Source organism: Gottfriedia sp. S16(2024) (assembly GCF_050473765.1).
In the GTDB taxonomy this organism is placed as follows: domain Bacteria; phylum Bacillota; class Bacilli; order Bacillales; family Bacillaceae_G; genus Gottfriedia.
Genome location: NZ_JBFLUO010000001.1, coordinates 4,725,460 through 4,840,802 on the forward strand (window position 1 = coordinate 4,725,460; position 115,343 = coordinate 4,840,802).

Genomic DNA, 115,343 nt, shown 5'->3' on the forward strand with positions numbered 1-115,343 from the left:
ACTTTTAATAACTGCTTTTTTCGTTTTCTCAGCCAATTCAATAATCATTTCTTGTAATGATTTTAAGTCTGCTTCAAATTGATTTCTCATCTCTTTTCACCTGTTCCCTTCTATTATCCGAATCGTCCAGTAATGTAGTCTTCAGTACGTTTATCTTTAGGTGTTGAGAACAGTTTATTTGTATCTGAGAACTCAACTACTTCACCGCTTAAAAAGAAAGCAGTTTTATCAGAAACACGGGCTGCTTGTTGCATATTATGAGTAACAATAATAATACTAAAATCTTTCTTTAAATCATGAATTAACTCTTCAACTTTTAAAGTTGAAATAGGATCAAGTGCTGAAGTAGGCTCATCCATTAAAATGACATCTGGCTCAATTGCAAGACAGCGCGCGATACATAAACGTTGTTGTTGCCCCCCTGAAAGACCAAAAGCATTCTCATGTAAACGATCTTTAACTTCATCCCAAATTGCTGCGCCTTTTAAACTTTTTTCAACAATCTGGTTTAATGTAGCTTTATCTTTAATACCATGTATTTTTGGTCCATATGCAACATTTTCCCAGATTGATTTAGGGAATACGTTTGGTTTTTGAAATACCATTCCTACATGCGTTCTTAATTCTTCAACAGGATAGTTTTTATCAAAAATATCTTGTTCGCGGTAAAGAATCTTCCCTTCCGTACGAACTGAAGGAACTAATTCAACCATACGATTTAACGTTTTTAAATAAGTCGATTTACCACATCCACTAGGTCCAATAATTGCAGTAACTTCATTCTCATAAATACTTAAATTTATATTTTTTAATGCTTTATCTTGTCCATACCATAAATTCAAATCTTGAGTATCATAAACAATTGATTTTTTTACGTTTGTATTTGTCTCTTCAATATCATCGTTTTTAATTGTATTCTCTCTATTTAATGTCATTGTCATAACTTTTCGATCCCCTCTCATCCTAAAGGAAGCTTTCTATTTTTGATAAAAAAATTTATAATCGTTTAAATTCAGTAATACGTTACATAATAATCATATTCTCAAACTATTAAACCTGTTTTAACCGAATGTAAAGATTATGTAAATAAGTTCAGAAGCTGAAGGAAAGGTGTAAAAAAGGAGTTTTCCAAATAAAAAAGAGAAGGGTTTAACCCCTTCTCTTCTTATTGATTACTATTTTGAGTGTTTTGATTATCTTGAGTGCCTTGATTGTCTTGGTTATCTAAAATGTCTTTTGGTTCGTCATTATAAATTGATTGTCTTTCTTTTTTCAATTTAAAGTATTCATCCATAATATCTCGGCCAATGTATTTATTTACTGGCGCTTGGTCAGTTTGTAACCAAGGAACTACTACTACAAAGGCAATTTCGGGATCATCATATGGAGCATATCCCATCAATGTTTCATTATAAGTTTTTACTGGTCCATTGTATTTTTTACGATCTGGACCGTCGTATACGGATTGTGCTGTACCTGTTTTACCGGCTATTTTATAGTCTACACCTGTAAAGTATTTGTGAGCAGTACCACCAGTCTCATTATATACTTTGATTAAACCTTGTTTAACATGATCGATGTATGATTGTTTCATATCAATACGGTTTAATACTTTAGGTTTAATTTCTTGTTTAATGACACCAGTATCTTCGCCGATTGAAGGTTGTCTCAATTCTTTCGCAACATGTGGTTGAATTCTGTAACCTCCATTTGCGATTGTAGATACATATTGAGCTAATTGAAGTGGTGTATAAGTATCATATTGCCCAATCGCCATATCTAGTAGGAAACCTGGGCTTTTGTCTACACCTTTAAATCCAATTGCTTCATTTGGTAAATCAATTCCAGTTTTAACACCAAGCCCGAATTGACTGAAACTGTTTCGGAATGTATCAAACGCTTTTACGTCGATATTTAAAGGCTTATTCTCTACGTAATGTGCATGTCCAATAGCCATAGCTGTTCGGAACATATAAACGTTTGATGAATACTTTAGAGCATCTAAATCATTAATCCATCCGAAGTTTTTATATGACGCTTTTACTGGTGTACTTGCAATTTTAATCGGTGTATCGAATTGCCTTTGTCCTGGAGTAATTGCCCCAGTTTGATAACCAGTTAAAAGAGTTGCACCTTTTACAGTTGAACCCATCTCATAAGATGAAGTAAGATTTCCAGTTGCGTAATCTACAACTTTATTTTTTCCTGTCTTTTTGTCTTTAACAATTTGCTTTCCTGACATTGCTAAAACTTCACCCGTTTTCGGGTTAATCATCGTAACAAATGCACGGTCCAAATATCGACCATTTGACGTTGCTTTTGCTTGTAAAAGCCTATCTTTTATTATTTTATCAACCTTACCTTGAAGTTCAATATCAATTGATAGCATTAAATCACTTCCAGGTTCCCCTTCTGTAATCACTTTCGTATCAACAACATTGCCATTTGAATCAATAACATTTTGTGCCTTACCTTTTGTACCACGTAAAACATCTTCATATTGCTTTTCGATATAACTTTTTCCTACACGATCATTACGATCATAACCACGTGCTAAATAATAATCTACATTTTGAGCAGGTAAACCTTCTTTTTCAGAAGTAATATTTCCTAAAATTGTTCGGAACGTATCACCATAAACATATTTTCTTTCCCAGTTTGTCGTTACATCTACACCTGGAAGATCGTCCAAATGTTCACTAACTGTTGCATATTCTTTTTGAGTAACTCTCTCACTTTTAATCGTTTGTGGAGTTAGTGCATAACCAGCACTCATTTGCTTGTAAATTGCAAGTATTTGCAGGTCATTTGCATTAAATGAATTGATATTAGCTACAGTAATTTTATCAAGCTGTAAATTATAGTAAGCCTTATTGTATCCAGCGTCATCATCTTTATATTGAGCTTTTAGTGTTTTATCTTCTTCTTTTGATACTAGATTTTTTGCTTCTTCAGGGTTAGTTAATAACCAAAAATCTTTTCGATCTCGTTCAGTTATTTTATTAGTTGGCATCTTAAGATAACTTTTTAACTTTGTAGCCATTGTTAATAACTCACTTGAAGATGTCCCTTTTTTTCTAGTATACGTAATTGTACGTAAAGGCGTATTATCTACTACAACCTTTCCGTAACGATCTAAAATTTTCCCCCTTGGTACAGCTTGATCGACGGTCATATTTTCTGTACGTTCTAATTCTAATTTATAGTCTTCACCTTTAACAATTTGTACGACACCTAATCTTAGAATTAAAAAAGAAAATAAGACAAACACAAGAAAAAATAGTGTATTTAGTCGTGTGGGTAATGTGATTTTATATTTCTTAGGCTTATTCATTTTCTCTCCTCTTTTTTCTACAATTACTAATTCTACATATTAATATTTTAATGATTCGGAAAAAGAATCACTGCTAAGTTTTTGACAATTTAGTGACAATACTTAAGCATGATTATATTCTAAGTTCCTCATTACGAAATAGACCAAAAAGTGTCCTGCACCAAATATACACATTAATAAAGGAATAAATTGTTCTGGTGGAAATAATTTAGTACATACAATGAAAACTGCAATTGAAAACATTCTACCACTATTTAAATACACTTCACGTATTACGATATATTCCACTCTATATTCCCTGGCCTTATACGATTTTCCTATTATATCATATGTTAAAGATAAGTAAGGTACTAAAATGATTGGATATGCCAAAGAAATTATTGCACCATAAATTATTAATAATGGAAAAGTAACTTTAAAAGCGATTACAAAAACAGCGCTGAATAAAAGTAAACCACCAATAAAGATCGCTTTCATTCTAAAATTTTCTTTTATAATTCTTGTAACAATATAATAGGTAATAAAGCTAATTAACGATGTAATTAATCCATATTTCCCTAATGCGAATTCACTTCCTGTAGATAAGAAAATATAAATCGAAATAACAAACATAAAAATCCCTTCACGAATCCCTTGAAAGAAATTAGCATGTGTAACTTTTCGCCAATTTTCATTTAGTTTTCTTTCTAGAATGACGCGCTTAATATTGAACTCACTATCAAGTTCCCTTTTAACTAAGAAACAACTTAAGACAACTGCACATACAAATAAAATGACTGCAGCGAGGAACACAAAATGATAACCTTTGTTTCCTATCATTGAAGAAATAATCGCTCCAGCTATAAAGGGGCCAAGCATTCCCGTAAAAGAATTAATTAGACCTAAAAAACCATTAAAAAATTGTCTAGTTTCTGGTTCTGTTACTTCAAATGTTAATAAATTAAACGCTAAATAATAACAGCCATTCCCAATTCCCAAAATTGCTCCAATCATAATTGTTGCTAATAATGTTTTCGTTTCAAATAGTAAAACAACTATATAGAATACTGCCAAAAAAGAAATTCCCACTCTTAAAATGACAACCCGATCGATTGTTTTAGCTAATCTACCTGTAATTATGAATGTAAGAGCTTGAAAAAACGCAATCGAAAATTGATAAGAAGCAATTGGTAAATAATTATTTGATTGCTTCCATAAATAAACATTTACAAATGTGCTAGATAAAGCTGTCGCTAAAGTAAACAATCCACCTACACTCAGTAAAAGAATTAAGTCTTTATTTAAATCTACGTCACCTAATAAAAATTTCCACTTACTCATAATAAACTCTCCTTTGTCTCATGAACTAGTTTTCCGAGTAAATGAAAATTTATCCTTTTTTAAACATAAAAAAACACTACTTAATTAATTAAGTAGTGTTCATTTTTTATAAATTATTTAGCAGCTTGGTATAATTCTTCTACTTTATCCCAGTTTACTAAATTCCAGAATGCACCAACGTAGTCAGGGCGTTTGTTTTGGTAGTTTAAGTAGTAAGCATGCTCCCATACATCTAAACCTAAGATTGGAGTTTTGCCTTCCATTAATGGTGAATCTTGGTTAGCTGTGCTAGTCACTTCTAACTCCCCATTGTTTACTACTAACCAAGCCCAACCAGAACCGAAACGAGTTAATGCAGCTTGAGTGAACGCAGCTTTTAACTCATCTAAGCTACCGAATTTAGCGTTAATTGCTTCAGCAACTTCACCAACTGGAGTGCCAGTGCCTTCTGGAGTTAATAAAGTCCAGAATAAGCTATGGTTAGCATGTCCACCACCATTGTTACGTACAGCTGTACGGATACCTTCTGGAAGTGCATCTAAGTTTGAAATTAATTCTTCAATTGAAGAAGCAGCTACTTCTTTACCTTCTAAAGCAGCGTTTAAGTTTGTTACATATGTATTGTGGTGACGAGTGTGGTGAATATTCATTGTTTCTTTATCAAAGTGTGGCTCTAATGCATCATAAGCATAAGGTAATTGTGGTAATTCAAATTTTGACATTTTTATTTCCTCCCAAAGATAATAGTGAATTTCAATTTAAAGTTATCAAATAAACTGAAAGATTTCAATAGTAATGCTTGAGAAAAGGGAAAGAAAGTAAAAAAGATTAATTTTCGGAAGAAAAATTCTGATTAAGCGAAGTGAATTATCGAAGATTTAAACTCATCATTTGTTAATTTAATAACCAAAACGAAAAAAGTCTTCAACATTATAGTTGAAGACTTTTTCACTAATTAAGGAGTAAGAGGGATTCGAACCCCCGCGGGCTGTTACACCCCTGTCGGTTTTCAAGACCGATCCCTTCAGCCGGACTTGGGTATTACTCCATAATAAAATATTGGTAGCGGCGGAGGGAGTCGAACCCACGACCTCACGGGTATGAACCGTACGCTCTAGCCAGCTGAGCTACACCGCCAAACTATAAAAATGGCTCCGCAGGTAGGGTTCGAACCTACGACCACTCGGTTAACAGCCGAGTGCTCTACCACTGAGCTACTGCGGAATAATTCACGTTGTCCTTAAGACAATATTTAATTTATCATGTTTCAAACTAAACGTCAACACTTTTTATTATTTTTTTCATTATTAATTTATATTAACTATTTTTTATTGAAAATAAATTGTTTTAACGATATTTAAAGCCAAACATAAATTCAATCCTTAAACCATTGTCATTCTCTTCTTATTTACTCTTATCATTTTAATTAAAGTTTAATATTCAATTTCCAAAAAAAGATTATAATATACAAAATAGCCCGAAAGTTACATAATAAATTTCGGGAAGTGAAATAACAATAATAAGAAAGGATGAGTTTATGAATATATTTAAACAATTTTGGTTTAGTTTATACTCTCCAAAAACAATATCAAGATATAGACTCCAAAAAATCGGTAAAACAATCTTTTTTCTTTTCCTACTAGCAATTTTATATACTCTTCCGGGATTCTTTTCATTAGTAAAAGATGTGAAGCTTCAGGTCAACAATGTTTCTGACTTGCTTAAAGATAATATTCAGTCGATTTCTTTAAACAAAGGATCTTTAACAATTAACGACAATACGCCGTTTGAACGAAATATCGGTGAATATAAATATGCTTTTTATCCAAATGAAACAGTTATACCTTCAAAATTAAAAAACGAACAGTATGCATTTGTTGTATTAAAGAATAGACTAGTTATTAAAAATGATAAAGGCGAACAAGATTATCCTTATCCTTCATTAAAATCTAAAGAAATACACAAAACGCAAGTTTCAAAATTTATTAAAAGTATAAAAGAAGCTCTTCCAGTATTCTTAATCGCATTATTTTTCCTATTTTATTTAGGTTCTTGTATCTTCATATTTATAGTTGCTACATTATTAGCGTTTTTAACAGCTTTATTTAAGTCGACTAAGCATTTGCCTTTTAGACAACGCTTTGCAATGGTTTCATATAGCTTAACATTACCTACAATTATCTATTTATTGCTAGGATTATTGAAAATAAATATCCCATTCCAAACTTTAATTTTTATTTTAATAACAGCTGGTATGTACACATTAACAATTAAAAACTTACCTTCTAAAAAATAATGTTTACTGAAGTGTGTTGCACACTTCTTTTTTTTGTTTTAAATTTTTTATTCCAAGCTCCTAATAGGAATATTCGTTGTGGACAAGCATATAGTCTACAAAAGGAGTGATTATTAATGAAAAAAATAGCTTTTTTACTTGGTTCTTTATTGCTTGCATATATAATATTCTTTGACCTTCAAGTAGGGACGATCCCCACTAAACATATTGCTACAGTAGCAAAAGCAACAAAATCAGAAAAAAAATCAACCTCACTTCCAAAATATGAAAAAATTCAAGTCAAAAACGGTGACACTGTTTTAGGTATTATCGAAAATCTTAACCCTGATTTTAACCAGCCAATCAGCCAAATTACAAAAGATTTTAGTGCATTAAATAATGGACTTTCACCTACTAAAATTCAAAGTGGAAAATCATATAAATTCCCAATTTACTCTTCACAAAAATAAAATTTGTGATATATTTCTTTAGAACCAGTTGATAAAATGAGTAATCATGAAGAAAATATGATAATGTAGATTTATACAAAATAGAAATAAAGTTATTTTTGAAGGAGCGAGTTACTCGTGAACGAAATTACACATAGAAGTAAAACACGTGCAGTTAAAGTTGGTAATGTAGTTGTTGGTGGAGCAAATGAAATTTCAATCCAAAGTATGACAACAACAAAAACACACGATGTTGAAGCAACAGTTGCAGAAATTAAACGACTTGAAGAAGCTGGATGTCAGATTGTTCGAGTTGCAGTACCAGACGAAAGAGCTGCAAATGCAATCGCTGATATTAAAAAACAAATTAACATACCTCTTGTTGCAGATATACACTTTGATTATAAATTAGCCTTAAAAGCAATTGAAGGCGGAGTAGATAAAATTAGAATTAATCCAGGTAATATCGGTCGTAAAGAAAAAGTTGAAGCAGTAGTAAATGCTGCTAAAGCTAAAGGAATTCCTATTCGTATCGGTGTTAATGCTGGTTCATTAGAAAAACGAATCTTAGAGAAATATGGTTACCCAACTGCTGATGGAATGGTTGAAAGTGCATTACATCACATTAAAATTCTTGAAGATTTAGATTTCCATGACATCATCGTATCGATGAAAGCATCAGATGTAAACCTAGCAATCGAAGCTTATGAAAAAGCTTCAAAAGCTTTCGATTATCCTTTACATTTAGGTATTACTGAATCAGGTACTTTGTTTGCTGGTACAGTTAAGAGTGCAGCTGGTTTAGGTGCAATCATTAGTAAAGGAATCGGAAATACAATGCGTATCTCATTAAGCGCAGATCCGGTTGAAGAAGTAAAAGTTGCAAGAGAATTACTTAAGTCTTTCGGTTTATCTTCAAACGCTGCAACATTAATTTCATGCCCTACATGTGGCCGAATTGAAATTGACTTAATTAGTATTGCAAATGATGTTGAAGAATACATTTCAACACTAAAAGTACCAATTAAAGTTGCCGTACTAGGATGTGCAGTAAACGGTCCTGGTGAGGCGCGTGAAGCAGACATCGGTATTGCTGGAGCACGTGGTGAAGGATTACTATTCCGCCATGGAGAAATCGTTCGTAAAGTTCCAGAAGCAACTATGGTAGAAGAACTAAAACGCGAAATCGACATTATTGCAAAAGAAAAACTAGCTGAACTAGAAGCAGCAAAAGGCTAATAATAACAAAAAGGTTAAGGACACTGCTCCTTAACCTTTTTTTATTCTTTTCCTATCTTATCAAATCGAATAATCCTGAGGAATAAATACCTTCAATTCATTAGGACGAACAAATACCCTTTCTCCAAGTTGAATATTTAGTTCGTAGAATAATTCATTCATGAGTTCGATTTCAACATAATCTTTTGTATCCTCCCGAAGGACTTCCACATACACGATCGGTCCTACAGCATGAATATGGGTTACGATTGCACTGATCGAAGTTTGATTTGTTTCAAATTTTTCGATTGTAATTTGATGAGGACGAACATAACCCGTAACTTCTTTATGTTCTTGTTCATCTAATTCTGGTAATGGGATTTCTAATCCACCACTTATTAAGTTACCCTTATTGATCCTTCCATGAAATAAATTGACTTTGCCAAGAAAATCATAAACAAACGGACTTGCTGGCGTATGATAAACTTCTTCCGGTGTTCCAATTTGTTCGATCTTCCCGCCATTCATAATGACAACTCGATCTGCAACTTCAAGCGCTTCCTCTTGATCATGTGTTACGAATATACTGGTAATATGAATTTCATCATGGAGTTTACGTAACCATCTTCTTAAATCTTTTCGAACTTTTGCATCTAATGCCCCAAATGGCTCATCTAATAATAATACACTTGGTTCAACAGCTAATGCTCTAGCTAATGCAACACGTTGTCTTTGTCCACCAGATAATTGAGAAGGAAATCGATTAGCAAAGCTTTCTAATTTTACTAATGATAGCAATTCCATCACTTTCTCATGAATTTTTCTTTTTAAAGGACGTGTAGCTCTTGGTCTAACTTTTAAACCAAATGCAATATTATCAAAAACAGTCATGTGCTGAAATAAAGCATAATGCTGGAATACAAATCCTACATTTCTTTCTTTTACTTGCACATTTGCTACATCCTGATCTTCAAAAAATATTTCACCCAAGTCTGGATTTTCTAAACCGGCAATTATTCTTAACAATGTTGTTTTACCCGACCCAGATGGACCTAATAAAGCAACCAATTCCCCTTTTTTTATATTTAAATCAATTCCTTTTAAGGCAGTTTCATTATCATAGCTTTTTATTACATTTGAAACTTTAATTGACATACAATCCTCTCCTATTGTTTCTCTTCCTTTTGAACTTTCCATTCAATTATATTTTTAATAACTAATGTCAGTATCGCAAAAATGGACATAAGTGATGCAACTGTATATGCCTGTGGAAATTGGTACTCATTATACAAATTTTCAATATGAAGTGGCATTGTAATTGTTTCTCCACGAATATGTCCAGATACAACTGATACAGCACCAAACTCTCCAACCGCTCTTGCATTACATAATATTACGCCATACAAAAGTCCCCATTTAATTTTCGGGAGTGTCACCTTCCAAAAAATATGCCATCCGTTCGCACCTAAAGTTAGTGCAGCCTCTTCTTCAGCACTCCCTGTTGCCTGCATAACCGCAATTAATTCTTTCGCTACAAAAGGCAATGTGACAAATATTGTTGCTAAAACAATTCCTGGGGTTGAAAAAATGATTTTCATATTATGTTCCTTTAACCAACCACCAAAAACTCCATTATTCGGACTAAATAAAAGAACAAATAAAAATCCTGCAACAACCGGCGACACTGCAAAAGGTAATTCAATTAGAGTTACTAATATATTTTTCCCTTTAAAATTAAATTTCGTTGTAGCCCACGCAATCGAAACGCCAAAAATGGCATTAAGTGGTAACGTAATAATCGTTACTAAAAACGTCAATTTAATTGCTGCCAATGTTTCATCATTTACAATCGTTTCTTTATAAACTCCAAAACCATCTTGTAAAGCCTTTATAAAAATTGAAACTAAAGGAAGAAATAAAAATAGCGCTAAAAAAAGTATGACAATACTGATTAAAATAATCGGAATAGTATTGACGCTCAATTTTGCTCTTTTCTCAGTACTAGCATTCATTTCTATTTTTCTCTCAATCTTAAATTCTCTTTCCATTTTTAACCCTTACCCCCTTGAACAAAAGCACGATTTGCGTATCTCTGGAAAATACTAATGATCAATAAGAGTAAGAAAGAAGTTACTAATAACACAATTGCAAGTGCAGTTGCACCCGAGTAATCATATTGCTCCAATTTTGTCATAATTAACAATGGAGTAATTTCAGTTTTCATTGGCATATTTCCCGAAATAAACACGACTGACCCATATTCCCCTAATGATCTTGCGAATGCTAAAGAAAATCCTGTCAATAATGCTGGTAAAATCCCTGGAAAAATTACCTTCCAAAAAATTTGAAAACGGCTTGCACCTAGACTTGCCGCTGCTTCCTCAACATCTTTTTGAAAATTTTCAAGAACAGGTTGAACCATTCTTACTACGAATGGTAAACCAATAAATGTAAGAGCTATAATAATCCCGAGTGGTGTATAAGCAATTTTGAAAGAGAAAAATTTTCCAACCCATCCATCAGGAGAATACAATGTTGTTAAAGTAATACCAGCAACTGCAGTCGGTAATGCAAAAGGTAAATCAATGAATGCATCTACAATTCGTTTTCCAGGAAAACGATAACGTACAAGCACCCAAGCTACTAATAAACCAAAAACAGCGTTAATAATCGCAGCAATAAAGGCAGTTCCAAAACTTACTTTATAAGACATTAGTACTCTATGTTCACTCACAATTTTTATAAATTTAGACCAACCTATATCGAAAGAATGTAAGAACAGCATCGATACCGGAAGAAAAATAAAAAAGCTTATATATAATATTGAAAATCCAAACGTTAATCCAAATCCAGGTAGGATTCTTTTTCGCTTCTTAAACAATTATGTCAATCCTCCTTAAAATAAAAATCAAATAAAGAAGACTTGGCTTAAGCTCTAGTAAAACGCCCAATAAAGTCCAATGTCCTCCTTATTTTTCAATTACGTGATTATTGATAAATTTGGTCAAATACTCCACCATCATCAAAATGCTTCGATTGAGCTTTCGCCCATCCTCCGAAATCTTTATCAATTGTTAGCAATGGTAGGCTAGGATATTGTTTACTATATTTAGCGAGAATCTCTTTATCTCTCGGACGATAATAATTTTCGGCAATGATTTTTTGACCTTCTTTACTATAAAGATAAGATAAGTAGCCCTTTGCCACTTCTTCAGTTTTCTTTTCCTTCACATTTTTATCTACAACCGCAACAGGTGGTTCAGCTAGAATACTAATCGAAGGGTAAACAATTTTATATTTCCCCTCACCTAATTCCTTCACTGAAAGTAATGCTTCATTTTCCCAAGCTATTAATACATCTCCAATTCCTTTTTCAACAAATGTAGTTGTTGAACCACGTGCCCCAGTATCTAAAACTGGAACGTTTTTATATAATTTCTTCATAAATGCTTTTACTTTTTTCTCATCACCATTATATTTTTTATCTGCATAGCCCCAAGCAGCTAAATAATTCCATCTTGCACCACCTGAAGTTTTTGGATTTGGAGTAATTACTTGAACTCCTTTTTTCGTTAAATCATCCCAATCCTTAATATTTTTCGGATTTCCTTTCCTTACTAAAAAAACAATTGTTGATGTATAAGGCGTTGAATTGTATTCAAATTCTTTTTGCCAATTAGGGGATAATAGTTGTGCCTTTTCATTGATCGAGTCAATATCATATCCAAGAGCCAGTGTTACTACATCAGCATCTAAACCGTCGATTACTGCCCTAGCTTGTTTTCCAGAACCACCATGTGACTGTTTAATTGTGACAGTTTGGTTATGTTCTTTTTCCCAATATTTACTAAAAGCTTTATTATAACTTTCATATAATTCGCGAGTTGGATCATAAGAAACATTTAACAATTCTACTTTTTTATTTGCTGCTTCAGTATTGGTTGCCTCAGATTTATCGTCTTTCAAGGTTGCATATAACACTCCTGAAACTGCTAATACAACAACTACCGAGCTAATAATCCATTTCTTTGCCCCCACAATGATCTGCCCCTCTCAATTTCAATTTTCCGATTTTTATTTGTACCCATCCCTACACTTCAACACATTAAAATCTCCCCTTTAAGGCACAAATATAAAGAAAACTCGTCGATTGCCTAGCCATTTAAGCGAAAGCAGAGACGTAGTTGCACTTATACTTTATTCCTATAATCAGCAGCTATGGCGAGTAATCTTCATCGCTGCCAATTTATCCTTTTTAAAGTGCAAAAAGACCCTTAACTAATGTAAATAGTTAAGGGCCTTTGGTCTTCCAATCAGCCATATTGAATTTTTATATAAGCTTAATAATAAACACACTATTCCTATGTGTCAACTATGATTTTAGAATTTTTAAAATTATTTCTCTTATTATTCACTTTTTATACATTCCTCATTGTATACTCATTATATTTACTATTTACATTAAATTTTATGGAGGATTTCATGCTAATCGAGTCATATTTTAAACACATCCGTTTAAAACAAATCCAATCAATTTCATATTCCTCATTAAAACAAATTCATAAGCATCATTTACTTTCAATACCATTTGAAAATATCGATATTATTTCTCAAATTCCGCTCTCAATGAATCCTTCAAAAATTATGAAAAAAATAGCTACAGGTAAGCGAGGTGGGATTTGTTTTGAAACGAATTCGTTACTTTTTTCAGTCTTACAGGAATTAGGTTTTAATGTATCATTTATTTCAACCAAATTTTGGAATGAAGAAAAACAATGTTGGAATCCTGAATTCTCACATTTATCTATATTAGTAAAAATTAACGATCAAAATTATCTCGCAGACGTAGGAATTGGTGGCGGTTTTTTAGAACCCCTCTTGCTTCATGACCATTATGAATACTCAGATCCAAATGGATCCTATCGAATGATTGAACAAGACAATTCGAACTTCATACTTCAAAAGTTTAATGGAACTTGGAATGACTTATTATTCATTTCAATTATTCCTAAGCAGCTACAACAATTCGAAGAACAATTTCATTACTTCCAAACTAGTAAAGAAACAATTTTCACCCAATATAAAATCGTCAACTTATTAACGAAAGAAGGAAGAATTTCATTATCAGATCACCAATTAAAAGTAACCAAAAATCATAGAATTTGTGTAACTGAAATAAAAAATCAAGAAGAGTGGCAATCAATTTTTAATCAACTATTTAATCAAAAAGCAGAAATGAAAGGTTAAACAAATTAGCCATGCCATGACATTTTCCTCCTCAATCTTCTAATAAATTAGTTAATTTTGCAAAAATTAACTGTATTCGAAGAGAAGGGAGCAAATAATTTGAAAAATCACGAAAAGCAAAACAGCATTATAAGAGAAAGAAAAGAAGACGAAATAAGTATTGTAAATCAGGACCAAAAAAATAACCAACCACTTCCGCAGCCAAAGGATATTGAAGAAATAGAATACTAAAAAAAAGACCTTCTAATTTTTTGGAATTAGAAGGTCCTTTTATCATTTCATTTTACTAATCATATGAATCACTTCTTCTACTATATAAGGCACTTCTTCAAATGCATTTCTCATATGTAACCTCTCAGTTAACTTATGTGCATCTTTTCCGAACGGTCCGATATTTAACACAGGAGCATTTAATTTTCCCATTAAGCTAAAAGGTAAAGTATAACTATCTCCCCATACTGGTGTGTTCAACTCGAATGCTGTCCATCCGCCAAGCGAATCACTGTAATTTACATAACTTAAGTCACTTATTCCATTAAAATAGTGAATACGTTTTACTGGTAAATTAAACTGATTACTAGCAAGCTCTGAAGAAAATTTTATACACTGCTCCACTAACTCATCTCCAGTAGAATTTATTGCTGGATAGTAAGGTGGTGCAAATAAAATGATCATAGCAGGCGCAAGCTCCTGACATTCAATCATTAAATTGTCTGCAATTCTAAAGGACTTCTCACGATCATCCCACTCATTGTGCGAATGAATTTCTTTTTTAAGGTTCAACACATAATCCTCGCCGAGCTTCCTGATAGCATATTGCTGCAAGTCTGTATATTGGATAACCTTTACTTTTCCAACCGGATTTACGTTATGTCTATTACAAATCTTTTCATATTCAAAATTACATTCTTCAGCAGCTTCTTGTGCTATTTTTTCGAATAAATTAAAGACTTCAGAAGCATTTCTTTTCATTAAAAACACATTGTATAGCGCACATGAACGAAATGGCGTTTGAGTCGAATACTCTAACCTCAAATCCTTCTGCTGTAATGTAACAGGTAGCGGCGTCTTCTCACCAAAATCAATCTCTTGAAACTCCTCATTCCACTCCATTTTTCTAGTTAAAAAGGATGCAATATATGGAGAGGTTATGCCACTTAATGGTTCTCCAGCATGAGTTTCTTTCCCATAAAATAATGCTGCCGGCATTATTTTACCAATTGTACCAGAATAAATATAATACTTTGGATCTCCCGGTTCTTGTGAAAATACAGGCTCACCATTTAAAAATAATTTGAAATTCAAATCATATTCTTCCTGAAGATTTACAAGTGTTGAGACCGCATCACGCATTCCAGCTGAATTTACCTCTTCATCAGGAACGGTTAATAATAAAAGATTTATTGGCCATTCCTCAATACTAGCTTTCTCAATAATACTCATATGCATCGCAAGTCCCATTTTCATATCCATCGAACCACGACCAAATAAATATTCACCAGAATTCAAATCACTTTGAACATCTTTTGATAATTCATTTATCCGTTCTTGAAAAGCATTTGTTAAATCCTCTGTATTTGTAGACAAATGTTCAAGCTCACCATATTCTTCTGTATTTACTGTATCAAAATGACTTATAAGACAAATCGTATCCTTTATATCTGGCCGTTTATACAATGCAGTTAAAAATTTCCGACCTTTATCTGAATCATGCAACTTCAGTTGATGCGGTAAATCTTTAAAATATTGTAAAGCAGATAGCTTTTTAAATAAATTTACTGGAAATTGCCGTTCGCCATCTGTTAGCGTTATACTTTTCCAGCTAACTAGCTCTGTAAGTAATTTTTTCAAGTTTTCAGGTGAATTCCATAACATCTTATTCATATTTGTCCCCCATAATCATTCTGTAATTTAATTTTAAAGTTCTCTAATTGTAATGGGTAATTCGATCAATAATTCACCTATTCTAGAAATGTGACTGAATACCTTTTTTAAATAGTAGAAACGGTAAAAAATAAAAAACCATCTATTTCTAGATGGAAAAAATTGAATTAATAGCATCCTAAATTAATATTTAAAATTGTCTTTAGTCAAAGTATCTAAAAATCTTGAATGTCAGACTACTTGCAGGCGCTTAGTAGACAGTCTGATGCTTAATACTGAGCACCATTTATATTCCACACAATAAAAGTACACACAAAAATTAATCCAAATACGAACATCAATATAAATCCAGATAATTTTGCTAACCCTTTTTCTTCTTTTATAATTGCTATTACACCAGTAATTAAACTTGCAAAAAGACAAATATAATAAATATAAAATGAGATAACTTTTATTGTATTTAAAGTTTCGACCGTAAACGCAAAAATTGCACTAATTAAACTACCTAAAACAAAAAAGTATGCTAACTTACCGATTTTTTGGCTAAACTTTATTACTCCATTTGTAATAATTCCAAAACAACTAATTAGCGAAAGCCAAAAAATCCCTTCTAAGATTCTTCTGCTAACAATTGGCAATGAGTTCGCAAAATGTCCTATAAATGAAATAAGTATAACAAACAATAATAAGAAGACATTTCTTCTATATTTTTTGAGCTCCTGCAAACCACTCAGCCTCCTAGGCTATAAGTTTATTAAACATCTTGCCCTAATGCATACTATTCAACAATAGAGGGAATTCCCCTTTATTTAACGGATAAAACAACAATTAAAAAAGAACAAAAGTTCCCGTTTTATGTCGAAAAAAATTTAAAATAATCTATATTGCAAACGCATGTTCTCTATTTTATAATTTAGATATGAATAGAATAGAATATGGTAATAGTTAGACAAGCGTTTTAGACTATTTAAGTCATATTTTTTTCAATTCACAATTTAATTTTTAAACAAGGAGTGTAGTGGACATGTCATTAGAATTAATCCCTTATTTAATCATGGATGGAAATGCTCAAGAAGCAATTAATTTTTATGAAAAAGCACTTGATGCTAAGGTATTATTTAGTCAAACTTATGGAGAAGTTGGAGACGACTCAGAAGGAAAAATACCGTCTGATGCTAAGAATTTAATCATGCACGCAACGATCCAAATCGGAGAATCAGTATTAATGGTTTCAGATACTTATCCTGGTTACCCATTCCAAAGTGGAAACCAAGTAACAATTTGTATTTCTACAAATGAAATTGAAATTTCAAAAAGATTTTTTGAAGGCCTTTCAGATGGCGGTGAAGTAGAATTACCTTTACAAGATACTGGATTTAGCCCATGTTATGGTAAAGTAGTCGACAAATTTGGCGTATTATTCCAAGTATTTACACACCCTGCCGGGCAGCAATAATCTATTAGTGAATAATTGCTTGTTTAATTTTTACAAGTTCTAAACTTCCAGGTTTCAAAAAATTCTTAATTAGAAATTCATACATAATTTAGCTGCAAAAAACGACTCGGTCAAGGACTGAGTCGTTTTGATCAATTATATTCTTCTTTGGATATACCTTACAACATTCGTAACTAATTTTCTTGGCATGAATCGAACAGAATTTGCTAGTATTTTATTTGTCATTCCAGGAATCACAATTGTCTTTCCATCTTTAAATCCCCTATATGCTACTTTAGCAACATCTTTTACATTCCCTACTCCACTTTGGAATAAATTTGATTCATGCATATTAGCACGTTTTCCAAAATCCGTTCTGTTGCACCAGGACAAACAGCTGTTACTTTAATATTTGTTCCTTTCATTTCATTCGAAAGTGCTTCTGTAAAAGAAAGAACATAGGACTTTGATGCATAGTAAACTGCCATTAAAGGCCCTGGTTGAAATGCTGCTGTAGAAGCAATATTCATCACCCCACCTTTATTTCGTTCAATCATCCCTTTTAAAAACAGTTTTGTCAGATGTGTAACTGTACGTATATTTAAATCAATCATGTTTAACTCTTCGTCTAAATTTGTAGCTGCAAACTCCCCAAATAATCCAAATCCAGCATTATTCACTAAATAATCAACTTGAATATTTTCAGCATTTAATTCCTTTTCTAAAGAAACTATTTCATCTTCCTTAGATAAATCCTTTGAAAATAGCTGAATCTTTACATTCGACATTGATTCAATTTCATTTTTTACTTTTAACAAATTATCAATTGATCTAGCTACTAAAACTAAGTCGAATCCATCTTTTGCAAATAAAATAGCTAATTCTTTACCAATTCCTCCAGACGCTCCTGTAATTAATACGGTCTCATTTGATTTCATCTTTTTGTCTCCCTGCTCTTCACATTTATATTATTTATCATTTAATTTCAATTAAGATTATATGTTTAAACATTTAAACATATGTTGAAACTTACTATACCTTATAAATGAAAAAAAGACAATAATATATTGTCTTTAGAAACTTGGAATATAGTCTACTAATCTTTTTTTATGTCTTCGTTTATTTTATCAAGCTTTGCCTCAAGTCTCTGCATTTGAACCCTATTATTCTTAGTAGATCGATAAATAAATACAACAAAAATAATAATAGCAACCGGTATTAAAAATACAATCAACTGAAAGATTAAATCTCCTATAGCTATATTTTCCATATTTTTACTCCTTAGTTTTATCAATGTACATTAAATAAATTATTCACTTCTAATTTAAGTATATACGAAATTGGTAAATTATGTAATACATTTTAAAAATTAGATCTTATCCCTAAAATAAAATAGAGAGTACTATTTGTACTCTCTAAAAGTGGTTGGAATTCAACTACATTCTGGACATAGTCCGTATATTTCAAATTTATGGCTTTGTACTGTATAACCAGGTAAATCAACAGATAAATTTTCCATAGGACATCGATAAATACTTTTTGTATTACCACAATCTAAACAAATAAAATGATGATGATGCTCCGAAGAAGAGCACTTTGATCGAAAACGCTTTTCACCATCTAGTTCGGTAACTTCCACTACATCTACTTCAATAAACGTAGATAAATTGCGATAAATTGTATCAAAGCTAAGGCCTTTGTATTTATCTATTAATGCTTGTTGAATATCTCTTGCAGTTACATATTTATTTTGCCTAAAAATATATTCAAGCATATCATATCGTTTAGGCGTATTTTTAAAGCCTCTTTCTTTTAATAATTTTGATGCATCTGCTAATTTCATTTAATCACTACCTTTGACTTGTTCTTAACTTCTTCAAACCTAAAGTAAAAATAAGAATAAGGATTTGCAGGATCACAATCGTACCACCAGGCGCTAGATTTAAATTATAAGAAAGCAAAATACCTGCAACTACTGAAAACTCTCCGAAAATAATTGAAAAGATGATTGTTTGCTTAAACCCCTTCGAAATTCGTATACTCGATGCTACTGGTAAAGTCATTAGAGAAGATACTAATAAAACACCTACAACTCTCATTGAAATGGATACTACTAAAGCAACTAATAAAATAAACAAGTAATGAATCCATTTTGCATTTATACCTGAAGCAACTGCATATTCTTCATCAAATGATAATAGGAACAATTCTTTATAAAGTACTATAATAGATATTACTACAAAAACAGCTATAATTATGACAGTAATTAAATCTTCTTGTGACACAGCACTAACACTACCGAACAAATAACTAAATAGATCTGTATTAAATCCATTAGCTAATGAAATTAAAATAACACCTAATCCCATTCCTCCTGAAAGAATGATTGGAATTGCTAACTCTTGATAATGTTTATAAACACTTCTTAATTTTTCAATTAAAAATGCTCCTGCAACTGAAAATGTCATCCCCATAAATAAAGGGCTAACAAAACCAGATGTAAAGAAATACTTTTCAAGTAAAAGACTTGCTGCAACTCCTGATAAAGTCACGTGACTCAACGCATCAGAAATAAGTGATAATCTCCTAAATACAACAAATACACCTAATAAAGGAGCCATAACTCCAATAATCATACCAGTGATTAATGTATTTCTCAGAAAATCATAATGAAAAAAATCCATCATATTCGCTCTCCCCCATTCTCGTGATTATGAGATAGTACATGCACAGAATGGCCATATAGAAGAGACAAATCCTTCTCAGTAGCATCTTTAAACTTATCTCTACTACCATGGAAGTGTAATCTTTTATTTAAACATGCAACATGTGATACTTTATCAGTAATAATGCCTATGTCATGAGAAACTAATAATAAAGTAATACCAAGCTTAGTATTTAAATCGCTAAGTAATTCATAAAAGCTTTCTACATTTTCAGCATCTACCCCAACGGTTGGTTCATCAAGTATTAATAGTTCGGGATTACTTACAAGTGCTCGCGCAATAAAGACACGCTGCTGTTGTCCACCTGATAGTTCGCCGATATTACGATTTGCAAATTCATACATACCAACTGATTTTAAGGCCTCAGCGACTTTTTGTTTATCCGAATTTTTAAAACCGTTAAACAATCCTAGTTTAGAAACAAGACCTAATGATACTACTTCAAAAACCGATGCTGGAAATCCAGAGTTAAAACTATTCGCTTTTTGAGATACATAACCAATCTTATCCCAGCTTTTCATTTTTCGAATATCTGTACCGAATATCTCTATTTTTCCTTCATCTGGTTGTTGGATACCTAATATACATTTTAGTAGAGTTGATTTGCCGCTACCATTTGGACCAACTAGACCTAAAAAGTCTCCCTTTTTTACTAGAAGATTAATGTCGGTTAATACCTTTTGACGTTCATAGCTATAGGACAAATCTTCAATTTTTATGATATCTTGACTCATTTATTAAAACACCTTCATCTATTTAGGAATAATTACGTTTTACTTCAAGTTCTTAGTATAAGAGAATAGTTCTTATTTGTAAACAAAGAAAACTCGGCAAAATTTATATACGTTTTTAATTTAATTTCATCTTTATCAATACTTTAAATCCTTTAATTTCCACGGAAAATCTTTAATGTATTTTTAATAAATAAGACTTATCACTTTGTGACGAAAAATACAATGTGTTACAATTAACATATAAATATAGATAAAGAGGTGGTTTTTTGAACGCAATTACACATCGTAAGCTTTCAAACTTTAAGATTATTAAACGGGGGTTTTTTATTACATTAGGGGCTGCTCTGATGGCAGCTTGCTTAAAAGCATTCTTTATTCCAACTGATATCATTGATGGTGGAATCGTAGGTATCTCTTTGATCCTCTCCCATATTACTTCGATTAATCTCGGTATTTTTCTATTCTTGTTAAACTTACCTTTTGTAATAGTAGGTTATAAACAAATAGGTAAAACATTCGCTATCTCAACTTTATTTGGTATCACTGTTCTCTCAGTATTTACCTCTCTTTTTAAGGACATTCCTCATTTAACTAATGACCCTTTACTAGCTGCATTATTTGGTGGATTAGGTTTAGGAATTGGCGTAGGCTTAGTAATTCGTAATGGTGGCTCACTTGATGGGACAGAAATTATAGGAATACTTTTAACAAAATCATCACCTTTTTCAATTGGTGAAGTTGTTATGGCATTTAATGTCTTTATTCTCGGAAGTGCAGGATTTGTATTTGGATGGGATAATGCTATGTATTCATTAATTGCCTATTATGTAGCATTTAAAACAATTGATTTAACAATTGAAGGGTTCCAAGATACTAAATCTGTTTGGATCATTAGTGATAATGATAAAGAAATCGGTGATGCATTAAATGCCCGATTAGGTCGAGGAGTTACATATTTTCATGGCGAAGGTGGCTTTATGGGTGAAGATAAAAAAATCATCTTTACAGTCATTTCTAGACTTGAAGAAGCAAAATTAAAATCGATTGTTGAAGACTATGATGAAAATGCCTTTGTAGCCATCGGAAATATAGCTGATGTTAAAGGTGGAAAGTTTAAGAAGAAAGCAATCCATTAATAGTAAACAATTAAGCTTGAATTCGATCATGAATTCAAGCTTTTCTATTTTAATAGTTTAATTGAGTTGTTAATTTAATTCCATTTTCAATCTCATCAATCAAATACCTCAACTCCTCAATACGATTTGATCCTTTTAACACTGTTTAAAGAACTCCACGGCTATTATGTAGTATTTGTCTTTTCAAACACCTTTAGTTACTTCTGAATCTTCCAAATGAAATCATAGAAATTTCAAAGTTTTATAACGCTCCTCCTACTGATTTACATATTATTTTTGAAAAATTAATTGAGATTAGTGTCCTATGCTCATTATTTATAATGACCTTTCATAAAATTTATTGATGAAGTATTTCACCTAAGAGGAGGTTCAGAATGAATATTATCCAGACTCTCATAAATAAAAAGGTTAATAGTATAACACCAAAGGATTTATTAAAATTAAGTCAACAATACCAAGTGTATATTACTCCAGATCAAGCCAATAAAGTGGCTGCAATATTAAACGGGAAAAATTATAATATATATGACACTGAACATAAAAAACAAATTCTTTCCCAAATTGCAAATGTTACCTCTAAGGCCACTGCACAACAAATTGATATTATTTTTCAAAAGCTAACTTAAGCTTGGTTAAAATGTTCATTAAAAAGCTTTAATTTATTACTCTCCTCATTTCACTAATCATATAATGCTCATACAACGAATCACCTAATTATTCCAAAACGAAATGAGAGGGATTAATATGGATTTGCATGAGCTACATTATGAAATAATTTATTTAGACAAAGAAACAGATGATGAAGTGAAATTCAAACACATGTTTCATATGGATGATTTAAGCCATAACTTAGCTCTTAATATCGCTAGTAGTTTAATCGAACGTGACAAGGCACATGTGGTCTATATTAAATTAATGCACTTAGACGAACATGATCACGAATTAGTTAGTAATGTTGTCACTGTGAAAAGAATTAAAGACGGAAAGATAATTGCTTCATATTTAGATAGTAAGTTAAAAAAAATTGTAGAAATAGAATTATAAAGAAGATCAAATGGGGCGAACTCATAAGTCGGATTAACTGACATATGGGTGCCCTTTTTTTACTGCTGGGGGAGTATCTCTACAGGGATTTTTATTTGTAGCTGATAAACCGCTCTATTTTAAATATAATTAACAGTTTTTTATTCAATTTAGGAAGCATAAGAGCATATTTGCTAGTTTATCACTAATAAGAAAATAAAAACCAGCCCTTTATTTAAATTGGACTGGTTTCTTTAAATTATGCTTTCAATAATTCTTGAATTAAATTTTCATTGAATTCTTGATTGCGTAACATTTCTATTTCTAATTTATACGGCGGAACCTTGTTGTTTTTATCTTCCCCAACATATGGAGTTTCTAAAATTTTAGGAATGTCCATTAGTTGTGGATGATGAACAATATAGTTTAATGCTTTAAATCCAATCGATCCAAAGCCAATGTTCTCATGTCGGTCTTTTCGACTTCCCATTGGATTCTTACTATCGTTAATATGAAGTACTTTTATTTTATCAATCCCGATTAAGTGATCGAATTGCTTTAAGACACCATCAAAGTCATTAACGATGTCATATCCAGCGTCATTAATATGACATGTATCAAAACAAACTGATAATTTATCGTTGTAATGTACACCTTCCATAATTCTCGCTATTTCTTCGAATGATTTACCACATTCTGATCCTTTTCCAGCCATTGTTTCAAGCGCAATCTGTACAGGAGTTTCAGATGTTAATACTTCATTTAAACCTTGTATAATTCTAGCGATACCAGCATCTTCACCAGCGCCTACGTGAGCACCAGGGTGTAATACGATTTGTTTTGCTCCTAATGCTGCTGTACGGTCTATTTCTTTTTGTAAAAATTCAACACCTAATTCATAGGTAGCTGGATTTGTAGTATTTCCAATATTGATAATATATGGTGCATGGACTACGATATCAGCAATTCCATTTTCAGCCATATGTTTTAAACCCGCTTCAATATTTAAATCTTCAATTGCTTTACGGCGTGTATTTTGAGGTGCACCTGTATACACCATAAATGTATTAGCACCATAACTTGCAGCTTCTTCACTAGCGGCTAAAAACATCTTCTTACCGCTCATTGAAACATGAGATCCTATTCGTAACATTCTTTCAGCTCCTACCTTAATTAATCATACTTACCATTTTAACACGAAAATCAAACATGGTTAAATTGTTCGCCTGTTTATAAAGAAAACTTGCCGATTGGCAAGTCTTAGGCGAAGACAGAGGTTTAGTTGCACTTATACTTTATTCCTAAAATTGGCTACCACGTCGAATTAACTTCCTCGTTGCCAATTTATACTTTCTTAAAGTGTAAAAGAAAAAGAAAGGAATATTCTTCCTTTCTTTTTTCAAACTATCTACTCGTTTTTCTTTTCACATTATTTTTAAATGATTCTCTTTGTGCATTCAATTTACGTTTATAGCCAGGTTTAACTTTAGATGGCTTTTTAATTGCTTTATTAGCAACTGCATCTAAATTACGATCTGTTTTTTTACGAAGCTTACGTTTTGCGCGTGGACCTAAATCAACCCACTCACCTTTTTTAAGTTCACGATGCTCAAATGTAATACCACGGTCTTGAAGCTTGTCTAATGCTTGATCATCTTCTTGGTCATAGATAGTAATCGCAGTTCCAGAGAAGTTTGCACGCCCTGTACGTCCTACACGGTGGACATAAAAGTCTAAATCTGCTGGTAATTCAATATTTATTACATGACTTACCCCTTCAATATCGATGCCTCGGGAAGCTAGGTCAGTAGCAACAATATATTGGAACTCTAAATCTTGAATTTGCTTCATCATTTTTTTACGTTCACGAGGAGTTAAATCTCCGTGAATTTGACCAACTTTTAAGCCATATGATGATAATTGAGTCGCAACTTCTTCAGCCTTTTTCTTCGTATTTGTAAAGACAATTGCTAAATATGGCTGAAAACTTAATAAAATATCTTTAGCCATTTTAACTTTGTCTTTATGTCTGCTTGGAACAATAATATGTTCAATTTTCTGAGCTGAAAGTTGTTGCGGATTAATATGAATATGTTCAGGATTGTCCATATACTTTTTCAAAAACGGTTTAAGCTTCTCAGGAATTGTCGCTGAAAAAACTAGCATTTGTAGTTTCTTTGGCATTTTTGACGCAACTTGGTCCACATCATGGATAAATCCCATATCTAACATTAAATCTGCTTCATCTACTACTAAATATTTCGTAGTATGAACTAATAATACATTATCATTTACTAAATCTTTAATACGTCCAGTAGTTCCGATTACGATATGTGGCTGTTTTTTTAGTTTTTCAACAGTACGTTTGTAGTCGGTTCCTCCAACGAAGTTTTTTGCAGTTAACTGCTCATCTTCTGGACAACATTCAATGATTGCTTGAACATCATTATAAATTTGAGTCGCTAATTCACGAGTTGGAGCAGTTATTACTAATTGTACTTGATCTAAAGATGGATCTAATGTATTAATTGTCGGAATTAGATATGCATGAGTCTTTCCTGACCCTGTTTGCGATTGACCGATTACACTACGTCCAGTTTTAACTTGAGGAATGATCTTTTGTTGAATTTCTGTTGGTTCTGAAAAGTGTTTCTTCTCTATCGCTTCCAAAATAAATGGTTTTAATTGAAAATTTTTAAATGAAATTGCCATATAACTCACCTTCTTAATTTAAACTTTCTATGTAATGAGGAATCTAACTCCTCGTACAAAATTGCTACAATTATCTATTATACAATAGATTTGCCCAATAAGGCTAATTCTAATTTTTCTTTCTTCTTTTTTAGCATTTTAATTTTTATTCTGTCCTATACTAACCATTTCAAATTATGTGCATAGCCTAAGTAATAAAGAGCATTTTTGAAAGGAGGTATTAGATTGGGATTACTTGATAAGTTTAAGAAAAAAAATAAACAGCCTTTTCCTATGAACGGTCCAAATTATTATAATAGTTATCAACAGCCTTATCAAAATTCACAAAATCCATACGGTGCAAGACCAAATTTTGATCAACGATATCCATATCCCCAATCGCCACAGCAACCTTATCAGCAATTTCAACAACAGTTTTATCCACCTATCCAACAAATAGTTGGGCAACAAGGTCATTATCAGCAACCAATTTCATATCAGCCGCAGTTAAACGCACATCAACAATATATAAGCCAAAATAAAATTTTACAACCTGTTCCTTTTCAAAATCAGCCAGTAATGCAGGCACAAGGCGGTAGTAATTATCAGCAACAAGGACCACAAAATCAATACCCAATGACTGGGCAAAAACCCGAAAAAGAAGATGATGGCAGTCCAGGTTTTTTCTCACGTTTAATGGGTGGAGACACTTCTATTACAGGTGTCATCGGTGGTATGCAAAAAGCTGTTCAAGCTGCTCAACAAGTTACGCCAATGATTCAACAATACGCTCCTGCTATTAAAAATTTCCCTTCAATTTACAAAATATTTAAAGCAGTAAATACCGATGATCCAGTCGACACAAAAAAAAGTAAAAAAAATGAAGCGAATGCAATAATAGATGTAGAGCAAATAAAAGAAACAAAACCAAAAAGAAGAAAAAAAGCTCCAGTTAAGTCAGAAGTAGAAGTAGAACCATCTCATAATATTGAAGAACCTGCATCAAATGTAAATCCAAAACCAAAATTGTTTATGTAAATTTTCTTTTTCTTTGTATAGTAGTATCTCCCTCCTTTATAATAAAAAATGACAACAATATTATAAAGGAGGGGCTACTCCATGAAAGTTATTAAAGTTACCCCACGAGGCTATTGCTATGGAGTTGTAGATGCAATGGTCATTGCTAGAAATGCAGCTAAAGATCCATCATTACCAAGACCAATCTACATACTTGGTATGATTGTTCATAATAAACATGTTACAGACGCATTTGAAGAAGAAGGAATCATTACATTAGATGGTCCAAGCAGATTAGATATTTTAGATAAGATTGAAAAGGGTACTGTTATTTTCACCGCCCATGGAGTTTCTCCAGAAGTAAAATCAAAAGCAATCAAAAAAGGACTTACGACGATTGATGCAACATGTCCAGATGTAACTAAAACACATGATTTAATTAAAGAACGAATGGCTGAAGGCTATCACTTTATTTATATTGGTAAAAAAGGACATCCGGAACCAGAAGGCGCAGTTGGAATCGCTCCTTCGATTGTTCACTTAATTCAAAATAAATCTGATATTGATGCTTTAGATATTCCTACTGATAAAATTATCATTACAAATCAAACAACTATGAGCCAATGGGACGTAGTAGAATTAATTCAATACTCAATTAAAAAATATCCGACTGCTCATGTCCATAAAGAAATTTGTATGGCAACTCAAGTACGTCAAGAAGCGATTGCTGAACAAGCAGGACAAGCAGATTTAACAATAGTCGTAGGTGACCCGATGAGTAATAACTCAAATAGACTTGCACAAGTTTCACATGAAATTGCAGGAACAAAGGCATTTCGTATTTCAGATATTACTGAACTTCAATTAAAATGGTTAGAGGGCGTTGAGACTGTAGCAGTTACTTCTGGAGCTTCTACTCCAACACCGATAACACGTGAGGTTGTCGCATTTTTGGAGAAATACGATCCAAACGATGAAAGCACTTGGGATACAAAATCAATAGTAGAATTAAATAAAATACTACCTAAAGTTAGAATAAAAGACTAAACAAAAAGGACTTCTGGATTTTTAACCCTGAAGTCCTTTTTTTAGTGAAAAAACGATTAAATAAATGTAAATGGATCAGTGTGGATCGTTGAAGCGATAATATCACAAGCCATGTTTTTTTCTTTTAATTTATTATCTAAAAGACGTTTAACACCTAATTTCATTACTTTTTCAATATTGTGTCCTGCATCAACTATATTTAAATTAAGCATTTTAAAGTCCTGTGCCACATGATAATAAATATCACCACTTAAATAAACATCTGCACCATTTCTTTTTGCATGATAGGCAAACTTATTTCCGTCTCCACCTACAATGGCAACCTTTTTTACTCGATCGCTTAAGTTTCCAACCACTCTTACACCTTGTAAATCTAATTTTTCTTTCACATAATAAGCAAATTCTTCTAACGAAATTTCTTCTTTAAGGCTTCCTATTCTTCCAATCCCGAATGTTTTGCCTTCATTTTCTAGTGTGTAAGTATCATATGCCACTTCTTCATACGGATGAGCTTTTTGCATCACTTTAAGAACTTGTTTTAATTTTAATTGGGGAACAACTGTTTCGAGCTTTACCTCATCAACTTCTTCTAATTGACCCTGTTGCCCAATAAATGGTGTTGTCCCTTCTAAAGGCATAAATGTCCCTGTTCCATTCGAACTAAAGGTACAATGGCTATATTGGCCAATATGACCTGCTCCAGCATCACAAATTGCGTTTAATACAATTTCTGCATGTGTTTTCGGTACAAATGCAACTAACTTAATTAATTTTTCTACATATGTAGGAGCGAGAACTTTCGTATTTTCTAATTGTAAAGCTTCAGCTAAAAAATCACTCACACCGATCTCTGCAATATCAACATTTGTATGTGCTGCAAAAACGGCTATATCATGTTTTATACAAAGTTCCACAATTTTACCCGGTTCACTGTCTGTCTCAATCTTTTTTAAAGGACGATAAATAATAGGATGGTGAGCAATAATTAGGTTCGCTCCAATTGAAATTGCCTCTTCTACGACATCCTTTGTGACATCTAATGCAATTAATACTTTTGTCACTTGTTTTGATAATGTACCAATTTGAAGACCATTTGGATCACCTTCCTCAGCTAAATGCTTAGGGAATAGTTCTTCAAATTGCTGTACTACCTGAAAACCATTTATCGATTTCATGAAAGCACCTCTTTTATCCACTCAAGTTTCTGTTCGACTTCTTTAATTTTCTGAACTGATTCCTCTGTTTGTTTTGCTGATTCAAGTTGAGTTAGGATTCTTTCAAAATTATTTCTTTCATGTTCCCATTTCTTCTTAAATGCATCGTTTTTGTTTTTTAATAAGAATGGGCCTATAAATAACTCCATATCTTTCTTTTCACCGTATGCACTATTAGGATTTGATTTGGAAGCTACTAGAATTTCATAGATTTTTCCATCCTCTTCTAATATATCTTCTTCCACAAGAGAATATCCTTCTTGCTCAAGCCAATTTCTGATTTGTTGTGCACCAATATTTGGTTGTAAAACTAACGTTTCAACACCTTGAAGTTTTTCTTTACCATTTTCCAATATGCTAGAAATTAAAGAACCACCCATTCCAGCTATTGTTATGACATCTACTTCACTTGGTACTAAAACTTCCAGCCCGTCTCCCATTCTCGCTTCAACAATTCCTTCTAGCCCACTTTGACGAATCGTAGAACGTGCTGAATTATACGGACCTTCAGTAATTTCCCCTACAATTGCTGCGGTACATCTTTTATTTAAAACTGCATAACAAGGTAAATAAGCATGATCAGATCCAATATCAGCTAATTTTGTGCCCTCTGGTATGTAATCAAATACTCTTTTTAAACGCTTTGATAAATTAACTTCATTCATAAAAAAATCACCATTTCATTTTATTTTCATAACATCATTTTACACTAAAGTAGTCAATAAACCAAAATGACCTCTTCTTAACGAAGAGGTCATTTTATATGCTTGCTTATTTTTTCTCAGATAACCATTTAGCAACAGCATCCAATTGTGGTCCTTGTAGTAAACCAGCTGGCATTCCGCCTTCTTTACCTTTTGTAAGAATTTCTTTGATTTGAGCTTCTGTGTATCTAGAACCTACTTTAGTTAAGTTTGGTCCTACAACCCCTTGTAATTGATCACCATGACAGCTAACACATGTTTGAGCATATATTTCATCTGGCTTAGTTGATGCTGTTTGAGCCGGTTTTTTGTCACCGTTTGCAATTTCATCAGCCTGTTTTGCTCCTTTTAATGAAATAATTAGCATGACTGCGATTCCTAGTGCTGCAATTAGAGCAAAAGGAATTAATGGATTTCGTTTCATTATGATCCCCCTTATGTAACCCCTTAAAAAAATAAAATTAATTACTATAACATTATTATTGTATACGATTAAAAACAATAAAAAAAGTATTATATTGGATAAATTTAAAAATTGTTAAACGATTTCAAAATTATATAAACCTTCCTACTATAAAGAATTAAATTCGATCTAGCATATTTGCAAATTATATTTGTATAAACTCACCTCTTAATAATTGAAATAAGTAAGTTTTTTTAAGAAACCATTTAAAACCATTGTCACCCATTAAACTCTTAAATCGAATTTAATCATCTCCACCAAAAAGCTAAAGCAAAAGATTCAACTAAATTTTATTATGAAAATTCTAATAAATAATTGCTATTACAATATAGGTAATATGTCTTCAAACCAATTATTTTATATTTAGTAGTATTGAACTAATTATAAAAATTATTAAAAAAGTGGGGAAAATGAGTATTTGCAAATTTAAAGACAATTCTGTAAAATAAAGTAAATAGGTAACCAATTGTTTAAAATGATGGAATTACTACTAGCGTCTCCATAATTTATAATAACCATCTTTGCTTATATTATCCTTTGATTCATCTTTAGAATAAATAGTTGAAAGATCATTTTTTATATTGTTCTAAGAGAATCGGATTTCCATCTCGTTCATTGGTCATCCAGTTCAGTATTACTTAGTATGTAGCATAGCACTACAATTATATATTTAGTACGGACATTCGATATATTTTGACAAAATTTTTATCGTGACATATTTACTAATTAAAACGTTTTCATTTTTGATATTCTTGATTAAAAATAAAAAAGTTTACCCAATAAAGGATAAACTCTTTTTAAACATTCTATTCTAAGAAATCTTTTAGACGTTTGCTGCGGCTTGGATGACGTAATTTACGTAGAGCTTTCGCTTCAATTTGACGAATACGCTCACGTGTAACTCCAAATACTTTACCAACTTCTTCTAAAGTACGAGTGCGTCCATCATCTAAACCAAATCGTAAACGTAAAACATTTTCTTCACGATCTGTTAATGTATCAAGAACATCTTCTAATTGCTCTTTAAGCATTTCATAAGCTGCATGCTCAGCTGGAGAAGTTGCTTCAGAATCTTCAATGAAATCACCTAAATGTGAATCATCTTCTTCACCAATTGGTGTTTCTAAAGAAACTGGCTCTTGAGCAATTTTAAGAATTTCTCTAACTTTTTCTGGTGGTAAATCCATTTCCTCACCAATTTCTTCAGGAGATGGCTCGCGACCTAGATCTTGAAGTAATTGACGTTGAACACGAATTAATTTATTAATTGTTTCCACCATATGAACTGGAATACGGATTGTTCTTGCTTGGTCAGCAATTGCACGAGTAATCGCTTGACGAATCCACCAAGTCGCATATGTACTAAATTTATAACCTTTACGATAATCAAACTTTTCAACGGCTTTGATTAATCCCATATTACCTTCTTGAATAAGGTCTAGGAACAGCATACCGCGTCCTACATAACGTTTTGCAATACTTACTACTAATCGTAAGTTCGCTTCCGCTAGGCGTCGTTTTGCTTCCTCATCGCCTTCTTCTATACGTTTCGCTAAATTGATTTCATCTTGTCCAGAAAGTAAATCAACTCGACCAATTTCTTTTAGGTACATACGTACTGGATCATTAATTTTTACTCCAGGAGGAACGCTTAAATCATTTAAGTCAAATTCTTCTTCCTTCTCTAATTGAGCTCCTCTAGGTTCATCATCAGCGTCACCAACAATATCAATACCTTGTTCACCTAGTTGCTCATAAAATTCTTCAAGTTGATCTGAATCAATTTCAAATCCGTTTAAACGATCTGCAATTTCTTCATATGTAATTACACCACGTTTTTTACCATTTTCAATTAATAATGCTTTTACTTGATCAAGTGTTACTTCTGTTTCCGTATCTTTAGAACGAGCCGATTTATCAGCCATCTGTTCCCCTCCTTCGAAAAGTTCGCGAATCATTTAACATATTTCATACTAGATCTTAGCTGTGTGATTTGTTGAAGAATCGTTGCAGCTTTTACAAAATCTCCTTCACGTTCAGCTTTTTTCAGATCTATTTCTTTTTCACGTATACGTTGTTGTTTATCATAGTTGTTTAATGCATCTAAATAATCCTTTAACTCTCGCTCTGTTAGTTCAGGTGCTATCTGTAAATTGACAATTTTTGAAACTACTTCAAGTAACCTTTTTGAAGGAAGGTAATTCATAAATTTACTAATATTAGACTCATTGCCCTCTTCATAATAAGCATAAAGATGGATTATAATCTCGGAATAATCATTATTGTAGAATAGACCCTGATATTGCTGTCTCACTTTCTCAGCCACGTCACTGCTATTTAACATATGAGCTAAAAGTAATTGTTCAGCTCGAACATGTGCAGGAAGAAGTGTCTTAGAAGTAATATCGCGTTTGATATCAGTTTTTACTTCTGTTACATTAGATATACGATTTGCCTGATTACTATATTGTCCAAATTCCTTCTTAAGTACTTCAATCGAGATAGAAAACTCTTTTGAGAGTTGATTTAAGTAATAATCTTGTTCAATCAGTTGACTTAGTTTAGCAATTTCTTGTAGCATTTCTTTTATATACTGAAATTTAACAGTTTCATCTAAAAGATTTTTTCCTTTTCGATGATATTGCATTTTAAAACTCATTAATGATACACTAGCTTCAATAATAGAGGTATTAAATTTTTCTGGACCAAATTGTCTTATATATTCATCGGGATCTAAGCCATCAGGCATTTGTGCAACTTTAATTGTAAATCCTTCTTTTTGAAGAACTTTAGCTGCTTTTTCAGTTGCGTTAATACCAGCTTGATCTGAATCATAACAAATAATAAGTTGATCAACAGATGTTTTCAAGACTTTCGCTTGATCCTCTGTTAATGAAGTTCCCATGGTTGCAACTGCATCATGGACACCAGCTCTAAACGCAGAAATGACATCTGCAAAACCTTCCATTAAGATTGCCCGATTTTGCTTTCTCATGACATTCTTTGCTTGGTAAAATTGATATAATAATTTTCCTTTATGGAAAATTGAAGATTCAGGACTATTTAAATATTTTGGTGAACCTTCACCCATTATTCTTCCACTGAATGCAACAATTTTTCCTTGATGGTTATGAATCGGAAAAATTAATCGATTTCTAAATCGATCATAGTAATTACCATCACGTTCACTTCGAACAACTAGACCAGCTTTCTCCATGATTGGCATTGGATAGCCACGTTTTTCTAACACTTTAGTAACAGCATCCCAAGAATCTAAAGCAACACCAAGCTCAAAATGCTTTATTTCCTCTTTCGAAATACCTCTGTTAAGTAGGTATTCTAACGCCTGTTTACCTTCAGTTGTGTTAACTAATAGATGATGATAGTACTTTTTGACAAACTCATGAGCTTCAAGCATAATGCCTTGCTCAGTAGCTTGTGGATTCTTGACTGTGTCAACCGTATCTGAAGGTAAAGTGATATTTGTATTTTTTGCAAGCTGATGGACAGATTCTTGAAAGTTAAGTCCTTCAAGCTGCATAATGAAAGAAATCGCATTTCCTCCAGCACCGCATCCAAAACAATGAAAAATTTGTTTTTCAGGAGACACAGAAAAAGATGGTGTGCTTTCTCCATGAAAAGGACATAGTCCAAAATAATTTCTTCCTTGTTTTTTCAGAGGAACATACTCACTTACTACATCAACTATGTCGACTGACTGACGAACCTGCTCGACAAGTTCATCGGGAATTCTGTTTCCCATACTGACAGCTCCATATACTATTTTATTCGATAAAACTCACTGTATTCCTTCATGATTCGACAAAAATATTTCCATATATTAAAACTTAAGTTAATTTAATTTATTAAGTCATATATGAATTAATAATTATCTAAAAAAGAAGTGCTAAACAGTAGTTCATAAGCATTGCATTCAACTGCTAGTTCTGGTTTTCATTAACCCATTTATTTATCGCTTATGATTAATTTCTACACGTCTTTTGTAATTCCTTCAAAACATGTATCGATTTATGTAGTTTTATTTCCATCCTTCAATAAACTAGGAAGCACATATTCATAGTTTATTCGTAAGTATAAAAAGTTAAACCTATTATTAGTTCATTTCATACAATTTTTTATTATAATCTATTTTAATTAGGAAATCTAGCAATAAGTACTAAAGAATTTCAACTTTTACATACGATCCTAATTTATTTAAATTCCTATTTTAAAAAGATGAAAACACATTAGATTACTCTAATGTGTCAGTCTAAAAAGATCAATCATCATTTTTAATTTCTAAAAAATTATCTTATCTGCTTATTTTGATAATAATAATTTAATATTACATTAGCGGATTCTTCTACTGCCTTACTTGAAACATCTACAACTTTACAGCCAATTTGTTTAACAACATTATTGAAATGTTTTAGTTCCTCTTCAATTCTTGAAATATTAGCATAACTAGCTCCGTCGTGCAGTCCTAAGGAAATTAATCTTTCTTTTCGAATATTGTTTAACTTTTCTGGAGAAATCATTAACCCAATGCACTTTTCTTTTGGAACTTTAAGTAGTTGTTCTGGTGGATCTACTTCTGGAACTAAAGGCACATTGGCAACTTTAAATCCTTTATGAGCAAGATATTGTGATAAAGGAGTCTTTGATGTTCTAGATACACCAATTAAGACAATATCAGCTTTTTCAATACCTCTTGGGTCTCTTCCATCATCATATTTAACCGCAAATTCAATTGCTTCTATACGTTGGAAATAATCCTCATCTAGTTTGCGAACAACACCTGGTTCATTTCTAGGTTCAAGTTTATGAATCGTTGAAATTTTATCGATTAATGGACCGATTAAGTCATAAACAATTACACCAGCACCTTGCGCTTCTTCTAATAATTTCTTTCTCATATCAGGTTTTACTAATGTGAATACAATAATACCATTATTTTCTTTTGCTACTTGAACTATTTCAATTAATGTTGCATTATCTTCAACGTATGGTACACGTCTAATCTCGAATTTTTGATGAAATTGACTAATAGCCGCCTTTACGACATGCTCTGCTGTTTCTCCAACAGAATCTGATACAACATAAACGATTGAATTGCCCATATGTTCACCTCTTAACTTTACTAAAACATATCATTGTTCATTAAGTCTACAATCGCACGAGTAAAATTTGTTTTTGTAAATCGACCAATTACCTCAAGTCCATGCTCACTTTCACGAACAACAGGGACAGCATCAATTTGTTTTTCAATTAAACTCTTAGCTACATTATAAATTGTATCATCTTTATAGCAAATTGTAATGTTTGGCATCCTCGTCATGATAATATCTACGGGTAATGTATGCAAATCTTTATTTCCTATACTTGCACGGAGTAAGTCTTTTCTCGAAAGTACTCCTGTTAAAACCGAATTTTGATCAACAACAAATAACGTTCCTACATCCTCAAGAAACATTGTAACAATCGCATCATATACTGATGAACTTCGATCCACTACAACAGGAATCGCCTGAAATTCCTTTACAGTCAATTTTTTTATTCTGTCAATGACCTGTGCACCGCTTGTTCTTCCTGTGTAATAATATCCTACTCGTGGTCTTGCTTCTAAAAAACCAGTCATTGTAAGAATAGCTAAATCCGGGCGAAGCGTAGCTCTTGTAAGTGCTAGCTTATCAGCTATATGTTCACCTGTAATTGGTCCATTACTTTTTACTATTTCAAGTATTTGAGTTTGTCGCTTTGTCAGTTCTATTTCCCTCACCCCTAACTATCCAATATGTTATACTCTCTAATAAATATTATATACTATTTTTACAATTTAAAAAAGAAAGAAGGAAATAGGTAGCCTATTTCCTTCCTTAGGTTTCTGAATTTTTATTATTTTTCAGAAAATTATCCATATTTTTCAATTGCTCTAAAAATTTACGTGACTTTAAATAGATCCCACTATATTCATCATAATAAGAAAATAAAATTTGTTGTAAGTTTTTCTTAGTTGCTTCACTAACCTCAATTTTACCAAGTCGATTTACATCAAAATGATAAAATAACCTCATTAGCTTAACCGACTTTTCAGTAACAGAAAAAGCATATGGATCGGTCTGTTTACAACGCTGACATAAAAACCCACCTTCTTTAACAGAAAAGGCTACAAATATATTTTCATTTGCACTACATCTACAATTTATGCATTGATCAAAAAATGGGTGATATCCTAACACAGGTATCATTTTCGTCATAAATAAATAAGTCAAAACTTCAGCATCTGCACCTTCATTCATGTGCTGTAGTAATTGAAGGACTAATTCAAATAAATACGGATTATTTTTTTTCTCTTCTACAGCTTTATCTGTAAGTTCTACAACAATCGAAGCGTACGCAGTTGCAACTAAATCACTTCTTAATTCTCGATATGAATCAATCAGTTCACCTTGACTTAATGTACCTAATCCAGATCCTTTTTGAATTAAAAACGACCCATATGTAAAGAGTTGTGTAACAGAAGCAAGTCGACTATTCGTCTTCTTCGCTCCTCTTGCCACAACTCCTATCTTACCTAATTCTCTTGTTAAAAGAGTAATAATAACATTTGATTCTCCATAAGCGTTTGCCCGTAATACAATTCCTTCTACACGCTGTAACATTTAACTCACCATCCAATTGGATGAAGGTTAAGTATGTAGGGAATCAATATCAGCTATTTCTTCATCAATGTAACTTTTCTGATCCACATGTTCCTGTTCAAGCTGCTTAAACAATAAATACGTCTCAACATTTCCAGTTTTAGAAAAGACATCCCAGGTAAAATTCAACATTGAGAAACCACCTTTCAAGAATAGCTACAACTCATTGCTCATTACCTATAGCCAAATTACTTTCCCTGCTTACTTATAATGTGACCTTCTCTCCCGATTTTCATGTGTATAAAATTTATTAAAATAACAAATAAAAAGCTTGCAAAATCAAAAGAAGTGTGTTGGGCTTTTTAAAATAACGGTAATATTACTAGACCCCTGATTCTAAGCCCCTATCGCTTAATTTTTGCCTTTTAATACTCATCCTCACGGAAACCTAAATCTCTTAATTGAGACATACGATTACGCCAATCTTTTTGAACCTTAACCCATAACTCTAAGAATACTTTTGTATCAAGCAAGTTTTCTATATCTAAACGAGCACGCTTGCCAACCTCTTTTAACATGCTACCTTGCTTTCCGATAATAATACCTTTTTGGGAAGATCTTTCAACCACAATTGTTGCATTCACGTATATTGCATTTCCTTCTGGTCTTCTTTCAATTTGCTCAATAATAACAGCAATTGAATGTGGAACCTCTTCTCTAGTCAAATGCAATACTTTTTCTCTTATTAATTCTGAAATGATAAATCTTTCAGGATGATCTGTTACTTGATTTGCAGGGTAATATTGCGGACCTTCTGGTAAATAAGTTTTAATAACTTTTAATAAGCGATCGACATTATTCCCTTGTAATGCTGAGATTGGAACAATTTCAGCAAATTGGTATAAATCTTTGTATTTATTGATTAAATCAAATAACTGTTCAGGATGAATTGTATCAATTTTATTAATAACTAAAATAACTGGACTACGACTTCCTTGCAGCTTCTCAATAATGAATTCATCTCCACGACCAAATCCTTCATTGGCATTTACCATAAATAACGTAGCGTCAACATCCTTAATTGAGTCTTGAGCTACCTTTACCATAAAATCACCAAGTTTGTGTTTTGGTTTATGGATTCCTGGCGTATCGATAAAGACAATTTGTGCATCATCTTCCGTAAAAACGCCTTGAATTTTATTACGAGTTGTTTGAGGCTTATCACTCATTATAGCTATTTTTTGACCAATTACTCGATTTAGGAATGTACTTTTCCCTACATTTGGTCTACCTATAATTGAGACAAAACCTGATTTATAACTTTCTTTATTCATTCAAATCCTCCGATGTAAATGCTCCTGGCAATAATTCTTTTACTGATGTTTCTTGGATTGCTCCATTTAAGTTTGCTAAATATACGATTGTATCTGGACCACTAAGTTCAAATAAAACTTGACGGCATGCCCCGCAAGGCGCAACAGGTCCCTCGGTATCAGCGACTACTGCCACTGCTGTAAACTCCGTAATGCCTTCTGAATACGCTTTGAATAATGCAGTACGTTCTGCACAATTAGTTAGACCATATGATGCATTTTCTATATTACAACCACGAATAACTTGACCATCCTTAGTAAGTAATGCTGCACCAACTTGAAATTTCGAATATGGTACATATGCATTTACTCTAGCTTTTATCGCTTCATTTATAAGTTGTTGTTTATCCATTTATGTAGCCTCCTATTATAAGCCCGAACAAAAAAAGTGGGGTCTTATTAACGTAGTATAGTAAAATACGGAAAAAATAGCAAAGCACCTATAATGATTGAAACAATTGCAGCGACTAACACTGCACCAGCTGCCACATCCTTCGCTTTTTTTGCTAAAGGATGTTTATTAGGTGATGCTAAATCTACAACTGCTTCAATTGAAGAATTTACAAGCTCTAGCGAAATGACCATTGTAATAATAAGTAGAAGAATTAACCAATCTATTCGACTAATATGTAAATAAAATGCAAGGCCGATTGAAATAAGGGCTGCAAATAAATGGATTTTTATATTTCTTTCTTCTTTAATGACTTTAAAAATACCACTAAATGCAAAACCAAAAGATCTAAATAATGTCGCTCTTTTTTTAAAGTCTTTCAAGGCCATATTTTTCTAATATTTCCTTTTGTTTTGTAAACATCACTTTCTCATCGGCTTCATTCATATGATCATAACCTAGTAAATGTAAACATCCGTGCACTGCTAAAAAACCTAATTCACGGCGGAACGAATGACCATACTCCTCAGCTTGTCTCTTAGTAGTAGGAATTGAAATGACAATATCACCTAAAGTACGCGGTAAGTCCACACCAATGATTTCAATTTCTCCTTCCCCTAATTCTTCCATTGGAAATGAAATTACATCAGTAGCACGATCTTTCTCTCGATACTCTTTATTAATTTCATGAATTCTTTCATCATCTACAAATGAAACTGCAATTTCAACTTCACCAGTTACACCCTCATATTCAAGTGCACACTCTAGTAAACACTTTATATCAGATTGCTGTTCGTTAGTCACTTCATTTGTTTCGTCTATAAAATCTATTTCTAATTGAACCATTATTTCACCTTATCTTTCATCTGGATACTGTATTCTTGAATGGAAAGTTCCTTTTAAAGTCTCACACAATGATTTCTCAACAATATATAATTCTTTTAAATTTAATTCACACATTGCAAACTGACCATCATTCAAGCGATCATGCATAATCGAAGAAACTAATACCTCGATTTTTTCCATATCAGGGTCTTTTAACGAACGAACTGCCGCTTCAACACTATCAGCAATTCCTACAATTGCTGATTCCTTTGAATGAGCCTTTGGACCAGGATATCTAAAATCAATTTCTTTAACATCAGGATTCGTCTCTTTTTCTTTGTAATAAAAATACTTTAATAAAGTTGTACCATGATGCTCTGCTGCAATATCAATAATATCTTTTGGCAAATTATATTTTTTTAGTATTGTTACACCATCACTTACATGCCTTAAAATGATATCTTTACTTTGAATCGGTTTAATACGATCATGGGGATTATGACCACCCATTTGATTTTCTATAAAGAATCCTGGATTATTCGTTTTACCTATATCATGATAATATGCTCCAACTCTAGCTAACAAACCATTTGCACCGATCGCTTCACAAGCACCTTCAGCTAAATTTGCAACCATTATACTATGATGATATGTACCCGGAGCCTCTAATAAAATTTTTCTTAATAAAGGATGATTTGGACTACCCAACTCAACAAGTTTAAATGAGGACACCATCCCAAACGAATCTTCTACAAAAGGTAAAATCCCCATCGTAATGACACTTGATAAAACTCCAGAAGTAAGTCCCATTAATAAATAAATCCCAATTTCTACAGATGAATATTGACCATTCCGAATTAAAATCAAAGAAAACAGAGTAGCAATATTAACAAGCGAAATTAAAAATCCAGCATGGAGAATCATTGAACGCTTATTTTTAACCTCATTTAAAAATAAAACGGCGATTGAACTAAATAAAATATAGATTCCAGTCGAGTAATTAATTGCGCCATTTACATCTTCATTAAACATTAAACTACCGCAAATAGAGAAAATAATCGACGAAACCATTAAATATCGATTACCTAATAAAAACTTTATTAACAAAGTCCCAATCGCAACTGGAGCTACATATACAAGGCCAGAAAACTCAACTTTTTGAAACAAGCTTACAATTTTCAAAATTAAGATTGTAAAAATTACAATGCTATAGTATGTAACGATGTATATATTCCCTTTATCTTTTAAAGTTGCCGTTTGCTTCAATACGAAGTACGCCAATACTCCAATTAATAAAATTAATCCAATATACGGTTGAATCGACTGTTTGTTTTTTATTAAACCAACTAATTTTAATTGATCATATTTTTCCTTTGTAATTGTTTCTCCGGCTTTTACTAAGACTTGTCCTTGTAAAATATAGACACTATCTACACTTTCACTTTCTAGACGTCTTCTCTCTTTTGTCGCTTCGACATCATAAAAGTAGTTTGGAACAATAGCAAAATCGCCAATTGAGATCATCGCATCCTTTAGTGAAGGATTAACGCTTACATATGATAATTCATTTCGCAGCTTTCCACGAGATTCTTCGATTTGGCTCGTAGTAATTTCCTCAGACATAACATTATTAATAGCTGTATTTAACGAAGCTTTAGTAATATTTAACTGTTCATCTGACGATTTAACTAAAGTACTAAATACACTATCTTCTAAGTTTTTACGAATGTCGTCAGGCAGTTTTTTCTTTACATCACTTGTTTCTTTATCAATTAATGCTTGTCCTGTAGGATTATCACTCTTTGCATTTTTGTTTTTCACTTCTGTTACAATATCAAAAATTGAATTTACTATGTCAATACGCTTTTGTGTATAACTTTCCTCGTATTTATATACATCCTCAACTCTTGATTCAGCCTCTTGTCGCTTTTTAGCTGTAGCTCCTTTATCCTCAATCGTGATAGGTGAATAAATATTATCATCAGCAATTGATAATAGCTGAATGTCGTATTTTACCGGTCTAACATGACTAACTAAAAGAAGAAAACTTAATAAGCTGAATGCAATGGTACATAGTAATATGACAAGAGTTTGATTCTTAAAACGCTGAATTAAAGCTTGCAAACTATTCATTGTTTCCCCTTTCTAGAAATGCACCTCATCATAAAAATACGAAATGACCCTATCAATGTAGGGTCACTACGAATCATTCTTTTGCTAAATCATAAGCTTGAATAATCTTTTGTACAAGTGGGTGACGAACTACGTCAGTTTGTTCCAAGATCGTCATACCAATGCCCTCTACACCTTTAAGTGTATGTTGAGCTGATACTAAACCCGACTTTACTCCTTTAGGTAAATCAATTTGTGAAGGGTCACCTGTAATAACCATTTTAGAGCCAAATCCTAAACGGGTCAAAAACATCTTCATTTGAGCCATTGTCGTATTTTGAGCTTCATCCAAAATGACAAAGGCATCTTCTAAAGTACGTCCCCTCATATAAGCTAAAGGTGCAATTTCAATTGTTCCTCGTTCAATTAAACGCACAGTATGCTCTTGCCCTAAAACATCGTGTAGAGCATCATACAGTGGTCTTAAATATGGGTCAACCTTTTCCTTTAAATCTCCTGGTAAAAATCCTAAACTTTCTCCAGCTTCCACAGCAGGTCTTGTTAAAATAATTTTACTTACTTTATTATTTTTTAATGCTTGAACAGCCATGACAACTGCAAGATATGTTTTACCTGTACCAGCAGGTCCAATTCCAAATACTAAATCATTTGATTGAATTGCACGAAGATAATGTCTTTGTCCAAAAGTCTTAACTCGAATTGGTTTTCCTTTTGAATTCTTAATAATTTCTTCGTCATACAACCTAGCAAATGATGACAGCCTTCCTTCTTTAGCCATCTGAATTGAGTATGTAACATCCCTCGATGTAATACTCACTCCATTTCGAATAACCTCTAAAAGAGCTTGAATGATTTGCTCAACAGTTTTCACATCTTCATTCGTACCTGAAACTTGTACAGATTGACCACGTGACACAATCTTAACATCAAGCAAATTCTCAATTATTTCTAGATGCTTATCGTTTGTACCAAATAAGGCAATTGCTTCGTTTGGATCCTCTAGTTGTTGATTAATCGTTAGTAGTTGTTCTGGCATTACTTTAGTCCCCTTGAACAATAGTTTTCGTTTTTGTGATATCTTCTAAAACTTTATAATACATTCTTAAATTAACTTTACCATTGTCTATTGACTCGTGCAAAACTTTTTCTTGTAAAATCTTGGCATCCGGACTTAACTTTTTCATTAATTCCTTCTTCCCAATTTCTTTTCCAAGTTGTGCAGCCTGCACTTTAGAGTATGTTCTAACATATTTTTCACTTTCCAGAATTGTTTTTTTACTAAAAAAAATCGGCAATTTCCATTTTATAAATTTAAATTGATACGAACTACTTTCATCTTCAAAAGACTTATATTTATTCTTATCAAATCCCCAAAATTTTATTTTATTTTCCTTTGTTCCGATATAATAACTAGTTTTTCTTTCTCCTGTAAGCACCGTAAAAGGAGTATCTAAAGGGACACTAATAATTTCCTCTCGCCAAACTTCTCCCATGATTTTGCCAACAGCTGGTACTAAAATAGGATGTTCTTCCGTACCGATTATTCCAGATACTAATATTTGACCTTTTTTCACAAAATCATTCTTTACTACAAGAGGTTTCCCTTTTTCAACAAACATGCTTGAAATAACAGCTTCTTCACTTGCAATAATATGACGTGGACTTAATGCCTTCTCAGGTTTAGGTATGTGCTTTTCAACTACCTCAAAATGAAAGGTAGTCCCATTTAATTGTACACCAATCCAGGTTAATGTTGGATTCTCATCTTGTAGCTTTTTCTGGATCGTTTGCATTCTAGGTAAAGTAAATTGAGATGCGCCAGTCTTAACACCCATCGCAGTTAAATCTTTCCGAAGTTTATACTCAACTTCAGGTGAAGCACCTTTTATATCAATTCTCCAAACCATATTTGAAAGTAAAAACAAAACTAATAAAAAGCCAACAACACCCATAACAAATCCAAAATACTTCCAAGCTCGTCTAACTTCAAAAGGAAGCCCCTTCCGGCCAATAAAATATACTTTATATTCTTTTTTCCGAGGAATATTCTTGATCCGTTTATAATCTTTCAACTCAATTGTAAACGTAATCGAATTTGTTCCACTTTTCTTCACATCACGAAGTGGAATCCCCTTACGCATACACTCATTTAAAAAACGTTCTGGTCCAAGCCCAATCACTTTTACTTGAACCATCCCTGTAAGATTTGAAGTCCATTGGTTTTTCATCCTAATCCCCCATGTCATTAGACTGATCATGGTGTAAGTTCTAGATGCTATTCATTAATAAAATACACATGCTCAATTTCGCCTTCCAACAAAATCTCCTCAGGCAACATCGTCTTCAAAACAAAATCTTTCCCTTTAATCAACAACTGCCCCTGCTTCATTAACAAACGCAATTCATTGTCTGAGTACACAAGTAACCCTCTATGGTTTTCAATATAAATATGTAGTTGACCTAACATCGTAATACGTGGCAATTCCAATAGTACATCTGGTGGTAAGTCCATCTTACTTGACATCCATGTTTTTAAATTATGCGCTAATCTTTTCAAGATAGACTCCTCCCCCTTTCATATCATATTTATGATGATTTCTGAGAAGGTATGATATAAAAAGAAAAAGGCAATGGAAATTTAAGATGAATATTTGGATTTTATAAAAGTAGGGTTTATTGATTTTAAATTTTAGTGAGGAAATTGAGATTTATGGGTACTGGCGTCTAGATGGGGTGCGGATAACAAACCAAATGATTAAGAAGTTAATTTTTTAGTTATAGCATTGAAGTTACAGCCAAATCTTTTGATACAAAAATAAAACCGAGAACAAATACTATTCTCGGTTGAAATATTATATTTAAGTTTTTACATTCTTCTTTGGATTGTAACATCTTGATAAACATCTTGTTTTCCTTGTGAAGTAGTAACCCACCAAAGAACCCCTTGTGTGAGAAAGAATAGACTCCACATTACTACAAGACCTATTGAAGTTAGATCACTATTCCCATCACCGTAAATCCCTTTGACTGTAACATAGGTGATGAGTACACTTACTATAATACCTAACAACTTAATTGGTAACGGCCTTTTAGTCATAGATGTATCAATTTGTGGTGTATCATATGTTTCTGTTATGAATAGTTCTTTATTTGTTCTAGCATAATCATGAACCCCTTGTTTAATCTCATCTTGTAATCGTTCTTCGTCACCTATTGCCATCTCTTTCGTAATAAAGATTAATGTAAACGCGAATGGTACGACTATTATTAACCAACCTAAAGCAAATGCTATTCCACCTAAATCATTGTGTAAATCCCCGAACGGTGTCATTATTCCCATCTCTCCTTTACAAGTGGATGATAAACAAATGCATTGTTCATCTAAATTCATCATACCGAATAAAATTAATTCTATATGTGATATAAATCACACACTTAGTTAAATTTAGACTAAAAAATTAATATTTTTTCCATTAATTTACATTGCAAAAAAACGAGAGCAAATAGCTATTCTCGGTTGCGTTTTCTCCAAACTGGATTATGCAAATTTCAATTAAATTTACTTTCAAATCAAATTGGTTAAGTGCAGGATCTTAAACTAGTTCGGGTACACTAACTGGATATGTGTGGAGCGCAATTAAAGGATAAAGTTTACACCAAGACTGAAAATGGTGCAGATGTAGGCTGGTGGAGGAGAATACTTAACAGTTTTATAAGAAATTAAGTTTTTTTTAGTGAACGGTATTGTTATCGTAAAAAGTTAGCAAACTAATGTGATTTATTCGAGTGAAGCAATCATTTTTGAGGAGTTAATTGCAGTTTTGATTTTTTTATTTGCACTTCCAAGGAATTTAATTGCAGTTTCAATCATTTTATTTGCACACTCTTTAACAATCGCAATTCCATATACAGCCATTCATCCCAAAAACAAACAAAAAAAATAAACGTCTAAAAATAGACGTTTATTTTAACAGACTTGCTACAGCTTTATTCACAGAAGAGCCATCAGCTTGTCCTTTTACTTTAGGCATAACTGCACTCATAACTTTCCCCATGTCAGCTTTTGATGTAGCACCGACTTCTGAAATTGTAGCACGTACAATTTCAAGAAGTTCCTCTTCAGATAATTGTTGAGGCAAGTATTCGTTTAGAATCAGTAACTCTTGCTTTAATTTATCCACAAGGTCTTGACGACCAGCTTTTTCGAATTCCAGGAGGGAGTCTTTACGTTGTTTCACTTCACGAGTTAAAATTGTTAACTCTTGATCAGCTGACAATGTCACATTATTCCCTAAGCTAATTACTTCATTTTGTAATGACGCTTTCACCATTCGAATAACTGCTAACTTGTCTTTGTTTTTTTCCTTCATCGCTTGTTTCATATCTGAATTCAAACGTTCGAGAAGACTCATAGTAACACCCTCTCTTAGAATTTACGTTTTCTCGCTGCCTCTGATTTTTTCTTACGTTTTACACTTGGCTTTTCATAAAATTCGCGTTTTCTTGCTTCTTGTAGCGTACCAGTTTTAGAAACTGAACGTTTAAAACGACGAAGAGCATCTTCTAAAGATTCGTTTTTACGAACGACTGTTTTAGACATCTTACTTTTCCCTCCCTCCAAGCTACCACTTACAATCAATAAAACACTGTAAAAAAAGAAACCCTTTTCCACATGTCTTTTACGATTATAATACATAAACTATTGATAGGTCAACAGGTAAATGTCAAGTTTGAAACTTAACACCCTTTACCATTAAAAGGAATCAATAGCCTTCTGTCGCTACGTTTCCTTGGACAATCGTGATTCCATTACTTGTACCAATTCGAGTTGCCCCAGCTTTAACCATTTCATTTACACTTGCTAGATCGCGTACTCCTCCTGATGCTTTAACTCCAATATCAGGTCCAACTGTTTTTCTCATTAATGCTACATCCTCTACAGTTGCACCACCAGTTGAAAATCCTGTAGATGTTTTAACGAAATCTGCTCCGGCTTTTACAGAAAGCTTAGAAGCCATTTCTTTTTCTTCATTCGTTAACAGACTTGTTTCGATAATTACTTTTACTAACGCTTTATCTTTTGCTGCATTTACAACTGCTGCTATATCTTGTTCAACAGTATCATAGTCCTTATCTTTTAAAGCTCCGATATTAATCACCATATCTACTTCCCCGGCTCCATTTTCAATTGCATTCTTAGTTTCAAACGCTTTTGTTTCTTTTGTATTCGCGCCTAAAGGAAATCCAATAACAGTACAAACCAAAACTTCAGAGCCCTTTAACAAACTTGCACAATGACTGACCCAAGTTGGATTCACACAAACCGAAGCAAAATTATGTTCTTTTGCTTCTTGACATAATTTTTCAATTTGAGATTTAGTTGTTTCAGGTTTTAAAACTGTATGATCAATCAATTTATTGATATTAGTTGTCATTTTGTAGTGCTCCTAACTTTTGTTTTTTTCAAAATTACTCTTTTAAAGACACTGAAATATCAGCATTCATTATTATTTGTTTTTTAATTTTAATTATGTGAAACGATTTAATAACTATTAAAAAAAATTCAAAGCATCAAATTTAAATAGATGCATTTGAATTTTTTTCGACTGTTTTATGATTGTCTTTTACTTTAAGCATCATAAAGAATGATACTGTAATAAAGAAAAAACCATACAAGAACATGAATTTGAATCCAATTAGATCCATAATTGCACCTAAAAATGGGGGTGAAATAATATTGGCAATCGATGAGAATAAATAATATAAACCTGTGAAAGTTCCAATAAACCCAATCGGTGCCATCTCAGCTAAAAAAGGATATGAATTAATGTTCACTAATGCCCAAAAACATCCCATAACCAAAAAGACTATTCGAATGTATAATAAATCCTTTAAGAAAAATAAAACAATAAACCCAATCATGATTCCAAATATACCAATTAATATGCTACGTTTCTTACCAATTTTTGTTCCAATGAACCCAGCAGGAATTGCAAAGATTAAAAATGCTAATGAGATGAAAGCAAATGAAAATGCCGCTGCACTTACTTTTACCCCTAAATAAACTTCTCCATAACGTGTAAAAAAGGTCTCAATTCCATTAAATCCCGTGAACCAACTCAGAATTGCTAATAATAGAAATAATACACTTTTATTCTGAATGGCTGAACGGAAACCTTCTCTTAATTTCACCTTTTCTTCAGCTTGCTCATAATTTAGAACATCTCTTCTTTCTCTAATAAAGAAAAAAAGAATTAGAAAACTAACTAACATTAAAAATCCTGCTAAGTAAAAAGGAAATCCTTTATTTAGATCCCACAAAATTGAACCAATAAAGAATGCAATTAAGGCACCAATTCCACCCATAAAATTAATGACGCTATTCGCTTTACTTCTTTGTTCAACTATTGTTAAATCAGGCATAAGTGCTATAACTGGAGAACGGAAAATACTCATACTTAAATTCATAAACACAATAAAAAAGATTAACATAAAAAGTGTTTTATGCACTGGAATTAACAAGGTAAATATTGCTGCAAGAGGCATACCGATCATTAGAAATGGCATTCTTCTACCAAATCGTGTATCCAAACGATCACTATACATTCCAACGGCAGGTTGTAAAAATAATGCAAAATAATTATCAAACGTCATAATAAATCCGATTAAAGCAGATGACTTTATATAATCACTTAAAAGTTTTGGCATAAAAGCATTATAGACGGACCAAGTAAGACTGATTGCAAAAAATCCAAATCCTAAGAGCATAATTTTTTTGTAATTTAGTTTAGTCATTTGAATTTCTCTTTTCTTTTATCTGTCTTAAAACATTTTCTAATTGAGTTCGATCCAATGACACAATCATTCCCCCTTATTTTCAGTATAGTAGGCCATCCAATCAAATATTTACCCTTTTTTCAATTTTAATAAAATATTAATTTTTTAGTAAAAGTTCATTAAAATAGGCTGTTTCATAAATAAAAGGTGTTTAAAACCGACAAAAAAACCTAGCGTAAACACTAGGCATTTTCCTTAATCATTTTAATTATATAAAACGTACAACCAGCAATAATGCCGTAACAACCACCAATTAAAAAAGATAATAAGTAATATTCCTCCAAGATAACTCTTTTACTTTCTGCTTACATTCTTTCTTCTAAGGCTTTCGCGGTATTACTTGTTACTACTTCCTTCTCATCCTTCAACGTACCAAAGATCCCATCAAAAATAGGTGTTGATACGCCATACCAAAAGTTTTCATTTTTAAAATGATGCAAGATATGTAGCTTTTTAATCTGTCGGCCAACTTTCGTTATTGGTTTAATTGGCCTGTGAGCTACATAATGCTTCCATTCGTACACTAGTAACATTAAAACTAAACCTGAGCCAAATGCGATCGTTTGAATTAGATTTCTAGATATCAAAAAATAAATGATACAAAGTGACCCTAAATTCGGAATGCTGTACCATATCGGTAAAAATAACAATTTCAAATCATCTGGATACGTATGATGATCATAATGAATTCTTTTCATAAATTTAAGAAATAGTTTATTTTTTGGTGCCTTAATGTGGAAAATAAAACGATGAGTTACATACTCACTAAACATAAAAAAGATTATTCCTATAATGAAAATTAAGACAGTAAACCAAGAAAAATGAAATCCTATACTATAAATAATCCCAATTAAAAAAAGTACCCCCATCACAATAATATCGAAATGAAGAAAAAATTCTCGATATAGTCCCTTCATAAATTCCCCCCTTATCCATACCTAAATTATCTTAATATCAAATTTATATTTCAATATTATTTATGAAATTCCTTTTTAGGGCTATTAGCGCTGATTATTAATTTTGAATAAAGCACTGGTCGGTGAAGATAATAAAAATGATAACCAAAAATACGTAAAAGGGAGATCTTTATGGAAAAAAGGAGATATTATGTATCTGTTCAAGCAAAAACAATTGTTCCGAATCAAGGGGACGCACCTTATGAGCTAGAAATCGATGCTACAATTGATGAAAAACATAGACTCGAAAGAATTTTTCGTGAGATAGACAATTACGATGAGGCTACTGGGGTTCAAGCAGCATTTTTACCTTCATTTACAAGTAGTAGCCAAGAAAAAAGTCTAGAATTATACAATGGGTATGACTATTTTTTAAAACAAGCCTATGCAATGATTTATGAATTAGGTACTGAAGAAACTCGTGCTCATATAAGCCAGATGAAAATTTTAAAATAAAAAAGAAAGCTCAAATTGAGCTTTCTTTTTTATACATCAATTACTTTAGTTTTAGCAATTAAATCATGTAGTGTTCTGCGATCTGCAGAAAAAATGAAAAATGGATCAACAAATGCAACAAAACCTACAACTAACGAAAAATATGGTATTTTAATGTATCCTAAAACGAAAAAAATTTCTCTTATAAACATCGTCTTTAAATTTACTTCCTGATCATCGTTCTTAACGATTGCAATATTTAACCAACGCTTTCCTAATGTTTGCCCTTTCCAAACAAATGTAGGGATTAAAATATAAAATATAATGACACTAATAATGGATAGTAGAGAAGTCCAAATATCAAATTTGTCTACTCTAGTAGGATCAAAAAATGTTGAAAACTTTGTCATTCCAGTAACAATAGAAATAGCAAAAATAAAAAGAAAACTTATAAATCCATCAACCAATATTGCTAATAACCTACTTGATCTACTTGCTAATTTAGAATATGATTCCAATAAAATCTCCACCTTTAGTTTCTAAGCCGTCCTTAACGACAGTTTAAATTATACAGAATTTTTTAGTAGAAAAATATAAAAAGCCTGATAGAAAGTACTCTAATCAGGCTAAAAATCAATTAACTTTTTTATGTAGATTTAATTATACTCCAGGAGCATCGACTAGTGTCCAAGTAACAATTGCTTCATGATTACCTACTGTTGCTGTACCACCAGGAATTTTTAAAGTAACATTATTATTTACTGCACCATCATTAACATCTGGATTTGGGCCTAACCATCTAGTTAACCAAGTACCAAGTCCCGTACCTGCTTCAGCAGTAACAACTGATGATTCAGTTAATCCATCTGTATTTAATGTAATCGTTTGAGCAGGCGTTGGGCCAGTTCCACTTCCTGGTGTTACAACTGATCCATTTTTAAATGTAAGAACCGCTCCAGGTAGTGATTCACTTGCACCGTTTGTAAATTTACTAGCTTTAGCTGTCACTTCCCACCCTGCACCAGTACCTCGTCGATCAGAAACTTGGATAAAAGGCTTTTTAGATGTAGAAGAATAAACCTGATCACTACTTGAAACTTCTTTCGAACCAAATTGAACTGAAGAAACAAAGTCCAATGTTAACGAACCTGTCTCACCTGTAGGAGGATCTGTTGGATCAGTAGGTCCAATTGGCTCTAATGGAGTTGCTGGGTCAGTTGGATCTACTGGAGTTACTGGACCAGAACCTTCTGTAAAATTAATAGCTGCTTTTGAATTTGCTTGAGACGCGACAGCTGCAAAGGAAGTGTTTGCCGCTCCTACGAGTGTTGAAAAACTTACTACACCAATTGCTACAATTTTTGAAACCTTCATTTAATCAAAACCCCTTAAATAAAATTCTTCATTAAAGATATTTCAAAAAAGAACTAAACATCTATCTTGAAGTTAAGGCCAATTATAGTAAAGAAAAATACCATTGTCTGTGAATAACTTGTGAAAACGTTCACTTAAATTTTACTTTTAATTAAACAAATCCCCTAAATATAAGAAATTTAATAGAGTCAAAAATGTTTTTCACGTGAAACATTTCACGTAAACTTATAAATTCTACTTCGAAAGTTCCAATTTTCCGATTAAAATTCACAACAAAAAGAGAAGCCCACTTAAATATAAGTAAACTTCTAAGTTAAAATTCAATTGAAAAATTACTAAAATTAGCTCTTTTCTACTAGCCCTATATATTTGATACTCTTAAGCTTTTCCTACTTGCTTATAAGTGTTATTTCCCATTCGATCCCGGTATCAATTCCGTATTCATCAGTAAACGAACCTTGATTTACAGCAACTGCCATTTGATCCAGACTGTTTGCATATAAAATTGGTTCTCCAATTGCTACATCAGCAAATGATTTTCCATATTTTACGGCTTCTTTGTATACTTTTCTTCCTTGGTGTGTAATTAGTACTTCGGCAAAGTCCCCATGAGAAACGCCTTGTTTGAGAAAATCTGCTCGACCAATATTCGTCCAAATACTACCATAACGAACATCAAGTATATCAATTGTTCCTGTTATCGAATTGTTTTCACTATGGCATTCTTTAATAGGTAATTGTATGTATGAATTTGAATCTACTTCTGGACCAATATTTTCGAAGTCGATTATTCCAGAAGCTAATCTTGCACCTGTATAAGCAAATATATCTCTTCCATGGAAAGTATAAGATTCACTTGAATTTGGAAGTCTATTAATTTCTTCGTCAATGACTCTTAATTGGTTGATCCCATATATTTTGCCAACATGTGTTAATGTTCCGTTATCAGGTGTAATAATGAAGTGATTCGTATTTGTGCGAGCCACTATGCTTCTACGATCTGACCCTACACCTGGGTCTACAACTGAAACAAATACTGTTCCAACTGGCCAGTAATTCATTGTTTGTACAAGTCTATATGAAGCTTCCCAAATATTGTATTGAGGTATATCATGGGTCAAGTCGTAAATCTTTATATCTTGATTTACATTACAAGAAACACCATACATAGCGCTAACTGCTCCATCTAGTAATCCAAAATCTGACTGAAACACTAATGCATTTCCCATTTAAGCACCCCTAATTATTTGAATATTTAAAATTAAATATAAATTCAATCTATTATTTAGTCAATGATATTATTCGTATTTAATTAATGAATTTAATTATACGGTTGAATTTATTCATTCATATGGTTCGAATTGTATAGTTTTAGTAAATATTAATTCCTTTATCCTTAATATTCGTTTCAACGTTTCCCTTAAACTTCAAAATAAAAAAGATATAGTCGTTAGATCCTATATCTATTAATAACATTAGCATGTAAATGTTATAAGTATATAGTTTTGGAATGCTGGTACATTAACATTTTTTACTACTATTAATGTCCCCTAGATTTGTATAATGATGTATTCTAAATTAAATAACTAGGAGACAATTTGGGGAACTTTTTAATTTAAGTGGACTGATGTTATTAAAAAATTATGTAAAGACTTCTATATTAATAGGAGTCTTCCTTATAAATGATCGAGCTCATATTAGTGGTCTATTTTTTCTAGGAAAAAATTATTCCTTTGATATTGGATTTATAGGTATACAACATTTTTATCTACGGGTGTTATTTAGTTATCAAACAATAACAACTAAAGCACTAAAAACAAATTGTTAAGCACAGGAAAATAGTACTTATTATTTTGTTTAACGGAACACTCCTAAACTTTAGTAATGGTTTATTTCACTTCAAAAAGGTTATTTAGTCCTCTATAACGAATATTTATTATGTGGCGAAATATAGGGAGGCTATCTATTGTACACGTTTATTGAATTTTTATGTCTTATTGGAATCCTATTTTTTATTATTTTGGGGATGATCTCTTTCTTTAAAATGAACGGAAAGGCTTTAAAGAATTTTATTATTACTGGGGCCTTATTTGTTATATTTATTTTTACCTCCTTTACAGATCCTTCAAATGAAGCAGAATATAATGAAGCAACAGAAAAAGACATAAGTACTAAACCAACCAAGATAGTTAATAAAACTGAACACTCTAAACTAGAAACTAGTCAAAAAGAAAAAACAAAATTATCTATACCTAAAAACAGTGATAACTTAAAAAAATCCTGTAAAATATGTAAACCGAAATCTGAAAAAAAATCTATCATAGAACCTAAAAAAGTGAAAATAGAAAAAGGAACATTTAGAATTGTTTTTATGGTATACGGGTTAATGTGATGCTCTAATATGTAATTGGGGGCTATATAGGTGGTTTTAGTTACCTCCCATATAGCCCCCATATTTTATAGGTTTTTTACATTTAAAAATAGGTGAATTATTTTGGAGTGAAGAGTTGAATTAATTCTGCGCAGCTAATTTTCCTTAGTAGATCGAAACTTGCCCAGCTACAAACACGATCCTCCCAAGCTACTAAGCAATGATTATCTTTAGTTTCCATAACCGTTCCCACAGCACCATCTAAGCTAAACATAACATAGTTGCCTATCGAGAACATTTCAGATCACCCCAATCTAAATATAATTCCGTGCCCACCTTTCGGATATTCCCATTTAATATTTTGATGAGGACAGCCTATTCTACAGCTTCCACATTCATGACATCCCTCGTATCCAACATGCATTCGAATATTTTCCCATTTATAAACTTCTGCTGGGCAAAAGATCGTACAGATTTTATCGGGACATTTTGTCATACAAATATCGGAATCTAGTACAGTTAAGTGCGATTTTGTATCGGCATTAAAACGAACGAGATACTGCTTTTCTTCGATTGTACTTTCTTTTTTTGTCTCACTCATTTATTTCATCACCTTCCATGCTTTGTATACATCTTTCGCAAGCTTAATTTTAGCCTTTGCTCCTCCTATATTACTCATAATATTCTTTTGTTTTTCCCATTTAGATTTACCATCTACTGTAAACATTTGGCTGGCAGATTTATTTAATAGTGGAATATATTGCTCGAAATATTGAGGGAATTTTTCAAAATGATGTGTTGCATCTTTATATTTTTTCAAATCCTGTCCTACGAAGCTATTTAGTAATTTATCAGCGTATGGTTTTAAAGCAACATCAGAGTAGTTATCAATCGCTTTTGCTTCGATAATGGTCTCTGCTGCTAATCTTCCAGATGTCATTGCCATATTTGAACCTTCACGATGAATTGCGTTTACTAACTGTGCTGCATCACCAATTACCAACACTCCGTTTCCTACCAATTTAGGAATCGATTTGTACCCACCTTCAGGAATTAAATGAGCAAGGTATTCTTGTGGTTCGCTTCCTTGAATATACGGTCTAATCATCGGATGATTCTTAACATATTCAAGTAAATCATAAGGTTTCAATTTATTTTCAATCATTCCTGATAATAATGTACCGACCCCAATGCTAAGAGAATCTTTATTTGTATATAAAAATCCTGTGCCAACTATGCCTTTTGTCGCATCTCCAAATAGCTCAATTGCTACCCCTTGGTTACCTTCAAGACCGAATCGATCTTGAATTATTTTACTATCCAGCTTTAAAATTTCCATTGTAGCCAAAGCGACTTCATCTGGTCTCCATTCTTTATGGAAACCTAAAGATTTTCCTAAAAGTGAATTTACTCCATCAGCTAGAACTACCACATCGGCATATAAATCACCGTCTGGTCGATCCGTCCTTACCCCAACAACCATATCGTTTTCAACAATACACTCGAGAACAACTGTTTCATTAATTAATAATGCACCTTGTTCTACTGCTTTTTGAGCAAACCATTGATCAAATTTTGAGCGCAGAACAGTAAAATTATTATAAGGTTCCTCAGCAAATTCAAGACCTTTATATCCAAAGGTAGTAGCGGATTGTTTATCAAGCATCATAACTCGTTGCTCTACAATAACACGCTCAATTGGTGCATCCTTCCAAAATTCAGGTATAACATCCTCCATCATTTTACGATACAATACGCCACCCATAACATTTTTCGAACCTGGATACTCTCCTCTTTCAATAAGGACAACATTAACACCATTTTTTGCGAGTTCGTATGCACATGAAATTCCTGCTGGGCCTGCTCCAACGACAATTACATCAAATTTTTCCGGCATGATCGTGATTTTCCTCCTTTAAAGAAAAACTTTCTTGGAATTGGTTAATCAGCATTGGTACAATTTCAAATGCGTCTCCTACGATGCCGTAATGACAAGATTGAAAAATTGCCGCATTTGGATCTTTATTGATTGCAATAATGAGACCTGAATTTTGCATCCCAACAATATGTTGGATTGCGCCAGATATCCCAATTGCAAAATAAATTTTTGGTGTAACCGTTAAGCCAGTCTGACCAACTTGATGATGATGTTCAACCCAGCCAGCTTCAACTACATCACGACTTGCTCCAACAGCTGCTCCAATCGATTCAGCAAACATATGAATCAACTGAAATCCGTCTTTACTACCTAATCCTTTGCCACCCGCTACGATGATATCCGCTTCATCAATGCGAACCTTCTTAGTTGTTGCACGTACAATCTCTAAAACTTTTGTACGAATATCTTCTTCTTTTAAATCAATTTCCTCTTCGATCACAACTCCCTCAGCGCCAGGAATAGGAGTGAGCGCTTTCATAACCTTTGGACGAACTGTCGCCATTTGAGGTCTATATTTCTTACAAAGAATAGTTGCCATTATATTTCCACCAAAAGCAGGTCGACTAGCTAATAATAGCCCTGTATCTTCTTCAACATCTAATACAGTTGTATCGGCTGTTAAACCTGTAGGTAAGTCAGTTGCAACAGCACTTGCTAAATCCTTCCCTTTAGAAGTAGCTCCATATAATAAGATTTCAGGCTTATATTTGTTACAACATTCAAGTACTGCTTTCATATAAGATTCAGTACGATAATCCTTAAAAATTGGGTCATCATATACATAAACGATGTCAGCACCGTATTCAAATAACGTAGGGGCTAACGATTTCACATTTTCACCAATTAATAATCCTGCTAATTCGCAACCACGTTTTTCTGCTAATTCTTTACCAGCTCCAAGCAATTCAAGTGACACGGGTGCTATGACTTTATCGTTTTCTTCTATAAACACCCAAATACCTTTGTACTCTGAGAAATCCATTTATACCCCTCCCTTCACTTCAAATAACTCTTTCTTCTCATTTAAAATCTTCATTAGTTCATTTACTTTTTCTAATGAAGTTCCTTCAAATACCGTACCACCTTTAGCCTTTGGTGGAGCCCATACTTTCGATACAATTGTTGGTGAACCTTTTAAACCTAGTTGTTTAATATCGATATCTTCTAAATCCTTCACGGCCCATATTGTCGGGTTATACCTTGCAGCTTTTATCATATTTGTAAGTGATGAATAAGGAACTTCATTTATTTCCTTCTCAACTGCAAATAGACAAGGTAAACTCGTTTTAATCACTTCATGGCCATCTTCTATTTTTCGATGAACAATTGCATATCCATCACCTTTATTAATTTCTTGGACCTTCTTAACAGATGTTAACGGTGGTATATCTAAACGACGTGCTATACCTGGTCCAACTTGTCCAGTATCACCGTCAATTGTCATCTTTCCACAAATGATTAAATCAATCGCTTGAATTTGTCCTATTTTCTCAATCGCTTTCGTCAAAGCATAGCTTGTCGCTAACGTATCTGCCCCAGCGAATGCACGGTCTGAAATCATATACCCTTCATCTGCACCAATTTCAATACATTTTCTTATAGCTTTTACAGCAGGTGGTGGCCCCATGGTAATAACCGAAACTGTTCCACCATATTTATTCTTAATTCGAACAGCTTCCTCTACCGCATGAGCATCATACGGATTTAATATTGCTGGAGCGCTTGCACGGTCCATCGTATTCGTTTTAGGATTCATCTTAATGATCTTCGTATCTGGCACTTGTTTTATACAAACCACAATATGTAACACTTTTTCACTCTCCCTTTTTCTTCCCGTCTCCCATAGTTAGTAAATGTACATGTTGTTCAAATATATTATTTTTATTGAAAAAATATGATAGAATGCAACTAAAAAAAGCGAAACGAAAAAAAAGAGACATTCACAACATAGTAGTTGAAAATGTCTCTTAGACTGCCCGCCAAACGCTCGCTTTCTTCGTTACTTCGCCTGCTGAGCGGTGCTCATTACCGTCTAGGGTAATTCCACTCCTCACCAGACTTCTCGCCTCGAAAGACAAGCGCTTGAATCAGTCTCATACTCAAATTTTTTGTATTTTGTTTTTCATTAACCAACTAATAGTTGGATTGTTATGCCTGAAGGGTCCTTTGTAAATGTAACTCCATTTTCTTCAAAAACAAAAGCTCCCATATTCTTTAAACGATTTACTACCACCGATTTTTCTTCTTCACTTGGATATAACAATGTAAAATTCTTTAATCCTGCACTGCTATCAGAAGGTTCAACTCCTCCTGCACTATGCCAAGTATTTAAACCGATGTGATGATGATAACGTCCAGTTGAAATAAATAATGCCTGGCTTCCATATTTCGTTACAACATCAAATCCAAGCCCTTCACAATAAAACTTCTCTGTGCTATTTAAATCAGAAACTTGCAAATGGATATGACCCATAATTGTTCCTGATGGTAGACCAGTAAAAGCTTCATCCTCAGCAAGTGCTAAAAGTCCCTCTACGTCTAATCGTTTACTATCCATAACGACATACTCATTATGCCATTGCCAATTCTCTGACGGACGATCTGCATAAATTTCAATACCATTCATATCCGGGTCCGCTAAATAGATCGCTTCACTGACTAAATGATCCGAACCACCTTGAAGTGGATTTCTAGTTTCAATCAGATGCTTAAGCACCATACCTAAATCTTTTCGAGTAGGTACTAATAACGCAAAATGATATAATCCTGTATTTTGCTCATTTCTAGGTGTAACATTGTCTGGTTGCACTAATTTAATTAATACATTTACCCCATCCGCTGTTAAACTAGCATTTGTAGTTGAATGATCCAACACTTTTAATCCAATAACCTCTTGATAAAACGTTAATGAACGCTCTAAATTTGCAACTTTTAATTCAACAGTTGGAGCATAAACTTTTGGCTTTTGATGAAAATTCATTTTAATTTACCTCCTCTAGAAAATAGTACAATTAATGTTAACACTAACAGAATGAACGGAGCCATTGCAACACTCATGCCTTGACCCGCATGTAAATGAGTAAATACAGCACCTACCATAATAATCGCCAATCCGACTGAAGCAAGTTTACCTAAAACCAACTTCCAATAACCAACTAATAAACCAATTGCCCCTAACACCTCAAATGAACCAATCGTATACATCATACCTTTTGAATAACCATAAACCTCTTTAAAATCATGTAACATCTGAGTATTTCCACTTAATTTCACAAATCCAGACAGTAGAAATGCAATAATTAAAATCCCTTGAATAATTCGAGTAAACCATTTCATTTAAAAATCTCTCCCTTTTGTTGTTTGTTTTTACTGAACTTATATTAAGTACAGTTAATTTTAGAGGTTTTTACTGAACCCTTACTGTTCTTAGTTTAGAAACAGTAAAACTTAAAAAAATAGTGCGGTTAAAATTAGTTGGTTACTTTTTGTAAGTGTGTTGATTTAAGTACAGTATATGTCATAACTGTTCTCATTTCAAGGACATTTTTTGATTTTTGATTATCCTTACTCTCAAGGTTAAAATTTGAGGGCTGGCTGAAACTCGTAAGGGACTAAATTTTTAATGGAAGAAAGCGTGGAGGAATTTATCACCTCGTCCGCATGCCATTGACAGATGATTTATTGAAATCTAATAAAATTCATACATTTTTCACTTTTCTCCAAAATTTTCTAAATTTTTTTTGTTACTTTTATAGTATCCCATATAAATATTTAAAAGAATTCGTAAAATCACTTTATTGTTGCTTTGTAAAAATAATTAATTAAAACTATTTTTACTCATTATTAATATCTCCTGTTTCCAGTTTCTTGTTTAAAACCATATAATCATTTCTGCTAAAAGAGATCGTAACTCTATCTAATCGATCCCCATTTGGATATAAAAATAATTGTTGATTGAACTTTATGCCTAAAGGTACAACTGTTTGATAAATAAGATTTAATATTTTAAAGCTTTCTAAATCTACTCCTTCTTTCAAATGATTTTTTACATGGATAATTACGAAACCATCAATACTTTCAATTCTAGGTTTTCGGGGAGAGATATTATTAGCTTTACAAAGCCTTTTTAATAAATTTTGAAAATAATCATTTTGCTCCAATTAAAACACCTCACATTTCATAAGAAAAGAAGCAATTTTTAATTTATATCATTAAAAAAAGTCCAATCGATCATGATCTGAGAGAAATCACTTCTCTCGAAATAAAAATTTGATATTTTCCCCTGTAAACTATACACTTCGTATGGTTTATTTGCGATTTCGCTATTTTTATTTGTGATTCTCAATATTTCATTGCGAAATGACTAATTTCATTACGATTATCGAAATTTATTTGCGATGGCACTATTTTAATTGCCATTCTCCAAATTTAATTGCGATTCTACAATTTTAATTGTGATTCCTGAAATTTATTTGCGATTACACTATTTTAATTAGCATTCTCTAAATTTAATTGCGATTCTAAATTTTATTGTACTCGCCTCCTAACAGACACACTATCCCAAACAATATAAAAATATCGTACATCCAAATGTACGATATTTTCAAAGTGATTCGATTGTTTTATGACTGGCACGTCTTACAAAATCAGCCAAAGTATAGTTACATAAAAAGCCAAGTAAGTGTTCTTCTGCTTCAATTGCAAAGTCTGAAAATACATTGTTCATTACACGTCCACTAGTACAGTCAGATGTGGATTCAATTAGTGCGGTTGATAGAGGTTCTGTCATTTGTAGGGCAATGTAGACTTGTTTTAAGGTAATTTCCTCAGGTGACTTAGCTAATAAATAGCCGCCATCTCGTCCTTCTCTTGCTTCTACTATTTTTTCCTTTACGAGGGGAGCCATAATTCTTCTCATAAATGAAACACCTGATCTAATATGTTTTGCGATTGCTTTACTTGGTGTAACCCCTTCTGTTGTTGCTAGTAAAACTAATGCCTGAATAGCAAATCCGAACCACTTAGGTGTAACGGAATTTTTACAACTTGACATTTTTATCACCATCCAGTGATATTATTATCCCCCGTTTTTGTATCCCTTGCAAGTATATAGTAGTTTTTAGACTTTTTTAAATGTAAGGAGATAACGATTTACTGGATGGATCTTAGTTTTTAGACAATAAAAAAAGGATAGAAAGTTTGCTTTCCATCCTCATTTTTTATTTAACGAGCATATCCGCCTAGGCTTTGTTCTGCCATTTGAACTAGACGCTTCGTAATTTCTCCACCAACTGAACCGTTAGCGCGTGAAGTTGTGTCTGGTCCTAAGTGCACTCCAAATTCAGAAGCTATTTCGAACTTCATTTGCTCAATTGCTGAATTTGCATTTGGTGAAGCATATTGATTTGAAGATCTTCTGTTTGCCATGTTGTCGACTCCTTTGTCTTTTGGATGCTCTGATGTTGTTTATCAGATTAAAGATAGTATGATTCTTAAAATTTATTCTATACATTTATTTACAAATTTTTTTCTTTTTACCAAAAGTGCTTCTTGTTACCAAATGAAGTTTCCCTGAATAAATATTTCCAAGTTCAAAAACTTGTATTATGCCTTAAGATTTTCTATAATCTTAGCATACTGTATATAATTAAAACACAGTTTATCAAATGAAAACGTCTCGTTATTTCCATATATTGAAAAATGTTTTTTTAGGAGGAAAATTAAATGATGAATAATCGTTTCCAAGATAAAGTTGCTAAGAATTTAAGTGAAATACCTTTATCTGTATTAGACTTAGCACCGGTTGTTGAAGGAAGCACTCCTGCTGATGCTTTTAAAAATAGTCTTGATTTAGCACAGCATGCTGAAAAATGGGGATATCACCGTTACTGGTTTGCCGAGCATCATAATATGCCTGCAGTTGCAAGTTCAGCTACTTCAGTTGTAATTGGACATATTGCAAGTGGAACATCAACGATTCGAGTTGGTTCTGGAGGAATCATGTTACCAAATCATGCTCCATTAGTCATAGCAGAACAATTTGGTACATTAGAATCACTACATCCAGGTCGTGTTGATCTTGGATTAGGTCGTGCTCCTGGTAGTGATATGTCAACAACGAGAGCGTTACGTAGAGATTTACGCAGCCATGAAGACTTCCCTGCTCAATTAGAGGAATTACGTAATTACTTTAATCCGCCAGGTGGATTAGGCAGTTTAACGGTTCAAGCTGTGCCTGGCGAAGGTTTAAATATACCAATTTGGCTATTAGGATCAAGTGGCTTTAGTGCTCAGTTAGCTGCTGAATTAGGTTTACCATTTGCATTTGCAGCACACTTCGCACCAGATTATACAGTTCAAGCAATGCAGTTGTATCACAATAACTTTAAACCATCTAAAAGTTTAGATGAACCATATGCAATGATTGGCTTAAATGTTGTCGTTGCTGACACAAATCAAGAAGCAAAAAGACTTTTCACCACACAACAACAATCATTTTTAAACTTAATTCGAGGTGGTAAACCCTCTCTTTTAAAACCACCAGTTGACGATATGGATGAAATTTGGAGTCCATATGAAAAAGAAACACTTGAAAATCAAATGAAACTATCTGCTATTGGTACAATCGAAACCGTTACTGAAAAGCTACAAACAGTTTTAAATATAACAAAAGCTGATGAAATCATGGTAAATGGTTCTGTTTTCGATCATGCAGCGCGTTTATATTCATATGAATTATTAAGTAAAGTATCAAATAAATAATAAAAAAGGAGAGTATGGAATGCTCTCCTTTTTGTTGTTTTATAAATTCCTATTAATCCTACGCCTTTAAAGCTTCTTGTTCGACTCTTTGTAAAAAATCATGTACTGCCTTTAAATTATTCCCCTTTGGATTAGCTAGCTTTAACATAGCTCGTCCGATAAAATTTACTCCGGCATTCGTGCCTTCATAAATAAATTTTGTATGTATATCGTCGATTTTTTCTAATGTAAATGTCAGATTCGTTACAAACGCATTTGCTAAAACAAAATGGATTTGCTTTTTTTTATATGATTCAGTATCCTCGTAAGCCAAAGTTTCAACAATATAAGATTCTACACGTTTTCCTTCTCTATAACTTTGCTGATGCTTTGCACCTACTTCATTTTCATTTTTATCGATTAAATTATGTTCTTCAACTTTTGGCATTATTTTCTTAATGTTTTTATCTAAAAATAGACTCCATACTTTTTCGATATTTTCATTTATAACAATGTCTTCTTTCCATTGAATCATTTTAAATCTCCTTCCTGAAGCAATAATTCATCTATTTCGTTTAATTTTATAGTAAATCCTCAATTTCTAATTTGCTTTAAAAACCTTGGAGAACGTCACATTTTCAAATACTATTTCTAGTATACCGAATTATGTATTCAAATCATAAAAAAAGCCCTCTCATTTATGAGAAGGCTCTGATTTTTATTATTTTTCACCTGGAAATACGATTGCTACAATAACTATATCGTTATTGACCATTTCAAAATAAATTCGAAATTTTTTTATTACGACTCTTGATATTCCTTTATAATTTCCATGTTCTTCAGTATATGTTTTTCCAATGACTTCATTTTTTAATAAATCTTCTGTTTCCAAGACTATTTGTGAAATAAAATCAAATGTTTCTTCTGGAGTGAATCTTATACTTCTAAATTGGGTAAGTTTAATTCGTACATTAAGCGGCCATATAACATTTCTAAAAATCGTTAGATGAAGTCTTTAGAGGAAATTGATTTTAAAAACTCAGATGTTGACACCCCTAAACCCTTTTTGTACTCATCCTGACTTTTTCTAATCATAATTTCTATTTCAGGATTTGCTTCGACGTCTGCTTTAATAGATTGTTCTTCTTCTTGAAGGACAAGTGTAAATCGTCCTTTGCCTGGAACAGAAAATTGAACAACAGAATTCTCACGATCCATATTTGAAATAAATCTCATAAGTTCTTCTGAGAAATGAGCTTTTTCCATCCAAATCACCACCATAAAAGACTTATTATTATATCATATCATACATCAGTTAGATATTTGAATTAAACCAATGAATTTTTGTTACGAGTTTCCTTCCATTTTTTTATATTCAACTTCTATTTCTATCAGATTATTGTTTTGAAATCATAAAAAAAGCCCTCTCATTTATGAGAAGACTCTGATTTTTATTTAATTTACCTTAAGCTTTTTCGATATTTATATTGGTTCCATTGAAAATGAATATAGCAACCAATGCAAAATCCGTTTATTGCGATAAACGAAGCTAATGCGACCATAATTGAAAACACATAAAATAATACGTTCCAACCAACTAATGCACCAATAAATGCTAGAGATAAACAGGTTACTGCAATTGTTTGATTAAAATTTTGTTGACCTTTATCCTCTTGCGGATAGCTCGATGGTTTCTTTTTTAAAAAACGTTTAGCAAATTTTATGATTGGATGAAAATCAAAAAATAATCCACTTAGTCCACTGATTAAAGGAATAAGTAGTAGCCAGTACTGACCAGTAATCCATGTTAATATTACAGATATAAAGATCGTCCATTGATTTGTACGAACTAAAGGTAATGGAATTGTATTTATTTTTGGATTAGACATACAAAAAACCAACCTTTCGTATCGGAATAATTAAGTATAATCATAATATGATTTCAAAAACAATTCAATCCATAAAATCTGAAAAAAGTAAAATTATTATAAAAACAAAAAGAACGATCTAAATGATCGTTCAGCGAGTTGATATTAAAAATTTTCAATCTTTAAAATAGAATCCCATGAGGTAGTACTTTTGCTTAAACTTGTAATATGCTACCTCATAGCGGGTTCATGAGGTAGTACTTTTGCCTAAACTTGTAATTTACTTCCTCATAACAGCTTCATGAGGTAGTACTTTTGCTTAAACTTGTAATTTACTTCCACATAACAGCTTCATGAGGTAGTACTTTTGCCTAAACTTGTAATTTACTTCCTCATAACAGCTTCATGAGGTAGTACTTTTGCTTAAACTTGTAATTTACTTCCTCATAACAGGTTCATGAGGTAGTACTTTTACTTAAACTTGTAATTTACTTCCTCATAACGGGTCAAATTGGACACTAATTGACAATCTCATTTTTCAACAAAAAAAACGATCTAAATGATCGTTTCGGTTTTAATTAATAGGTGCCCCATATTTAACAGGATATAAGCTTCCTTTATAAGCAAAAGATATATTTCCTGTTTCTTCTGATACAACTAGAGCAAGTGCATCGCTTTGTTCTGAAATTCCAACTGCTGCTCGGTGCCTTGTTCCAAGTTTTTTATTATCGTATGTAATTTTAGATAGTGGAAGTACATTACCTGCTGAAATGATCATGTTATTTTCAACCAGTACTGCTCCGTCATGTAACGGGCTACCTGGATAAAAAATTGATTCTAATAATGCTGGGGATAGTTTTGCACCGACGTGTATCCCTGAACTCATCAACTCTTCAAGTGAGTCGTCTCTTTTTACTACAATTAATCCGCCATGTTTACGTTTTGATAAGTGCTGAACTGTAATTGCCAATTCATCAAAGATATCAGTATACGGAGATAGATATGAATTTAAATAAAATGAGGCTGCATCCATTTGTAAATTATTAAAGACGCGATGGATATTTTCAAATTCAGTTAATATGCCGCATCCTTTATTTTCAATTCTTCCAATCATGCCTTCGATTTTCATATTAAGTTGTGTTAGTGTTTTTGTTATATTTTTTCTTACAGTGGGATTTAATTGAGACTCGAATTCATCCATTTCAATTTTTCATCTCGCTTTCGAACCGAATTACCTCCACTTAAGTTTCCCAAAGTTCGCTATGTTATACCAATCATTACCATCCATAGTTTTAATTCAATAACGATTGATTGTAACGAACTAAGTTGATTATCTTGCTGCCCATGCTTCTACTTCTATTTTAATGTCTGGATTTGCTAAAGCTGATACATAAGCATAAGTTGTTGCAGGTGGGTTACCGGAATGAAATTGGCTCCAACAGTCTAGAAAGAATTGACGATCGATTTTCTCCGTTAGCCAGAAGTTGAGTTTAAAAAGATTATTAAGCTCGACTTTCTCGCTCTCAAGGATGTTTTTTATATTCTCAAGTGCATTGACAAATTGACTTTCGATATCAATTGGAAATACTCCGTTTTTGTCGTTTCCTACTTGACCTGATAAAACTACTAGCTCTGCATGTCTTGGGACAATTGTGACATGACTATATTGGCCAACAGGTGCAGCAACAGATTCGGGGTTTACTTTTTTAATTTTCATTTTTATTTCCTCCTTTTTTCTTTTGGAAGTGGAAATGGAAATGGTGTTTATTACTTGCAAGTGAATTTTATCCCCCCACTCCTTCGACCAAGTATATTCTTTCAATATGTTACAATTTGAACCTTTTATAAATTTTTTTGAAACTTTTTAAAAACAAAAACATCATTTGTATTTTTCAACTTGCCCTTCGATTACGAATATTCTCATATCTTTATTGACATTAGCACTATATAATCGAGTAGTGACTATTTATTTAAGGAGAATATATGATTAAAAAAACGAGTTTATCCATACTGTGTCTACTACTATTTTTTTGTACGAATGCTACGCTTACTCAACAAAAAGCAGTCATTGCTGCGACTGAACCGAATCCTTCTTTGATTTTTGCAAGTCCTGGTAACAGCCCAACTCTTTCACCGGACGGGAATCGAGTTTTTGTGAACTTTGGAATGTACGATACAAAAACAGGAGCATTACTAAACCATATGCCTGTTCGCTATCTTAATTATAGCCCTAATGGTTCTTATTTGTATTCAAATGAAGGCGAAAACACACAGTTTTTCGATGTTCAGACAGGGGACAAATTATTTACATTACCTTATTATATCGCCCAAATTTCATTTAAAGGGTCCGATGAACGAATCATGGGTATAACACATGAATTATCAGATGGAACATATGGGTTAACCATATATGATGATGCAACAAAAACCGTACTGTTTGAAAAATCATTTGATTATAAATACGGATTACGTGTAAGTATCCATCCAACAGAACCAATTGTTGCTGTTACAGATGATTCGACCGTTGAAATTATCAATTACGAAACAAAAAAAGTCATAAAATCGTTTGAAAATCCGTTTAAAACGACTCGGTATTATCCGATTCGTCAAATGATTTTTAGTCCTGATGGCAATACGCTATCATTAACAAATGATTCAGGACTCGCAAATCCATTTGTGCAATACGATGTGAATCGTAATTTTGAAAAGTCTTCAACTGTTTTTAATGTGTACATCAACGAATCAGCCAAAAATAATAGAACAACTTCTCGTGCAATTAGTTACGGTAAAAATAATGAATTAATTTTCCATTATTTCCATAAGATTAAATTTTTCAACGCAACAACAGGTGCTTATTTACGCACAGTTGGAAATGATATTGACAATGTTGTATTTTCTCAAAACATGGATAAAATCGCTTATGCTAAAAACACAAATGACAAAAACTACGAAGATCCTGAATATATTGAGGTACAAAACTATCCAATAAGTCAGCCTTTGACTAAACGGATTGAGTTTAAAGATCCGTATATTCAATTAAAAGAAAACCAATCGACCTATTATGGGTTGCAATATATAAATGAGAAGAACGAAATCACATTCCTTGACCCAAATGAAGTTACCTTAACGCCAATTGACCCATCAATTGTATCGATTGACTCATCCAATAAACTTATCGCAAAAAAATCAGGTGGTACTATTATAAAAGCAACTTATCAGGGATTGGTCGATTATTTATCGGTAAATGTTGTGTCTGAACCTGATTCGCGTATTCATGTGAACTCATTATACGATTCATCGTTGATCATCACAGGGACTGCACCACCAAATATTAAATTACAGATTAATGCGGCAGATTATCCTTATGAAGTTATAACAAAACCGGATGGAACATTTTCTGTTCCATTAATCACTCCATTACGAGCGAATACTACGGTTCATTTTATGTATTTCTTAGAAGATTTGTTTCCAGCCGAAGCACCATATGGGACAGACACTGTTGTTGAAAACGTACTTCGTGACACTGTTGCACCAAAGCCGCCAGTGATTACGAGTATCGATAATGCTACCAACATTGTAAAAGGAACAGCCGAACCGAATGCCACAATCAATCTGTCGACGGATTCTTTAATCCCAACAACCACTTCTCGTTCGTCTGCACTTTCGGTCGATTCGATGGTTAACACAAAATCTCTTAGCACAATGGCAACTACTGTTCCATTGGCTAGCCAACCGTCTACCGGAAAAACAGTTACGACGAAAGCTAATAAATACGGTCAATTTACAGTTACATTGAAAAACATTGCTCAAAATAAAACGATCCAATCAACAGCGACTGATTTAGTTGGGAATCGAAGCAAAGTCACGGTATCAAAAATTAAGGATACAATTGCTCCTAATGCACCAACAGTCAATCGAATCAGTAATATTTCAGCAACCGTTTCAGGAAAATCAGAAGCGAATGCACTGATTACGATTAAAAAAGGAACTAAAGTACTAAATACTGGTAAAGCAACAAATACTGGTACTTTTAAGATAGCAATTTCCAAGCAATCGTCCAACACAACACTATCCATTACAGCGACGGATGCTTCAAAAAATACCAGTAAAAGTACATTAGTCAATGTGGTTACTGCTCCTAAGACACCAACGGTTAACAAAGTTAGCATCAACTCAACTTCTGTAACAGGTAAATCCGAACCATCTACAACGGTTTATGTGAAATCTGGTTCGAAAACGATTGGTTCAACCACCACATCTAACAAAGGAACATATACGGTCAAAATTCCTAAACAAAAGCTTGGAACAAAATTAAGTATTTACGCACGAAACCGTTCTGGTATCATAAGTTATACAATTAACACGACTGTTTCTAAATAAAAAAAAGAGCCTAAGAGAATATTTTTAGGCTCTTTTTTTCAGCGTAATTTGGTATGTTTATTTAAGAAAGTTTATAATCGATAAAAATATATGGCTGTTTCACAGACTTTTCTAAAAGGAAATTTACTATACTCCTCGTAACATTTGAGGTAGTCATTTTATGTATACATATTATCTTAATAATTCTATTACTCTAGCTAATCCTGTAGGTGTTATTGAAATATTAAATAATGAAGCATTTTCTTTTTGATCTATATCACTCTTAATCCAAGTTAAACCGTTTATAAATCCTTGCATTTCCAATTCAATTAATGCAGGTTCGACATCATCAATAGCTACTCCTACTTCATTATGAAGCCCTTTTTCAAAGTCTGGCTCTTTTTCTTGAAGTTCTTTAAAAATAGCCAATAGCATTAATCCTGCATCTGAAATCTTACTAGCCAGAAAGAACACCACCTTTTTAGACTATTTATTCGACAAAAGGTGGTAATTTCCTTTTTTTGCTAATTTTTTACTAATTTGTTTGTTTTTTCAACGAGCTTTTGAAGGTCCATCGGCTTTACTTGATTATTGTCTAATTTATATTTTTGTTTTAGTAAAATGATTCTTTTTACACTCTCGTTTATACGTTCTTCTGAAATTGTTTTGTTTTTCACGGCTGTTTCGATTTCTTTATATACAGCTTTTACTTTGTTAGGATCATGAGCAACCATAATGATATCACTTCCAGCTAAAATGGAAGTAACCGCTGCTTTTTCCAAATTATAATTTTTTCCAATTGCATCCATCGTCATATCATCCGTCATAACCACTCCATCATATTTTAAATCATTCCTTAACATTGATGAAATGACCTTTTTAGACATTGAAGCAGGATATTTAGGATCGATTTTTGGTAATAAAATATGTGCAATCATAACAGCATCTGCGTTTTGATTAATAGCGTCCTTAAATGGTATTAATTCTAACGATTTTAAATCAGTATACGATTTGTTTACAACAGGTAACTCTAAATGGGAATCAACCGAAGTGTCACCGTGGCCAGGAAAATGTTTTACAACTGGAATGATTTTCTCTGATTGAATTCCTTTCATTGTTTGTATTCCTAATTTACTTACAGTTGCTGGATTATTACTAAATGAACGATCACCAATGACCGGATTTTTAGGATTACTATTTACATCTAAAACAGGAGCAAAATCCATATTTAAACCAAAAGCTTGTAGCTGTTCTCCTAGTATTTGTCCTATTTCATATGAGAACTGTCCATTATTTTTCTTTCCAATTATTTCGTTTGATGGTATTTGACCTAGATTTCCTGGTAAACGTGATACCCTTCCACCTTCTTGGTCAACTCCGAATAAGATCGGTAAAAGATTATTTCGATTAGCAGCCTTTATTGAATTTACAAGTTTAACCGTTTGACTGTTATTCGTTAGATTTTCATTGTAAAAAATAAATCCACCAATATAATATTGTTCAACTAGTTCTTTTAAACTATTTGAGTAATTCGGTCCATAAAAACCTGAAATAATCATTTGACCTATTTTTTCTTGAAGTGTCATTGCATTTAAAAGCTGATCTAGTTTAGTGCCAGTATTAGGAATAAGCTGGTCAATAATTGATACTGACGTATGATGCAATGTAGGATTATTATTTTCACTAGTTGGTCTTGGTAAAATAAACTTCAGTTCAATTTGATTTGGTAGTTCATAAACTAAAATAATTTGATCAACATGTTGATCTTTATAATATTTAATCTTACTTGGCTTTTTTAATTGTTTCATAATATCGTCATAGTGAACTTGTTGTAAATTAGAATTATATGATCTTACTTCATAAATTCGATTTTGATGATCATACCCTACAGCAAATCCCTGTTTTTGATAAGTTAAGTACGTACTATTAGCAACCTCATCTTTTTGGGTAGATTCCCCAAATTGCTCCGTTATATCTTTTAAGGAAGTCTTTCCTACTTCTATATTTTTTTGGTTTGGAATTTCTCCTTGTTTAGCGCTTGAAATTATATTATTTAAAATTTCTTTTGTTGAAAGTTGATTCGAATGATTAGTATCCGTTTCCGTTTGATGATTTGTATTTTTATTTGGATTCGAATGTGATGAATCTTGGAAAACTTTATCCTTCAACGCAATGTAAACACTTGTACAAACAATTAACAATAGTATTAATAAAATAACAGCTTTTTTGATAATATTCTCCTCCTAAAATATTATTTTCCCCTCTTTACTTACTTATATTTCCATTAGTTAAGTGGGCACCTTCTAACGAATAGGTGCATACGATGAGAAAGATTAACGAGGAGGGACTAATTAGCATGACCAGTAAAAAATCCCATGAAATGATTCAACCTATAAACTACAGGAATCAAAATATGAATCCAAATCAAAATAATCCTTACTATGATTATCACCAATATTGGTATAACGAATATCAATCATATCCTATACATCAACAGCATCATTCAATTGACCAATCTGACATTTTTTATCGTCAGCATGCTCAAGCTACTTTCGTTTTAGTTCACGGCTCATGGGTTGATCCATTCTTCTGGCACGGAATCACACGAGAACTACTAAAAATGGGACATATTGTTCACACACCACAGTTGCCTGGGCATGGTACAGATAAAGATAAAAATGTAAATCATGAGATCATTACAAAGCAAGTAGTTCATTATATAACGTCTAATAAGCTTAATAATATTATTTTGATAGGTCACAGCTTTGGTGGTACTGTCATTCAAAAAGTCGCTGAACAGCTTCACGATCGAATTAAACGATTAGTTTTTTGGAATGCTTTTGTTTTAAATGACGGTGAAAGCCTTACAGATCAATTTCCACTTCAAGCCCAAAAATTCCTATTAGACTTAGCTGCGCAATCTTCTGATAATACAATCAAACTACCATTCCAATATTTCCGAGATGTATTTGTTAACTTGGCTGATTTACAAACGGCGAGGCAAATTTATAGTGCGACAACACCTGAACCGGCAACTCCCCTTGTTGAAAAACTAGATTTAAAAACGTTTTACCAATTATCTACTCCAAGAAGCTTTATTAATTTACAAGAAGATACAGTAGTACCTACAGGCGAAAATTCTGGTTGGTATCCTCATATGGCTAGTAGATTGGGAGTTTATCGTTTTATACAAGGAAGTGGCGATCATATGTCAACTGCAAAAGTATACCCAAGAAGAATGGCACAGTTAATTGTAAATGCCTCTCGAGACTAAAAATAGATTTTACTAGTTTATGATTGTAGCACTTAATTTATTTACCTTTAAGTGGAGTGAACTGGTATAACTCCATTTAAAGGTAATTTAAAACATATTTAATCTTATTAATATATATTTAATATTTTTGTAACATGTAATATACTAATAGTGTGAAAAATTTTAATATTAGGAGACCGAAATGAATAAATTTAAGAAAATCGCAACTATAGCAACTGCAACAACTCTATCAGCAGGTATTTTATTAAGTATACTTCCAACTGAAACCCAAGCTGCAACTAATACTAAAGTTGTCCAAGTTCAAAATGATTTAAAAAAACAAGTCAGCTCTTACATTAAAGTTCTTAGCAACTTAAAAAGTGAAATCTATTATACAGATCAAGAAGTTTATGATTATTATAAAGAACTACAAACTGATGTTACTTTATTTAATAAAAACGGATATACAGGTAAAGACGAACTAGCGAAAAAAACAGCGAGCTTTAAAACAAGAATTGATAAAGCGCGTAAAGACAATGCTGCAGTAGATATGAAAAAAGTAACAGCACAGTTTAATACATATATTAAAAAAGTAGATTCAAAGGGTGCTAAAACATACTTTACAACTCAAAAAAATAAATTGATGGCAGTTAGAAATTACCAAAACCACACATATGATATGATCGAGTCATATGTATACGATATCGAGGATCAAATTTATACTGAAAATGAAATTTATATTCGTAAGCAATTACCTGCTGAATATAAAAACTATGAAACTGAATATGCTTTAGTAAATCAACGCTTTTATGGGATGACATCTAAAGAACAAGAAATTATTAGCTATGCATATGATGTTCTTGATATGGATTACACAACACATCGTCAAATCGAAAAAGATCTAGATTCTATGTTTGATAAGTATTTTAAAGATGGTTTTGACGAGCTGTATGATATAGAAGATAATGAAAGCTTAGATAATGCAATTGAAAAAAGAGATGTAGCAAAAGCAAAAATTGCTCTTGTAAATGCAACTAACGTTTTTAAAAAATTTAATAATACTTACAATCAATTTGAAGCTGCGGCCGACGTATATAAAACAAATCTAACAGTTAAATTCGCTAATAAAGTAAAAAAAGCGCCTGTTACACAACAATAAGATCAGCATCTAAATAAAAACAGTCCTTTGTTTGAAAATCATCTTTTCCAAAGGACTGTTTTTTATGTTTAACTTGATTTAATTTTTCTTGTTTCGTTTTTGTTCTACGCGTATTTAAATCTAACATCGCAAATGAACTTCTAATTAATTCTGGATTTCGTTTACCTTCTCTAACTAGTTTGTCTCGTAATTTTCTTGCTTTTGATTTGCTCATTCTTTCCACCTCTTTTTAACTTTATTCTTCTATTATATACAAGCAATCAAAGTTTTCCACTAACTCTTCATAATTTATTTTTTTGAAATTGGAATAAAGTGATTAAATAAACCGACCACTTTTATTTCCTTGTCTAAAGCCTTAACCTCGTAAACTGAAAAAAAGATATAATCTTTTTTAGTTGTAACCTTACTAATAAGTTTTTCCCCTAATAAGTCAATTCCAAAATCAATGTATTTATTTTTTGATTCCAATTTAAGCTGATCCTTTGCCCAAGTGACAAACTCTCCTTTTGATGGATTTGTTTGTGCAGAGATAATTAGACAGACTGCTAAAGCCACAATTACAAGTAATTTTTTCATAAAGTCACCTTTTCATTATTTTTACTATTTATATGATAAAGGATATTACCGAATTGTCCAGAAAATATCCTTATTTATTAATAAAATGTCTAGAAAAAATAAATAAGGGTCCTAATTGCGACCCTTGAAAGTAAATACAAGTTCAGTTTGAAAGCTATTTAATTACTGCATTCTTTACAATTTTTGAATTTAAAAATGGGATCACTGAAATAATCTCATTAATGCCATGTTTTGATATAGCATCTAAAGCAAGTTCATTAAGTAGGTCACCTTCAATAAAAGGACAAATCGGTGCTAATGACTTAATCCCATTTAATTCATAACTCTTTCTTGTGCATTCATTTATTATTTCATCACTGATAAATGGTGCCACCTGAGCTAGTCCTTTTATACCATTTGTTTCAAACTCTTTCTTTGCACATTCATCGATTATTTCGTCACCGATAAATGCTGCCATTGATGTTATTTCTTTTATGCCATTTAGCTCAAACTCTTTCATTGCAAGCTCATCGATGATCTCATCGCTAATAAATGGTGCTACTTGAGTTAATCCTTTTATACCATTTGTTTCAAACTCTTTCTTTGCACATTCATCAATGATTTCGTTACTGATAAATGGTGCCACCTGAGTTAATCCTTTTATACCACTTGTTTCAAACTCTTTCTTTGCGCATTCATTCATTACTTCTTCGCTGATGAATGGTGCCAAAGTTGTTAAAGCTTTTATACCATTCGTTTCAAACTCTTTCTTCGCTAATTCGTCCATTAATTCTGTACTAATAAACGGTGCAACCCAAGTTAATTCTTCAATTCCATTTGACTCAAACTCTTTCTCCGCAAATTCATCAATTACATCATTACTAATATAAGGTGCCATGCGTGATAATTCTTTGATTCCATTCGAATCAAATTCCTTCTTTGCACATTCATCAATTAGATCTTCACTAACAAAGGGAGCAATATCCGATGTATCAGTAATTGTAAGGTGATTCTCAACATTTCTAAAAACGATGTCTGCTTGATCGATATTAAGAATCGGTGCAACATTTAAAAATTCTTCTTTTTCAACTTCTAACTCAATTGAAGAATCCGTATTATCTTTTTCAATTAAATTATTGATCAATTTAACGCCTTTTTCATTTCCTAAAATTTCATCAATACTTACATTAAAAATTTCTGCAAGCTCAGGTAATTTAGAAATATCAGGCATTGTCTCTCCTCGTTCCCAATTACTAATTGCTTGAAAGCTAACACCTAATTGATCAGCTAGCTTCATCTGTGTAATCTTGTTTGCTTTTCTTAATTGAGCGATTTGTCTACCTACTTTTTTCATATCAAACATTTATATCACCTCTATTTAAAAGTTAATTTCATTGTATCTAGTTAATTGAATAGTTAAAATCAAGTGTTACTTGAATTAATGGAAAATGGACTCAAGTAATAATTGAGTTTCTAAGAAGTCTGCAATTTTAGTAAAGTTTAGTATTTAGTTTAAGAGGTAGCTTTCTACCTTGAACTAAAACTATATGCTCAATTTATTATAACAATTTTTACAAATATAAGTATTTGAATTTTCAAGCAATAAAAAAAACAACCCAAAATGAGTTGCCTTCAGAAATATCATTAAGATTAATCTTTTGTAGTCCATTCGTAAAGTGCTTCAAAATTTAATTTTTCTAACCAATGTCGTTCCGCTAAAATAACTGGGTGAATCAATATATCTTTCCGATTTGAGTCATCACAAAAATTAAATAATTTATCTTTATAAGGTTCTAGCAGGTCTAGAACTTCTTTTATTCGCCACTTAAATCGTTTACTTGAACCCCAAGCTACTATAATAATGTCTGCGTTACTAATCGCTAATTTTATTGCTTCATCGTTATGTTCGCCAACTTCGCATTCTTTCCCTTTTAGCTTTGTTGAATCCGGTTCCATTAATGCAAAAAGATTTACTAGTTCTAGCGAGCCGAAGTTACCTTTCTTATAATCTATAAAAAAGTTAAGACATCTCGCCAATATATAATCACTCTTTAGATGATCTGCTCGACAAGGATTAAGTAATACAAGCGTAGCTTTCTTTTTCGATTCATCCCAAGTTCTTGTAAGCGAATATCGCATTAATTTATTTTGTTTATCAAAGACCGCCTTCGAGTTAATTTGCATTGAATGACAGTTTACAAAATCCTCAAATGACATATACTCACTCTTTTCATCATTAATTAAAACAAAATCAACAAGGTATTATATTCCATTTAATCGTCATTTGTACTAAATTATTAATTTAAAATAAATAATCATTAAATGTATCTAAAAAAAAGTAAAATTTTAGTAGCTTTCTATTTACTAATTCATATTTTCCTAGTACGATAGTGGATAATTTAGACAGTTCATATTTGGAAGGGGCTATTTTTTATGATTAAAGGAATCATATTTGATTTGGATGACACATTACTTTGGGACCAAAAAAGTGTTCAAGTTGCATTTGCAAATACATGTAAACTAGCTACAGAAAAATACGGTATTGACCCAACTGAATTTGAAAATGCCGTTCGTGATTCGGCTAGAAAGCTTTATGAATCATACGATACATACGAATTCACAAAATTAATTGGCATCAATCCATTCGAAGGACTATGGGGGAATTTTTCAGATGATCATGATCAATTTCCAAAAATGAAGGCGAATTCTCCTGCCTATCGAAAAAATGCATGGACGCTTGGCTTAAAAGCATTTGGAATAGATGATCCAGAATTTGGTCATTTATTAGCCGAAACATTCCCTGAAGAACGAAAAGGAAACCCTTTTGTATACGATGAAACATTTGATGTGCTAGATCGATTAAATGAACAATATAAACTGCTCTTACTAACAAACGGCTCTCCTGATTTGCAACATACGAAGCTTTCAATTACACCAAAGATTAAAGAGTATTTTGATCAAATACTAATTTCTGGAGACTTCGGAAAAGGTAAACCTGACCCAAGTATTTTTGAACATGCCTTATCATTAATGGAACTTTCAAAAGAAGAGGTCATTATGGTCGGAGATAATCTTATGACAGATATTTTAGGCTCAAGCAGAATTGGAATGAAAAACGTGTGGATTAATAGGCATCATAAGGAACGAAATGAAGTTGTACCTACATATGAAATTACTCATTTAGAAGAGCTTTATCCGATTATTGATTCTTTGAATAAGTAGGTTTTGTTTAAAAATCTAGTGGTCCATTTTTATGGGGACTTGCTGGATTTTTTTAATTGATTTGGTTATGGATTAAATCGTAATTTCAAGTAAGTGCAATTAAATTCCCAGAATCGCAATTAAAAATGGCAAATCTGCAATTAAAATCCCGGAATCGCAATTAAAAATTCTAGAACTGCAATTAAAAGTATGAAAAATGCAATTAAACTAGAAATATACCTATACTGCTATCCGTATTACGGGCTACTTTTCACCATAAACTAGTGCCTTAAAGTGAATCGTTTAGTCTATCAGTCAATTTAGCCAAAAAATCAAAGCAAACATACAATTTCATATCGACATTGTTATATAATTATTACGATTTTGACTAGATATACCCCCTATTTATGTCAATAATCATAAAAATCTTCCTTTTGCAAGACTGCTCGTCCTATAAAGTTTTTTAACTAATGAAATTGACGTTTCGATGTGTAATATTTGTTTCTTAAAATGTAGTATCAAATTTATGGGGGTTAATGATATTGTTAATTATCCATTTAAATTTTAGAGCTAAAATAAAAAGTACTTTCTAAGAAAAAATTAGAAAGTACTTTTTTATCAAATCAAGATTAACATACTGTATTGCTATTAGATTTAAGTAAAGCTTGTTGTAAGTCAGCTACAATATCTTCCCATGCTTCTAACCCGACTGACATGCGTAGCATATTTTCTGTTATGCCCATTTTTTCTCGTAACTCTTTTGGAACGACTGCATGTGTCATCGTCGCTGGATGCTGAACTAATGTTTCTGTATCCCCTAGACTTACCGCTATTTTTATCATGTCTAAATGGTTAATAAATTCCTGAGTTTCTTCCTTTGTCCCGTCAAATGTAAATGCGAAGACTCCCCCACCTTTTTTCATTTGCTTACTAGCAATAAAATAATTTTGATTTTTAAAGTCTCCAGGGTAGAATACTTCCTTTATCATTGGATGCGATTGTAAAAATGAAACGACCTTTTTTGCATTTTCACATTGACGGTCCATTCGAACTGCTAATGTCTTTAATCCTCGAAGCAACAGCCATGCATCAAATGGTGACATAATCGCACCTATGTCTTTTCGGATAGGGGTCATTCGATCAGCTAGCTCTTTTGTTTTACAAACAACAATTCCTGCAACTACATCACCATGACCACTAATATATTTCGTTGCACTATGTAGCACAATGTCACAGCCTAGTGTTAATGGCTTTTGTAAATAAGGTGAGCAAAAAGTATTATCAACTACTACTGTAATATTATTATTTTTCGCAACTTCGACAACCATTTCAATATCAATGACTTTCATTGTAGGGTTGATCGGTGTTTCAATAAATATAACTTTCGTGTTTTCTTGGATTAAGTTATGGATTTCTTCTTCAGTATCCATTTCACAAAAGTTATGTTCAATTTCAAATTTACTCTCCAACATTTCTAAAAATCCATACGTACATCCGTATATGCCTTTTGAACATAAAATATGGTCGCCAGTGCTAATTAACGAGAAAATTGTAGCAGATACAGCAGCCATTCCAGAACCAAATGCTAACGCTACCTCTCCTTCTTCTAACGCAGCCATTCGTTCTTCCAAAATTTGAACGGTTGGATTTCCTAATCTTGAGTAAATAAAATCATCTTTCTCTCCGGCAAAGGACTGTTCTCCATGTTGTGCAGTTGGAAATGTATAGGTAGACGTATGAAATAATGGAGGAGTTAAACTCCCGTGATACTCACTAGTTTTGTAGCCTTCGTGAATCAACTTTGTATCAAACTGATTTTTCTTCATTTCTAATTAGCCTCCTTAATTAAGTGCGTATTGATCAAACGTTAATTAAAGCAAAAACCTAAAATGAAAGCCCTTACAAATTGTTCACTTAGACTACTTCTATATATAGGAAAGCAATACCTTTCAATAGATCATACTATAGGTAAAATTACATGCTCTTAATCCAATATAAGACTTAAATTAAAAATGAAAGTAGCAAAATACTCTCTCTTGCATTGGTTCTTACTATTTATTCAAAAAATTTTCTACCTAACTTTTTTCCTATTGCTTTTCCGTTCGCTTTTATCAATTTTTTATAACCAAAGCTTAAAACATCAGTCATTTATATTCCGAAATAATCAAACTGCAATCAAAAAAAATCATCCTCTTTGACTAGGTTTATTCTAAATTAATTGAAAATGAAAAAAAGCACCTTCTAAAAATTTAGAAAGTACTTTTTTATTTTCAAATTATCTGATTTTGTTAATCTTCTAACCACTTCAGAATTTCATCAATTCCAATCGCTTCTTCAACTTCTGGAAACTTCTTAATAAAATTTAAATCGGTATCATTTGGGATCAATTCATCAAATTCGTTTGGGTCATGGACGCTCATTGAATACACCTCTTTAGTAAATTTTATTTAATTTCTGTATTGTTAACAAACATACTTAATAAAATACATATCCAATTTTTTATGAAGAAGTACTTCGATTAACTGAATTAATTAATAATAATAATAGTTCGTAGTTTTTTTTTATTTTCCTCTTTTTTTATCATAAAAAATCTTGTACAAAATAGGTCATCGACTAGAACAAACTCTTCCTTTCTACCATTTAATATTATATCTATTTAATTAGATGTATTTTATGATCACATTTATTACCGAGTCTATATAAAGAAGATCTTCTACAACATTTTATTACTTATTATAAAGTCATCCCAATAATTTCTTCTAGCCCTAAATTTAATCTAAAATTAGCACATTTCAATTCGAAACTTCTTTCCTAAATTATCCTTTCCACTTTTTCCTCCGAATTGATTTTAAAAGTAATACAAGCCATTATGAAAAATTTCATTTATGTAGATTTCGGTCCAAATAAAGTAGGTGTTATCTCAGATAGAAATAACATCTACTTTTTATTTATTTTCCTAAATCCTTCTTACTTCACCATTCCATTCCTAAGCGCTGTTACGACTACTTGTGTTCGATCTTCACAACCAAATTTTTGTAAAATACGATGGACATGTGATTTAACAGTACCTTCTGTTATAAATAATTTCTTACCGATTTGATCATTTCGAAGTCCATAGGCCATTTCCTGGAGGATTTCTTGTTCACGATCCGTTAGTTTTTCGATTAGCATTGATTCTCCTTTTTTACCTGGGACTGAAAAGCCAGAAACAATCGCTCTAGAAAGTGCATTTGCTGCAAGAGTTGTTTTAAAAATAGCTTCACCTCGATAGGCTGAGCGAATCGCATCAAGCATTTCCTCAACTTCAGCATCCTTTAATAAAAATCCTATTGCTCCCGATCGAATTCCTTGGTAAATATATTCTTGATCATCAAATGTAGTTAAAATAACAATTTTCGTCGTAGGTAATTGTTTCATTATTTCTTTTGTAGCATCAATACCCGAAAGATAAGGCATTTGTATATCCATCAATATGACATCTGGGCGTTTTTCTTTTGCTAACTTGATTGCTTCTATTCCGTCAGATGCCTCACCAATTAAGTTCATATCATCTTGTAGATTGATTACATAACTAAAGCCTTGCCTAATCATCGTTTGGTCATCAACTAGTAAGACCTTTATTTTTTCATATGACATATTTTCTCACTCTTCCCTTCGTCACAAAGGTATTTTTGCAACAATTTCAAAGCCATGTGGAAAAATAACTGAATAGGAAAGACTACCATTCATTTTCTCTAGTCTTTCTCTCATTGATTTTAATCCAAATCCTTCACTAATTTTTTGAGCATCTTCTAAATCCCCATTATCCCTAATAGTCATATTGATGCCTTTAGATTCCTTTCGCAGTACAACATCTAATTTTGTAGCTTGAGAATGCCGTATAACATTTGTAATTGATTCTTGTAAAATTCTAAACAGTATTTTGTATACCTCGACATCTAATTCAACATCACCTATCTCCGCTTTGAAGGAATATTGAATAGAAGATGAGGATTCCATATGTGTCAGTAAAGTTTCTAATGTGCCAATTGCAGATTGAGGAAGATCATCGGCAAGTGAATGAACCGATTTACGTATATCATCTAAACCTTTTCGAGCAACTACTAACATATCCTTTAAACTTTGTTCGGCTTGATCTGGATCTTTTTTTATCATATATTGTACAGCTTGCATTTGAACGATAATGGAAGTTAAACTATGTCCCACAGCATCATGAATATCCCTGGCAATTCGATTTCTCTCTTCTAAAATTCCATTTTGCATAACAGTAGAAGACGCTTCTTGTAGCTGACTATATGCTTTTTCTAAATTAACGACATGTTGTTTATTCAATGCATACATTTCATTTCGCTGCATTCTACTTCGAATATTTAAATAAATAATAATTGAGATCAAAATATAGGTTAAAACGTTTAATAAATCTTGGTGTCCGAATCGCGTATAGATTAAAGCAATGACGATCATAACGATTATGGATGTAATCGGAGTCCTCGATAAAGATGACCTGATAATCGTTACATGAAACATAAAAGCTAAAAAATACAAAACATTTATTTCTTTAAACAAAATTAATCCGACCAATGCTTCAATCACCATAATACTAAACGCAATAACTAAATTTGCATTCGACCATTTATCTTTAGGTATCAATAAAATACAAGTTAAAGTAACCCAAATCGTTAAATAAAGTGCCGTTTTAAGAGGTGGTCCACTAAATAATTTCCCTGTGCTCATGAAAATTAAAATAATAGTGGCACCTATAATTGGTCTTAATAAGAAGACATTGTTCTTATTCAAAATAAACTTACTCCTCTCATTTACCTTTTAAAAGATTCACTCTTAATTTTAATCAATATTCTTCCTGTTTTCCTCTATCTCTAGTTATAGACTTTATGAATGAATTTCTATCAAATAGAAGTCGATTCAAAATAAATAAAAGAATATCATATGAACATACAATACAAATTAAGGAGAAAAACAATGAATCAACAATATATTTTTATCGGAATCATTATTTTACTTTTAGTTTATCGCATCTTTAAAAGAATCCGAAGAAGTATCGGATGGCAGCAATTGAATAAGAAGAGAATGCGTATAAGTACAATTATCTTCTTTATAATTGGCGTATTAATACTATTTCAAGGTGGTATAAAACCAATTATTTTAACATCAGATGTGATTGGTATTTTAATTGGCATTGGGCTTGCTTATTTCGCTACAATTAAAACAAATTATGAAAATAGAAATGGAGCATGGTTCTATCATACAAATGTTTGGATTAGCGGTACTGTTACTCTACTATTCTTCGGTCGCTTGGTTTATCGAATTTATGATATTTATTCAATTGAAAAACTAAATGGATTACAAAATTATGATTTAACTAACAAATTACAAAGCATGGCTTCTGGATGGTCTGATGGGCTAATGCTAATCATGTTTGCTTATTATATTGTCTTCAATTTATTCATGATTCGGAAAGAGAAAACACTTGCTCAAACAAACAACGATTTCCCTATTGAAGGTTAATTACTATACTCCCCGCTTTAATTAGTACAGTGTTTGTAAAATATAAAAACCCACAAGGAAATATTTAATACCTTGTGGGTTTCTTTTATTATTTAATACCTAAAGCAAAATCTACAGCACTTTCAGCATGAATTCTTGTCGTATCAAAGACAGGAATACTGCAATTTTCCTGAGAGATTAACATCGTTATTTCAGTACAACCGAGAATAACAGCTTCAGCTCCTTGTCCAATTAAATGATCGATTATGTTCAAATAAACTTGCTTAGATTCCTCTTTCACAATTCCAAGACAAAGTTCCTCATAAATAATATTATGTACAAGTTTTCTTTCATCTTCATTTGGGACAATAACATCTAAACCAAACTGTTCAATTAATCTTCCTTTATAAAAATCATGCTCCATTGTGAATGCAGTCCCTAACAAGGCAACTTTTTTAATTCCACTATTTACAATTTCTTTAGCAGTTGCATCAGCAATATGTAATAAAGGAATTTTGACCGATTCTTCAACTTCCTTTGCCATCTTATGCATTGTATTCGTACAAATTACAAGACATTCTGCTCCACTACTCTCCAGCTTTTTAGCAACTTCAGTCATAATTTTCGTTAACTCATCCCATCGATCCTCAAACTGGAGCGTTTTAATTTCTTGAAAATCGACTGAATACAGTAAGCTTTTTGCGGAATGATGACCGCCAAGCTTTTCTTTCACGCGTTCGTTCATAATTTGATAATACAGTAATGAAGACTCCCAACTCATACCACCAATCAGCCCAATTGTTTTCATCATCATTCAACTCCAATATCTATAAATTTTTACTCATTTGTTCATCAAAAAAATCATGACCTATTATTATCTCTTAGTTTAACAAGGAAATTTAAATAGAACTATAGAATATTTTAAGCACATTAAATATGTAGTAGGAGTGAACACAAATGCATATTGAAAAAGAAAAAATATTCCCTAATTGTCCATTTATTACTAGAGTAGTAGATGTTGGTGGACTTACGAAATCCCAATTAATCGAGAAATTACAACAATCCTCTATCTCGATGAATGAATATGGTGAGATGCTATTAAAAGATGATCACTTTCCTGTATCAAATACAAAGTACAGCCTTCAAACGGTTGAACTAACGGTTGGCGATCTTGGATTTTTAGAAGGCGCAACAACACCTCAAATTTATAAAAAAGCAAAGGAACTAAATTTGGAATTGTGCCCTCTTGAGCTAGGACCTTATATAAGACTATCATATTTAGATCAACCAGAAGGTTTTATGGGGAATTCTGTAAAGCAACATCAAGCTCCATCCGGTTCAATTACAATTGCATCTGGGGCATTATCTGAAGATGAAGATTTTCCGAAAGGTTTTTACATTAGACGGATTAATGGTGTACTATGGCTTCGCGGATACCGTGCGGATCATCTCCACGTTTGGAATAACGATGATCATTTTATCTTTTGTCAAAAGTAGTGATTATTTTGCTTTAGATAATTTATCAATTGCTTCTTGTTCTGATGAAACAAAAGATACATTATTCCCTTTATTACACTCATAAATGAAATCTTTTAGAGCTTTACTTGTATAACTAGAAAAGTCACCTATAATCGCAAACTTAATATTGTAGTTAACGAACTTTTGAAGCACCGCACCAGCAAGTTTCGTACTAAGATTGAAAAAATCTTCTGAAATCGCCTCTTTGTTAAGTGCTATACGATTACTTTTATGATCATAACTTATTGTCATAATCAGATCTAAAGCACTTTGTTCATCAATAAGTATTACTGAATCTGCATTGGCGATTGCAATTAGTTGTCCGTTTACTTCAGTTGTTGTAATATCCATCTACCTTACCCCTTATTAAAATTTTTATTATTTCTACTATTTTAAAACAAAGAGTATATAGCGTGAAGCGATACTTTTGTTTTATTTTTAATAATTAATGATAGATGAACACTAAAATACCATCTATTTTTGTCGGATTGATAAAAATAGATGGTATTAAAATCAAAATCAGGTTAACTTTCTTTGAAGACGGAAGACCACCATTAACTTCAAAAAAAGTCATCAACCCTAGCAAAAAATCTTTTAATAAATTATTTGAATATGAGGTTAGGACTTAATACGCTTGTCCTTTTCTTCTCCAAATTTTATTAGCCGAGTTTTGCTACTACTTGTGCTAATAATGCAATTGCAGCTTGAATGACAGCTTCAAATTGCAGTTCAGTTTGTGTGACTACAATTCCATCTGCTTTTTCAATGAAAACAGATTGTGATTGTAATTGAAGGTTTTCTAAGGACTGAGCAACTTTTTGAAGTTGACTAATTCTTGGATCATCACCAAAAATAAGAATTACAGCTTCAATTGCAGCACTTAGAGAAAGTTGTACTAAAACTAAAGCTTGAGCTTCAGTCTGAGCAACTGTAATGTTGTGTGCATCACGAATTACTAATCTTTGAATCTCTGCTTGTGCATTCTCTAATCTATTAAAAGATCCTTGTCTTTGATTTACACTAGCATTTGCAACTGGACGAATTGAATGCATAAAATCACCTCCTGATATTTTAATATAATTTATTCAAAATAATAGAAGTAGATTGGACAAGTATCCTAATATAAATATGGAAGTTTTAATAGATTTAGATTAATAGCTTTTCAAAATCGAAATGATACTCTCTTCTTAAATTACAGAGAAAAAAACAAGCGGTTTTGGACACAGACTAAAAAAAATTAAAAGTCTTTTTTTAAAACTCAAAGTTCTTTATAGTAATGAGTAGCAAATCTAATGAATTTTTATTTAAAGAGAGGAATCACTATGAAAATCGATACACCTACTATCCCCAAAGAATTAATAGCTAGAAATTTTTATGACATTTTTTATGAAGAGGACCCAGAATTAGGAATGTGTGAGATCTCTGGCTCTGTTTTTGAAAATGAAGTTGTAGATCGAGTATATTTATATAAAGCGGTTATCAAGAATTGTAAATTCACTAATACAGATTTTAAAAATATCAGTATGACTGATGTATATTTTGAAGACTGTGATTTATCAAATTGCAATATGAGAAATTCTTCCATCCACAAAGTTGTCTTTAAAAATTGTAAATTATTAGGCGCAAATTTTACGGAATCTAGCATTGGAAATGTACAGTTTGAAAATTCAGTTTTAAATTTGTCACTTTTCGGAGATTCAAAATTAGAAAAAGTAATTTTTCGTGACTCTGTTCTAAAAAGTACTGATTTTTATGATTGTAAATTCAAGAAAGTTGATTTTAATAGATGTGATATTGATGGAGCAAATTTCGAACAAACATCACTCAAAGGTATCGATATTAGTAGTTCTACTTTTAATGAATTAACAGTTTCAATTAGTAATTTAAACGGCTGTAAAGTTTCATCAAATCAAGCCATTCAATTTGCATCATTGATGGGGCTAAAGATTGTAGATTAGAAGTTATGATTAAATCTAAAGATTTTAGTCAGAATTACGATTTAAATCCTGTTAGTAATTGGAGTGATAAAAACATGGATCATACTTCCCCGAACGAAGCAGAGTTAAAAGTAAAAACATGGCCTAAAGCTCCTATAGCAGCTGGTTATCGTCATACCGTCGGGCTTAAATTAGATGGTACTGTTACAGCTGTAGGTGATGATCAATATGGCAAACTAGAAGTAAACGATTGGCGCGAAATTGTGGCGGTTGCAGCGGGTAACGCTCACACAGGTAATTCTCATACCATTGGGCTTAAATCAGACGGAACTGTTGTGGCTGTCGGATGGAATAAGCATGAACAATGCAATGTTAGTGGCTGGTTTGATATTGTGGCGATTGCGGCTGGTTGGCGTCGATCAGTCGGGCTTAAATCAGATGGCACGGTTATTGCTGTAGGTCGAAACAACGATGGTCAGTGCAATGTAAGTGATTGGCACAACATAGTGGCGATTGCGGCTGGTGATTGGCATACTGTCGGACTGAAACCGGATGGCACAGTTACAACTGTAGGTAACAATCGGTATGGTCAATGTAAAGTAACTGGCTGGCATGATATTGTGGCGGTTTCAGCGGGTTATCTTCATACCGTCGGGCTTAAATCGAACGGCACGGTTGTTGCTGTGGGATTGAATAAAGATGGTCAATGCGATGTAAGCGAATGGCAAGACATTGTAGCGATTTCGGCGGGTAGTAATCATACGATTGGACTAAAATCAGACGGCTCTGTTATTGGTACAGGTTTGAATAGGCATGACCAATGTAATGTAAGTGACTGGTTCGATATTGTAGCGATTTCGGCGGGTTGCACACATACTCTCGGACTTAAATCAGATGGCACGGTTGTTGCTGCAGGTAGTGATGAATTTGGCCAATGTGATGTAAGCAGTTGGCACGGTATCCAACTGTCCGGAAAATAGTTTATAATTACAACAAGCAGAAATTTTCTGAAAATACCCTTCTCCTCTACTGTTAATAATGATATATTTTCTACTATAAGGTGTAAAAAATATCCATTTTTCAAAGGGGAGATTTATAAATGAGAAATACAGCTCTTTTAGTAATTGATGTGCAGGCTTTTATGTTCTCCGAATCTAATCCCGTATATAACGGGGAAACGTTATTAAATAATCTAAACAAATTGATCGATAAAGCAAGGGCTACGAATACGCCAATATTTTATATACAACATTCCGAAGAAGGTTCTCCACTTGAATACGGTACACCTGGTTGGGAAATTCAGTCAGATATTGCTCCAATTGATGGAGATATCATTATACATAAAACAACACCAGACTCTTTTTTTAAGACGAGTTTAAAAGAAGAGCTGACAAAGCAGGAAATTAATCATTTAGTAATGGCGGGAATTCAAACAGAAATCTGTGTTGATACAACGACTAGAAACGCCTTTGGAAATGGCTATGAGGTTACACTTGTAACGGATGCTCATAGTACATGGAATTCAGATGAGCTTACGGCTGAGCAAATTATTAAGCACCATAATCAGACATTGCGCTGGTTAGCTGATCCTAAAACTACTAGTGAAGTTGAATTTTAAAAGGCAAAGGCAGGCAGCTATTAGGCTGCCTTTATTTTGTTAACAAACGCCCGCTTTCTTTTCTGCCTGCGGTACTCATTTACCTCACAAAGCAAGCGCTTGCATTCAGTCTGAAAACCTTCTGATGGAATGCCTTAATTCTTAAGTATGCGAAACAATTATTTCACAATCTCCATCTAAAACAAATTCCCCAAATCCAACAGGAATAATGAAGTTCGAGCCTTTTGATAAAGTATATTCTTCTCCGCTATGGATCAGTTTTCCTTTACCGTTTATTACACTTAAAAGTAAATATTGATCATTATAGGTTAAATAAGCTTTTCCAGTAACATCCCATTTATATACAGTGAAAAATTCCGAATCTACAAATGTATTAATCTTTATATTTTCTTTTTCTTCCGACTTTAATTCCACTTCTGTTTCTTGATGAGGAACTGTTGTTACATCGATTGCTTTATTTAAATGAAGCTCTCTTAAATTTCCTTCATGGTCTTTTCGATCATAATCGTATACCCGATAAGTTGTATCAGAGCTTTGTTGTGTTTCTAATACGAGAGTTCCTTCACATAATGCATGAATGGTTCCACTTGGGACATAGAAAAAATCACCTGGCTTAATCTTTACTCGGCGAAGTAAATCTGACCATTCACCTTCTTTAATTTGGCTAATTAGTTCTTCTTTTGTTTTGGCATTATGGCCAAATATCATATGTGCGTCTTCTTTACAGTCAAGAATATACCAGCATTCTGTTTTTCCGAGATCACCATTTTCATTAACTTTTGCATAAGAATCTTCAGGATGTACTTGAACAGATAAATCCATATTAGCATCTAATATTTTCGTTAATAGTGGGAAAACTTCTTCCTTTGGATGACCAAATAATTCCGGTTGCTTTTTCCATAATTCATTTAATGCAATACCTGCAAATGGGCCATTTTCAATAATTGACGCCCCATTAGGATGAGCTGAGATTGCCCAGCATTCACCTGTATTTTCATTTGGTATGTTATAGTTAAAATCTGATTTTAAAGCTGTCCCACCCCAAATTCGTTCTTTAAATACTGGTTTTAAAAATAAAGGTTGCATGCTAATTTCCTCCTATATGCTATTTAAACTAGTGCATTTTTATTTAATGCATTTTGGGCAAGCATGAGAGCACCAATAATTCCAGAGTTATTACCTAAACCAGGTGGTACAATATACTCATTCAACTCTGGTAAACTAACATAATCACAAACTAGCTCATTTAAATATTTGTAAACACTTTCAAAAACTTGCATTTGACTCATTACGCCTCCACCAAGAATGATTTTCTTAGGCGAAAGAATTAATATGTATTGCATAAGTGCTTGGGCAATGTAATATCCTTCTAAATCCCAAACCTCTTTTCGATTGATTAGATTTGAACCTATTTCCCCCCATCGCGCTTCAATTGCAGGTCCTGATGCTAAGCCTTCTAAGCAATCACGATGGTATGGACAGTTCCCTACAAACTCATCATTCGGATGACGTCTCACTAATATATGTCCCATTTCAGGGTGTGTGATGCCTTGAAGTAAATGACCATTTACGACAGCTCCAGCTCCTATACCTGTACCAATTGTTATATATAAACAGCTATCTAACCCTTTTGCTGCACCAAAGGTAGCTTCACCTAGGGCAGCAGCATTTACATCCGTATTAAAACCAATTGGAACAGAAAAATGCTGCTTTATAGCTTGTACAAAAGGAAAGCCTTGCCAAGCCATTTTAGGAGTTGATGTAATCGATCCGTAAGTAGAGCTCGCTTCGTTCACATCGATCGGCCCAAATGATCCAATACCAATTGCTTCTATGGGATAGTTCTTAAAAAATTCGATTACTTGTGAAATCGTTTCTTCTGGCACAGTTGTTGGAAATTGAATACGCTCAATTAAATTGCCATTTTCATCTCCTATTGCACAAACAAACTTTGTTCCACCTGCTTCGATTGCACCTAACATTCGCCATTACCTCCAATTAAAATAAACTAATTAAACCTTACATTATTTAAAGTAGTTAGAAGCTCGCCTTACTTTTTTTGTATATAGAAACATTTTTAAAGAAAATCATGCGATTAATTTCACATGATTTATTGGACGAAATATATTTTTTAATCCATATATATTTATGAAAGCTATATAAAAAGAAGACTCTTTTCATGTACAAAAAAAAGAAGCCCTCTCTTGAGCGACTTCCTTTTTCGTATATTTAAAATTAAACCCCAAACCCCTATTTAGCCGTTTTTTCCAATGCTAAATAAATCCATGGAATTGCATCATATTTTTATTAAAATCAAACACTTGTCCATATCATTTTGCTTGTCCAATCATAAGATATCGAGATTAAATTAAAGGAAAAGGTAGTGTTATAATGAGTTGCAATTGTAATAACGAAAGAAATAATAATAGAAATGACGAAAGAAATAATAATAGAAATAATAGAAGAAATAACGAGGTTACATTTAATGCGAAAATCACGGTTAATCAAGAAGAATTCTGTCGCGCAGTAGATCGTTGCGACAATGAAAGACGCGATAATAATGGTCGTCGTAGTGACAGATGGTGGAACTTGTAAGTTCAAAAAGTAGAAAGTTACGTACTTAAATTTATCAAATTAAGAATCCCCTAAGAATGTCTAATTAGGCATTCTTTTTTAATTCAAGGCTCTGTTAACTTAAAATGTTGATATTTGAACTAAAAAAGATGCTGTCTATTAGACAACTTTTTGGAACGCTTATGCAACTATAGCAGTGCGTTAGTTGCATAAGGTTTAGTTTTAAAACATTGAAAGCACTCAATGAATTGATGTGCTTTTATCATTTTAAATATTACCTTACATTGTCAAAGACTGTTTCTTGTCCGTTATTTTTTAAACTAATAGTTAAATTTGCATCAATATTTATTTTCGATTTAAAAACAAACAATGATTGTATTCTTAAACCTTTATCTGCTTTTGAGTTATATGAAATTGTTAATTTATGTTCATCCAACCCGAATTTAATATTCGAATAATTCATGTCAATTCCGTTAAAGAAAAAATATAATTCTTTTCCCCCTTTGTCATGAATTGCATAAACACCATTTCTTTTATTATTTGCAATTCCTTTTTTAATAAAGGAAACTCTATTTCTTCAATGTCTAATTGTTCTATTATATAACCATCTGCTAAATCATTTGTAGAGACTACTGCCTTATTTACCTTTGAAGTTTGATTCTCATTGGTACTTCCTTTGACTGTGTTACATCCTGTTAAATTTATGATTATTAGTATTAATATGCTGAATGATGAAAGTATTTTTTTTCTAATAAAAACTCATCTCCTTTAAGTAATTCTTTTATGAACTATAAGTATATTCAATATTCTAAAAATCTATATTTAACTTACTATTATTCGACAATAAATTATTAATTCCCTTGTTCAACTAAACTGCCATTTACTTCAATAAAAAAAGCCACAAATTTGCAGCTTGATCTTCAACTATTGCATTAGTTAGTTAGTTAATTCAATTATATTTTAATTAGCTTTAGCAAAACGGTTTTGTATAACAAATGCGATAATAACTGATAACATTGTAATAATGAATGGAGATACAGAAGAACTTTCCACAAAAACAACCTCATGTGGCAATTTTGAAATATCACTCCATTGATTAGCTATATCAGGCTGATAAAATACCGTTAAAAGCATACCTAAGAATACATTTAAAGCAACAAATAATAGGATAAAACTTACTGAAAACAAAAGAATTTTTTTCATTTTTATTCTCCCTTAGTTACTCAATTTATTATATTCACTAATAAGATTTTCCTAAGATGATACTACTAACATTAACATATTTTTCCATTTTTAACTATATGTTTGCAAATTCCTTATTGAATTAATCTGCCATTTACTTGAATAAGAAAAAAGCCACAGAAGCAGCTTTGGGTTGTTCAACCAATGAACTGCTTTAGTTGAATAAGCATTCACATTTTACACTTGATATAACAATTTTAAAAACCTTTGAATAGAGGGTTACAAATAAGTAAAACCATCAGTAGGATGATAAAGAAAATTCCTTTTTTTTCAGGTACTTCTTTCTTTTCACGCATAATTCTTCTATATTTTGATTGAATTTCCCTTTGTTTATCTCCTTTTGTCATGAACAGTCTCCTTTAAATTGAGGGTTTATTTGTAGTAGTTTGACTACGATTAATCAAAATCAAGGTCTTTAAAACATTTAACATCACATTCACCTCTTAAATAATTTCCATTATATGTTAATTTTACCACTGAAATTAAATTCATTCTAGATACAAACAATGCAATTCTTATTCAACTATCCTGTCATTTACTTGAATAAGAAAATCAACAATCTACTTTAACAGAGCATAATTAAAAAAAGCATTTTAATATAAAAAGAAGCCGCTCCAACGCAAGCGACTTCCAATTATAATAAAATATTAAACTAAACTTTCCAAACGCTTATTTAATCGATTTCTCCAATCCTCAGCTAACTCAGGAACTTCCAATATCGCTTTTATTCCTTCAACATTTTTTGGATTATGGAAATAAATCTCGTTGCAATAAAGAACCGAAACTTCATTTTTTTGAGTTTCGATTAATTCTATTTTCGAATCTTTTCTGATTGCTCCCTCTTTTAATACACGGCATAGGTAGCCTGTAAAACCGGTTTCTACGATTCTCTTAAGAGCTACATTCGTTCTCCTTGTAATTGTGTCACAAGGTATTCTACTTTGTGTAATTTGTATAATTGCATCCCCAATTTGGTAGACATCACCAATGCATACGTCTTTTTCTACCATATTTGTGACCGTAATATTTTCTCCGAATGCTGAAAGTGGTAAATTTATATTAAACTCTTTTTCCCAAAGTGCGTAGTGTTCATATGGATACACACATACAGCTCGATCTGGTCCACCGTGATGTTTTAAGTCAGCTACGCCATCACCTTTAAACCCTTCTTTTGATAAGTAAACTTCTTCTATTCCTTCTTTACAAATTCCCGTTATCATTTCTTTGTTTTCGCCGTATTCCATTTTACTCGGTAATCCTACTGCAAGATTAATTAACTCAACTTTATTTTCCATACTTTCCACCCTCACTTTTTTAAGTTTCTAATTTTAAAACTGGGTTTTATTTTATGTATACTAAAATTTTGGAATAAAAAGGTAAAATACCCTACATACAGCATTATATACTATTTAATGATAATACAAATCTAAAAAATCATTTTTGTTTCACTTGTACAACTAATAGCATAATAAAAGAAATTAAGACCATTGAAAGCACCCATAACCAAGCCATTTTCATATTTCCAGCATCAATTGCTAAATAAATTGCGGTCGGAACGGTTTGTGTTTTTCCTGGTATATTTCCTGCAAACATAAGTGTAGCACCGAACTCACCTAGTACTCTTGCAACGCTTAATATACTTCCTGACATAATGGCTTTTAATGAAAGTGGTATTGAAATCAAGAAAAAAACATTCCATTCACTTGCTCCACAAACTCGAGCTGCCTCTTCAATCTCATTGTCTACACCTTGAAATCCAGTTTTTGCAGATTGATACATAAGCGGAAATGCTACAACAATTGATGCAATTACAGCGGCCCACCAAGTAAAAACAATTGGCTGTTTAAATAACCATTCGATCATTTTACCAACAAAGCTTTGTCTTCCGAAAATGACTAATAGTAAAAATCCTACAACTGTAGGAGGAAGAACTAAAGGTAACATTAAGATTGTTTCTAGAAGTGTTTTACCTTTAAATGATTTCATAGAGAGAATTCTTCCAGCTATAGTTCCTAATATAATAACGATAACTCCTGCCACAATCGTAACTTTAAGTGAAATCTTAAGGGGAATTAAAAACTCTTCAAACAATTAAATTCCTCATTTCAAAATCAACCTTATTTTCATCTATTTTTTAATCTTATATGAAATTACCTTTTGACAATTCATTCATCAAAAAATCTAAATAATTTTCTTCATCACAAAGGTGGAAATATTGATAATCTTTCAATCTACCCTCTTCAATCTCAAAATGGCTGATCACACAAATAATATTCGTTAATGAATCGAGTAAATTTAGATCATCCTCACTTCTTATTAATACTACTTTTGGATAACTTTCCCTTTTATAACCTTCAATTAAAATAATATCAGTAGAGAAAAAGCGATATAATTCAATTGTTTTCTTTAAATCCCAATTGATAAAATTTGTTCTTAATTGCAAGACCCCATCACCTTCAACACTAGAAACGATAGCTCCAGCATCCAAGTGACGACTACTATCTTTACGATCTATTTCTAAATCAGGCGGACCGCCATGACCATGATGTTTTATAGTAGCAGCTAATAATCCTTGGTGATTGACCTGTTTAATGAGCTTTTCAGTAAGTGTTGTTTTCCCACTATTTTGAAAGCCTACTATTTGCAAAATGGAATAGTTCTTTTTCATCGCTCTCATTTCCTTTTTATTAAATACCTTTATTATAAGGAGCCTACTGAAAAAACACCATTAATACAAAAATCACTTTAATAGATTCTTGTATTGATGGTGGAGCAGTTTATTTAGATGACTATTTTCGTTTACTTTTACTTTCTTTAATTTTAATTCAGTAAAGTCTTTAGAAGATGTTCACTAAAAGTTTTTTTCTTTAAATTTTCTGATCATTGTTTTATGATAAGAAAAACGAAAATTAAGTTAAGGGGTATATGTAATGTCTAAAGTCATCCATGAATTTAATGACTATATACGAAAACTGCGTAAAGAATTATTTGGTAAAGGCCCTGAAAGAATCCATACTGTTTTTGTTGAAAATATGGCTGTTTCAACTTTGTATGGAAATCTTACACCTACTGAGCTATTTATCGCTCAAACTAATGAAGGGCGTGATATCGTACATAATGCTAGAACTAAGATGATTCAAGACGTTTATGCAAAAAATCATCCAGTTAAGTTAGAAGAAATCGTTGATGCTAAGTTTATCAATCTTTTCTCGGATATGAAAGTTGAAGAGGATCTTGCGATTTCAGTTTTTGTGTTTGATAAAAAATTGGAAAACTTAATTGATTAGATAGTAGAAGCTACTAATCAATTAAGCTTATGTTCCAATCTTATTTATGGAAAAAGTCGCCGCTTTTACCACCTTGTTTTTGAACTAAAAACGTTTCTTTTATGACCATACTTTTATCAACGGCTTTGCACATATCGTAAAATGTAAGGCCAGCGATACATACAGCTGTAAGTGCCTCCATTTCAACTCCAGTTTTTCCACTACATTTCACTGTCGCACGTATGATTAAATCATATCCATTAGGTGCCTCTACATATTCGAATGTAAAGTCAGTTCCTGAAAGTGCGATTGGGTGACACATTGGAATAATGTCAGAAGTTTTTTTAGCTCCCATAATTCCAGCAATTTGTGCAACATTTAGTGGATCACCTTTTTTAATTAATCCATTTTGAATTGCTTCATATAATTCCGTTGAAATCGAAATTGTACTTTGCGCAATTGCCACTCTTGTAGTAATTTCTTTTTCTGATATATCGACCATTTTAGGTCTTCCTTCTTCATTCCAATGTGAAAATTCACTCATGGGTGTCCCTCCAGGTAAGTCTTAAATTTGATCAATTAAATCCAGTCATTCGGACTATTTATATTCTTAAAGATGATATCGTCACTTGAAAATTGGACAGTCATTACATTCACTGCCCTGAATAACAACTGAACTTTTCGATTGTTTTTATCTAAAATCTCTTTCATTTTTTCGATGCAATTTCGATGATAGAGCGCAAATAACGGTTGAAGTTTATCGGATTGTATTGGGACGATAGCATCAACATTCGTATTTGCTGCCCTTTCGATCATATTTTTTACAAATTCAGCTTTAATGAAAGGTGTGTCACAGGCTAGGACAAAGTACCAATCTTTATTCGGTATGTTGGAAAATGCATTGTACATCGCATACAGAGGTCCTTGGTATTCTTTGGCTTCTCCTTCAATGACAAAGTCTAGATCATTTTTATTAAAATACGGAACTAGTTTTTCGTTCGTTGAAATGATAATCGGTGAAATCGAATTTTCCTTTAAGGCTTCTACACTATATTCATACAATAATTTGTCTTTATACGTTTCAAACATTTTTGGTTTACCATAACGGGATGACTTACCACCTGCTAAAACGACGCCAGCTATATTCATTGTCTATTTAATTCTTCAACAAAATGTTGGCATGTCGGTAAAATTAGTTTTGTCATTGCTAGATTTACGGCGTTCTTTGAACCTGGAATTACGTAGATTGCTTTATCATGAAAGCTACCTGCGATTGCTCTACTAAACATAGCCTTTGGACCGATTTCTGTATAACTTAATGAACGGAACACTTCACCAAATCCTTGCATTTCTTTATCGAGCATTTTTGAAATTGCTTCATATGTAACATCTCTTCTCGTAAAACCAGTACCACCAGTTATGATCATAACTTGAATCATTTCATCTTCGCTCCATGATCTAACAATCGAATCGATCAATGCTATTTCATCTTTTATGATTTTATAATCTTGGACGATATGGTTTTGCTCGTCTAATAAAGCTTTAATTAGTTTACCGCTCTCGTCATTTTCAACAGTTCTAGTATCACTAACTGTTAAAACCGCTGCGTGAACAATCGCTTTTTCATTATGTTTATGCATCATTCTACCTACTTTCAAGCTTTATGAATTCCATCAGCCCCCACTTACTGGTGGAATAAATGCGACAGTATCTCCATCATTTACAATTTCTTCATCTGTTACAAATTCTTCATTTATAGCAGTCATAATCTGATTCAGTTGTGGTAAATCATAGTTACTCATAAGCCAGTCTTTTAACTCTTTTACGTTTATTCCATCTTTATCGGACACAGTTAATTCATCCGTTCCGGCTTTCTCACGTAAATGAGCAAATAATAAAACTTTAATCATCTTGATTCCTCCACACTTGGTTTTCCTTCTTGGTATGGTGTATTTTCCAATTGGTCACCGATCCACATCGTACCATCTTCCCAAAACTCTTTTTTCCAAATCGGAACAATTTGTTTAATTCGTTCGATTGCGTATTCATTTGCTTCATAAGCCACTTTACGGTGCGGAGAAGATACTGCAATCACAACGGCAATATCGCTAATCTCTAATCTACCTACTCTATGAGTAATCGCAACAATTGCTTCTGGCCATTTCCCGTGGATTTCATCACCAATTTGGGCAAGTTTTTTTACGGCCATTGATTCATATGCTTGATACTCTAGCGACAAAGTCTTTTTTCCTTTTGTTAACTCTCGAACTGTACCAATAAATACAGTAATTGCTCCTGCATTTCTACTTTTTACTTTATCTGAAACTTCCTCTACAACAATCGGTGTATCGACAATCTGAAATAATGTTTGTTCCAAGTAAACCACTTCGCTTTTCTTAAATTAATAGAGTTCTATTTATTTACTTATATGCAGGTATGAAATCATACCAAGGCCATTTACTTCCTTCATGGTCTTCTAATAATAATAAATCGACCGACATACCTTTTTCATATTTTCTAGTTCCTCCAGGTAAAACAATAAAAGCATCCGTATAAGCTAGTGAAGATACGGCGCTGGACTTATCAAAACCTGCTGGAATTGCTGTTAATTGACCTTCATGATAAACAATTTTACCTCTTACAAATCTTGTAAATGGATTTGGTTTTGGAAAGTTTTCTCCTAAAATTGCACTTACTCTTTTTAAATGTGGTGTTTCGTTAAATAAACAAGTTTGAATAATCGGTCTGACAAATAGCTCAAATCCAACAAAACAAGCGGATGGATTACCAGATAAACCAAATAATAATTTATTTTCAAAATGCGCTACTGTTGTTACACTTCCTGGACGCATTGCAATTTTATTAAATAATACCGTAGCTCCTAATCTTGCGTAAATATCTGGTAAATAGTCATAATCACCAACAGATACACCACCGGTAGTAATTAGAATATCCACTTGCTCTAAGGCATTTTGAACTTCTGAAAAACAAGTATCTAAATCATCGCTAAACTTCCCTAAATATTTAGGGATTGCACCTGCTTTATGAATTTGAGCGAGAACCATATAAGAGTTACTATTGCGAATTTTCCCAGGTTCGAGCGGTTCATCGACCTCTAAAAGCTCACTTCCTGTCGCAATGACTCCGATAACTGGCTTTTTCGCTACCGGAACTTGACTATATCCAAATGTAGCAAGTAATGCAATCACTCCTGGGTTGATTTCAGTTCCCTTTTTGACAAGAATATCATCTTTATGCGTTTCTTCCCCTTGGAATGAAATATTATCGCCTTTTTGATAGGAACGTTTAATTTCAATAAAGGTTTTACCTTCCGTTTTAATCTCTTTCGCTAATTCAAGCATGACAACGGCTGAACAACCTTGAGGTATTTGTGCTCCTGTCATAATACGAACGGCCTGCAATGGCGCTACTTCATTTGGAAAAACTGAACCAGCTCCGATTTCTCCAACTACTTCAAAGATTGTTGGATTTTCATTGCTTGTAAGAATAGTATCTTCAGCCCGAATCGCAAAACCATCATATGGAGAGCGGTCAAAAGCAGGTATATCCTGATCAGCTTTTAGATCATCGGCTAATACTCGTCCATATGCTAAATCGATTGATACCATTTCTTGTGATCCGTGTTTGGCAAAATCCATCACTTTACGAACTGCTTCTTCGATTGGTAGTGGTACTCGTTTTTCAACCATTCTATTCATCCTCTCTCTATTAACCTAATAAACGATAATATAGTTTTTTTGCTTCCTGTATATCATTTGTGCCATGAACAAAAACCCTACCGTCTTGAAAAACAACAAATCGATAATCTTCTATCTGACAAGAGATCAAATAAGGATTTCGTTGAACTTTCCCATGTTGTTTTAGTTGATTTTCTAGTTCATTAAAGTCGTAATTTTTAGTCATTGAAGGTCTGATTTGAACCGTATTTCGCCCACAAAGTGTACTTGTTTTCGTTTGATTTTCAAAGGATAAATAAGGATACGTCCTATTTGTTCCACATGAAGGACAATCATCTGATTTGAGTTTGTTCACTTTAAAGGAGAAATGTTGATTATTCCATAAATCAAATGTAAGGAATTTTGGATTAACCGCTGAATAATCCTCAACTAATAGTTTTAATACTTCAGCAACCTGATATGCCGCCACTAATTGTACCGTAGGACTAATGACTCCTGCTGTGTCACATGTCACACCAGGTACTGGTAAACTTTTTAATATACAGTTTAAACAAGGCGTTTTACTAGGTAGAATCGTACAACACATACCAAAGCTCCCAACACAAGAGCCATAAACCCACGGAATTTCATATTTCTGTGATAAATCATTTATGATAAAACGAATATCAAAATTATCTGTTGCATCAATCATAACATCAGTGTCCTTCAAATGGACTTCCATATTATCTGCACTTGCATCCATTACTAGCGCATTGATGCTTACATCTGAATTTATTTTTTGGAGACGCCCTTTAGCGGCAATCACTTTCGGCAATTTCTCAAATGCATCTTCTTCGGTATAAAGCTGTTGCCTTTGCAGGTTACTCATTTCAACATAATCTCGGTCAATTAAAGTTAACTTTCCGATTCCAGCTCTAACAAGTGCCTCCGCGCTCGCACTTCCTAACGCACCTGCTCCAACAATTAAAACATGTTTCCTTCTAATTAATTCTTGTCCCTTTTCACCGATCGGAGTAAAAAGCTGCTGACGTGAATAACGTTCTGACATAAGATATCCTCCATTAAAGAGCAGGACCTAGCGAAAGAGATAAAAAGTTTTCTCCGGGTATCCTCACCAATTTTTCTGCTTTTCTTGTTTTCTCTCTAATAAATAAAGCAGCATTAAGAAATCCTCATCATATAAGGAGTTCTGAATGCTGCTTAATTTCTCTGCTAAACGAACAGAGATACCAATCATCACTTTCTAATTTTTGGTTAGTGTATTATACAGAACTTGCATAAACTCCAAACCTTTTATTATTGGTAATGATTAACCACCTATATGTGACATTTCAATTTTATGTGATGATTTATCATTCATTTTTTTCGTATTACTTAATCGTTCATCTGAATACCGATCAGTTCGGTTACTCCATATCGAAAGAATCGTTTCTTTAATTTGTTCATCATCTTGGTTAGACCTTACCAATTCTTTTAGATCATAACCTTTCGTTGCAAATAAACATGTATATAATTTTCCTTCTGCAGATATACGTGCCCTTGTGCAAGTCGAACAAAATGAATCGGTCACTGATGAAATAATGCCAACTTCATCATCACTATCTTTGTAACGATATCGATTCGCAACTTCTCCTACATAATTAGCTTCTGTAAATTCTAAAGGCATGACTTCATTGATCAGATCGATGATTGTTTGTTTTCCTACTACTTCTTCGAGCCTCCAGCCGTTATAATTTCCAACATCCATATACTCAATAAAACGAAGAATATGTTTTTTCTCTTTAAAATATTGTGCCATCGGAATAATATCTTGTTCATTCTTGCCTTTTTGAACAACCATATTGATTTTAACCTTCATTCCGATGTCAGAAGCAGCTTGTATCCCTTCAAGCACAGACTGTACATTTCCTCGATTACCAGTCATAAAAGAAAATCGTTCTTCATTTAAAGAGTCTATGCTTACGGTCACTCTTCTTAAACCAGCTTCATATAAATCTTTAGCAAACTTTTTAAGTAAAGTACCGTTTGTTGTTAAAGCGATATCTTCCACACCATCTATTTTATTTAATCGTTCAATCAGTTTAGGTAGATTTTTACGTAATAAAGGTTCTCCACCTGTAATTCTAATTTTTCTAACCCCTAAAGATACAAAAATACGCGTTAATCTTTCAATTTCATCAAAGGATAGAATTTTATCTTGTGATAAAAAAGAATAATCCTGACCAAAAATTTCTTCCGGCATACAATAACGGCAACGAAAATTGCAGCGATCGGTAACAGATATACGTAAATCCTGTAAAGGTCGATGATGTTTATCCAATGCAACATTTTTCATAACCATTGCCTCACTTCTTTTTATTTCATAAATGATCTGTTTTTGTTTCTATTTCACAATACGCTTCGAATGAGTATATACATTAAGTGACTGATTTCGAATAAATCCAACAGTCGTAATACCTAATTCTTCAGCTAATTGAAGAGCTAATTCTGTTGGAGCTGATTTAGTTAGAATGACTTCACAACCAATTTTAGCTACTTTTAGTAAAATTTCAGAAGATAATCGCCCACTAAAAACAATTATTTTATCTGAAATACGAATATTATTTTTAAGACAATATCCATAAATTTTATCTAATGCATTATGCCTACCAATATCCATTCTATTCAAAACAATCCCATTTATATCACATAAAGCAGCATTATGCACTCCGCCTGTTTCATGAAATAAAAATGCGGACTGTTGCATTTCATTCATTAATCGAAAACAATCCTGAAATGATAGTTGAACATTTACTTCTTTCATTTTTTTTGCAGTTAATGCATCATTTACAAAAACAAACCCTTGTCTACTCATTCCACAGCATGATGTAATATATCTTTTACTCTGAATATCTTTATAATATGGGTTAATATTCTTTGTTTTTACATGGACAAAGCCTTCTTTTTCTTGAAACCATATGTTTTCAATATCCTCGAATTTTCGGATAACCCCTTCGGATGCTAAAAATCCTACGACCATATCCTCGATATATTCTGGAGTACTGACCATCGTAACAAATTCTTGTCCATTGATTTTTACCGTGACGGGAAATTCTGTGACAACGCTGTCTTCAATATAGTTTGTTTCACCATTTTCAAAGCGGAGAATTCTTCTTCTCACTTCAGTTGATAGCATCGTTAAAGATTCCCTTCTTCCTGAACTATTTTTCATATCGTGTTTATTTAGGAAAATATTCATTAAGAGATAAACCTTTTAATTCGCTTTTTCATTAAAGGGTTCATCTCTTATTATTAATCTCTTTTCTATTAAATACAAATTGTTTTTTCTATTATTCTTTTAGACCTTTTCCCATACCTTTTAGAAAATTAATACCAAAACCAACGGCACGATTTACATCGGGATCTTTTAAAACTTTTACTAAATCAAAAATTCCGACTTTATCATCCTTTTCAAGATGCTTATTTCCTTCATCGATTCCTTTTGTTACGGAATTGATTAGCTTTGTTGTTAACTCTGGGTCTACACTTGAAAGTGCTCCAGCAGCTCCCATAATGTTATTGATGATATTCGTTACTGGCTCGCGGTTCATTTGTCCTAAAGCGATTTTTGTAATTTTCTCTTTAGATTGTAGCATTGAATTTGCAGCTTCAAGGACACCAGTATCATTTAATTCAGAAACGATTTTTAAAATTTTATTTAAGGAATCTTCATTTTCTGCTAATAAAAGCTTCAAATCCTCTAGTTTCTGTTGGTTTTGCTCTTCTTTAGTTGGTTCGTATTTTTGAATCGTCGTGATTGGTTGTGCCATCTTTTTCACCCTTTATTTTGTCGTTAAGTGGACGTATCCTTTTCGTTCCCATTTACGCTGAACCTCAACTCCATTTTGAGGATTTCGCTTTTTATTACGTGGGTTCGATTTTGGCAACGGACTTTCACCTTCTACACGTAATACTTCCATCCGTACTTTCGTTTGTTTATAAGCCGGTGTATTTGTACGGTGATCTTTAGCTGGACCTGTTAAGAAATTGATGGCAGATTCTTTATTTGTTGAATTCATCGGTAAGAACAACTCATTTTTTTGAACTCGGTCCGTAACTAGTGCTGGTAATTTCAGCGCTCCATACGGCGATACTAATCGAACTAGTGAGCCATCTTTAATGCCACGTTCATTCGCAAGCTCTGGTGAAACCTCTACAAAAATCTCAGGTACTTTTAATTGGATACCGTATGATTTATTCGTCATATTCCCTTCATGGAAATGTTCAAGCATACGACCATTATTAATTAATAGGTCAAACTCTTCAGGAAACCGGACAGGTTCCATCCACTCAGCTAAAGCAAATCTCGCTTTTTTATCAGGGAAATTAAAACCATCCTTATAAAGCAGTGGCGTACTTGCTCCGTCTAAACTTCCCCAAAGGAAACTATCCCAGCCTTCCATCACTTCGTAACTAGCTTGTGAGAATAGTGGCGCTAAGCTTGCCATTTCAGCGAATATTTCACTTGGATGTTGATAGTTCCAATTTGCACCTAATCGGTTTGCAATTTCTTGGACAATCCACCAGTCAGCCTTCGATTCACCAAGAGTTGGTAATGCTTGATATAATCTTTGTACGCGGCGCTCAGTATTTGTAAATGTTCCTTCTTTTTCTAGTGATGGTGCTGCAGGTAAAATAACATCTGCATATTGCGCTGTTTTTGAGAAGAAGAGATCTTGTACAACAAAGAAGTCCAAATCTGATAAAACTTCATCTACATGGTTTGCGTTACAATCGACAAGCGCCATATCTTCACCAACTAAGTACATAGCTTTCATTTCGCCTTTTTCGATTGAATGAAGCATTTGGATATTATCTAGACCAGGTTTTCCTCCGATTTCAACGCCCCACGCTTTTTCAAACTTCATGCGGGCCATGTCATCCGTTACATGTTGGTAACCAGGAAGCCAGCCAGGAAGCGTACCCATATCACAAGCACCTTGTACATTATTGTGACCACGTAGCGGATAAGCGCCAGCACCAGGGCGTCTATAGTTTCCTGTTGCAAGCAGTAAGTTCGAGATCGCAGCAGATGTATCAGAGCCACCAGTGTTTTGCGTCACGCCCATGCCCCATAAAATACAAGTGCCATCTGCTTCATGAATCATTTCAGCTATTTGAATTAACGTTTCCTTTGAAATTCCAGTTACACTTTCGGCATATTCAAGCGTATATTTCTCAAGAACCACTTTAAAATCTTCAAAGAAATGAACATTCTCATAGATGAATTTTAAGTCATGCCAGCCTTGGTCAATGATATATTTGGTTACAGCATAAAGCCATACTTGGTCTGTACCTTGTTTTGGTCTAATAAAGATGTCAGAGCGTTCTGCCATTTCGTTTTTACGAAGATCAGCAACAATTAGTTTTTGTCCATGTAGTTTATGTGCTCGCTTAACTCTTGTCGCTAGTACAGGATGACCTTCTGCAGGATTCGCACCGACGATGATAACTAGTCCAGCTTTTGCGATATCCTTTATTGTACCTGCATCTCCACCCATACCAACTGTGCGGAATAATCCATCTGTTGCTGGTGATTGACAGTAACGTGAGCAATTATCAACATTATTTGTTTCGAATACTTGTCGTGCCAACTTCTGAATTAAATAGTTTTCTTCATTCGTAATTTTCGAAGATGAAATAAAACCTACAGAGCCTTTACCATATTCTTGTTTAATGGAACCAAGTTTACTTGCAACTAAATCAAGAGCTTCATTCCAGCTCGCTTCAACAAATACGCCATTTTTTCGAATTAACGGCTTTGTAATTCGCTCTTTGGAATTTACAAAATCCCAACCAAATTTACCTTTTACACAAGTTGAAATTGCATTAACTGGTGCATCAGAGCTAGGTTGAATTTTTAAGATTTTACGATCCTTCGTCCAAACCTCGAATGTACATCCAACACCACAGAATGTACAAACTGTTTTTGTCTTTTTCGTACGTGTTTCTCGCATTGCTGCTTCAACTTCTGAAACTGCGAAAATACCACTATATCCTGGCTCTACTTTTTTTACTAAATCGATCATCGGATCAAGTAATTCGTCATTTAATCCAGTCATAAAACCAGCTTCACCAAGCATTGACTTTTCCATTAATGCATTACAAGGACAAATTGTTACACATTGTCCACAACTTACACATGAAGAATCATTAATCGAAACACCTTTATCCCAAATGACACGTGGACGCTCAGCTTCCCAATCAATCGATAACGTCTCATTTACTTGAAGATTTTGACATACTTCCACACACTGTCCACATGCAATACATTGATTTGGATCATATCGGTAAAATGGATGTGTTAAGTCTACTTCACAAGAAGCAACCTTTGGCTGATAAGGATACTTTTGGTGTTCAATCCCCATTTCCTCAACTGTATTATGTAACTTACAATTTCCATTGTTATTATCACAAACTGTGCAATATAATAAATGATTTTCTAATAAACGATCCATTGCTTCAGTTTGAGCTTCCTTCGCTTTTGGTGAAGTCAATTGAATATTCATTCCGCTCATTGCAACAGTCGAACATGAGCGTTTTAGCTCTCCATTAATTTCGACAATACAAGTATCACAAGTTTGAATTGGATCGACTTCAGGAACATAACAAATTTGCGGATGACTAATTTCATTATGATTAATGATTTGTAAGATTGTAGAACCTTGCTCTGCGATTACTTCTTTCCCGTCAATCGTGATTGTAACCATGTTATTTTTCACGGTTTTCCTCCCCTTTTTTCACATAAAAAAATCCACCATGAAATAACACATACCCGATAAATAGGTTTAATGTCTTCATGGTGGAATAGTTTATTAGCAAATCGTACTAACATACCAATCCATTTTTTGTTTACTAAATTGATAGAGTCATAACATTTCCCCATACTATGATTCCATCTCAATAAGTTTATTATAATCGTAAAATGATAATTAAACAATAGATTCACGATATGAAAGTAGAACGCTTACAATACTATTTATTTACTTACCGTTGATTTTAATTTCTCAGCATTTTGATTCAGTTTATTAACTGCCGCACTATACTCTTCTTCCAGTTCATCTATAATATCGGCAATTGGACTGATTTTTGTAATTGCTCCAACACCATGACCAGCAGACCATATTTCTTTCCAAGCCTTTGCATTCGATTCATTTTTCATTCCATCGAAATCGACTTTATCTTTCTTTTTCAATGTTTCAGGATCAAGACCAGCCTTCACTATACTTGGAATTAACATATTCGCTTTAATACCAGAGAATGCATCAGTCAGGACGATATCATCTTGGGTTGCATCAACTAACATTTGACGGTATTCATCATTTGCTAAGCTTTCCTTCGCAACAATGAACCGTGTTCCCATATAAGCTAAATCAGCACCCGCAGCTTGTGCAGCCAATATACTTTTACCAGTTGAAATACCACCTGCTAACACAATAATGCCGTCCCAGAACGTACGAACACTATCAACGAACGCAAATCCATTTAAATTTCCAGCATGACCACCAGCACCTGATGCAACTAAAATAAGTCCATCTACACCAGCCTCTGCAGCTTTTTTAGCAAACTTCATATCACTAACATCTGAGAATACTAGTCCGCCATAACTATGTACAATATCAACCACTACTTTTGGAGAACCTAAAGAAGTAATGACTAGCTCAGGCTTATGTTTTTTCAACAGCTCAAGCTCTTCTTGTAATCTACTATAAGAACTATGAACGACTATATTCATTGCCCATGGTGCAATTTTACGCTCCGGCTCATTTGCGCGCGCCAAAGCAAGGTGATCATTTAATTGACCCATCCATTGATCAAGCACCTCAATCGGGCGAGCATTCGGTGCTGGAAATGATCCAATTACACCATTTAAACATGCTGCCTCTACTAGCTCAGGACCAGAAACTAAAAACATAGGTGCAGAAATAGCTGGCACCCTCAGTTGACTCCACCATTTTTCAGGAATTTGTTTACTCATTTACTTATCCCTCTTTTCTTTACGGAATATTCAGATTATTAATAATGATACATTAGTAAACTATTATTTTCAACTCCGTCTCATTCAAAAATGCTACTTTGAAAGGTATATCTAATAGCCAGGCTACTAAACTTGATATACAAATATAATATAGTGAATAATAATTTAAGAGTCTTATAAAACTCAATACACTAATAGATTCGTAAATCTAATAATCTTATACTTAAATAGTAGATAGAAAAATATTATTGGAATTATGGTGAACCATTATATAATAAATTTACACTTTTTAGTCCAAGACATTCTCTTAGCATGTTCAAAATAAAAAAAGGAAATAATTTCTACATCAAAACAAATTGTGACAAAGTTCTACCAGAGAAAATTGTAGAATAGTCACATATAAGTAAATAATGTAATATAATTGTAATATTCTAATCTGATTTTCAGTAAACATTGATAGATGGACTACTTGGTTATGGGAGGAATTGTTTTGGAAAGTACTTTAAATGTAAAAGGAAATAATATTCAACAAAGAAGATCATTTAAACGGTCTTTGCCTTGGCATTTCATTTTGATTGGCATCATTATTATTATTACACTCATCATTGTGTTCAGCTATCGGGCTAATCATTTTAATGCTCAAATCAAAGTAAACGGTATAAATTTAGGTGGACTGAATGCTGACCAAGCATTAAAAAAATTAAAAACTAGCGAACTTAAAAACATCGTTTATGTTGGCGACCAGAAAATCTTGGATGGAAAAGATACAAAAATGAACTTTACGGAAAATGATCTGCCGGCTATTAAAAAATTAGTAAAAAACCAAAGAACGTTTTTTCCTTCATCAAAAGAAAAAAATTATTCTTTAGTGCCGAGTAAACGAGATGAAGATCAAATTCAAACAATGAATAAACAGATTGAAGATAAGCTCCTCACTCTTAATAAGGGCTTAAAAGCTCCAAAAGATGCAACTGTTCAATTAAAACAAGGTAATATTATCGTCTCTAAAAGCATTAGCGGAGAGCAATATGATGTCGATCGTCTATTAAAAGACTATAAGGGACAAGAGTATACTAGTATAATCCGTCTAAAACCTGTATACATACAACCAATTAAAGAAGAAAATCAAATTGTGAAAAATGAAAAGAAAAAACTTCAAGAACTACTAGGGCGGACAGTTCAGTATAAAGTTCAAGATAAAGTATATTCTTTAAACGCGAGTGAATTAATTCAAAATGCTTCTGTGTCAAAGGATATGAAAGTTACGATCGACTCTAGTAATCTTAAAAACAAGATTGCTGAAGTAAATAATACTCAATCTACATTAAATAAAAATTTTACATTTAAGACACATTCAGGATCTGTCATCTCAGTTAAAGGAGAAGGCTATGGCTGGGCATTAGATGTTGATAAAGAATCAACACTAGTTCAGCAGGCTTTTGAAACAGGAGAAAAATCGATCACTCCTACTAATATAATCGGTAATGGCTGGAACAATGAAGGTTATGGATATAATACGACCTCGAACAATGGGATTGGCGATACATATGCTGAAGTGTCGATTTCAGAACAGCGTATTTGGCTTTATAAAAATGGCAAATTGGTTATCACAACGAATGTCGTTACTGGTAAACACGTCACCGGTGAAGATACTTCAAAAGGAGTTTGGTATATCCTTTATAAACGTACACCTTCAATCCTTAGGGGCTCACATGTAGGTCTTGGTTCTTATGAAGTTAAGGTTGATTATTGGGCACCATTCACGAACAGTGGTCAAGGTTTCCACGATGCTAGCTGGCGAAGTAACTGGTCAAGCAATGCCTATCTAGCTGCAGGATCCGGTGGTTGCGTCAACACTCCACCTAGTCTAATGAAAACAGTCTATGATAATCTAAGCACATATGAACCGGTAGTTATCTACTAAACTCGAATAGCAAAATAAAAACACTGAAACCTCTTACTTTTATCGTTTCAGTGTTTTTTTTATTAGTTTAATATCGTTACTTTTACTTGTTTTCTACCAAACTTAATCGCATCCTGTTTATTTGGTATAAATACATCGATTCGATTTCCCTTGATAGCTCCACCAGTATCTCCGGCAATTGCTACACCATAACCTTCTACATTCACTTTACTTCCTAGTGGGATTACACTTGGATCTACTGAAATGACTTTTGTATTTGGATTCTCTTTTAAGTTGATTCCAGTAGCAGTAATACCAGTACAACCTTTACAAGAAGCTGTATAAGCAGATGCTTCCATTGTTATTACTTTTAAACCAGCTGAATCATTTGTTTTAGATGCACTCTCTTTTGATGTTGATGCATCTTCTTTTGTTGCTGGTTCACTTTCCTTTGTTACTGGTGTACTTTCCTTTGTTGCTGGTACACTCTCTTTTGTTACTGGTGCACTTTCTTTTGTTGTTGGTACACTCTCTTTTGTTGCTGGTGCACTTTCTTTTGCTGCTGGTACACTCTCTTTTGTTATTGCTGCGCTTTCTTTTGTTGATGGTACAATTTCCTTTGTTTTAGGAACATCTTCTCTTGATGGAGCTGCAGCTTTTGGAGATTCTTGTACTGACTTCACTGTTGAAGTATTTTCAGAATTTGTTGCTAGATTTGTATTTGTCATTTCTGAATGAGCTATATTTTTTACGCCTTCAAAAATTTTCAGGTTTAATCCAGGTTGAATTAGATCCGTATGTATATTGTTCCATTCTTGAATTTGCGATACTGTTACATCATGATTTTGTGCAATATCCCATAATGTATCACCTTTTATAACTTCATAATGTTTTTCTGGTGTAATGATTAGTTTATCACCAGGATGAATTAAGTCTCCATTTAGCCCGTTTAACATTTTAGTATTTTCAACGGTTGTATTTTTTGCCCGTGATAGATCCCATAGATTATCACCTTTTTTTACTGTGACAGTAGCAGCTTGTACATTAGCACTTACAGATACTGAGAGTGCAGCAGCTGCTAAAATGGTTGTAACTTTAACTTTGTTAATCATTTCTTTTTCCCCTCCAGGTTCCTTTATTTGCTAATTTTCACTAATCGTAACATAGATTTTCCTCAAAAAAAGTAACAAGGAGATGTTAAATCATTTCCTTTCATCGCATGTTTATTACAGGTATTTAACTAAAATTACTGAGCAAATACCAAAAAAAGGGATTTTTCTCCAACTCTTATCAAAGTAAATTGCCCATATTACTAGGCATTTAGCCCTTCCTCTTATTTGTAATGACTATTTCAAAATCTGAGAAAGGAAATTACATAAATTACAATAGATAAACAATTTCTACAATGTGTTTTTTTCTAAAGGCTCTGTTTGAGTAGATTGTTGACTTTTTTATTCAAGTCAATGGCCTGTTAGTTGCATATTAAATGTTATAATAATTCAGATATATCTATTTATTTGATGTTAGAAAGGATTACTAACATGTGTAAAAGCTTAATTAATAAAACCTCAGAAGATTCGTTGTTTAATGAACTAGCGACTCAGGAACAGTTAGAAGAAATTAACGAAAAGTTTAATCTGGAAATTACAAATGAATTAGCTAATATTTTAAAAGAAACAAATGGATTCGATTGTGGAGGCGTTAGATTTTGGCCTTCGAATGACATAATAGAAGAAAATATTGAGCGAAGAACACTAGAAGTTTATAAAGATTGTTACATGAATTTCGATAGTTTATTATTTTTCGCGGACGCTGGAAATGGTGATTTTTTGGATTTTCAATCATTAACGATCACATACAAAAAGATGATATCTATGTATGGAATCATGAAGACGATAGTCGAACACGGATTGCACCATCATTAGAGGAGTTTTTTATTTGGTGGAGTGATGGTTCAATTAGTATTTAATTCTTAATTAATAGAAAGACCTGTGAAAGGAATAGTTGCTTTGAAGAGAATTATTGTTAGTGTATTACTTTTAATAATACTAGTGGTTGCATACGTTGTTTTAATAAAACAAAAATCGCCAATTGAAACGGGTAGAATCGTTCCGAGTGATAATGGAAAAGAAATAGCGATCGAAATTGGTAATATAGGTTTAAGTGATATTCATCTATATAAAATATTGATAAATAATGAAGAAGTTCCTAAAAGAACAAAGATTCGAGTTGGAGTTGGATTTCAAGAGTATGATAGCTCCAAGGTATTTGATTTTGAAAAACAACATACTAAAGTTCAATCAATCGTATTAAAACCAGATATATCACCTAAAAATTTGATTAAGAAGCAATATCAAGGTACGGCATCAGCAAAAGATAAAGTATACGAGCTCAGCATATTACATAATAAAAAAATAAATAGAATTACTATAAAATATCGTTATCTAGGCGTTTCTTTTGAGCGAGTAATTAGAATAGCTTAACTAACTTGCATCAAATGAACAACCTCAAGCTGCTTCGATGGCTTTTTTCTTATTCCAGTAAATGGCAGTATAGTTGAACAAGAATTTAATTATATCTTGAATCATTTTATAAAAACTTTTTGGAAATTCTACTTCAACTTGTAAACGAATATCATTCTAATGAGACATATTCAAGAGCAAGAAGAGGTGATAGCTTTGATTCAAAAATTACTGCTTTCAATGGATCAAATGATTTCCATTATTCAAAATGGATTAGAAAAAACGAACTCTCCAAAGCATGTAACCATTATAGGTGCAGGAATTTCTGGTTTAGTTGCTGCTTCACTTTTAAAAGAAGCTGGACATCAGGTTATCATTATTGAAGCAAATAACAGAATTGGGGGGAGAATTTACACCAAAAGGGAACCTTTTATTAATAATCAATATATAGACCTTGGTGCAATGCGTATACCTTCTTTTCATTATTTAGTTATGGAATATATAAAAAAATTCAATTTACAAGTAAATGAATTTATTAATAGTACTCCTAATGATCTGATTTTCATCAATAATGTATTAACAAACCAAAAAAATTATGAAGCAAATCCAGACCAATTAAACTTTAAACTAACCTCAAGTGAACAAGGAAAAACTGCAACAGAATTACTCTTATTAGCTGTTGGACCAGTTATTGATTTTATTAACCAAGATCCTGAGAAGAACTGGGATATCGTTATTAAATTGTATGATCATTATTCGATGGCAAACTTTTTAAAATATAACCCTGTTGGCGTATCACTATCAACTGAAGCAATCAATTTGGTAGAAGCTTTTGTTGGATTAGAAGGATTTTCTGAACTTGCATTTACTGCAATATTAAGAGAAGTTTTAGTACTCCTAACAAAGGATCTAAAACTTTATGAAATTACAGGGGGAACAGATCATCTTATTAATGGATTTTTACCACAGCTTAAAGATGACATTGTTTCTAATCAAAGAGTAAAAAAAATTATACAACAAGAATCAAGTGTAACAATCTATACAGAAAATCAAATACTTAGTACTGAGCATCAATTGTCTAGCGATTTTGTTATTTCAACAATTCCTTTTTCATTATTGAATTTTGTAGATTTACTTCCGTTTGAGTCTATTTCATATGAAAAGAGAAAAGTTATTAGAAAGATACATTATGCTAATTCAACTAAAATAGGTCTTCAATTTAAAACGAGATTTTGGGAAAAATATGGATTATATGGCGGGAAAATAACGACTGATTTACCAATCAAGTTTTCATATTTTCCTAGTCATGGTCAAGGGTCGTCGGTCAGTACGGGGATTATGTTAGCTAGTTACACATGGGAAGATGATTCTAGTATCTGGGATAATATGACACAACAAGAACGTATAAAAATTGCTTTGAATGATCTTTCGTATATATTTGGAAATGAAGTGTTTTCGGAGTTTTTAATAGGATATTCTCATAATTGGTCTGATTTTCCTTATTTTGGTGGAGCTTTTGTCATGTTTAAACCCGACCAGGTAAAAGAATTGGGTCAATATATTAGTACTCCAGAAGGGAGAATTCATTTCGCAGGATCACACTCGTCTACTACACCAGGTTGGATGCAAGGTGCGATTGAAGCTGGAATTAGAACAGCTTATGAAGTTAATAGTAGATAAATTAAATATTATGGAATACCTTATTCAACTACCATGAAAATAAACTTCTGAAAAATGAGTAAAAAGGCAACACTAAATAGAAGCAGCTCATTCGTTTTTTAAAAAAGTGTAGCTACTCATTATTAGGTGATATATGGACTGATCTAATAGACTAGGAGGCTTCTGTTATATTCACTGTGTAACCTAAGTTTTCTAGTCTTCGTACAGAATGGCGGACAATAGATTCTTGTCTTTGCTTATCAAAGTAATCTTCTCCTAGGTCAACGTACATTTCTTTTCGAGTTAAAAGGTAATATGCAATCCTTAACATTGCGTGCGCAACTACGATTGCTGCCTTTTTCTGTCCTTTTCGTCCAGCTGTACGCCTATACAGTGCACCAAGATAGTTTTTAGATCCTCTTACTGATTGAGCTGCTTCTACTAAAGCCGATTTTAAATATTTATTTCCCTTTTTAGATTTACTAGATTTCCTTTTTCCCGCACTCTCGTTGTGACCTGGGACCAATGCTGCCCATGAACATAGATTTGATGCGGAAGGGAATTGATCGCCAACATTTGCTCCAATTTCAGCGAAAATTTGTTCAGCCATTCTTGTGGCAATTCCTGGAATAGAATCGAGTCATGACATTATTAAAGAAATATATAAAGTGGCTTTTTAAAAATAATGGTAGAAAATATGATTTAGCTGAATTTCTAGCTGAGATTTTTTTCCTATTGATCTTGAGTTCATTATTTTCACAAAAAGGTTCTTTTAGATTAATCTTTTTAATGCTGTTTTTGATGCTAAATTTTATTGTTTTATTTGAGGATATTATCAGAAAAATTTTAGGTAAATTTAATATGAAATTTCCAAAATGGATAAGTGTTATTACATTTCCAACATTTTTGTTTTTCTTTGTTATCTATAAATATTAATTAATAAAAACTTCATAGGTAATATGCAACTAACGCAATGAATTAGTTTAACAACATGATCGACGATTCGTCGGTCATTTTTTATTGGACTAAATGGCAGTTTAGTTAAATAAGAAAAGGGGATATATTTCAAATTTAAGTTCAAATAATAATATGTAATAATAGTTAAATGGAATTATTAGATACATTAGATAAAGATGACTGCAAAAGATGGAGGATATAACAATATATGAGAAATAAAAGTATAGAACTTGGAGATATCTATGCATGTAAATTACCTGATGGAAGATATGGCACAGTTAAAGTTATCAATAGAATAGAAAAATCATATTTAATTTATATTTCAAAGTATATTGACATTAAATTACCAACCTTAGAAAACAAAGAAATAAATGAGATTTTGAGATCAAATAGATTTCTTTATGAAAATGAAGAAGAATTACTTTGGAAAGATGGAAAGTTGCACAAAGATATGATTTATATAGGAAATTCTCCTGTTTCGGATTATGAAAAAGGATTAGTAAGTTCATCATACGGTGGAAAATGGCATCCAAGTATAGCTAACCCTGTCTATTATGAATGGCGATGGCTTCATGATCGTGAAAATTATGAGAGGGAAATTCTTGAAGAGCAAATTAAAGAAAGAGAAGAATTTCTAAAAAAACCTCAAAAACCTAAAAAAATGATGAATGATGATACATTTTGGTCAATCATTTCACTTTTTGAACTTGAAAATGCTAAACATGATGAAGAAATTCTAAGTCCAGCTATTGAAAAACTTTCAAAAACAAGCGTAAAGGATATTAAACAATTTGAAGAAAATCTTGCGTATAAGCTTTATTTATTAGATACAAAAGAACACGCCAAAAACATCGGTGAAAATTCATTTAGTGAAGATGAATCTAATTTCTCTCCAGATTTATTCTTATATAGTAGATGCTTTGTTGTTGCTAAAGGTCAAGAGTTTTATGAGTTGGTTTTAAATAACCCCAAAAAAATGACAAAGAATAACTCTTTTGAGCCATTACTATCATTAGCGTCAGAAGCATATTCAAAACGAATGGGTAAAGAGTTTGAATACATTTCAGGTTTTGATTATGAAACATTCTCGAACGTTGAAGCTTGGAAATAATAATGTTAAAATGCTTTTCCTAACGCATGCATTAATTACATAAGAGTTCCAATAGGTTGTCTAATTAGACAACCTTTTTTAGTTCAAAAATCAACATTTCAATTTAACAAACCCCCTCTAAAAAAGAAAAGGACCTAAACTAGGTCCCTAACACAAAATTAAACGCGATACTCATCCGCTCGCCAATTTTTAATATTTTGTTTAATCTCTTTCGAACTCAGTCCTTCACTTACCGCTCTTTCACTTAACGCTACAAATTCCTCATCACTTGAAAATCGTAATGCAATGATTTGCCCCATTGTTAATTGAGGATTTAACGGTTTACCAGTTAGCGTAAAGTGACGAAAATTTTCTTCCATTCGAATGACACGGTCTTGCACTTTGTTCGAATAAAGTCTTGTTAGAAAAAACGAAACAATTAATAAAAGCGAAGTAACTAAAATAAATACTGCTAACCAAATATGATCGCTATTTTTTATCGCGTTGCATAAGTTAACGATTGAACCAATGAGCGTGATTAACGCTAATGGTGCTCCAAAAAAGTGGAAAACTGGATGATATCTAACGTGATGATCTAAGCTTTGCTGTTTCATATGTACATCTCTCCTCTAAATGTGTTTTATGTACCTATTCTAACATTATTATTCTAACTGCTGTTTTATCATTAAAGAATTTTTATTTACAATAAAAAAATCTAGTAAGCCAAAAAAGCTTACTAGATTTGAATAAAATTAAATCCTTTTTTCTGACACCGCTTCGCATATTACACTATACATATTTTCAACACCTTCATTAGAAGATTCAAAAGTATAAGCATTTTCTTTTAAAATCCCTAGGCTACTTGCTTCTTTTGCTACATCTATATTTGCTCCCATGAAAATAAATTCCCAATTATACTTTTCTTGTTGGTGACGAATAAGCTGTTTCACTTTACAATACGTAAATTCAACACTCGCATTCTCCAACCCATCAGTCGTAATAACAAAAATGACTTTACCAGGTCTTTCCCTCTCGCTACATAAAGATAATCTGTTTCCTACATTTAAGATGGTTTTACCTACTGCATCTAGAAGTGCGGTAGACCCTCTTACAAAATACTCTTTCTCCGTTAGTTTAACTTCATGTGCACTTATCCCGCTCCATAAGACTTCATATTGATCGTCAAAAAGCACTGTTGTTACATTTGTTTCTCCATCAAAACTACTTTGTTTTTTAATAAATGCGTTAAATCCACCGATCGTATCACTTTCAAGTCCAGCCATTGAACCACTTCTATCGATTAAAAATATAATTTCTGTTTTATTACTGTTCATTCTAAATCAGCCCCTTAGTTCTTGATGTTATAATAGTAACTGAATTAATTAGTAGGTAGGTCGCCTTAAAAGAGACATTTTGGAAGGAGGATTTTAAATGCTTAACCAAGAATTATTGTTTGAATTACAAATATATGTAAAACGCCATTTAGAAGAAGTAAAAATAGAAGAAATAAGTTTTAGTAAAAATGAAGTGTATGCTGCTGAGCCTTTAGAAAATATAGAGATTGAAGCA

The 115,343-nt window shown here is 32.7% G+C and carries 128 protein-coding genes, 3 tRNA genes and 1 pseudogene (2 of these 132 only partly in view); 31 read left to right on the forward strand and 101 right to left on the reverse strand.

All coding sequences use genetic code 11. The annotated features are described in order from the left end of the window. From phoU to AB1282_RS22850, 8 genes are all read right to left on the reverse strand, one after another. Window positions 1-90 carry the start of a phosphate signaling complex protein PhoU gene (gene phoU, locus AB1282_RS22815; RefSeq protein WP_056475018.1) on the reverse strand. The gene continues 564 nt to the left of window position 1, outside the view, so only the first 90 of its 654 coding nucleotides appear in the window; it begins with the start codon at window positions 88-90; its stop codon lies beyond the left edge, outside the window. A gap of 23 nt (window positions 91-113) precedes the next feature. Beyond that, the gene (pstB, locus tag AB1282_RS22820; RefSeq protein WP_429900509.1) at window positions 114-962 is read right to left on the reverse strand and encodes a phosphate ABC transporter ATP-binding protein PstB; all 849 of its coding nucleotides are present in this window, start codon (window positions 960-962) and stop codon (window positions 114-116) included. 203 nt (window positions 963-1,165) lie between these two features. Continuing rightward, complete coding sequence (locus AB1282_RS22825) at window positions 1,166-3,334, reverse strand: peptidoglycan D,D-transpeptidase FtsI family protein (RefSeq protein WP_429900511.1); 2,169 nt, start codon at window positions 3,332-3,334, stop codon at window positions 1,166-1,168. A gap of 102 nt (window positions 3,335-3,436) precedes the next feature. After that, window positions 3,437-4,654: an MFS transporter gene (locus AB1282_RS22830; RefSeq protein WP_429900513.1), complete on the reverse strand. Its 1,218-nt coding sequence runs from the start codon at window positions 4,652-4,654 to the stop codon at window positions 3,437-3,439. 113 nt (window positions 4,655-4,767) lie between these two features. Continuing rightward, window positions 4,768-5,376: a superoxide dismutase gene (locus tag AB1282_RS22835; protein ID WP_056475008.1), complete on the reverse strand. Its 609-nt coding sequence runs from the start codon at window positions 5,374-5,376 to the stop codon at window positions 4,768-4,770. Window positions 5,377-5,612: 236 nt separating this feature from the next. Next, window positions 5,613-5,702, reverse strand: a tRNA-Ser gene (locus AB1282_RS22840). A 12-nt stretch (window positions 5,703-5,714) separates the two neighbouring features. After that, a tRNA-Met gene (locus AB1282_RS22845) sits at window positions 5,715-5,791 on the reverse strand. A gap of 12 nt (window positions 5,792-5,803) precedes the next feature. After that, a tRNA-Asn gene (locus AB1282_RS22850) sits at window positions 5,804-5,878 on the reverse strand. Between the two features lie 313 nt (window positions 5,879-6,191). Between AB1282_RS22850 and AB1282_RS22855 the strand changes: the two genes are divergently transcribed. The 3 genes from AB1282_RS22855 to ispG all read left to right on the forward strand — a co-directional run bounded on the left by AB1282_RS22855 (window position 6,192) and on the right by ispG (window position 8,617). Further along, a complete protein-coding gene (locus AB1282_RS22855) occupies window positions 6,192-6,950 on the forward strand; it encodes a DUF1189 domain-containing protein (RefSeq protein ID WP_056475006.1) in 759 nt (252 codons plus the stop codon). A gap of 116 nt (window positions 6,951-7,066) precedes the next feature. Next, window positions 7,067-7,399, forward strand: coding sequence for a hypothetical protein (locus AB1282_RS22860; protein WP_056475004.1), 333 nt, complete (start codon window positions 7,067-7,069; stop codon window positions 7,397-7,399). Window positions 7,400-7,516: 117 nt separating this feature from the next. Continuing rightward, window positions 7,517-8,617 (forward strand): flavodoxin-dependent (E)-4-hydroxy-3-methylbut-2-enyl-diphosphate synthase, encoded by a 1,101-nt coding sequence (ispG, locus tag AB1282_RS22865; protein WP_056475001.1) that lies wholly within the window; start codon window positions 7,517-7,519, stop codon window positions 8,615-8,617. Between the two features lie 60 nt (window positions 8,618-8,677). Here the strand turns inward: ispG and AB1282_RS22870 are convergent, their stop codons facing one another. From AB1282_RS22870 to AB1282_RS22885, 4 genes are all read right to left on the reverse strand, one after another. Then, window positions 8,678-9,751, reverse strand: a complete 1,074-nt coding sequence (locus AB1282_RS22870; RefSeq protein WP_429900515.1) for a sulfate/molybdate ABC transporter ATP-binding protein — start codon at window positions 9,749-9,751, stop codon at window positions 8,678-8,680. Window positions 9,752-9,762: 11 nt separating this feature from the next. Beyond that, entirely contained in the window at window positions 9,763-10,644 is an 882-nt protein-coding gene (gene cysW, locus AB1282_RS22875) for a sulfate ABC transporter permease subunit CysW (protein WP_429900517.1), read from the reverse strand. A 2-nt stretch (window positions 10,645-10,646) separates the two neighbouring features. Next, window positions 10,647-11,477 carry a sulfate ABC transporter permease subunit CysT gene (cysT, locus tag AB1282_RS22880; RefSeq protein WP_056474994.1) on the reverse strand — a complete coding sequence of 277 codons (831 nt, stop codon included), beginning with the start codon at window positions 11,475-11,477 and terminating at the stop codon, window positions 10,647-10,649. 107 nt (window positions 11,478-11,584) lie between these two features. After that, window positions 11,585-12,637: a sulfate ABC transporter substrate-binding protein gene (locus AB1282_RS22885; RefSeq protein WP_056474991.1), complete on the reverse strand. Its 1,053-nt coding sequence runs from the start codon at window positions 12,635-12,637 to the stop codon at window positions 11,585-11,587. Between the two features lie 441 nt (window positions 12,638-13,078). Between AB1282_RS22885 and AB1282_RS22890 the strand changes: the two genes are divergently transcribed. Both AB1282_RS22890 and AB1282_RS22895 read left to right on the forward strand, forming a co-directional pair. After that, the gene (locus AB1282_RS22890) at window positions 13,079-13,843 is read left to right on the forward strand and encodes an arylamine N-acetyltransferase family protein (protein ID WP_429900519.1); all 765 of its coding nucleotides are present in this window, start codon (window positions 13,079-13,081) and stop codon (window positions 13,841-13,843) included. Between the two features lie 99 nt (window positions 13,844-13,942). Further along, complete coding sequence (locus tag AB1282_RS22895; protein ID WP_429900521.1) at window positions 13,943-14,074, forward strand: hypothetical protein; 132 nt, start codon at window positions 13,943-13,945, stop codon at window positions 14,072-14,074. Between the two features lie 42 nt (window positions 14,075-14,116). On the opposite strand, the gene AB1282_RS22900 is transcribed toward AB1282_RS22895, so the two are convergent. Further along, window positions 14,117-15,727 (reverse strand): M20/M25/M40 family metallo-hydrolase, encoded by a 1,611-nt coding sequence (locus AB1282_RS22900; protein WP_390311271.1) that lies wholly within the window; start codon window positions 15,725-15,727, stop codon window positions 14,117-14,119. Between the two features lie 269 nt (window positions 15,728-15,996). After that, entirely contained in the window at window positions 15,997-16,452 is a 456-nt protein-coding gene (locus AB1282_RS22905; RefSeq protein ID WP_056474982.1) for a hypothetical protein, read from the reverse strand. Window positions 16,453-16,751: 299 nt separating this feature from the next. Between AB1282_RS22905 and AB1282_RS22910 the strand changes: the two genes are divergently transcribed. Beyond that, on the forward strand, window positions 16,752-17,183 hold the full coding sequence (locus AB1282_RS22910; RefSeq protein WP_056474978.1) for a VOC family protein: 432 nt from the start codon (window positions 16,752-16,754) through the stop codon (window positions 17,181-17,183). A 135-nt stretch (window positions 17,184-17,318) separates the two neighbouring features. Here AB1282_RS22910 and AB1282_RS22915 read toward each other — a convergent pair whose 3' ends face one another. The 6 genes from AB1282_RS22915 to AB1282_RS22940 all read right to left on the reverse strand — a co-directional run bounded on the left by AB1282_RS22915 (window position 17,319) and on the right by AB1282_RS22940 (window position 20,622). Next, a complete protein-coding gene (locus AB1282_RS22915; protein ID WP_429900523.1) occupies window positions 17,319-17,513 on the reverse strand; it encodes a hypothetical protein in 195 nt (64 codons plus the stop codon). Beyond that, window positions 17,480-18,100 (reverse strand): SDR family NAD(P)-dependent oxidoreductase, encoded by a 621-nt coding sequence (locus AB1282_RS22920; RefSeq protein WP_429900525.1) that lies wholly within the window; start codon window positions 18,098-18,100, stop codon window positions 17,480-17,482. The genes AB1282_RS22915 and AB1282_RS22920 overlap by 34 nt, the downstream gene beginning before the upstream one ends. A gap of 158 nt (window positions 18,101-18,258) precedes the next feature. After that, window positions 18,259-18,432, reverse strand: coding sequence for a DUF4083 family protein (locus AB1282_RS22925; RefSeq protein ID WP_082459596.1), 174 nt, complete (start codon window positions 18,430-18,432; stop codon window positions 18,259-18,261). Window positions 18,433-18,594: 162 nt separating this feature from the next. Beyond that, window positions 18,595-19,005: a Fur family transcriptional regulator gene (locus tag AB1282_RS22930; RefSeq protein ID WP_056474972.1), complete on the reverse strand. Its 411-nt coding sequence runs from the start codon at window positions 19,003-19,005 to the stop codon at window positions 18,595-18,597. Between the two features lie 7 nt (window positions 19,006-19,012). Further along, complete coding sequence (locus AB1282_RS22935; protein WP_056474971.1) at window positions 19,013-19,849, reverse strand: metal ABC transporter permease; 837 nt, start codon at window positions 19,847-19,849, stop codon at window positions 19,013-19,015. Continuing rightward, on the reverse strand, window positions 19,846-20,622 hold the full coding sequence (locus AB1282_RS22940) for a metal ABC transporter ATP-binding protein (RefSeq protein ID WP_056474968.1): 777 nt from the start codon (window positions 20,620-20,622) through the stop codon (window positions 19,846-19,848). Before AB1282_RS22940 ends, AB1282_RS22935 begins: the two co-directional genes overlap by 4 nt. Before the next feature lie 266 nt (window positions 20,623-20,888). Between AB1282_RS22940 and AB1282_RS22945 the strand changes: the two genes are divergently transcribed. From AB1282_RS22945 to AB1282_RS22955, 3 genes are all read left to right on the forward strand, one after another. After that, window positions 20,889-21,758: a YitT family protein gene (locus AB1282_RS22945; RefSeq protein WP_056474967.1), complete on the forward strand. Its 870-nt coding sequence runs from the start codon at window positions 20,889-20,891 to the stop codon at window positions 21,756-21,758. Window positions 21,759-22,132: 374 nt separating this feature from the next. Next, window positions 22,133-22,384 (forward strand): DUF2624 family protein, encoded by a 252-nt coding sequence (locus AB1282_RS22950; RefSeq protein WP_056474964.1) that lies wholly within the window; start codon window positions 22,133-22,135, stop codon window positions 22,382-22,384. Between the two features lie 124 nt (window positions 22,385-22,508). Further along, complete coding sequence (locus tag AB1282_RS22955; RefSeq protein ID WP_429900527.1) at window positions 22,509-22,802, forward strand: hypothetical protein; 294 nt, start codon at window positions 22,509-22,511, stop codon at window positions 22,800-22,802. Window positions 22,803-23,040: 238 nt separating this feature from the next. Here the strand turns inward: AB1282_RS22955 and AB1282_RS22960 are convergent, their stop codons facing one another. Together AB1282_RS22960 and AB1282_RS22965 are read right to left on the reverse strand one after the other, a co-directional pair. Next, window positions 23,041-23,934 carry a deoxyribonuclease IV gene (locus AB1282_RS22960; RefSeq protein ID WP_056474960.1) on the reverse strand — a complete coding sequence of 298 codons (894 nt, stop codon included), beginning with the start codon at window positions 23,932-23,934 and terminating at the stop codon, window positions 23,041-23,043. 251 nt (window positions 23,935-24,185) lie between these two features. Next, window positions 24,186-25,493: a DEAD/DEAH box helicase gene (locus AB1282_RS22965; protein ID WP_056474957.1), complete on the reverse strand. Its 1,308-nt coding sequence runs from the start codon at window positions 25,491-25,493 to the stop codon at window positions 24,186-24,188. 225 nt (window positions 25,494-25,718) lie between these two features. On the opposite strand from AB1282_RS22965, the gene vrrA reads away from it, so the two are divergent. After that, complete coding sequence (gene vrrA / locus AB1282_RS22970; RefSeq protein ID WP_056474955.1) at window positions 25,719-26,510, forward strand: VrrA/YqfQ family protein; 792 nt, start codon at window positions 25,719-25,721, stop codon at window positions 26,508-26,510. Between the two features lie 81 nt (window positions 26,511-26,591). Continuing rightward, window positions 26,592-27,536: a 4-hydroxy-3-methylbut-2-enyl diphosphate reductase gene (locus tag AB1282_RS22975; RefSeq protein ID WP_390311264.1), complete on the forward strand. Its 945-nt coding sequence runs from the start codon at window positions 26,592-26,594 to the stop codon at window positions 27,534-27,536. Window positions 27,537-27,592: 56 nt separating this feature from the next. Here AB1282_RS22975 and AB1282_RS22980 read toward each other — a convergent pair whose 3' ends face one another. The 24 genes from AB1282_RS22980 to AB1282_RS23095 form a co-directional block, all read right to left on the reverse strand. After that, the gene (locus AB1282_RS22980; RefSeq protein WP_429900529.1) at window positions 27,593-28,711 is read right to left on the reverse strand and encodes a Nif3-like dinuclear metal center hexameric protein; all 1,119 of its coding nucleotides are present in this window, start codon (window positions 28,709-28,711) and stop codon (window positions 27,593-27,595) included. Beyond that, the gene (locus AB1282_RS22985; RefSeq protein WP_056474949.1) at window positions 28,708-29,415 is read right to left on the reverse strand and encodes a tRNA (adenine(22)-N(1))-methyltransferase; all 708 of its coding nucleotides are present in this window, start codon (window positions 29,413-29,415) and stop codon (window positions 28,708-28,710) included. The genes AB1282_RS22980 and AB1282_RS22985 overlap by 4 nt, the downstream gene beginning before the upstream one ends. Before the next feature lie 106 nt (window positions 29,416-29,521). After that, complete coding sequence (cccA, locus tag AB1282_RS22990; protein ID WP_429900531.1) at window positions 29,522-29,878, reverse strand: cytochrome c550; 357 nt, start codon at window positions 29,876-29,878, stop codon at window positions 29,522-29,524. A gap of 845 nt (window positions 29,879-30,723) precedes the next feature. Continuing rightward, the gene (gene rpoD, locus AB1282_RS22995) at window positions 30,724-31,842 is read right to left on the reverse strand and encodes an RNA polymerase sigma factor RpoD (protein WP_056474947.1); all 1,119 of its coding nucleotides are present in this window, start codon (window positions 31,840-31,842) and stop codon (window positions 30,724-30,726) included. A 29-nt stretch (window positions 31,843-31,871) separates the two neighbouring features. Further along, a complete protein-coding gene (gene dnaG / locus AB1282_RS23000; RefSeq protein ID WP_056474946.1) occupies window positions 31,872-33,680 on the reverse strand; it encodes a DNA primase in 1,809 nt (602 codons plus the stop codon). A 544-nt stretch (window positions 33,681-34,224) separates the two neighbouring features. Then, window positions 34,225-35,037, reverse strand: coding sequence for a pyruvate, water dikinase regulatory protein (locus AB1282_RS23005; RefSeq protein ID WP_056474945.1), 813 nt, complete (start codon window positions 35,035-35,037; stop codon window positions 34,225-34,227). Window positions 35,038-35,057: 20 nt separating this feature from the next. Further along, a complete protein-coding gene (locus AB1282_RS23010) occupies window positions 35,058-35,696 on the reverse strand; it encodes a helix-turn-helix transcriptional regulator (RefSeq protein WP_056474942.1) in 639 nt (212 codons plus the stop codon). A 97-nt stretch (window positions 35,697-35,793) separates the two neighbouring features. Continuing rightward, the gene (gene recO / locus AB1282_RS23015; protein WP_429900533.1) at window positions 35,794-36,579 is read right to left on the reverse strand and encodes a DNA repair protein RecO; all 786 of its coding nucleotides are present in this window, start codon (window positions 36,577-36,579) and stop codon (window positions 35,794-35,796) included. A gap of 27 nt (window positions 36,580-36,606) precedes the next feature. Beyond that, window positions 36,607-36,750 (reverse strand): YqzL family protein, encoded by a 144-nt coding sequence (locus AB1282_RS23020; RefSeq protein ID WP_069034173.1) that lies wholly within the window; start codon window positions 36,748-36,750, stop codon window positions 36,607-36,609. Window positions 36,751-36,983: 233 nt separating this feature from the next. Beyond that, window positions 36,984-37,892, reverse strand: coding sequence for a GTPase Era (era, locus tag AB1282_RS23025; protein WP_056474939.1), 909 nt, complete (start codon window positions 37,890-37,892; stop codon window positions 36,984-36,986). Then, entirely contained in the window at window positions 37,885-38,283 is a 399-nt protein-coding gene (locus AB1282_RS23030; RefSeq protein WP_025671606.1) for a cytidine deaminase, read from the reverse strand. The genes era and AB1282_RS23030 overlap by 8 nt, the downstream gene beginning before the upstream one ends. 47 nt (window positions 38,284-38,330) lie before the next feature. Further along, window positions 38,331-38,711: a diacylglycerol kinase family protein gene (locus tag AB1282_RS23035; RefSeq protein WP_056474936.1), complete on the reverse strand. Its 381-nt coding sequence runs from the start codon at window positions 38,709-38,711 to the stop codon at window positions 38,331-38,333. Continuing rightward, window positions 38,692-39,168, reverse strand: coding sequence for an rRNA maturation RNase YbeY (gene ybeY, locus AB1282_RS23040; protein ID WP_429900535.1), 477 nt, complete (start codon window positions 39,166-39,168; stop codon window positions 38,692-38,694). Before ybeY ends, AB1282_RS23035 begins: the two co-directional genes overlap by 20 nt. A gap of 9 nt (window positions 39,169-39,177) precedes the next feature. Continuing rightward, the gene (locus AB1282_RS23045; protein WP_429900537.1) at window positions 39,178-41,280 is read right to left on the reverse strand and encodes an HD family phosphohydrolase; all 2,103 of its coding nucleotides are present in this window, start codon (window positions 41,278-41,280) and stop codon (window positions 39,178-39,180) included. A gap of 73 nt (window positions 41,281-41,353) precedes the next feature. Further along, window positions 41,354-42,316 carry a PhoH family protein gene (locus tag AB1282_RS23050; protein WP_056474929.1) on the reverse strand — a complete coding sequence of 321 codons (963 nt, stop codon included), beginning with the start codon at window positions 42,314-42,316 and terminating at the stop codon, window positions 41,354-41,356. 4 nt (window positions 42,317-42,320) lie between these two features. Beyond that, on the reverse strand, window positions 42,321-43,508 hold the full coding sequence (gene yqfD, locus AB1282_RS23055; RefSeq protein ID WP_056474926.1) for a sporulation protein YqfD: 1,188 nt from the start codon (window positions 43,506-43,508) through the stop codon (window positions 42,321-42,323). A 47-nt stretch (window positions 43,509-43,555) separates the two neighbouring features. Further along, the gene (yqfC, locus tag AB1282_RS23060; RefSeq protein WP_088011443.1) at window positions 43,556-43,804 is read right to left on the reverse strand and encodes a sporulation protein YqfC; all 249 of its coding nucleotides are present in this window, start codon (window positions 43,802-43,804) and stop codon (window positions 43,556-43,558) included. A 342-nt stretch (window positions 43,805-44,146) separates the two neighbouring features. Beyond that, complete coding sequence (locus tag AB1282_RS23065; RefSeq protein WP_056474921.1) at window positions 44,147-44,611, reverse strand: hypothetical protein; 465 nt, start codon at window positions 44,609-44,611, stop codon at window positions 44,147-44,149. Between the two features lie 447 nt (window positions 44,612-45,058). Beyond that, complete coding sequence (locus AB1282_RS23070) at window positions 45,059-45,196, reverse strand: hypothetical protein (protein WP_429900539.1); 138 nt, start codon at window positions 45,194-45,196, stop codon at window positions 45,059-45,061. 46 nt (window positions 45,197-45,242) lie between these two features. Next, the gene (locus tag AB1282_RS23075) at window positions 45,243-45,692 is read right to left on the reverse strand and encodes a GatB/YqeY domain-containing protein (RefSeq protein ID WP_056474918.1); all 450 of its coding nucleotides are present in this window, start codon (window positions 45,690-45,692) and stop codon (window positions 45,243-45,245) included. 14 nt (window positions 45,693-45,706) lie between these two features. Continuing rightward, complete coding sequence (gene rpsU, locus AB1282_RS23080; protein WP_003152957.1) at window positions 45,707-45,880, reverse strand: 30S ribosomal protein S21; 174 nt, start codon at window positions 45,878-45,880, stop codon at window positions 45,707-45,709. Window positions 45,881-46,043: 163 nt separating this feature from the next. After that, window positions 46,044-46,715, reverse strand: a complete 672-nt coding sequence (gene deoC, locus AB1282_RS23085; protein WP_056474917.1) for a deoxyribose-phosphate aldolase — start codon at window positions 46,713-46,715, stop codon at window positions 46,044-46,046. A gap of 142 nt (window positions 46,716-46,857) precedes the next feature. Then, a complete protein-coding gene (locus tag AB1282_RS23090) occupies window positions 46,858-48,075 on the reverse strand; it encodes an SLC45 family MFS transporter (protein ID WP_429900541.1) in 1,218 nt (405 codons plus the stop codon). A 347-nt stretch (window positions 48,076-48,422) separates the two neighbouring features. Next, window positions 48,423-49,034 (reverse strand): sterol desaturase family protein, encoded by a 612-nt coding sequence (locus AB1282_RS23095; RefSeq protein ID WP_390311254.1) that lies wholly within the window; start codon window positions 49,032-49,034, stop codon window positions 48,423-48,425. 171 nt (window positions 49,035-49,205) lie between these two features. On the opposite strand from AB1282_RS23095, the gene AB1282_RS23100 reads away from it, so the two are divergent. Next, the gene (locus AB1282_RS23100) at window positions 49,206-49,529 is read left to right on the forward strand and encodes a hypothetical protein (protein WP_429900543.1); all 324 of its coding nucleotides are present in this window, start codon (window positions 49,206-49,208) and stop codon (window positions 49,527-49,529) included. Window positions 49,530-49,558: 29 nt separating this feature from the next. Here the strand turns inward: AB1282_RS23100 and AB1282_RS23105 are convergent, their stop codons facing one another. The 3 genes from AB1282_RS23105 to AB1282_RS23115 form a co-directional block, all read right to left on the reverse strand. Beyond that, entirely contained in the window at window positions 49,559-50,026 is a 468-nt protein-coding gene (locus AB1282_RS23105) for an RDD family protein (RefSeq protein WP_429900545.1), read from the reverse strand. A 142-nt stretch (window positions 50,027-50,168) separates the two neighbouring features. Further along, the gene (locus tag AB1282_RS23110; RefSeq protein ID WP_056474909.1) at window positions 50,169-50,882 is read right to left on the reverse strand and encodes a WxL domain-containing protein; all 714 of its coding nucleotides are present in this window, start codon (window positions 50,880-50,882) and stop codon (window positions 50,169-50,171) included. 389 nt (window positions 50,883-51,271) lie between these two features. After that, the gene (locus AB1282_RS23115) at window positions 51,272-52,111 is read right to left on the reverse strand and encodes an SAM hydrolase/SAM-dependent halogenase family protein (RefSeq protein ID WP_429900546.1); all 840 of its coding nucleotides are present in this window, start codon (window positions 52,109-52,111) and stop codon (window positions 51,272-51,274) included. Window positions 52,112-52,848: 737 nt separating this feature from the next. Between AB1282_RS23115 and AB1282_RS23120 the strand changes: the two genes are divergently transcribed. Next, window positions 52,849-53,274, forward strand: coding sequence for a hypothetical protein (locus tag AB1282_RS23120; RefSeq protein ID WP_056474903.1), 426 nt, complete (start codon window positions 52,849-52,851; stop codon window positions 53,272-53,274). Window positions 53,275-53,371: 97 nt separating this feature from the next. On the opposite strand, the gene AB1282_RS23125 is transcribed toward AB1282_RS23120, so the two are convergent. The 10 genes from AB1282_RS23125 to AB1282_RS23170 all read right to left on the reverse strand — a co-directional run bounded on the left by AB1282_RS23125 (window position 53,372) and on the right by AB1282_RS23170 (window position 60,619). Then, complete coding sequence (locus AB1282_RS23125; protein ID WP_025568179.1) at window positions 53,372-53,551, reverse strand: hypothetical protein; 180 nt, start codon at window positions 53,549-53,551, stop codon at window positions 53,372-53,374. 6 nt (window positions 53,552-53,557) lie between these two features. Then, a complete protein-coding gene (locus tag AB1282_RS23130; protein ID WP_025568180.1) occupies window positions 53,558-53,854 on the reverse strand; it encodes a ferredoxin family protein in 297 nt (98 codons plus the stop codon). Beyond that, window positions 53,855-55,150, reverse strand: coding sequence for an FAD-dependent oxidoreductase (locus tag AB1282_RS23135; protein ID WP_056474900.1), 1,296 nt, complete (start codon window positions 55,148-55,150; stop codon window positions 53,855-53,857). Beyond that, window positions 55,134-56,174: an electron transfer flavoprotein subunit alpha/FixB family protein gene (locus AB1282_RS23140; RefSeq protein ID WP_056474897.1), complete on the reverse strand. Its 1,041-nt coding sequence runs from the start codon at window positions 56,172-56,174 to the stop codon at window positions 55,134-55,136. Before AB1282_RS23140 ends, AB1282_RS23135 begins: the two co-directional genes overlap by 17 nt. Continuing rightward, entirely contained in the window at window positions 56,175-57,002 is an 828-nt protein-coding gene (locus AB1282_RS23145; protein WP_056474895.1) for an electron transfer flavoprotein subunit beta/FixA family protein, read from the reverse strand. A gap of 315 nt (window positions 57,003-57,317) precedes the next feature. After that, window positions 57,318-58,172: a VOC family protein gene (locus tag AB1282_RS23150; protein ID WP_429900548.1), complete on the reverse strand. Its 855-nt coding sequence runs from the start codon at window positions 58,170-58,172 to the stop codon at window positions 57,318-57,320. After that, window positions 58,169-58,528 carry a DoxX family protein gene (locus AB1282_RS23155; protein ID WP_429900550.1) on the reverse strand — a complete coding sequence of 120 codons (360 nt, stop codon included), beginning with the start codon at window positions 58,526-58,528 and terminating at the stop codon, window positions 58,169-58,171. The genes AB1282_RS23150 and AB1282_RS23155 overlap by 4 nt, the downstream gene beginning before the upstream one ends. 497 nt (window positions 58,529-59,025) lie before the next feature. Continuing rightward, window positions 59,026-59,352, reverse strand: coding sequence for a hypothetical protein (locus tag AB1282_RS23160; protein WP_429900552.1), 327 nt, complete (start codon window positions 59,350-59,352; stop codon window positions 59,026-59,028). Window positions 59,353-59,795: 443 nt separating this feature from the next. Next, the gene (locus AB1282_RS23165) at window positions 59,796-60,245 is read right to left on the reverse strand and encodes an RrF2 family transcriptional regulator (protein WP_025568186.1); all 450 of its coding nucleotides are present in this window, start codon (window positions 60,243-60,245) and stop codon (window positions 59,796-59,798) included. Between the two features lie 170 nt (window positions 60,246-60,415). Further along, a complete protein-coding gene (locus AB1282_RS23170) occupies window positions 60,416-60,619 on the reverse strand; it encodes an alpha/beta-type small acid-soluble spore protein (RefSeq protein ID WP_056474875.1) in 204 nt (67 codons plus the stop codon). Between the two features lie 297 nt (window positions 60,620-60,916). Between AB1282_RS23170 and AB1282_RS23175 the strand changes: the two genes are divergently transcribed. Beyond that, a complete protein-coding gene (locus tag AB1282_RS23175) occupies window positions 60,917-61,954 on the forward strand; it encodes an LLM class flavin-dependent oxidoreductase (RefSeq protein ID WP_390311249.1) in 1,038 nt (345 codons plus the stop codon). Between the two features lie 58 nt (window positions 61,955-62,012). Here AB1282_RS23175 and AB1282_RS23180 read toward each other — a convergent pair whose 3' ends face one another. The 5 genes from AB1282_RS23180 to AB1282_RS23200 form a co-directional block, all read right to left on the reverse strand. Beyond that, window positions 62,013-62,468 (reverse strand): SRPBCC family protein, encoded by a 456-nt coding sequence (locus AB1282_RS23180; RefSeq protein ID WP_056474872.1) that lies wholly within the window; start codon window positions 62,466-62,468, stop codon window positions 62,013-62,015. Window positions 62,469-62,935: 467 nt separating this feature from the next. Next, window positions 62,936-63,199, reverse strand: a complete 264-nt coding sequence (locus AB1282_RS23185) for a hypothetical protein (RefSeq protein WP_056474861.1) — start codon at window positions 63,197-63,199, stop codon at window positions 62,936-62,938. 194 nt (window positions 63,200-63,393) lie between these two features. Continuing rightward, window positions 63,394-63,822, reverse strand: coding sequence for a DUF4395 domain-containing protein (locus AB1282_RS23190; protein WP_429900554.1), 429 nt, complete (start codon window positions 63,820-63,822; stop codon window positions 63,394-63,396). 553 nt (window positions 63,823-64,375) lie between these two features. Continuing rightward, a complete protein-coding gene (cdaS, locus tag AB1282_RS23195; protein WP_056474857.1) occupies window positions 64,376-65,002 on the reverse strand; it encodes a sporulation-specific diadenylate cyclase CdaS in 627 nt (208 codons plus the stop codon). A 129-nt stretch (window positions 65,003-65,131) separates the two neighbouring features. Further along, on the reverse strand, window positions 65,132-65,518 hold the full coding sequence (locus tag AB1282_RS23200) for a RidA family protein (RefSeq protein WP_429900555.1): 387 nt from the start codon (window positions 65,516-65,518) through the stop codon (window positions 65,132-65,134). Between the two features lie 266 nt (window positions 65,519-65,784). On the opposite strand from AB1282_RS23200, the gene AB1282_RS23205 reads away from it, so the two are divergent. Continuing rightward, a complete protein-coding gene (locus AB1282_RS23205) occupies window positions 65,785-68,181 on the forward strand; it encodes an Ig-like domain-containing protein (RefSeq protein WP_429900557.1) in 2,397 nt (798 codons plus the stop codon). A gap of 171 nt (window positions 68,182-68,352) precedes the next feature. Here AB1282_RS23205 and AB1282_RS23210 read toward each other — a convergent pair whose 3' ends face one another. Together AB1282_RS23210 and nagZ are read right to left on the reverse strand one after the other, a co-directional pair. Continuing rightward, a complete protein-coding gene (locus AB1282_RS23210) occupies window positions 68,353-68,589 on the reverse strand; it encodes a hypothetical protein (protein ID WP_387358694.1) in 237 nt (78 codons plus the stop codon). 95 nt (window positions 68,590-68,684) lie between these two features. Next, entirely contained in the window at window positions 68,685-70,328 is a 1,644-nt protein-coding gene (gene nagZ / locus AB1282_RS23215; RefSeq protein ID WP_429900559.1) for a beta-N-acetylhexosaminidase, read from the reverse strand. 188 nt (window positions 70,329-70,516) lie between these two features. Here nagZ and AB1282_RS23220 point away from each other — a divergent pair, with 188 nt between their 5' ends. Continuing rightward, on the forward strand, window positions 70,517-71,434 hold the full coding sequence (locus AB1282_RS23220; RefSeq protein WP_286131752.1) for an alpha/beta hydrolase: 918 nt from the start codon (window positions 70,517-70,519) through the stop codon (window positions 71,432-71,434). Between the two features lie 181 nt (window positions 71,435-71,615). Further along, on the forward strand, window positions 71,616-72,572 hold the full coding sequence (locus AB1282_RS23225) for a hypothetical protein (protein ID WP_429900561.1): 957 nt from the start codon (window positions 71,616-71,618) through the stop codon (window positions 72,570-72,572). Here the strand turns inward: AB1282_RS23225 and AB1282_RS23230 are convergent. From AB1282_RS23230 to AB1282_RS23245, 4 genes are all read right to left on the reverse strand, one after another. Further along, window positions 72,559-72,786, reverse strand: coding sequence for a hypothetical protein (locus AB1282_RS23230; RefSeq protein ID WP_429900563.1), 228 nt, complete (start codon window positions 72,784-72,786; stop codon window positions 72,559-72,561). The genes AB1282_RS23225 and AB1282_RS23230 overlap by 14 nt on opposite strands. A gap of 74 nt (window positions 72,787-72,860) precedes the next feature. Beyond that, window positions 72,861-73,148 carry a DUF4359 domain-containing protein gene (locus AB1282_RS23235; RefSeq protein ID WP_056474850.1) on the reverse strand — a complete coding sequence of 96 codons (288 nt, stop codon included), beginning with the start codon at window positions 73,146-73,148 and terminating at the stop codon, window positions 72,861-72,863. Between the two features lie 154 nt (window positions 73,149-73,302). Next, the gene (locus tag AB1282_RS23240; protein ID WP_056474847.1) at window positions 73,303-74,490 is read right to left on the reverse strand and encodes a helix-turn-helix domain-containing protein; all 1,188 of its coding nucleotides are present in this window, start codon (window positions 74,488-74,490) and stop codon (window positions 73,303-73,305) included. A 287-nt stretch (window positions 74,491-74,777) separates the two neighbouring features. Continuing rightward, window positions 74,778-75,344 (reverse strand): DUF1643 domain-containing protein, encoded by a 567-nt coding sequence (locus tag AB1282_RS23245; protein WP_056474845.1) that lies wholly within the window; start codon window positions 75,342-75,344, stop codon window positions 74,778-74,780. A gap of 216 nt (window positions 75,345-75,560) precedes the next feature. Here AB1282_RS23245 and AB1282_RS23250 point away from each other — a divergent pair, with 216 nt between their 5' ends. Then, window positions 75,561-76,349, forward strand: a complete 789-nt coding sequence (locus AB1282_RS23250) for an HAD family hydrolase (protein WP_429900565.1) — start codon at window positions 75,561-75,563, stop codon at window positions 76,347-76,349. A gap of 608 nt (window positions 76,350-76,957) precedes the next feature. On the opposite strand, the gene megL is transcribed toward AB1282_RS23250, so the two are convergent. From megL to AB1282_RS23270, 4 genes are all read right to left on the reverse strand, one after another. Further along, the gene (gene megL / locus AB1282_RS23255) at window positions 76,958-78,154 is read right to left on the reverse strand and encodes a methionine gamma-lyase (protein WP_429900567.1); all 1,197 of its coding nucleotides are present in this window, start codon (window positions 78,152-78,154) and stop codon (window positions 76,958-76,960) included. 462 nt (window positions 78,155-78,616) lie between these two features. After that, complete coding sequence (locus AB1282_RS23260; protein ID WP_268875886.1) at window positions 78,617-78,748, reverse strand: hypothetical protein; 132 nt, start codon at window positions 78,746-78,748, stop codon at window positions 78,617-78,619. 547 nt (window positions 78,749-79,295) lie between these two features. Continuing rightward, window positions 79,296-79,964 carry a response regulator gene (locus tag AB1282_RS23265; protein WP_429900569.1) on the reverse strand — a complete coding sequence of 223 codons (669 nt, stop codon included), beginning with the start codon at window positions 79,962-79,964 and terminating at the stop codon, window positions 79,296-79,298. A 21-nt stretch (window positions 79,965-79,985) separates the two neighbouring features. Beyond that, complete coding sequence (locus AB1282_RS23270; RefSeq protein WP_429900571.1) at window positions 79,986-81,125, reverse strand: sensor histidine kinase; 1,140 nt, start codon at window positions 81,123-81,125, stop codon at window positions 79,986-79,988. 183 nt (window positions 81,126-81,308) lie between these two features. On the opposite strand from AB1282_RS23270, the gene AB1282_RS23275 reads away from it, so the two are divergent. After that, a complete protein-coding gene (locus AB1282_RS23275; protein WP_429900573.1) occupies window positions 81,309-81,854 on the forward strand; it encodes a hypothetical protein in 546 nt (181 codons plus the stop codon). Window positions 81,855-81,942: 88 nt separating this feature from the next. On the opposite strand, the gene AB1282_RS23280 is transcribed toward AB1282_RS23275, so the two are convergent. Next, entirely contained in the window at window positions 81,943-82,641 is a 699-nt protein-coding gene (locus AB1282_RS23280) for an aspartate/glutamate racemase family protein (RefSeq protein WP_429901204.1), read from the reverse strand. 149 nt (window positions 82,642-82,790) lie between these two features. Here AB1282_RS23280 and AB1282_RS23285 point away from each other — a divergent pair, with 149 nt between their 5' ends. Beyond that, window positions 82,791-83,330 (forward strand): helicase, encoded by a 540-nt coding sequence (locus AB1282_RS23285; RefSeq protein ID WP_429900575.1) that lies wholly within the window; start codon window positions 82,791-82,793, stop codon window positions 83,328-83,330. Between the two features lie 3 nt (window positions 83,331-83,333). Here the strand turns inward: AB1282_RS23285 and AB1282_RS23290 are convergent, their stop codons facing one another. Together AB1282_RS23290 and AB1282_RS23295 are read right to left on the reverse strand one after the other, a co-directional pair. Further along, window positions 83,334-83,702 carry a DUF4180 domain-containing protein gene (locus AB1282_RS23290; RefSeq protein ID WP_429900577.1) on the reverse strand — a complete coding sequence of 123 codons (369 nt, stop codon included), beginning with the start codon at window positions 83,700-83,702 and terminating at the stop codon, window positions 83,334-83,336. Between the two features lie 308 nt (window positions 83,703-84,010). Next, a complete protein-coding gene (locus tag AB1282_RS23295) occupies window positions 84,011-84,403 on the reverse strand; it encodes a spore coat protein (RefSeq protein ID WP_056474827.1) in 393 nt (130 codons plus the stop codon). 270 nt (window positions 84,404-84,673) lie between these two features. Here AB1282_RS23295 and AB1282_RS23300 point away from each other — a divergent pair, with 270 nt between their 5' ends. The 3 genes from AB1282_RS23300 (at window position 84,674) to AB1282_RS23310 (ending at window position 86,906) form a co-directional block, all read left to right on the forward strand. Further along, the gene (locus tag AB1282_RS23300; protein WP_390311231.1) at window positions 84,674-85,309 is read left to right on the forward strand and encodes a pentapeptide repeat-containing protein; all 636 of its coding nucleotides are present in this window, start codon (window positions 84,674-84,676) and stop codon (window positions 85,307-85,309) included. 74 nt (window positions 85,310-85,383) lie between these two features. Continuing rightward, a complete protein-coding gene (locus AB1282_RS23305) occupies window positions 85,384-86,268 on the forward strand; it encodes an RCC1 domain-containing protein (RefSeq protein ID WP_429901205.1) in 885 nt (294 codons plus the stop codon). Between the two features lie 119 nt (window positions 86,269-86,387). Then, window positions 86,388-86,906, forward strand: coding sequence for a cysteine hydrolase family protein (locus AB1282_RS23310; RefSeq protein ID WP_429900579.1), 519 nt, complete (start codon window positions 86,388-86,390; stop codon window positions 86,904-86,906). Between the two features lie 141 nt (window positions 86,907-87,047). On the opposite strand, the gene manA is transcribed toward AB1282_RS23310, so the two are convergent. Both manA and AB1282_RS23320 read right to left on the reverse strand, forming a co-directional pair. Beyond that, on the reverse strand, window positions 87,048-87,992 hold the full coding sequence (gene manA, locus AB1282_RS23315; RefSeq protein WP_429900581.1) for a mannose-6-phosphate isomerase, class I: 945 nt from the start codon (window positions 87,990-87,992) through the stop codon (window positions 87,048-87,050). Window positions 87,993-88,015: 23 nt separating this feature from the next. Then, complete coding sequence (locus tag AB1282_RS23320; RefSeq protein ID WP_056474818.1) at window positions 88,016-88,888, reverse strand: ROK family protein; 873 nt, start codon at window positions 88,886-88,888, stop codon at window positions 88,016-88,018. Between the two features lie 409 nt (window positions 88,889-89,297). Here AB1282_RS23320 and AB1282_RS23325 point away from each other — a divergent pair, with 409 nt between their 5' ends. Then, window positions 89,298-89,501: a hypothetical protein gene (locus AB1282_RS23325; protein WP_156339729.1), complete on the forward strand. Its 204-nt coding sequence runs from the start codon at window positions 89,298-89,300 to the stop codon at window positions 89,499-89,501. A 253-nt stretch (window positions 89,502-89,754) separates the two neighbouring features. Here the strand turns inward: AB1282_RS23325 and AB1282_RS23330 are convergent, their stop codons facing one another. The 6 genes from AB1282_RS23330 to mobB all read right to left on the reverse strand — a co-directional run bounded on the left by AB1282_RS23330 (window position 89,755) and on the right by mobB (window position 93,390). After that, entirely contained in the window at window positions 89,755-89,943 is a 189-nt protein-coding gene (locus AB1282_RS23330; RefSeq protein ID WP_429900583.1) for a hypothetical protein, read from the reverse strand. Between the two features lie 497 nt (window positions 89,944-90,440). Continuing rightward, entirely contained in the window at window positions 90,441-90,683 is a 243-nt protein-coding gene (locus tag AB1282_RS23335; RefSeq protein WP_390311226.1) for a hypothetical protein, read from the reverse strand. 236 nt (window positions 90,684-90,919) lie between these two features. Continuing rightward, window positions 90,920-91,069, reverse strand: a complete 150-nt coding sequence (locus AB1282_RS23340; RefSeq protein ID WP_429900585.1) for a hypothetical protein — start codon at window positions 91,067-91,069, stop codon at window positions 90,920-90,922. 300 nt (window positions 91,070-91,369) lie between these two features. Further along, window positions 91,370-92,017 carry an MOSC domain-containing protein gene (locus AB1282_RS23345; RefSeq protein WP_429900587.1) on the reverse strand — a complete coding sequence of 216 codons (648 nt, stop codon included), beginning with the start codon at window positions 92,015-92,017 and terminating at the stop codon, window positions 91,370-91,372. Between the two features lie 139 nt (window positions 92,018-92,156). Next, window positions 92,157-92,813, reverse strand: coding sequence for a molybdate ABC transporter permease subunit (modB, locus tag AB1282_RS23350; protein ID WP_429900589.1), 657 nt, complete (start codon window positions 92,811-92,813; stop codon window positions 92,157-92,159). Between the two features lie 49 nt (window positions 92,814-92,862). Further along, window positions 92,863-93,390 carry a molybdopterin-guanine dinucleotide biosynthesis protein B gene (gene mobB, locus AB1282_RS23355; protein WP_429900591.1) on the reverse strand — a complete coding sequence of 176 codons (528 nt, stop codon included), beginning with the start codon at window positions 93,388-93,390 and terminating at the stop codon, window positions 92,863-92,865. Window positions 93,391-93,652: 262 nt separating this feature from the next. On the opposite strand from mobB, the gene AB1282_RS23360 reads away from it, so the two are divergent. Next, window positions 93,653-94,009 carry a DUF2294 domain-containing protein gene (locus AB1282_RS23360; protein ID WP_056467108.1) on the forward strand — a complete coding sequence of 119 codons (357 nt, stop codon included), beginning with the start codon at window positions 93,653-93,655 and terminating at the stop codon, window positions 94,007-94,009. A gap of 40 nt (window positions 94,010-94,049) precedes the next feature. Here AB1282_RS23360 and moaC read toward each other — a convergent pair whose 3' ends face one another. From moaC to AB1282_RS23420, 12 genes are all read right to left on the reverse strand, one after another. Continuing rightward, window positions 94,050-94,532 carry a cyclic pyranopterin monophosphate synthase MoaC gene (moaC, locus tag AB1282_RS23365; RefSeq protein ID WP_056467105.1) on the reverse strand — a complete coding sequence of 161 codons (483 nt, stop codon included), beginning with the start codon at window positions 94,530-94,532 and terminating at the stop codon, window positions 94,050-94,052. Window positions 94,533-94,567: 35 nt separating this feature from the next. Continuing rightward, window positions 94,568-95,137, reverse strand: a complete 570-nt coding sequence (locus tag AB1282_RS23370) for a molybdenum cofactor guanylyltransferase (protein ID WP_429900593.1) — start codon at window positions 95,135-95,137, stop codon at window positions 94,568-94,570. After that, window positions 95,134-95,628, reverse strand: coding sequence for a MogA/MoaB family molybdenum cofactor biosynthesis protein (locus AB1282_RS23375; RefSeq protein ID WP_429900595.1), 495 nt, complete (start codon window positions 95,626-95,628; stop codon window positions 95,134-95,136). Before AB1282_RS23375 ends, AB1282_RS23370 begins: the two co-directional genes overlap by 4 nt. A gap of 33 nt (window positions 95,629-95,661) precedes the next feature. Next, window positions 95,662-95,898 (reverse strand): molybdopterin converting factor subunit 1, encoded by a 237-nt coding sequence (moaD, locus tag AB1282_RS23380; RefSeq protein WP_056467097.1) that lies wholly within the window; start codon window positions 95,896-95,898, stop codon window positions 95,662-95,664. Then, the gene (locus tag AB1282_RS23385; RefSeq protein ID WP_056467094.1) at window positions 95,895-96,365 is read right to left on the reverse strand and encodes a molybdenum cofactor biosynthesis protein MoaE; all 471 of its coding nucleotides are present in this window, start codon (window positions 96,363-96,365) and stop codon (window positions 95,895-95,897) included. The genes moaD and AB1282_RS23385 overlap by 4 nt, the downstream gene beginning before the upstream one ends. A gap of 43 nt (window positions 96,366-96,408) precedes the next feature. Continuing rightward, window positions 96,409-97,698 carry a molybdopterin molybdotransferase MoeA gene (locus tag AB1282_RS23390; RefSeq protein ID WP_429900597.1) on the reverse strand — a complete coding sequence of 430 codons (1,290 nt, stop codon included), beginning with the start codon at window positions 97,696-97,698 and terminating at the stop codon, window positions 96,409-96,411. A gap of 19 nt (window positions 97,699-97,717) precedes the next feature. Beyond that, a complete protein-coding gene (locus AB1282_RS23395) occupies window positions 97,718-98,734 on the reverse strand; it encodes a molybdopterin-synthase adenylyltransferase MoeB (protein WP_429900599.1) in 1,017 nt (338 codons plus the stop codon). Between the two features lie 261 nt (window positions 98,735-98,995). Next, window positions 98,996-100,021: a GTP 3',8-cyclase MoaA gene (gene moaA, locus AB1282_RS23400; RefSeq protein WP_429900601.1), complete on the reverse strand. Its 1,026-nt coding sequence runs from the start codon at window positions 100,019-100,021 to the stop codon at window positions 98,996-98,998. Between the two features lie 48 nt (window positions 100,022-100,069). After that, complete coding sequence (fdhD, locus tag AB1282_RS23405; RefSeq protein ID WP_429901206.1) at window positions 100,070-100,861, reverse strand: formate dehydrogenase accessory sulfurtransferase FdhD; 792 nt, start codon at window positions 100,859-100,861, stop codon at window positions 100,070-100,072. A 154-nt stretch (window positions 100,862-101,015) separates the two neighbouring features. Next, window positions 101,016-101,495, reverse strand: a complete 480-nt coding sequence (locus tag AB1282_RS23410; protein WP_056467082.1) for a DUF1641 domain-containing protein — start codon at window positions 101,493-101,495, stop codon at window positions 101,016-101,018. 12 nt (window positions 101,496-101,507) lie between these two features. Further along, window positions 101,508-104,435 (reverse strand): formate dehydrogenase subunit alpha, encoded by a 2,928-nt coding sequence (fdhF, locus tag AB1282_RS23415; RefSeq protein ID WP_429901208.1) that lies wholly within the window; start codon window positions 104,433-104,435, stop codon window positions 101,508-101,510. A gap of 269 nt (window positions 104,436-104,704) precedes the next feature. Next, a complete protein-coding gene (locus AB1282_RS23420) occupies window positions 104,705-105,703 on the reverse strand; it encodes an NAD(P)H-dependent flavin oxidoreductase (protein WP_429900603.1) in 999 nt (332 codons plus the stop codon). A gap of 460 nt (window positions 105,704-106,163) precedes the next feature. Here AB1282_RS23420 and AB1282_RS23425 point away from each other — a divergent pair, with 460 nt between their 5' ends. Further along, complete coding sequence (locus AB1282_RS23425; RefSeq protein ID WP_429900605.1) at window positions 106,164-107,627, forward strand: L,D-transpeptidase family protein; 1,464 nt, start codon at window positions 106,164-106,166, stop codon at window positions 107,625-107,627. Window positions 107,628-107,689: 62 nt separating this feature from the next. On the opposite strand, the gene AB1282_RS23430 is transcribed toward AB1282_RS23425, so the two are convergent. Then, the gene (locus AB1282_RS23430; RefSeq protein ID WP_429900607.1) at window positions 107,690-108,718 is read right to left on the reverse strand and encodes a LysM peptidoglycan-binding domain-containing protein; all 1,029 of its coding nucleotides are present in this window, start codon (window positions 108,716-108,718) and stop codon (window positions 107,690-107,692) included. Between the two features lie 429 nt (window positions 108,719-109,147). Here AB1282_RS23430 and AB1282_RS23435 point away from each other — a divergent pair. From AB1282_RS23435 to AB1282_RS23445, 3 genes and pseudogenes are all read left to right on the forward strand, one after another. After that, window positions 109,148-109,575: pseudogene (locus tag AB1282_RS23435) on the forward strand (SMI1/KNR4 family protein). A 40-nt stretch (window positions 109,576-109,615) separates the two neighbouring features. Next, on the forward strand, window positions 109,616-110,089 hold the full coding sequence (locus tag AB1282_RS23440; RefSeq protein WP_429900609.1) for a hypothetical protein: 474 nt from the start codon (window positions 109,616-109,618) through the stop codon (window positions 110,087-110,089). Window positions 110,090-110,284: 195 nt separating this feature from the next. Then, window positions 110,285-111,748, forward strand: coding sequence for a flavin monoamine oxidase family protein (locus tag AB1282_RS23445; RefSeq protein WP_429900611.1), 1,464 nt, complete (start codon window positions 110,285-110,287; stop codon window positions 111,746-111,748). Window positions 111,749-111,899: 151 nt separating this feature from the next. Here AB1282_RS23445 and AB1282_RS23450 read toward each other — a convergent pair whose 3' ends face one another. After that, window positions 111,900-112,358: a transposase gene (locus AB1282_RS23450; RefSeq protein WP_429901213.1), complete on the reverse strand. Its 459-nt coding sequence runs from the start codon at window positions 112,356-112,358 to the stop codon at window positions 111,900-111,902. 534 nt (window positions 112,359-112,892) lie between these two features. Between AB1282_RS23450 and AB1282_RS23455 the strand changes: the two genes are divergently transcribed. After that, window positions 112,893-113,795 (forward strand): DUF4240 domain-containing protein, encoded by a 903-nt coding sequence (locus AB1282_RS23455; protein ID WP_429900613.1) that lies wholly within the window; start codon window positions 112,893-112,895, stop codon window positions 113,793-113,795. A 158-nt stretch (window positions 113,796-113,953) separates the two neighbouring features. On the opposite strand, the gene AB1282_RS23460 is transcribed toward AB1282_RS23455, so the two are convergent. Both AB1282_RS23460 and AB1282_RS23465 read right to left on the reverse strand, forming a co-directional pair. Further along, window positions 113,954-114,388 carry a DUF6526 family protein gene (locus AB1282_RS23460; protein ID WP_429900615.1) on the reverse strand — a complete coding sequence of 145 codons (435 nt, stop codon included), beginning with the start codon at window positions 114,386-114,388 and terminating at the stop codon, window positions 113,954-113,956. A 138-nt stretch (window positions 114,389-114,526) separates the two neighbouring features. After that, entirely contained in the window at window positions 114,527-115,108 is a 582-nt protein-coding gene (locus AB1282_RS23465; RefSeq protein WP_429900617.1) for a vWA domain-containing protein, read from the reverse strand. A gap of 97 nt (window positions 115,109-115,205) precedes the next feature. Between AB1282_RS23465 and AB1282_RS23470 the strand changes: the two genes are divergently transcribed. Next, window positions 115,206-115,343, forward strand: partial view of a hypothetical protein gene (locus AB1282_RS23470; RefSeq protein WP_429900619.1) — the start only. It continues 357 nt past the right edge of the window; only the first 138 of its 495 coding nucleotides appear in the window; the start codon lies at window positions 115,206-115,208; the stop codon falls past the right edge of the window.

Excerpts from the sequence above, each read along its gene's own strand:
- pstB (WP_429900509.1), bottom strand. The coding sequence starts at position 962 with ATGAGAGGGGATCGAAAAGTTATGACAATGACATTAAATAGAGAGAAT.
- AB1282_RS22825 (WP_429900511.1), bottom strand. The coding sequence starts at position 3,334 with ATGAATAAGCCTAAGAAATATAAAATCACATTACCCACACGACTAAAT.
- AB1282_RS22830 (WP_429900513.1), bottom strand. The coding sequence starts at position 4,654 with ATGAGTAAGTGGAAATTTTTATTAGGTGACGTAGATTTAAATAAAGAC.
- AB1282_RS22835 (WP_056475008.1), bottom strand. The coding sequence starts at position 5,376 with ATGTCAAAATTTGAATTACCACAATTACCTTATGCTTATGATGCATTA.
- AB1282_RS22855 (WP_056475006.1), top strand. The coding sequence starts at position 6,192 with ATGAATATATTTAAACAATTTTGGTTTAGTTTATACTCTCCAAAAACA.
- AB1282_RS22860 (WP_056475004.1), top strand. The coding sequence starts at position 7,067 with ATGAAAAAAATAGCTTTTTTACTTGGTTCTTTATTGCTTGCATATATA.
- AB1282_RS22870 (WP_429900515.1), bottom strand. The coding sequence starts at position 9,751 with ATGTCAATTAAAGTTTCAAATGTAATAAAAAGCTATGATAATGAAACT.
- cysW (WP_429900517.1), bottom strand. The coding sequence starts at position 10,644 with ATGGAAAGAGAATTTAAGATTGAGAGAAAAATAGAAATGAATGCTAGT.
- AB1282_RS22890 (WP_429900519.1), top strand. The coding sequence starts at position 13,079 with ATGCTAATCGAGTCATATTTTAAACACATCCGTTTAAAACAAATCCAA.
- AB1282_RS22900 (WP_390311271.1), bottom strand. The coding sequence starts at position 15,727 with ATGAATAAGATGTTATGGAATTCACCTGAAAACTTGAAAAAATTACTT.
- AB1282_RS22910 (WP_056474978.1), top strand. The coding sequence starts at position 16,752 with ATGTCATTAGAATTAATCCCTTATTTAATCATGGATGGAAATGCTCAA.
- AB1282_RS22915 (WP_429900523.1), bottom strand. The coding sequence starts at position 17,513 with ATGCATGAATCAAATTTATTCCAAAGTGGAGTAGGGAATGTAAAAGAT.
- AB1282_RS22920 (WP_429900525.1), bottom strand. The coding sequence starts at position 18,100 with ATGAAATCAAATGAGACCGTATTAATTACAGGAGCGTCTGGAGGAATT.
- AB1282_RS22925 (WP_082459596.1), bottom strand. The coding sequence starts at position 18,432 with ATGGAAAATATAGCTATAGGAGATTTAATCTTTCAGTTGATTGTATTT.
- AB1282_RS22930 (WP_056474972.1), bottom strand. The coding sequence starts at position 19,005 with ATGAAATTAGCAGATGCATCAAAATTATTAAAAGAAAGAGGCTTTAAA.
- AB1282_RS22935 (WP_056474971.1), bottom strand. The coding sequence starts at position 19,849 with ATGATGGATTTTTTTCATTATGATTTTCTGAGAAATACATTAATCACT.
- AB1282_RS22940 (WP_056474968.1), bottom strand. The coding sequence starts at position 20,622 with ATGAGTCAAGATATCATAAAAATTGAAGATTTGTCCTATAGCTATGAA.
- AB1282_RS22950 (WP_056474964.1), top strand. The coding sequence starts at position 22,133 with ATGAATATTATCCAGACTCTCATAAATAAAAAGGTTAATAGTATAACA.
- AB1282_RS22960 (WP_056474960.1), bottom strand. The coding sequence starts at position 23,934 with ATGTTACGAATAGGATCTCATGTTTCAATGAGCGGTAAGAAGATGTTT.
- AB1282_RS22965 (WP_056474957.1), bottom strand. The coding sequence starts at position 25,493 with ATGGCAATTTCATTTAAAAATTTTCAATTAAAACCATTTATTTTGGAA.
- AB1282_RS22975 (WP_390311264.1), top strand. The coding sequence starts at position 26,592 with ATGAAAGTTATTAAAGTTACCCCACGAGGCTATTGCTATGGAGTTGTA.
- AB1282_RS22980 (WP_429900529.1), bottom strand. The coding sequence starts at position 28,711 with ATGAAATCGATAAATGGTTTTCAGGTAGTACAGCAATTTGAAGAACTA.
- AB1282_RS22985 (WP_056474949.1), bottom strand. The coding sequence starts at position 29,415 with ATGAATGAAGTTAATTTATCAAAGCGTTTAAAAAGAGTATTTGATTAC.
- cccA (WP_429900531.1), bottom strand. The coding sequence starts at position 29,878 with ATGAAACGAAATCCATTAATTCCTTTTGCTCTAATTGCAGCACTAGGA.
- rpoD (WP_056474947.1), bottom strand. The coding sequence starts at position 31,842 with ATGGCTGATAAATCGGCTCGTTCTAAAGATACGGAAACAGAAGTAACA.
- dnaG (WP_056474946.1), bottom strand. The coding sequence starts at position 33,680 with ATGGGAAACAGAATTCCCGATGAACTTGTCGAGCAGGTTCGTCAGTCA.
- AB1282_RS23005 (WP_056474945.1), bottom strand. The coding sequence starts at position 35,037 with ATGGGCAATTCAATCGTTTATGTTGTATCAGATTCTGTTGGAGAAACA.
- recO (WP_429900533.1), bottom strand. The coding sequence starts at position 36,579 with ATGTTACAGCGTGTAGAAGGAATTGTATTACGGGCAAACGCTTATGGA.
- AB1282_RS23020 (WP_069034173.1), bottom strand. The coding sequence starts at position 36,750 with ATGTTGAATTTTACCTGGGATGTCTTTTCTAAAACTGGAAATGTTGAG.
- era (WP_056474939.1), bottom strand. The coding sequence starts at position 37,892 with ATGAATAAAGAAAGTTATAAATCAGGTTTTGTCTCAATTATAGGTAGA.
- AB1282_RS23030 (WP_025671606.1), bottom strand. The coding sequence starts at position 38,283 with ATGGATAAACAACAACTTATAAATGAAGCGATAAAAGCTAGAGTAAAT.
- AB1282_RS23035 (WP_056474936.1), bottom strand. The coding sequence starts at position 38,711 with ATGGCCTTGAAAGACTTTAAAAAAAGAGCGACATTATTTAGATCTTTT.
- ybeY (WP_429900535.1), bottom strand. The coding sequence starts at position 39,168 with ATGGTTCAATTAGAAATAGATTTTATAGACGAAACAAATGAAGTGACT.
- AB1282_RS23045 (WP_429900537.1), bottom strand. The coding sequence starts at position 41,280 with ATGAATAGTTTGCAAGCTTTAATTCAGCGTTTTAAGAATCAAACTCTT.
- AB1282_RS23050 (WP_056474929.1), bottom strand. The coding sequence starts at position 42,316 with ATGCCAGAACAACTACTAACGATTAATCAACAACTAGAGGATCCAAAC.
- yqfD (WP_056474926.1), bottom strand. The coding sequence starts at position 43,508 with ATGAAAAACCAATGGACTTCAAATCTTACAGGGATGGTTCAAGTAAAA.
- yqfC (WP_088011443.1), bottom strand. The coding sequence starts at position 43,804 with ATGTCAAGTAAGATGGACTTACCACCAGATGTACTATTGGAATTGCCA.
- AB1282_RS23065 (WP_056474921.1), bottom strand. The coding sequence starts at position 44,611 with ATGACACCGTTCGGGGATTTACACAATGATTTAGGTGGAATAGCATTT.
- AB1282_RS23070 (WP_429900539.1), bottom strand. The coding sequence starts at position 45,196 with ATGGCTGTATATGGAATTGCGATTGTTAAAGAGTGTGCAAATAAAATG.
- AB1282_RS23075 (WP_056474918.1), bottom strand. The coding sequence starts at position 45,692 with ATGAGTCTTCTCGAACGTTTGAATTCAGATATGAAACAAGCGATGAAG.
- rpsU (WP_003152957.1), bottom strand. The coding sequence starts at position 45,880 with ATGTCTAAAACAGTCGTTCGTAAAAACGAATCTTTAGAAGATGCTCTT.
- deoC (WP_056474917.1), bottom strand. The coding sequence starts at position 46,715 with ATGACAACTAATATCAATAAATTGATTGATCATACAGTTTTAAAACCT.
- AB1282_RS23090 (WP_429900541.1), bottom strand. The coding sequence starts at position 48,075 with ATGACTAAACTAAATTACAAAAAAATTATGCTCTTAGGATTTGGATTT.
- AB1282_RS23095 (WP_390311254.1), bottom strand. The coding sequence starts at position 49,034 with ATGAAGGGACTATATCGAGAATTTTTTCTTCATTTCGATATTATTGTG.
- AB1282_RS23100 (WP_429900543.1), top strand. The coding sequence starts at position 49,206 with ATGGAAAAAAGGAGATATTATGTATCTGTTCAAGCAAAAACAATTGTT.
- AB1282_RS23110 (WP_056474909.1), bottom strand. The coding sequence starts at position 50,882 with ATGAAGGTTTCAAAAATTGTAGCAATTGGTGTAGTAAGTTTTTCAACA.
- AB1282_RS23115 (WP_429900546.1), bottom strand. The coding sequence starts at position 52,111 with ATGGGAAATGCATTAGTGTTTCAGTCAGATTTTGGATTACTAGATGGA.
- AB1282_RS23125 (WP_025568179.1), bottom strand. The coding sequence starts at position 53,551 with ATGTTCTCGATAGGCAACTATGTTATGTTTAGCTTAGATGGTGCTGTG.
- AB1282_RS23130 (WP_025568180.1), bottom strand. The coding sequence starts at position 53,854 with ATGAGTGAGACAAAAAAAGAAAGTACAATCGAAGAAAAGCAGTATCTC.
- AB1282_RS23135 (WP_056474900.1), bottom strand. The coding sequence starts at position 55,150 with ATGCCGGAAAAATTTGATGTAATTGTCGTTGGAGCAGGCCCAGCAGGA.
- AB1282_RS23140 (WP_056474897.1), bottom strand. The coding sequence starts at position 56,174 with ATGGATTTCTCAGAGTACAAAGGTATTTGGGTGTTTATAGAAGAAAAC.
- AB1282_RS23150 (WP_429900548.1), bottom strand. The coding sequence starts at position 58,172 with ATGAATTTTCATCAAAAGCCAAAAGTTTATGCTCCAACTGTTGAATTA.
- AB1282_RS23155 (WP_429900550.1), bottom strand. The coding sequence starts at position 58,528 with ATGAAATGGTTTACTCGAATTATTCAAGGGATTTTAATTATTGCATTT.
- AB1282_RS23165 (WP_025568186.1), bottom strand. The coding sequence starts at position 60,245 with ATGTCAAGTTGTAAAAATTCCGTTACACCTAAGTGGTTCGGATTTGCT.
- AB1282_RS23170 (WP_056474875.1), bottom strand. The coding sequence starts at position 60,619 with ATGGCAAACAGAAGATCTTCAAATCAATATGCTTCACCAAATGCAAAT.
- AB1282_RS23175 (WP_390311249.1), top strand. The coding sequence starts at position 60,917 with ATGATGAATAATCGTTTCCAAGATAAAGTTGCTAAGAATTTAAGTGAA.
- AB1282_RS23180 (WP_056474872.1), bottom strand. The coding sequence starts at position 62,468 with ATGATTCAATGGAAAGAAGACATTGTTATAAATGAAAATATCGAAAAA.
- AB1282_RS23185 (WP_056474861.1), bottom strand. The coding sequence starts at position 63,199 with ATGGAAAAAGCTCATTTCTCAGAAGAACTTATGAGATTTATTTCAAAT.
- AB1282_RS23190 (WP_429900554.1), bottom strand. The coding sequence starts at position 63,822 with ATGTCTAATCCAAAAATAAATACAATTCCATTACCTTTAGTTCGTACA.
- cdaS (WP_056474857.1), bottom strand. The coding sequence starts at position 65,002 with ATGGATGAATTCGAGTCTCAATTAAATCCCACTGTAAGAAAAAATATA.
- AB1282_RS23200 (WP_429900555.1), bottom strand. The coding sequence starts at position 65,518 with ATGAAAATTAAAAAAGTAAACCCCGAATCTGTTGCTGCACCTGTTGGC.
- AB1282_RS23205 (WP_429900557.1), top strand. The coding sequence starts at position 65,785 with ATGATTAAAAAAACGAGTTTATCCATACTGTGTCTACTACTATTTTTT.
- AB1282_RS23220 (WP_286131752.1), top strand. The coding sequence starts at position 70,517 with ATGACCAGTAAAAAATCCCATGAAATGATTCAACCTATAAACTACAGG.
- AB1282_RS23225 (WP_429900561.1), top strand. The coding sequence starts at position 71,616 with ATGAATAAATTTAAGAAAATCGCAACTATAGCAACTGCAACAACTCTA.
- AB1282_RS23230 (WP_429900563.1), bottom strand. The coding sequence starts at position 72,786 with ATGAGCAAATCAAAAGCAAGAAAATTACGAGACAAACTAGTTAGAGAA.
- AB1282_RS23235 (WP_056474850.1), bottom strand. The coding sequence starts at position 73,148 with ATGAAAAAATTACTTGTAATTGTGGCTTTAGCAGTCTGTCTAATTATC.
- AB1282_RS23240 (WP_056474847.1), bottom strand. The coding sequence starts at position 74,490 with ATGTTTGATATGAAAAAAGTAGGTAGACAAATCGCTCAATTAAGAAAA.
- AB1282_RS23245 (WP_056474845.1), bottom strand. The coding sequence starts at position 75,344 with ATGTCATTTGAGGATTTTGTAAACTGTCATTCAATGCAAATTAACTCG.
- AB1282_RS23250 (WP_429900565.1), top strand. The coding sequence starts at position 75,561 with ATGATTAAAGGAATCATATTTGATTTGGATGACACATTACTTTGGGAC.
- megL (WP_429900567.1), bottom strand. The coding sequence starts at position 78,154 with ATGAAGAAAAATCAGTTTGATACAAAGTTGATTCACGAAGGCTACAAA.
- AB1282_RS23260 (WP_268875886.1), bottom strand. The coding sequence starts at position 78,748 with ATGAGCGTCCATGACCCAAACGAATTTGATGAATTGATCCCAAATGAT.
- AB1282_RS23265 (WP_429900569.1), bottom strand. The coding sequence starts at position 79,964 with ATGTCATATGAAAAAATAAAGGTCTTACTAGTTGATGACCAAACGATG.
- AB1282_RS23275 (WP_429900573.1), top strand. The coding sequence starts at position 81,309 with ATGAATCAACAATATATTTTTATCGGAATCATTATTTTACTTTTAGTT.
- AB1282_RS23280 (WP_429901204.1), bottom strand. The coding sequence starts at position 82,641 with ATGAAAACAATTGGGCTGATTGGTGGTATGAGTTGGGAGTCTTCATTA.
- AB1282_RS23285 (WP_429900575.1), top strand. The coding sequence starts at position 82,791 with ATGCATATTGAAAAAGAAAAAATATTCCCTAATTGTCCATTTATTACT.
- AB1282_RS23290 (WP_429900577.1), bottom strand. The coding sequence starts at position 83,702 with ATGGATATTACAACAACTGAAGTAAACGGACAACTAATTGCAATCGCC.
- AB1282_RS23295 (WP_056474827.1), bottom strand. The coding sequence starts at position 84,403 with ATGCATTCAATTCGTCCAGTTGCAAATGCTAGTGTAAATCAAAGACAA.
- AB1282_RS23300 (WP_390311231.1), top strand. The coding sequence starts at position 84,674 with ATGAAAATCGATACACCTACTATCCCCAAAGAATTAATAGCTAGAAAT.
- AB1282_RS23305 (WP_429901205.1), top strand. The coding sequence starts at position 85,384 with ATGGATCATACTTCCCCGAACGAAGCAGAGTTAAAAGTAAAAACATGG.
- AB1282_RS23310 (WP_429900579.1), top strand. The coding sequence starts at position 86,388 with ATGAGAAATACAGCTCTTTTAGTAATTGATGTGCAGGCTTTTATGTTC.
- manA (WP_429900581.1), bottom strand. The coding sequence starts at position 87,992 with ATGCAACCTTTATTTTTAAAACCAGTATTTAAAGAACGAATTTGGGGT.
- AB1282_RS23320 (WP_056474818.1), bottom strand. The coding sequence starts at position 88,888 with ATGTTAGGTGCAATCGAAGCAGGTGGAACAAAGTTTGTTTGTGCAATA.
- AB1282_RS23325 (WP_156339729.1), top strand. The coding sequence starts at position 89,298 with ATGAGTTGCAATTGTAATAACGAAAGAAATAATAATAGAAATGACGAA.
- AB1282_RS23330 (WP_429900583.1), bottom strand. The coding sequence starts at position 89,943 with ATGAATTATTCGAATATTAAATTCGGGTTGGATGAACATAAATTAACA.
- AB1282_RS23335 (WP_390311226.1), bottom strand. The coding sequence starts at position 90,683 with ATGAAAAAAATTCTTTTGTTTTCAGTAAGTTTTATCCTATTATTTGTT.
- AB1282_RS23340 (WP_429900585.1), bottom strand. The coding sequence starts at position 91,069 with ATGACAAAAGGAGATAAACAAAGGGAAATTCAATCAAAATATAGAAGA.
- AB1282_RS23345 (WP_429900587.1), bottom strand. The coding sequence starts at position 92,017 with ATGGAAAATAAAGTTGAGTTAATTAATCTTGCAGTAGGATTACCGAGT.
- mobB (WP_429900591.1), bottom strand. The coding sequence starts at position 93,390 with ATGAAAAAGAACTATTCCATTTTGCAAATAGTAGGCTTTCAAAATAGT.
- AB1282_RS23360 (WP_056467108.1), top strand. The coding sequence starts at position 93,653 with ATGTCTAAAGTCATCCATGAATTTAATGACTATATACGAAAACTGCGT.
- moaC (WP_056467105.1), bottom strand. The coding sequence starts at position 94,532 with ATGAGTGAATTTTCACATTGGAATGAAGAAGGAAGACCTAAAATGGTC.
- AB1282_RS23370 (WP_429900593.1), bottom strand. The coding sequence starts at position 95,137 with ATGAATATAGCTGGCGTCGTTTTAGCAGGTGGTAAGTCATCCCGTTAT.
- AB1282_RS23375 (WP_429900595.1), bottom strand. The coding sequence starts at position 95,628 with ATGCATAAACATAATGAAAAAGCGATTGTTCACGCAGCGGTTTTAACA.
- moaD (WP_056467097.1), bottom strand. The coding sequence starts at position 95,898 with ATGATTAAAGTTTTATTATTTGCTCATTTACGTGAGAAAGCCGGAACG.
- AB1282_RS23390 (WP_429900597.1), bottom strand. The coding sequence starts at position 97,698 with ATGGTTGAAAAACGAGTACCACTACCAATCGAAGAAGCAGTTCGTAAA.
- AB1282_RS23395 (WP_429900599.1), bottom strand. The coding sequence starts at position 98,734 with ATGTCAGAACGTTATTCACGTCAGCAGCTTTTTACTCCGATCGGTGAA.
- moaA (WP_429900601.1), bottom strand. The coding sequence starts at position 100,021 with ATGAAAAATGTTGCATTGGATAAACATCATCGACCTTTACAGGATTTA.
- fdhD (WP_429901206.1), bottom strand. The coding sequence starts at position 100,861 with ATGCTATCAACTGAAGTGAGAAGAAGAATTCTCCGCTTTGAAAATGGT.
- AB1282_RS23410 (WP_056467082.1), bottom strand. The coding sequence starts at position 101,495 with ATGGCACAACCAATCACGACGATTCAAAAATACGAACCAACTAAAGAA.
- fdhF (WP_429901208.1), bottom strand. The coding sequence starts at position 104,435 with ATGGTTACAATCACGATTGACGGGAAAGAAGTAATCGCAGAGCAAGGT.
- AB1282_RS23420 (WP_429900603.1), bottom strand. The coding sequence starts at position 105,703 with ATGAGTAAACAAATTCCTGAAAAATGGTGGAGTCAACTGAGGGTGCCA.
- AB1282_RS23425 (WP_429900605.1), top strand. The coding sequence starts at position 106,164 with ATGGACTACTTGGTTATGGGAGGAATTGTTTTGGAAAGTACTTTAAAT.
- AB1282_RS23430 (WP_429900607.1), bottom strand. The coding sequence starts at position 108,718 with ATGATTAACAAAGTTAAAGTTACAACCATTTTAGCAGCTGCTGCACTC.
- AB1282_RS23455 (WP_429900613.1), top strand. The coding sequence starts at position 112,893 with ATGAGAAATAAAAGTATAGAACTTGGAGATATCTATGCATGTAAATTA.
- AB1282_RS23460 (WP_429900615.1), bottom strand. The coding sequence starts at position 114,388 with ATGAAACAGCAAAGCTTAGATCATCACGTTAGATATCATCCAGTTTTC.
- AB1282_RS23465 (WP_429900617.1), bottom strand. The coding sequence starts at position 115,108 with ATGAACAGTAATAAAACAGAAATTATATTTTTAATCGATAGAAGTGGT.